95 protein-coding genes and 1 tRNA gene (1 of these 96 only partly in view) are annotated in these 115343 nt (G+C 59.4%); 45 read left to right on the top strand and 51 right to left on the bottom strand.

Features of this window, described 5'->3' with window-relative positions; genetic code table 11:
- Window positions 1–32: 32 nt before the first annotated feature.
- The 3 genes from H9S92_RS19530 to zwf all read right to left on the bottom strand — a co-directional run bounded on the left by H9S92_RS19530 (window position 33) and on the right by zwf (window position 4309).
- Window positions 33–1739, bottom strand: a complete 1707-nt coding sequence (locus H9S92_RS19530) for a GMC oxidoreductase (RefSeq protein ID WP_187468382.1) — start codon at window positions 1737–1739, stop codon at window positions 33–35.
- Window positions 1740–2008: 269 nt separating this feature from the next.
- Window positions 2009–2722 carry a phosphoribosylformylglycinamidine synthase subunit PurQ gene (gene purQ, locus H9S92_RS19525; RefSeq protein WP_187468381.1) on the bottom strand — a complete coding sequence of 238 codons (714 nt, stop codon included), beginning with the start codon at window positions 2720–2722 and terminating at the stop codon, window positions 2009–2011.
- Between the two features lie 51 nt (window positions 2723–2773).
- Complete coding sequence (gene zwf, locus H9S92_RS19520; protein WP_187468380.1) at window positions 2774–4309, bottom strand: glucose-6-phosphate dehydrogenase; 1536 nt, start codon at window positions 4307–4309, stop codon at window positions 2774–2776.
- Window positions 4310–4526: 217 nt separating this feature from the next.
- On the opposite strand from zwf, the gene H9S92_RS19515 reads away from it, so the two are divergent.
- Complete coding sequence (locus H9S92_RS19515; protein ID WP_187468379.1) at window positions 4527–4970, top strand: RpiB/LacA/LacB family sugar-phosphate isomerase; 444 nt, start codon at window positions 4527–4529, stop codon at window positions 4968–4970.
- A 212-nt stretch (window positions 4971–5182) separates the two neighbouring features.
- Here the strand turns inward: H9S92_RS19515 and H9S92_RS19510 are convergent, their stop codons facing one another.
- From H9S92_RS19510 to H9S92_RS19485, 6 genes are all read right to left on the bottom strand, one after another.
- A complete protein-coding gene (locus H9S92_RS19510) occupies window positions 5183–5353 on the bottom strand; it encodes a hypothetical protein (protein WP_187468378.1) in 171 nt (56 codons plus the stop codon).
- Between the two features lie 2 nt (window positions 5354–5355).
- A complete protein-coding gene (locus H9S92_RS19505) occupies window positions 5356–5613 on the bottom strand; it encodes a hypothetical protein (RefSeq protein WP_187468377.1) in 258 nt (85 codons plus the stop codon).
- Between the two features lie 216 nt (window positions 5614–5829).
- Window positions 5830–6267, bottom strand: coding sequence for a hypothetical protein (locus H9S92_RS19500; protein ID WP_187468376.1), 438 nt, complete (start codon window positions 6265–6267; stop codon window positions 5830–5832).
- On the bottom strand, window positions 6254–8059 hold the full coding sequence (locus H9S92_RS19495; RefSeq protein ID WP_187468375.1) for a peptide MFS transporter: 1806 nt from the start codon (window positions 8057–8059) through the stop codon (window positions 6254–6256). Before H9S92_RS19495 ends, H9S92_RS19500 begins: the two co-directional genes overlap by 14 nt.
- A gap of 97 nt (window positions 8060–8156) precedes the next feature.
- Window positions 8157–8525 (bottom strand): hypothetical protein, encoded by a 369-nt coding sequence (locus tag H9S92_RS19490; RefSeq protein WP_187468374.1) that lies wholly within the window; start codon window positions 8523–8525, stop codon window positions 8157–8159.
- Window positions 8526–8680: 155 nt separating this feature from the next.
- Window positions 8681–11611, bottom strand: a complete 2931-nt coding sequence (locus tag H9S92_RS19485; RefSeq protein ID WP_187468373.1) for a S8 family serine peptidase — start codon at window positions 11609–11611, stop codon at window positions 8681–8683.
- A gap of 211 nt (window positions 11612–11822) precedes the next feature.
- Between H9S92_RS19485 and ruvA the strand changes: the two genes are divergently transcribed.
- The 5 genes from ruvA to H9S92_RS19460 all read left to right on the top strand — a co-directional run bounded on the left by ruvA (window position 11823) and on the right by H9S92_RS19460 (window position 24722).
- Window positions 11823–12416 (top strand): Holliday junction branch migration protein RuvA, encoded by a 594-nt coding sequence (gene ruvA / locus H9S92_RS19480; protein ID WP_187468372.1) that lies wholly within the window; start codon window positions 11823–11825, stop codon window positions 12414–12416.
- A 147-nt stretch (window positions 12417–12563) separates the two neighbouring features.
- Entirely contained in the window at window positions 12564–20114 is a 7551-nt protein-coding gene (gene sov / locus H9S92_RS19475; RefSeq protein WP_187468371.1) for a T9SS outer membrane translocon Sov/SprA, read from the top strand.
- Between the two features lie 282 nt (window positions 20115–20396).
- The gene (locus H9S92_RS19470) at window positions 20397–21506 is read left to right on the top strand and encodes a ferredoxin--NADP reductase (protein WP_187468370.1); all 1110 of its coding nucleotides are present in this window, start codon (window positions 20397–20399) and stop codon (window positions 21504–21506) included.
- 281 nt (window positions 21507–21787) lie between these two features.
- Window positions 21788–23995 (top strand): OmpA family protein, encoded by a 2208-nt coding sequence (locus tag H9S92_RS19465; protein WP_187468369.1) that lies wholly within the window; start codon window positions 21788–21790, stop codon window positions 23993–23995.
- 214 nt (window positions 23996–24209) lie between these two features.
- Window positions 24210–24722 carry a hypothetical protein gene (locus H9S92_RS19460; protein WP_187468368.1) on the top strand — a complete coding sequence of 171 codons (513 nt, stop codon included), beginning with the start codon at window positions 24210–24212 and terminating at the stop codon, window positions 24720–24722.
- Between the two features lie 12 nt (window positions 24723–24734).
- Here the strand turns inward: H9S92_RS19460 and H9S92_RS19455 are convergent, their stop codons facing one another.
- From H9S92_RS19455 to H9S92_RS19440, 4 genes are all read right to left on the bottom strand, one after another.
- Window positions 24735–25235 carry a hypothetical protein gene (locus tag H9S92_RS19455; RefSeq protein WP_187468367.1) on the bottom strand — a complete coding sequence of 167 codons (501 nt, stop codon included), beginning with the start codon at window positions 25233–25235 and terminating at the stop codon, window positions 24735–24737.
- A 137-nt stretch (window positions 25236–25372) separates the two neighbouring features.
- On the bottom strand, window positions 25373–25699 hold the full coding sequence (locus H9S92_RS19450) for a HesB/IscA family protein (protein WP_187468366.1): 327 nt from the start codon (window positions 25697–25699) through the stop codon (window positions 25373–25375).
- 55 nt (window positions 25700–25754) lie between these two features.
- Window positions 25755–26168, bottom strand: coding sequence for a Fe-S cluster assembly scaffold IscU (gene iscU / locus H9S92_RS19445; protein ID WP_187468365.1), 414 nt, complete (start codon window positions 26166–26168; stop codon window positions 25755–25757).
- A gap of 118 nt (window positions 26169–26286) precedes the next feature.
- The gene (locus tag H9S92_RS19440; RefSeq protein WP_290283705.1) at window positions 26287–27552 is read right to left on the bottom strand and encodes an IscS subfamily cysteine desulfurase; all 1266 of its coding nucleotides are present in this window, start codon (window positions 27550–27552) and stop codon (window positions 26287–26289) included.
- Between the two features lie 186 nt (window positions 27553–27738).
- Here H9S92_RS19440 and H9S92_RS19435 point away from each other — a divergent pair, with 186 nt between their 5' ends.
- The 5 genes from H9S92_RS19435 (at window position 27739) to H9S92_RS19415 (ending at window position 33310) form a co-directional block, all read left to right on the top strand.
- Window positions 27739–28530, top strand: a complete 792-nt coding sequence (locus H9S92_RS19435; protein ID WP_187468364.1) for an SDR family NAD(P)-dependent oxidoreductase — start codon at window positions 27739–27741, stop codon at window positions 28528–28530.
- Between the two features lie 318 nt (window positions 28531–28848).
- The gene (locus tag H9S92_RS19430; RefSeq protein ID WP_187468363.1) at window positions 28849–29685 is read left to right on the top strand and encodes an RNA polymerase sigma factor; all 837 of its coding nucleotides are present in this window, start codon (window positions 28849–28851) and stop codon (window positions 29683–29685) included.
- Window positions 29686–29953: 268 nt separating this feature from the next.
- A complete protein-coding gene (locus tag H9S92_RS19425; RefSeq protein ID WP_187468362.1) occupies window positions 29954–30958 on the top strand; it encodes a Gfo/Idh/MocA family protein in 1005 nt (334 codons plus the stop codon).
- 30 nt (window positions 30959–30988) lie between these two features.
- Window positions 30989–31840, top strand: coding sequence for a hypothetical protein (locus H9S92_RS19420; RefSeq protein ID WP_187468361.1), 852 nt, complete (start codon window positions 30989–30991; stop codon window positions 31838–31840).
- Between the two features lie 3 nt (window positions 31841–31843).
- Entirely contained in the window at window positions 31844–33310 is a 1467-nt protein-coding gene (locus tag H9S92_RS19415) for a sugar transferase (protein ID WP_222936177.1), read from the top strand.
- A gap of 63 nt (window positions 33311–33373) precedes the next feature.
- On the opposite strand, the gene H9S92_RS19410 is transcribed toward H9S92_RS19415, so the two are convergent.
- Entirely contained in the window at window positions 33374–35089 is a 1716-nt protein-coding gene (locus tag H9S92_RS19410) for a hypothetical protein (protein WP_187468360.1), read from the bottom strand.
- A 185-nt stretch (window positions 35090–35274) separates the two neighbouring features.
- Here H9S92_RS19410 and H9S92_RS19405 point away from each other — a divergent pair, with 185 nt between their 5' ends.
- From H9S92_RS19405 to H9S92_RS19390, 4 genes are all read left to right on the top strand, one after another.
- Window positions 35275–35460, top strand: a complete 186-nt coding sequence (locus H9S92_RS19405) for a hypothetical protein (protein ID WP_187468359.1) — start codon at window positions 35275–35277, stop codon at window positions 35458–35460.
- 3 nt (window positions 35461–35463) lie between these two features.
- Window positions 35464–36147: an RluA family pseudouridine synthase gene (locus H9S92_RS19400; protein WP_187468358.1), complete on the top strand. Its 684-nt coding sequence runs from the start codon at window positions 35464–35466 to the stop codon at window positions 36145–36147.
- Window positions 36144–36785, top strand: a complete 642-nt coding sequence (gene rsmG / locus H9S92_RS19395) for a 16S rRNA (guanine(527)-N(7))-methyltransferase RsmG (RefSeq protein WP_187468357.1) — start codon at window positions 36144–36146, stop codon at window positions 36783–36785. Before H9S92_RS19400 ends, rsmG begins: the two co-directional genes overlap by 4 nt.
- Window positions 36786–36905: 120 nt before the next feature.
- Window positions 36906–39059 (top strand): ComEC/Rec2 family competence protein, encoded by a 2154-nt coding sequence (locus H9S92_RS19390; RefSeq protein WP_187468356.1) that lies wholly within the window; start codon window positions 36906–36908, stop codon window positions 39057–39059.
- A 79-nt stretch (window positions 39060–39138) separates the two neighbouring features.
- Here H9S92_RS19390 and H9S92_RS19385 read toward each other — a convergent pair whose 3' ends face one another.
- Window positions 39139–42366 carry a VPS10 domain-containing protein gene (locus H9S92_RS19385; RefSeq protein ID WP_187468355.1) on the bottom strand — a complete coding sequence of 1076 codons (3228 nt, stop codon included), beginning with the start codon at window positions 42364–42366 and terminating at the stop codon, window positions 39139–39141.
- A 230-nt stretch (window positions 42367–42596) separates the two neighbouring features.
- Here H9S92_RS19385 and H9S92_RS19380 point away from each other — a divergent pair, with 230 nt between their 5' ends.
- Window positions 42597–43163: a DJ-1/PfpI family protein gene (locus tag H9S92_RS19380; protein WP_187468354.1), complete on the top strand. Its 567-nt coding sequence runs from the start codon at window positions 42597–42599 to the stop codon at window positions 43161–43163.
- A gap of 138 nt (window positions 43164–43301) precedes the next feature.
- Here the strand turns inward: H9S92_RS19380 and rsmI are convergent, their stop codons facing one another.
- The 6 genes from rsmI to H9S92_RS19350 all read right to left on the bottom strand — a co-directional run bounded on the left by rsmI (window position 43302) and on the right by H9S92_RS19350 (window position 52387).
- Entirely contained in the window at window positions 43302–43970 is a 669-nt protein-coding gene (rsmI, locus tag H9S92_RS19375; protein ID WP_187468353.1) for a 16S rRNA (cytidine(1402)-2'-O)-methyltransferase, read from the bottom strand.
- A gap of 118 nt (window positions 43971–44088) precedes the next feature.
- Window positions 44089–44688, bottom strand: a complete 600-nt coding sequence (locus tag H9S92_RS19370) for a hypothetical protein (RefSeq protein WP_187468352.1) — start codon at window positions 44686–44688, stop codon at window positions 44089–44091.
- Between the two features lie 194 nt (window positions 44689–44882).
- Window positions 44883–47414 carry a transglycosylase domain-containing protein gene (locus H9S92_RS19365; protein WP_187468351.1) on the bottom strand — a complete coding sequence of 844 codons (2532 nt, stop codon included), beginning with the start codon at window positions 47412–47414 and terminating at the stop codon, window positions 44883–44885.
- 205 nt (window positions 47415–47619) lie between these two features.
- Window positions 47620–50220: a DUF5686 and carboxypeptidase regulatory-like domain-containing protein gene (locus H9S92_RS19360; RefSeq protein ID WP_187468350.1), complete on the bottom strand. Its 2601-nt coding sequence runs from the start codon at window positions 50218–50220 to the stop codon at window positions 47620–47622.
- A 164-nt stretch (window positions 50221–50384) separates the two neighbouring features.
- Entirely contained in the window at window positions 50385–51089 is a 705-nt protein-coding gene (locus tag H9S92_RS19355; protein ID WP_187468349.1) for a response regulator transcription factor, read from the bottom strand.
- Complete coding sequence (locus tag H9S92_RS19350; protein WP_187468348.1) at window positions 51086–52387, bottom strand: sensor histidine kinase; 1302 nt, start codon at window positions 52385–52387, stop codon at window positions 51086–51088. Before H9S92_RS19350 ends, H9S92_RS19355 begins: the two co-directional genes overlap by 4 nt.
- A gap of 281 nt (window positions 52388–52668) precedes the next feature.
- Here H9S92_RS19350 and H9S92_RS19345 point away from each other — a divergent pair, with 281 nt between their 5' ends.
- From H9S92_RS19345 to H9S92_RS19335, 3 genes are all read left to right on the top strand, one after another.
- Window positions 52669–53580 carry a DUF4271 domain-containing protein gene (locus H9S92_RS19345; RefSeq protein ID WP_187468347.1) on the top strand — a complete coding sequence of 304 codons (912 nt, stop codon included), beginning with the start codon at window positions 52669–52671 and terminating at the stop codon, window positions 53578–53580.
- A gap of 79 nt (window positions 53581–53659) precedes the next feature.
- Window positions 53660–54439 (top strand): uroporphyrinogen-III synthase, encoded by a 780-nt coding sequence (locus H9S92_RS19340; protein ID WP_246463996.1) that lies wholly within the window; start codon window positions 53660–53662, stop codon window positions 54437–54439.
- A 95-nt stretch (window positions 54440–54534) separates the two neighbouring features.
- On the top strand, window positions 54535–55170 hold the full coding sequence (locus H9S92_RS19335; protein WP_187468345.1) for an NUDIX hydrolase: 636 nt from the start codon (window positions 54535–54537) through the stop codon (window positions 55168–55170).
- Window positions 55171–55365: 195 nt separating this feature from the next.
- On the opposite strand, the gene H9S92_RS19330 is transcribed toward H9S92_RS19335, so the two are convergent.
- Window positions 55366–56244, bottom strand: coding sequence for an alpha/beta hydrolase (locus tag H9S92_RS19330; RefSeq protein WP_187468344.1), 879 nt, complete (start codon window positions 56242–56244; stop codon window positions 55366–55368).
- A gap of 225 nt (window positions 56245–56469) precedes the next feature.
- Between H9S92_RS19330 and H9S92_RS19325 the strand changes: the two genes are divergently transcribed.
- Window positions 56470–56790, top strand: coding sequence for a hypothetical protein (locus tag H9S92_RS19325; RefSeq protein WP_187468343.1), 321 nt, complete (start codon window positions 56470–56472; stop codon window positions 56788–56790).
- A gap of 32 nt (window positions 56791–56822) precedes the next feature.
- Here H9S92_RS19325 and H9S92_RS19320 read toward each other — a convergent pair whose 3' ends face one another.
- Window positions 56823–57311, bottom strand: a complete 489-nt coding sequence (locus tag H9S92_RS19320) for an SRPBCC family protein (RefSeq protein ID WP_187468342.1) — start codon at window positions 57309–57311, stop codon at window positions 56823–56825.
- 213 nt (window positions 57312–57524) lie between these two features.
- On the opposite strand from H9S92_RS19320, the gene H9S92_RS19315 reads away from it, so the two are divergent.
- The 3 genes from H9S92_RS19315 to H9S92_RS19305 all read left to right on the top strand — a co-directional run bounded on the left by H9S92_RS19315 (window position 57525) and on the right by H9S92_RS19305 (window position 59898).
- Complete coding sequence (locus tag H9S92_RS19315; RefSeq protein ID WP_187468341.1) at window positions 57525–58418, top strand: hypothetical protein; 894 nt, start codon at window positions 57525–57527, stop codon at window positions 58416–58418.
- Between the two features lie 245 nt (window positions 58419–58663).
- Complete coding sequence (locus H9S92_RS19310; protein ID WP_187468340.1) at window positions 58664–59032, top strand: TraR/DksA family transcriptional regulator; 369 nt, start codon at window positions 58664–58666, stop codon at window positions 59030–59032.
- A 197-nt stretch (window positions 59033–59229) separates the two neighbouring features.
- Window positions 59230–59898 carry a lipoprotein signal peptidase gene (locus H9S92_RS19305; protein WP_187468339.1) on the top strand — a complete coding sequence of 223 codons (669 nt, stop codon included), beginning with the start codon at window positions 59230–59232 and terminating at the stop codon, window positions 59896–59898.
- A 3-nt stretch (window positions 59899–59901) separates the two neighbouring features.
- Here the strand turns inward: H9S92_RS19305 and H9S92_RS19300 are convergent, their stop codons facing one another.
- Together H9S92_RS19300 and H9S92_RS19295 are read right to left on the bottom strand one after the other, a co-directional pair.
- Entirely contained in the window at window positions 59902–60216 is a 315-nt protein-coding gene (locus H9S92_RS19300; protein WP_187468338.1) for an ArsR/SmtB family transcription factor, read from the bottom strand.
- A 246-nt stretch (window positions 60217–60462) separates the two neighbouring features.
- On the bottom strand, window positions 60463–60801 hold the full coding sequence (locus tag H9S92_RS19295; protein ID WP_187468337.1) for an ArsR/SmtB family transcription factor: 339 nt from the start codon (window positions 60799–60801) through the stop codon (window positions 60463–60465).
- Window positions 60802–61145: 344 nt separating this feature from the next.
- Here H9S92_RS19295 and H9S92_RS19290 point away from each other — a divergent pair, with 344 nt between their 5' ends.
- Both H9S92_RS19290 and secG read left to right on the top strand, forming a co-directional pair.
- Window positions 61146–62024, top strand: coding sequence for a hypothetical protein (locus H9S92_RS19290; protein WP_187468336.1), 879 nt, complete (start codon window positions 61146–61148; stop codon window positions 62022–62024).
- Between the two features lie 4 nt (window positions 62025–62028).
- Window positions 62029–62280 (top strand): preprotein translocase subunit SecG, encoded by a 252-nt coding sequence (secG, locus tag H9S92_RS19285; protein WP_187468335.1) that lies wholly within the window; start codon window positions 62029–62031, stop codon window positions 62278–62280.
- 220 nt (window positions 62281–62500) lie between these two features.
- Here secG and H9S92_RS19280 read toward each other — a convergent pair whose 3' ends face one another.
- Window positions 62501–63745 carry a hypothetical protein gene (locus H9S92_RS19280; RefSeq protein ID WP_187468334.1) on the bottom strand — a complete coding sequence of 415 codons (1245 nt, stop codon included), beginning with the start codon at window positions 63743–63745 and terminating at the stop codon, window positions 62501–62503.
- An 82-nt stretch (window positions 63746–63827) separates the two neighbouring features.
- Entirely contained in the window at window positions 63828–65183 is a 1356-nt protein-coding gene (locus H9S92_RS19275) for a cryptochrome/photolyase family protein (protein WP_187468333.1), read from the bottom strand.
- Window positions 65184–65910: 727 nt separating this feature from the next.
- On the opposite strand from H9S92_RS19275, the gene porZ reads away from it, so the two are divergent.
- Window positions 65911–68289 (top strand): type IX secretion system anionic LPS delivery protein PorZ, encoded by a 2379-nt coding sequence (gene porZ / locus H9S92_RS19270; protein ID WP_187468332.1) that lies wholly within the window; start codon window positions 65911–65913, stop codon window positions 68287–68289.
- A gap of 31 nt (window positions 68290–68320) precedes the next feature.
- Window positions 68321–68809, top strand: a complete 489-nt coding sequence (locus tag H9S92_RS19265) for a hypothetical protein (RefSeq protein ID WP_187468331.1) — start codon at window positions 68321–68323, stop codon at window positions 68807–68809.
- Window positions 68810–69026: 217 nt separating this feature from the next.
- Here the strand turns inward: H9S92_RS19265 and H9S92_RS19260 are convergent, their stop codons facing one another.
- The 6 genes from H9S92_RS19260 to H9S92_RS19235 form a co-directional block, all read right to left on the bottom strand.
- Window positions 69027–69782 (bottom strand): DUF4097 family beta strand repeat-containing protein, encoded by a 756-nt coding sequence (locus H9S92_RS19260; protein ID WP_187468330.1) that lies wholly within the window; start codon window positions 69780–69782, stop codon window positions 69027–69029.
- A 106-nt stretch (window positions 69783–69888) separates the two neighbouring features.
- Entirely contained in the window at window positions 69889–70701 is an 813-nt protein-coding gene (locus H9S92_RS19255) for a DUF4097 family beta strand repeat-containing protein (protein ID WP_187468329.1), read from the bottom strand.
- A 56-nt stretch (window positions 70702–70757) separates the two neighbouring features.
- Window positions 70758–71528, bottom strand: a complete 771-nt coding sequence (locus H9S92_RS19250) for a HEAT repeat domain-containing protein (RefSeq protein WP_187468328.1) — start codon at window positions 71526–71528, stop codon at window positions 70758–70760.
- A complete protein-coding gene (locus H9S92_RS19245; protein WP_187468327.1) occupies window positions 71525–72067 on the bottom strand; it encodes an RNA polymerase sigma factor in 543 nt (180 codons plus the stop codon). Before H9S92_RS19245 ends, H9S92_RS19250 begins: the two co-directional genes overlap by 4 nt.
- Before the next feature lie 235 nt (window positions 72068–72302).
- Window positions 72303–72716, bottom strand: a complete 414-nt coding sequence (locus tag H9S92_RS19240; RefSeq protein WP_187468326.1) for a hypothetical protein — start codon at window positions 72714–72716, stop codon at window positions 72303–72305.
- Window positions 72706–72987: a hypothetical protein gene (locus H9S92_RS19235; RefSeq protein WP_187468325.1), complete on the bottom strand. Its 282-nt coding sequence runs from the start codon at window positions 72985–72987 to the stop codon at window positions 72706–72708. Before H9S92_RS19235 ends, H9S92_RS19240 begins: the two co-directional genes overlap by 11 nt.
- Window positions 72988–73107: 120 nt before the next feature.
- On the opposite strand from H9S92_RS19235, the gene pdxA reads away from it, so the two are divergent.
- Both pdxA and H9S92_RS19225 read left to right on the top strand, forming a co-directional pair.
- Complete coding sequence (gene pdxA / locus H9S92_RS19230) at window positions 73108–74250, top strand: 4-hydroxythreonine-4-phosphate dehydrogenase PdxA (protein ID WP_187468324.1); 1143 nt, start codon at window positions 73108–73110, stop codon at window positions 74248–74250.
- Between the two features lie 128 nt (window positions 74251–74378).
- Window positions 74379–76631, top strand: coding sequence for an efflux RND transporter permease subunit (locus tag H9S92_RS19225; RefSeq protein ID WP_187468323.1), 2253 nt, complete (start codon window positions 74379–74381; stop codon window positions 76629–76631).
- 43 nt (window positions 76632–76674) lie between these two features.
- On the opposite strand, the gene H9S92_RS19220 is transcribed toward H9S92_RS19225, so the two are convergent.
- The 3 genes from H9S92_RS19220 to H9S92_RS19210 form a co-directional block, all read right to left on the bottom strand.
- Window positions 76675–77355, bottom strand: a complete 681-nt coding sequence (locus H9S92_RS19220) for a class I SAM-dependent methyltransferase (RefSeq protein WP_187468322.1) — start codon at window positions 77353–77355, stop codon at window positions 76675–76677.
- A gap of 10 nt (window positions 77356–77365) precedes the next feature.
- On the bottom strand, window positions 77366–78817 hold the full coding sequence (gene dacB, locus H9S92_RS19215) for a D-alanyl-D-alanine carboxypeptidase/D-alanyl-D-alanine endopeptidase (protein WP_187468321.1): 1452 nt from the start codon (window positions 78815–78817) through the stop codon (window positions 77366–77368).
- A gap of 159 nt (window positions 78818–78976) precedes the next feature.
- Window positions 78977–82219, bottom strand: coding sequence for a T9SS type A sorting domain-containing protein (locus tag H9S92_RS19210; protein WP_187468320.1), 3243 nt, complete (start codon window positions 82217–82219; stop codon window positions 78977–78979).
- 159 nt (window positions 82220–82378) lie between these two features.
- Between H9S92_RS19210 and rpmH the strand changes: the two genes are divergently transcribed.
- The gene (gene rpmH, locus H9S92_RS19205) at window positions 82379–82534 is read left to right on the top strand and encodes a 50S ribosomal protein L34 (RefSeq protein ID WP_187468319.1); all 156 of its coding nucleotides are present in this window, start codon (window positions 82379–82381) and stop codon (window positions 82532–82534) included.
- Window positions 82535–82680: 146 nt separating this feature from the next.
- Here the strand turns inward: rpmH and H9S92_RS19200 are convergent, their stop codons facing one another.
- The 5 genes from H9S92_RS19200 to mce all read right to left on the bottom strand — a co-directional run bounded on the left by H9S92_RS19200 (window position 82681) and on the right by mce (window position 89714).
- A complete protein-coding gene (locus H9S92_RS19200; protein ID WP_187468318.1) occupies window positions 82681–85836 on the bottom strand; it encodes an ATP-dependent helicase in 3156 nt (1051 codons plus the stop codon).
- A 204-nt stretch (window positions 85837–86040) separates the two neighbouring features.
- Window positions 86041–86520 (bottom strand): T9SS type A sorting domain-containing protein, encoded by a 480-nt coding sequence (locus H9S92_RS19195; protein WP_187468317.1) that lies wholly within the window; start codon window positions 86518–86520, stop codon window positions 86041–86043.
- 903 nt (window positions 86521–87423) lie between these two features.
- Entirely contained in the window at window positions 87424–88713 is a 1290-nt protein-coding gene (locus tag H9S92_RS19190; RefSeq protein WP_187468316.1) for an MFS transporter, read from the bottom strand.
- Window positions 88706–89308 (bottom strand): class I SAM-dependent methyltransferase, encoded by a 603-nt coding sequence (locus H9S92_RS19185; RefSeq protein ID WP_187468315.1) that lies wholly within the window; start codon window positions 89306–89308, stop codon window positions 88706–88708. Before H9S92_RS19185 ends, H9S92_RS19190 begins: the two co-directional genes overlap by 8 nt.
- Window positions 89301–89714 (bottom strand): methylmalonyl-CoA epimerase, encoded by a 414-nt coding sequence (gene mce, locus H9S92_RS19180; RefSeq protein ID WP_187468314.1) that lies wholly within the window; start codon window positions 89712–89714, stop codon window positions 89301–89303. Before mce ends, H9S92_RS19185 begins: the two co-directional genes overlap by 8 nt.
- Window positions 89715–90168: 454 nt before the next feature.
- On the opposite strand from mce, the gene H9S92_RS19175 reads away from it, so the two are divergent.
- Entirely contained in the window at window positions 90169–91017 is an 849-nt protein-coding gene (locus tag H9S92_RS19175; protein ID WP_187468313.1) for a mevalonate kinase family protein, read from the top strand.
- Window positions 91018–91114: 97 nt separating this feature from the next.
- Here H9S92_RS19175 and H9S92_RS19170 read toward each other — a convergent pair whose 3' ends face one another.
- From H9S92_RS19170 to H9S92_RS19160, 3 genes are all read right to left on the bottom strand, one after another.
- Complete coding sequence (locus H9S92_RS19170; protein ID WP_187468312.1) at window positions 91115–91774, bottom strand: YceI family protein; 660 nt, start codon at window positions 91772–91774, stop codon at window positions 91115–91117.
- Window positions 91775–91899: 125 nt separating this feature from the next.
- Complete coding sequence (gndA, locus tag H9S92_RS19165) at window positions 91900–93312, bottom strand: NADP-dependent phosphogluconate dehydrogenase (protein ID WP_187468311.1); 1413 nt, start codon at window positions 93310–93312, stop codon at window positions 91900–91902.
- Between the two features lie 208 nt (window positions 93313–93520).
- Window positions 93521–94909, bottom strand: coding sequence for a DUF819 family protein (locus H9S92_RS19160; RefSeq protein WP_187468310.1), 1389 nt, complete (start codon window positions 94907–94909; stop codon window positions 93521–93523).
- 206 nt (window positions 94910–95115) lie between these two features.
- Here H9S92_RS19160 and H9S92_RS19155 point away from each other — a divergent pair, with 206 nt between their 5' ends.
- The 6 genes from H9S92_RS19155 to H9S92_RS19130 all read left to right on the top strand — a co-directional run bounded on the left by H9S92_RS19155 (window position 95116) and on the right by H9S92_RS19130 (window position 101603).
- Window positions 95116–97749, top strand: coding sequence for a DNA gyrase/topoisomerase IV subunit A (locus tag H9S92_RS19155; protein WP_187468309.1), 2634 nt, complete (start codon window positions 95116–95118; stop codon window positions 97747–97749).
- A 32-nt stretch (window positions 97750–97781) separates the two neighbouring features.
- Window positions 97782–97949: a hypothetical protein gene (locus H9S92_RS19150; RefSeq protein ID WP_187468308.1), complete on the top strand. Its 168-nt coding sequence runs from the start codon at window positions 97782–97784 to the stop codon at window positions 97947–97949.
- 147 nt (window positions 97950–98096) lie between these two features.
- Window positions 98097–98708 carry a nucleotidyltransferase domain-containing protein gene (locus tag H9S92_RS19145; RefSeq protein ID WP_246464003.1) on the top strand — a complete coding sequence of 204 codons (612 nt, stop codon included), beginning with the start codon at window positions 98097–98099 and terminating at the stop codon, window positions 98706–98708.
- Window positions 98701–99048, top strand: a complete 348-nt coding sequence (locus H9S92_RS19140) for a HepT-like ribonuclease domain-containing protein (RefSeq protein ID WP_187468306.1) — start codon at window positions 98701–98703, stop codon at window positions 99046–99048. The genes H9S92_RS19145 and H9S92_RS19140 overlap by 8 nt, the downstream gene beginning before the upstream one ends.
- Before the next feature lie 230 nt (window positions 99049–99278).
- Window positions 99279–99980: an SCO family protein gene (locus H9S92_RS19135; protein ID WP_187468305.1), complete on the top strand. Its 702-nt coding sequence runs from the start codon at window positions 99279–99281 to the stop codon at window positions 99978–99980.
- Between the two features lie 150 nt (window positions 99981–100130).
- Window positions 100131–101603, top strand: coding sequence for a hypothetical protein (locus H9S92_RS19130; RefSeq protein ID WP_187468304.1), 1473 nt, complete (start codon window positions 100131–100133; stop codon window positions 101601–101603).
- A gap of 168 nt (window positions 101604–101771) precedes the next feature.
- Here the strand turns inward: H9S92_RS19130 and H9S92_RS19125 are convergent, their stop codons facing one another.
- Window positions 101772–102407, bottom strand: coding sequence for a peroxiredoxin (locus tag H9S92_RS19125; RefSeq protein ID WP_187468303.1), 636 nt, complete (start codon window positions 102405–102407; stop codon window positions 101772–101774).
- A gap of 19 nt (window positions 102408–102426) precedes the next feature.
- On the opposite strand from H9S92_RS19125, the gene hemW reads away from it, so the two are divergent.
- The 8 genes from hemW to H9S92_RS19085 all read left to right on the top strand — a co-directional run bounded on the left by hemW (window position 102427) and on the right by H9S92_RS19085 (window position 109962).
- A complete protein-coding gene (gene hemW, locus H9S92_RS19120; protein WP_246463994.1) occupies window positions 102427–103797 on the top strand; it encodes a radical SAM family heme chaperone HemW in 1371 nt (456 codons plus the stop codon).
- 137 nt (window positions 103798–103934) lie between these two features.
- Window positions 103935–105248 (top strand): UDP-glucose dehydrogenase family protein, encoded by a 1314-nt coding sequence (locus H9S92_RS19115; RefSeq protein WP_187468302.1) that lies wholly within the window; start codon window positions 103935–103937, stop codon window positions 105246–105248.
- Between the two features lie 30 nt (window positions 105249–105278).
- Window positions 105279–106421 carry a glycosyltransferase gene (locus tag H9S92_RS19110; RefSeq protein WP_187468301.1) on the top strand — a complete coding sequence of 381 codons (1143 nt, stop codon included), beginning with the start codon at window positions 105279–105281 and terminating at the stop codon, window positions 106419–106421.
- Between the two features lie 43 nt (window positions 106422–106464).
- The gene (locus H9S92_RS19105) at window positions 106465–107493 is read left to right on the top strand and encodes a GHMP family kinase ATP-binding protein (protein WP_187468300.1); all 1029 of its coding nucleotides are present in this window, start codon (window positions 106465–106467) and stop codon (window positions 107491–107493) included.
- Complete coding sequence (locus H9S92_RS19100; RefSeq protein WP_187468299.1) at window positions 107481–108065, top strand: D-sedoheptulose-7-phosphate isomerase; 585 nt, start codon at window positions 107481–107483, stop codon at window positions 108063–108065. Before H9S92_RS19105 ends, H9S92_RS19100 begins: the two co-directional genes overlap by 13 nt.
- Window positions 108065–108772: a nucleotidyltransferase family protein gene (locus H9S92_RS19095; RefSeq protein WP_187468298.1), complete on the top strand. Its 708-nt coding sequence runs from the start codon at window positions 108065–108067 to the stop codon at window positions 108770–108772. Before H9S92_RS19100 ends, H9S92_RS19095 begins: the two co-directional genes overlap by 1 nt.
- A gap of 48 nt (window positions 108773–108820) precedes the next feature.
- The gene (locus H9S92_RS19090; RefSeq protein WP_187468297.1) at window positions 108821–109339 is read left to right on the top strand and encodes a hypothetical protein; all 519 of its coding nucleotides are present in this window, start codon (window positions 108821–108823) and stop codon (window positions 109337–109339) included.
- Between the two features lie 23 nt (window positions 109340–109362).
- Window positions 109363–109962 (top strand): hypothetical protein, encoded by a 600-nt coding sequence (locus H9S92_RS19085; RefSeq protein ID WP_187468296.1) that lies wholly within the window; start codon window positions 109363–109365, stop codon window positions 109960–109962.
- 163 nt (window positions 109963–110125) lie between these two features.
- On the opposite strand, the gene H9S92_RS19080 is transcribed toward H9S92_RS19085, so the two are convergent.
- The 6 genes from H9S92_RS19080 to H9S92_RS19055 all read right to left on the bottom strand — a co-directional run.
- Complete coding sequence (locus H9S92_RS19080; RefSeq protein WP_187468295.1) at window positions 110126–110626, bottom strand: C40 family peptidase; 501 nt, start codon at window positions 110624–110626, stop codon at window positions 110126–110128.
- Between the two features lie 91 nt (window positions 110627–110717).
- Window positions 110718–111368, bottom strand: a complete 651-nt coding sequence (gene pdxH / locus H9S92_RS19075; RefSeq protein WP_187468294.1) for a pyridoxamine 5'-phosphate oxidase — start codon at window positions 111366–111368, stop codon at window positions 110718–110720.
- Between the two features lie 56 nt (window positions 111369–111424).
- Window positions 111425–112699 (bottom strand): ATP-dependent Clp protease ATP-binding subunit ClpX, encoded by a 1275-nt coding sequence (gene clpX / locus H9S92_RS19070; protein ID WP_187468478.1) that lies wholly within the window; start codon window positions 112697–112699, stop codon window positions 111425–111427.
- A gap of 210 nt (window positions 112700–112909) precedes the next feature.
- Window positions 112910–113605, bottom strand: a complete 696-nt coding sequence (locus tag H9S92_RS19065) for a ClpP family protease (protein ID WP_187468293.1) — start codon at window positions 113603–113605, stop codon at window positions 112910–112912.
- Between the two features lie 111 nt (window positions 113606–113716).
- The gene (locus tag H9S92_RS19060; RefSeq protein ID WP_187468292.1) at window positions 113717–115081 is read right to left on the bottom strand and encodes a trigger factor; all 1365 of its coding nucleotides are present in this window, start codon (window positions 115079–115081) and stop codon (window positions 113717–113719) included.
- Window positions 115082–115310: 229 nt separating this feature from the next.
- Window positions 115311–115343: transfer RNA gene (locus tag H9S92_RS19055), tRNA-Leu, on the bottom strand (it continues 49 nt past the right edge of the window).

Here is a 115343-nt window from a genome sequence, read left to right as displayed (position 1 = left end):
GTGGAAGTCCTGGCAAGCGCAGAGGTGGGAACCTAGCCAAAGGTTTTCACCGCATGAGCTACGGCCCGCGCGGTAAGCGCCAAATAGGTCAGGCTGGGATTAACACAACTGGCGCTCGTCATCGCCGCCCCATCGGTGACGTACAGGTTTTGGCAGTTCCAGACCTGGTTATGTTGGTTGAGGACGCTGGTTTTGGGGTCGCGGCCCATGCGGGCGGTGCCCATTTCGTGGATGGAAAAGCCGGGGTAAACGTCCTGGTTGAACGTGCGGATGTTTTTGACGCCCGCCGCTTCCAGCATTTCGGCGGCGTAGGCTTGCATATCCAGGCGCATGGCCGCTTCGTTTTCGCCGAAGGCGACGTCCATCACCAGCGTAGGCAGCCCGTCGGCGTCAAGCTTATCGTAGTTCAGGGTCACGCGGTTATCGGGGTTAGGCAGGCATTCGCCGAAGCCGGTGATGCCCAGGTTCCAACTGCCGGGCTGTGTAATGGCCGCTTTGAGTTCGCCCCCCGGGGCCACGTTGATTTCCCGGACGAGCGATTGCCAGCTGCCGCGGCTCCCCCCGCCCTGGTAACCGAAGCCGCGCAAATAACTCCGCTTGCTGGCCGCGTCGCCGAGATTGACGAAGCGCGGGATGTAGATGCCGTTGGGCTTACGGCCTTTGTAGTACTTATCGGTATAGCCTTCCAGCTGCCCCGATGCGCCTACGCTGTGGTGGTGGTCCATCACGTTGCGGCCCACCTGGTCGTTGTCATTCCCCAGGCCGTTGGGCTGGGCGGAGGATCGGCTGGCCAGCAAAATGGCGGCAGAGTTGAGCGCCGAAGCACACAAAAAGACGACGCCCCGGCTGAAGTACTCCACTTCCTCCCCAGTGTTGAGCAGTTTCACCCGTACACCGCTGGCGCGTTTTTTATCGGCGTCGTAGATGATTTCCCGCACCGCCGCGCCGTTGACCAGGGTCATGTTGCCCGTCGCCTCCGCTACGGGGAGCGGACCGGCATTGGAGCTGTAGTAGCCACCGTAGGGGCAACCCCGCCGGCAGCGGTCGCGGTACTGGCAGTTGCCCCGGCTGCCCAGGTGCACCGCCGGGTCGTAATCCGTCAGGTGCGCCACCCTCCCCTCCGATACCCTGATGCGCGGGAAGCGGGCGTGCACGCTTTGCCGCAGGTGCTCCTCCGCACAGTTGAGGGGCATTGGTGGCTGAAATGGCCCGTCGGGGAAGTGGTCCAACCCCTCGGCCCGCCCACTCACGCCTACGAAGCGGGTCACGTAATCGTACCAGGGCTGCAAATCCCGGTAGCGGATGGGCCAATCTACGCCAATCCCCTCCCGGGCGTTGGCCGTAAAGTCCAGTTCACTCAGCTGGTAGCACTGCCGCCCCCACACCAGGCTGCGGCCGCCGGTTTGGTAGGCCCGGATCCAGTCAAAGCGCTTTTTCTCGGTGTAGGGGTAAGCGCCGTCCTTTAGGAAATGGTGGATGCCGCCCTGCTCCATCACGTAACCCTTGCGGCTCAGATAGGGATAATCTTTGGCTTGGACCTCCTCGGGGATGCGCCCGCCATAGGGCAGTTCCCAATCATCAAGGTTGGCTGTAGGGTAATCCCCGTGGCGAATGTCTCTTCCTCGCTCTAATACCAGGGTCTTAAGTCCTTTGCGGCACAACTCCATGGCGGCCATGCCACCGCTCATGCCCGTACCAATTACGATGGCGTCGTAGGTATTCGCTTCCTTACCGTTCATGGGGGGAAGATAGGGAGTAAGGGGGGAAAGGAATAAAGGGGGAAAGGAATAAAGGGAGAAAGGGCGCGCGCCCGCTACTGAACTATGCACTACGAATTATGAACTAAAAAAGGGGCGCGGTCGCAGGTGCAAGGCAAGGACAAAAGCAGCAATGGAGCCGTCCTGGATCAGGTTGACAGTTAAAAATCCCCGGCCGGCGGGTAGCTGACATAATTTGTTTCGCCCTGAAGGAGCTGGAGAGCCAGGTCAGCCGTCTGGAACCGGTACCCCTACACCGTCGCTGCGGCCTCTACATACTCGATGAGGCCAGCAAAAATGGCGTGGCCATCGGTGTTGCCCAGCAGCGGCTCGCTGGCCCGCTCAGGGTGCGGCATCATGCCAAAGACGTTGCGTTTGGCGTTGCAGATGCCCGCAATGTGGCGGGTACTGCCGTTGAGGTTGGCCGCTTCGCTGAGTTCGCCACTGCCATCGCAGTAGTAAAACAGGATCTGGTCTTGGGCCTCCAGTTCATCCAGCGTCGCCGCATCGGCGTAGTACCGGCCTTCGGCGTGGGCAATGGGCAGGCGCAATACCTGGCCCTCCGCCAGTTGGCTGGTGACGGCCGTCGCGGTCGTAGCCGTGCTGAGGTAGCAGTTCCTGGCGATGAAGCGCTGGTCGCGGTTGCGCAGCAGGGCGCCGGGCAACAGACCCGCTTCGCAGAGGATCTGGAAGCCGTTGCAGATGCCGAAAACGTAGCCACCGCGCTGGGCAAAATCCGCCACCGCCGCCATGATCGGGCTGAAGCGCGCAATGGCACCAGCCCGAACGTAATCGCCGTAGCTGAAGCCACCGGGCACGATGATGCAGTCGCCGGGACCGAAGCCTTCCAGCGTTTCGTCCTTGTGCCACAGTTTTACGGTTTCCCGGCCCATGACGGTGCCGAGCACGTATACCATATCGTCGTCGCAGTTGCTGCCCGGGAATTGGATGACGCCAAATTTCATTGTCCTCTACTTTGGTAAGGGGCAAAGGTAGTCATTGCCGCCGGGGAGTTGCTACTGCTTGGTGTAATGCTTGCGGTCCGTCAACGAAGAAGTAGGATTGCGCCAGCCATTGCCCAGGCCCCCACTCCAGAGCGCATCGGCCTGCAGCGGCCCCCAACTGCCTGCGGGGTAGCTGTACAGGGGCACTTCGTCTTTTTCCCAGGCCTCGAGGATGGGGTCAACGAAGGCCCAGGCCGCCTCGACACTGTCGCCGCGGGCGTAAAGCGTTGGTTCGCCCTTCATGCAGTCCAGCAACAGGCGGGTGTAGGCCTCCGGGACGTCGTTCTTCGTCAGGTCGCGGTAGAAGAAGTCCATGTCCACGTTCTTCACCCGGAAGCCTTCGCCCGGCACTTTCATCCCAAACTCCAGGGCCATGCCTTCGTCGGGCTGGATGCGGATGATGAGCTGGTTATCGCAGCTCATGGCGTAGTCGTCGTATTCCGCGAAGATGGCCTGGGGCGGATTCTTGAAGGTGATCACCACTTCGGTGAGCTTCAGGGGCAGGCATTTGCCCGTACGCACGAAGAAGGGCACTCCCGCCCAGCGCCAGTTGTCGATGAAAAACTTCATCGCCACGTAGGTCTCTGTCTTGCTCTTTTCGGGTACCCCGGGGGAGTCGCGGTAGGCCACTTCCTTCCCCTCGGAGGTAATGCCTTCGGTGTACTGCCCGCGCACGACGTGGGTTTTGACGTCCTTCTTCGTGATGGGGCGCAGCGACTGGAACAGTTTCAGTTTCTCATTGCGGATGCTGGGGGCGTCGGCCCGGATGGGAGGCTCCATCGCCACGTGGGCCAGGACCTGTAGGAGGTGGTTCTGTACCATGTCGCGCATCGCCCCGCTTTCGTCGTAGTAGCCCCCCCGGCTGCCCACGCCCACCGTTTCGGCGGCGGTGATCTGGACGGACTGCACATAGTTGCGGTTCCACAGCGGCTCGAAGAATCCGTTGGCAAAGCGGGTCACCAGCAGGTTTTGCACCGTCTCTTTGCCCAGGTAGTGGTCGATGCGGTAGATCGTGTTTTCGGGGAAGTGTTCCTGGATTTCCCGGTTCAGCTTGATGGCCGATTGCTCGTTGTAGCCGAAGGGTTTTTCCACGATCAGGCGGGCCCAGGCGTCTTGGTTGTTGTTCAGCCCGGCCTTGGCCAGGGCGGCGGGGATGGTGCTGTAGAGCTTCGGCGGCGTGGAGAGGTAGAAGATATAATTGCGCCCTACCCCCAGTTCTTTATCGAGCTTCTTGAGCCGGTCGGCCAGCGCCTTAATGTCCTTTTCTCCGTCGTAAGTGGCCAGGTCCTGGTAGAAAAGTTTCTCAGAAAAGGCCTTGATCTCTTCTTCCTTGGCACCGTCAGATTTGAAATGCTCGTTTTCAAAGATGACCTTGTTGCGGAAGGCCTCGTCGGTAAAATCGGTCCGCGACGCCCCGAGCAAGGCAAATTTTTCGGGCAGGTAGCCACCCCGGAAGAGCTCAAAGACGGCGGGGACGAGCTTGCGCTGGGCCAAATCACCGGAAGCACCGAAGATGACGAGTACGTGGGGGTCTAAGTTACTGGGCATACGTAAGAACCGTTGGGCGGTTTTAAAACAGTGTCTAGCAATTTGGGGCTGCCCCGGGGGGGGCGGAGACCAAAACAAAGGCGGCGCAGAATCGGGGGGGCTTCCAGCAAGCACTGAATGTCCTAACAAGCGCGTACTTTGCAAAGGTGATGACTTTCCGGAAGGTTTACGCCCCCGGGAAGCTAATTTTGCCCAATCACAATAAAATCCCTCCAAAATGACCATTGGCATCGCTACCGACCACGGCGGCATCGAACTCAAACGGCAGCTGCAAAACTACCTGGAGCAGAAGGGCTTTACCATCCGCGACTTCGGCGCTTTCGAGTACGATGCGCAGGATGACTTCCCCGACTTCGTCATTCCCCTGGCCCGGGCCGTCGGGGCTGGCGAGGTGCAGCGCGGCATCGCCGTTTGCGGCAGCGGCGTAGGGGCCAGCATTGCGGCCAACAAGATCAACAACGTGCGCGCCTGCCTCATCACCGAGACCTACTCCGCCCGCCAGGGCGTCGAGCACGACGACCTCAACATGATCTGCCTCGGCGGCCGCGTCATCGGCATCGCCCTGGCCCAGGAGCTGGTCGATAATTTCCTGGCCGCCGAGTACCAGGCCCTCCCCCGCCAACTGCGCCGCATGGGCAAAATTGCCGACTTGGAGAAGTAAAGCCGCGTTGGGAAAGCGCTGTTTGCCGCAACTTCCCGCTGCCCTGTGGTGGTTATCCGCTCGTCTGCCATCCCGCTGGCATGCGCTGCGTTGCTGCCTTTTTCAGGGTGTGGTTAGGGCGCGGCCGCAGGTGCTCCCCCCCGACCCCCCGAAGGGGGGAGAAGGGACAGGGAGCAAGGTTTGGGCCAGCCCCGCCCACCTAAAGATTTACGTTATGTTGTTTCGTGGCCCCCGTCGCTTTCGCGGGCGGTGGGGGCTTTTTTAGGACCGGCGGAGAACAACTTTGCGGTCAGGTAAGCATCTTCGATCAGCTTCTTGAGCAGCACATTTACGTCAATCCGGTTGGAATGAATCCAACTGCCTATTTCTGCGCCGACTTCCATTTCTACCCGGAGGTACTTTTTTCTTCTTCGAGATCGGAATCGATGCTTTCCCAAGGGCCGTCGAATGCCTCGTCATCTGCTATCGCATCATCGTCGTAGCAGATCAAATCATCAGGAACATCGACGCCAGCCTCTCCTAACGCCACCGCATCGAGTGCTTCTACCCGTTCTACTCCAGTAAATTCCACCTCCATTTCGGAAGTGTAAGCGCCGCTGGCAATCAGTTCGAGCGCTTCTTTAACGGTCACTTGATTACTCATGCTTGTCATCTTGTTTGGTCAAGTCTTTCGCCGCCAACCGGGTTGTTGTTGGCCCTAGCTTAGCACCGAAGTACACCAGCGCAACTTCTCCCAGCCGCGCCCCACCCCGCTCCTCCCCCTTTGGGGGTTGGGGGGCCAACGTTCTCCCCCCTTCGGGGGGTCGGGGGGGAGCACCTGCGAACGCGCCCTAAAAGCCACGCCTCTCCCCCAACTACCTTACCCGTAACGCGCCGCAAACTCCTCCGCGCTGGGCTTTGCCAGGTAGAAGGCGAACAGCAGCGGTAAGACCAGGAAGAGCAACTGCCCATTGTGCGTAATGAGGGCCATGGTGATGACGAGCAGCGTGCCGCCTTCCAGCACCGCCAGGCGCAGGATCACGCTGCTGCGGTAGTGGGCAAAAGCGTCGCCCGCTATATTTTGCAGCGTGGGAATGCTCTTAACGCGCATTTGATCCAGAAAACGCGACGCAAAAACCGTTGCGAGGCCATAAGCCAGCACGAGGTACAGGTCCTGGTTGGGGCCCAGGATGTAGTCCGGTACCGCCTCCGGGTCCTGCAGCAGGTAGTAAACCACCCCCGCAAACAGCACCTGCCCCGTTACGAGGGCCAGGAAGATGACGTTGAGCGCCTGGAAGTCGTCTTTATTCAATTCCATGCATCATCTTTTTCATCCAGCCGGAGATGGCAATGAAGAGCACGCCGGCCGAAATCGGTACGATCGCAAAAATCAGGAAGAAACCACTCAGTCCCACCGCCTCGGCAATGGGCTCAATGTAGGACCCCGTGAGGCCACCGGCGAAGTTGGCCACGAAGTTGGCGACGAAGAAGACACCAAACATGAGGCCCACCAGGCGGAGCGGGGCCAGCTTAGAGACGTAGCTGAGGCCCACCGGCGAAATGCAAAGCTCGCCCAGCGTGTGGAAGAGGTAGGCGGCAATGAGCCAGAACATACTCACGCTGGCCGATTGAGCACCATCGGGGATGCTGAGCGCACCCACCGCCAGGATGGCAAAACCAATGCCCAGCAGGATGAGGCCCAGGGCAAATTTGACCGGCCCACGCTGTAACAACTTGATCCGCTGCTCCCACAGCTTGGCAAAAGCGGGTGCAAAACAGATGATGAACAAGCTATTGAAGATCTGGAACCAGCCCGCCGCCACTTCCGGCTCGGTGGTCGTAAACTGTTCGTAAAGCATATTGCCCACCAGCAACCACACCAACACGAAGGCCAGGCCAAGAATGGAGTTGGCCAAACCGTACTTCGCAAAGGTGATCTTCGATAGCTTCAGAAAAACGTAGGTAAGGACCATCACCGGAATCACGGTGAGTAAGGTATTGGCAATCCGGAAGGTAGTCGCACTGTCCCCGTCGAGCGTACGGTCGGTATATTTCAACGCAAAAATCGTCATGGAACCACCGGCCTGCTCGAAGGCCCACCAGAAGAAAACAATGAAGAAACTGAAGACGATGATGGACCACACCCGGTCGCGTTCCACTTTCAGCAGGGATTTATCCGACACGATCCAGCCCACAAACGCAATCACCGAACCGATGATGATGGGGGGCATAAACTGCCGGCTGATGGTTTGCAGGGCGTTTACCTGGGGCTCCGTAAAGTAAGCGATCAGGAAATAGACCACCGCCGCAATGCCAGTGCCGATGAAGGCCCACTGGATGGCACGGGGTCCCTCCCGGCCATCGCCCTGAGAAACTGCGGGGATGGCCCCCTCAATGCTGCCGCCGTCGGGCTCCACGGCAAAGGCACTGGCGTTGGCCGGGTCATTGTCGTAGCCTTCCAGCTCACTGGGGGCCAGGCCGATGCGGCCGAAGATTCCCTGGGCGAAGTAAAACTGTACCAGGCCGATCAGCATAAAGACGCCCGCCAGGCCAAAGCCGTAGCTGTAGCCCCAGTCGGGGTTCTCCCCGTAGTAGCTGCACAGCATGATGCCGAGAAAGGCACCGGAGTTGATGCCCATGTAGAAAATCGTGTAGGCACCGTCTTTCAGCTCCGGCTCTTTGTCGTACAACTGGCCAACGATGGAGGAAATGTTGGGTTTGAACAGTCCGTTGCCAATGATGAGCAGGGCCAGGCCCAGATAAAAGGCGTATTCCATTTCCAGTGCCATGGAGGCATGGCCTAAGGTCATGATCAGGGCCCCTGCCAGCACCGCCTTGCGGTAGCCAATATACTTATCGGCAATGATGCCCCCGATCATGGGCGTGAAGTAGACCAAACCGGTGTAAATACCATAGAGCGCCAGCGCATCCGCCGTATCCCAGGGCGTTTCTCCAAAGGCGACCTGCACCAGGAAGACGACGAGCAAAACCCGCATCCCGTAGTAGCTGAACCGCTCCCACATTTCGGTAAAAAAGAGAACGAAGAGGGCTGGTTTTTGCCCAAAAATATTGCCCTTGATTTCGGGCGTGGAGGATAGAGAGGTGGCCATGATCCGTTTTTGTTCGGCCTAAAGAAACGAAAATTCGCCAATCTTCACTCTTCCGGAACAATTCAGCAAAGAATTTTAGCAGCGCCAAATCCCGCGTTTAGCCACCTACCCGGGGGCCATGTACGAAGCTCCGCCGCAGGCTGGCCCCAAACCAGCCCCCCAGGCCCGCCGTTATGCCCGCCCAAAGCGCCGTCACCCCCACCAGGCTCCAACCCTCCGCCAGGCCAAAAGCCACGGCCAGGCGATCGCTCAGCCGCCCCTCCGATTCGAAGTGCAGGTAGCCCGCATACACCCCCCACACCAGGAAAGCCGCCACAAAGGAAAACCCAAAGGCCGCCCGTCGCCACACGGGAAAAAGCAGGGCCAAAACCACCGTCGCCACCGCCAGCAGGTACCAGGGCAAACCAAAGTATAGCCCGGCCACCGCGGCGAGCATAACGGAAAGGAGAAGAAAAAATCTGTACATCAGCAAAGGATTAAGGGAGGAAAGGGTGAAAGGGCGAAAGGAGTAAAGGGCGTCAGGCAAGCGTTTTCCCCGGGTGCATCGGAGACTGTTCATCTAAGTGTGTATACTAACTATGAACTACTGAACTATGAACTACTGAACTATGAACTACTGAACTACCGCACCACCACCCGCCGGATGCCCTTCCGGCCGTCTTCGAGCCGCAACTCGATCAGGTAGACGCCAGCGGGCAGGTCACCCAGATCGAGGGAAGCGCTCCCGGCGCTGTCGGGCTGGAGGCTGCGCATCCGCCGTCCGTCAGCACTGATGATGTACAGTTCCGCCGCCCGGGCGGTACCTGTCCACGCAACGCGCAACGGGCCCGCCGTGGGGTTGGGGGATACCGACCAATCGGCGGCTTGCAACACTGGCGCGTCGGTGTCCGTGCAGTTATCGAGGAAGTAAAACAGTTGGAAAGGGCCCGGGCTGCCGCCGCAGAGACTGGCCACTTCCACTTCGTAAGCACCGCAGAGGTTAAGGTCGGGGATGGTCAGTTGAATGCCCGTCACGTCCGTCTCCGTCCAGGCACCCGTTGTGCCGCGCAGACGGTAGCGCAGGCGATAGCTGCCTCCCGGCGCGGCGGAGGCGGACCAATCCAGGCGGGTATCCCCCGTCATCTGGTCGAATCCGGCCCGGAGTTGGGCGGGCGGAGGGCAACCTTCGGCGTCCACGATTGAGAGACAGTAGTCTTCCACCTCCCCGTCTTCATTGTCGCTGCACGGCCCGCCGCGGACGCTCCGGAACTGCATGATGACGCGCATTCGGGTGGAACGCAGGGCCGCCGTGGTGGGGACCGTAATGTCGGCCGTAGCTATTCCGCCGCTGGTGCTGACGGCCTCGGCCGCAATTTCCGTGCTGGCGAAGACGCCGTTCTGGTCCCAGTCGATGTAGATCCGGAAAGCTTCTGACTCCGTCCCCTGCGGGAAGCCAGGACGTAGCTGGATGGGGTATACGCCGCCCCGCACGAAGGGCTGGGCCGTCACCTCCCCAAAGCTGGTGTAGCCGTTGGGCTGGGGTCCGCTCGTTTTGACCAGCAGATTGCCCAGGTTCACCTCCGCAATCCACTCGCGGGCGTTGTCGTAGCGGTCGGGTTCGCAATAGGTGGCTTCCTGGCAAGCGCCACAGCCGGTGCTGCGTACGGTCATCCGCTGGCCAAAGTCGGTCAGGAACGTATCGCAGTTGGTCTGGAATTCAAATTGGTAATCCGTACAGGGCAGGATGCCGCCCGCGATGCCGAGTTGGTTTTGGGTAGGACCGGCAGTGCGCGTCGTCCAGTTGTCCGTGCCCGCTTGGCGGTAGCGCAGACGGTAGGAGCGGCCCGCCAGCAGGGGCGTCCAGCGGGCCACGAAGACCTGGTTGGCGGCGGCCACTACCGAAAAATCGTTGGGGATGGTGCAGCAACCGTCGGTAAAAACGCTCAGAATGCGGGTCTCCACGGCTTTACTACCGCAGGCTCCGGTCAGTTGCACCTCGTAGCCCGTACAGTTGGCCAGCGTATTCAGGGTGTAGGGTGGGCTGGGGTCGGCTACCGAAATCCATTCGGTCGTGCCAATTGGGCGGTAACGCAGGTGCAAGGTGGTGATGTCGGCAATGGACCGCCAATCGACGGTGATGGACGTTGCCGAACCCGGGGAGGACACGGCAGTAAAACTCGTCGGGGCGAGGCAATCGCTGCACCGCGACATGAGTTCGGCCATCGCCGCGCCTACGTCCAGCCGCCCACCCGTCACGGTGATGCCAGCCAGGCTGGCGTTGGGTTTGACGGTGGAGAGGAGGACTTCCCGGACGGTCAGGGCGGCCGCCGCCGGGTCTGCGGCCAGCAGCTGGGCGAAGGTGGAACAGGGCGCCGAATACAACAGTGCCGCCGCACCCGCCACGTGGGGGGTGGCCGAAGAGGTGCCGCCGAAGTAACCGTAGTTGTTGCCCAGCGCGGCGGTAAATGCTTCCTCCCCGAAGGCTCCGAGATCGATGGAAACGTTGCCGAAGCCAGCCTCCCGCACTTTTTGGTCGCGGGTATTGACGTTGGTGACGCCGATGAGGTACTCGGAGGGGCAGTTGGTGGGCAGGTCGCCTTCCAGTTCCACGTTGACGTTGCCGTTGATGGTGGCCCCGACGTTGAGGATGCCGGCCTGCCCGAGGCGGTCGTAGAGGTTGCACCAGATGGGGCTATCGTCGGCATCGCCGAAGTCCGTCCCCCAGCTGGCGTTGGTAACGGCTACGTAGGCCCCCTGCGCACCGTCGGTGGCGTTGTAGCGTTCGCGGGCCTCGAGGGCGTAGCTGTAGGCTTGGAGGACCTCGGCTTCGGAATCGAGGAAGGCATTGCGGATCATCATGATTTTCACCCGCCAGTTCATGCCGCTCACGCCGATGCCGTTGTTGCCCACGGCACCGATGATGCCGCTGACGGGCGTACCGTGGTCGTCGGAATTGCCGGCGTTGACGTCGGGGTCGTCGCTGGCCGTGTCGTAGCCGTGGTAATCGTCGACGTAGCCGTTGCTGTCGTCGTCTACGCCGTTGTTGGGGATTTCGCCGTGGTTGCGCCAGAGGTTGGCCACGAGGTCTTGGTGGTCGAGGTCGATGCCATCGTCTAGTACGGCTACGACGATGGTGTCTCCGTTGGCGGTGACGCCGCCGGTGGTGACGTCCCAGGCCGCCTCAATGTTGTGGTCGGCGCCAATTACGCCGTTGATCTGGCCGAGGTTGCGGTGCTGCCACTGGTCGGGGTAACGCTGGTCATTGGGGCGGCGGCGGAGGGTAATGAAATGATTGAGCTGGACGGCGATGACGGCGGGGTCCTGGGCGTAGCGCTGCCGCAGGTCGGTGGCGGCGTAGCGGGTGAAATCGAAGCGAACGAGGTAGGTGTTCAGGCTTTGGCCGAGGGGGACAACGGCGCTTAGTTCATCCTTTGCCGCTATCCATTCCTTGGCATCTACGTCCGCGCCAAACTGCACGATGAGCTCGCCCTGGCGGTGGGTAAGTTGCTGCGCGCCTGCGGGGAGGGCCAGGCAAAGGCAAAACAGCAGTAGCGGAAGGAAAAGTCGGTACATGTCTCAAAGGGGTTGGCCCGCTAAACAACGAAAAAATTGGGGATTTATGGGCCATTTAGTAAATGCGAATGCGTAGCAGCGTCGTTGGACGGACACCCCCGGACTCTTTTACGCCGGTGGTGGAAGGAAAAGGCTTTGGGTTGGGAAAGATGCAATGTGCTGGTTACCATGCACTTCGTACCTTTGCGGCCGCAAAGAAAATCCATCCCGCATGATTACTTACGTTACCGGGCCGATCACGCACAAGAACCCCAGTTTTGTAGTGATCGAGGCAGGGGGCATCGGTTACCACATCAACATCAGCCTTTTTACCTACACCCAGATTGAAAAAGCCGAAACAGCCAAGCTCCTGACCCACCTGTACGTGCGGGAAGACCAGCAGACGCTGTACGGCTTTTTCGACGATACGGAGCGGGGGCTTTTCCGGCTCCTCATCGGGGTGAGCGGCGTGGGGCCGAGTTCGGCGCTGATCGTCCTTTCGAGCATGAACCCCGATGAATTGCGGGCGGCGGTGATTGGCGAAGACGTGACGAGCATCCGCCGGGTGAAGGGCATCGGACCCAAGACTGCGCAGCGCATCATCCTGGATTTGAAGGACAAGGTGGTGAAGGAAAGCTTCGCCGAGCCGACAATGCTCGCTGCCCAGAGCAATACCCAACGGGGCGAGGCGTTATCTGCTCTGGTAAACTTGGGTTTCGCCCGGCCGGCCGTACAGCGTGCCCTTAATCGGGTCTTCGCCGCAAAGCCGGACGTAACAGCCGCGGAAGAGATCATCAAATTGGCATTGCGTGAATTATCGTCTTAAGCGACCCTCTTTTTCCACCATCGCCGTCCGGGCTGGCCTCGGCAAATACTCTTAAAACTGACCGCTAGTAACGTGATCGCTCCACCGCGACCGTTCACCGAGGGTTGCCCGACACTTCCCCCCGGGCATTTTTGGAAGGATTGATATATGAAACAGACGCTACTATTACTCGGTTTTGCCCTTGCCTCTCTCAGCTTCACCTACGTACCCTACCGGACTCCGGAAGATGCGGCCGCCAGTCGGAAAGCCTTTGCGCACCTGGCCAGCAGCCCCGCCCCGGTTCCGCTAAATACTGAAGTTCTGCTTGCCTACGGTGCCATCCGTGGGGCGGCCCAGGATACCTTGCCCCCCTTGCAGGACCGGCGCGGCGACTTCATCACCGACCCCAACCGCAACCCCATTGACCTGCGCGACCCCTCGGTAGTTGAAAAAACCGTTGAGTACGACCCCGAAACGGGCCGCTACATTGTCCGGGAGCGCATGGGGGATATCGACTTTCGGCCGCCGACGTACCTGACCTTCGAGGAATACCTTCAATACCGGGAAAAACGGGACAAAGACCGCTATTTCCAGCAATTGGCTGGCGTGGGCAACCCCGAAGATGCCATTTCCGTTGGCGACCCGCTGGCCGACATCGAGCTGGACCCCGAGCTGCTGAACAACCTTTTTGGGGGTACCGAAATTGACATCCAGCCCCAGGGCGGCGTGGATCTGAGCTTCGGCCTCAACTACCAGTTTCAGGACAACCCCTTCATCGTCGAACGTTTCCGGAGAAACACCATCTTCGACTTCGACATGGACATCCAGATGAACGTCACTGGCCAGATCGGGGACAAACTCAAGCTGAACACCAACTACAACACGGGGGCCACTTTCAACTTCGATAACCAGATTAAGCTGGACTACAACTCGGAGGCTTTCGGCGAAGACGACATCATTAAAAAGATTGAAGCGGGCGACGTCAGCCTCCCCCTGAATGGTTCCCTGATTGAGGGCGCACAATCGCTCTTCGGCCTGAAAACGGAACTGCAATTTGGTCACCTCCGGCTGACGGCCATCGCCAGCCAGCAACGGAGCCAGCGGGAAAAACTCACCATCGAAGGCGGCAGTCAGCTCGCCCAGTTTGAGGTCTACGCCGATGACTACGACGAGAACCGCCACTTTTTCCTGAGCCACTACAATCGCAGCGTCTACGAGGAATCCCTGGAAAACCTGCCGCAGATCAATACCCTGTTCAACGCCGAGAACATCGAAGTCTGGATCACCAACGACCGCAATGAGGTATTAGAGGTTCGTGACATCGTGGCCTTTGCGGACCTGGGCGAGCCCGAGCGCCTCACCAACCCCCGCGCCGTCAACCGTTTCCCTACCCCCCGCTACCGGGAAATTTGTGACGGAGAGCCCCTGCCCGAGAATGGCGCCAACGACCTCTACGAAAAGCTCTTGGCGGCGGGCGAAAGTGTAAGGGACATCGACCGTTCCGTAGCCACCCTGCAATCCGCCCGCTTTGGCCTGGAGCAGATCCGCGATTTTGAAAAAGTCTCCGCCCGCAAACTCAATCCCCGGGAATACACCCTCAATCCTCAGCTGGGCTTCATCTCGCTCAACATCAACGTCCAGCCCGATCAGGTGGTCGCTGTTTCTTACCGCTACAAATACAACGGGGAGATTTTCAAGGTTGGGGAACTCTCCGTCAACACCGATAACTCAAGTACGGATACGAGCAACTTCGCCAACCAGGTACTGTTCACCAAAATGCTCAAATCATCCACCCAGCGCGTGGGCCAGCCTACCTGGGATTTGATGATGAAAAACGTCTATTCCCTCGGGGCCTACCAGGTCAACCAGGAAGACTTCCGCCTCGACATCCAGTACGAAGACCCGGGAGAAGGCTTCAAGCGCTTCCTGCCCGTGCCCGTAGACAATCCTTCCACGCCTGACCTCACTTACGTGCCCGGGCTCCCCCTGATCCGGGCCTTCAACCTCGATCGGCTCAACACCCAGCTGGACCCCCAGCCCGACGGCGTTTTCGACTTCGTGCCCGGCATTACGATCAACCCCACGACGGGACGGATCTACTTCCCCGTACTGGAGCCTTTCGGCAGCGACCTGGCCGAGTTGCTCCGCCCCGAAGACCGCAGTCAGTTCGTCTATCAGGAATTGTACGATTCCACCATTTTCCAGGCGCGGGAATTTCCCGAGAAAAACCGCTTTGCCATCCGTGGGTCCTATAAATCTTCGGTACAGTCGGAGATCAGCCTGGGGGCGTTTAACATTCCGCCGGGATCGGTCCGGGTGACGGCCGGGGGGGCATTGCTTACGGAAGGGCAGGATTACACGGTTGATTACAGCACGGGGCGGGTCCGCATCCTCAACGATGCCATTCTCAGCTCGGGGGTACCCATCAACGTCAGTTTTGAAGACAATACGATCTTCAGTTTGCAGACCAAGACCATGCTGGGTCTGCGGGCGGACTACGAAATCAACGACAACCTGAGCGTGGGGGCCACCTACCTTAAGCTTTTCGAGCGGCCCTTTACCCAGAAGGTTAACCTCGGGGAAGACCCCATCAACAACACCATCTACGGCCTGGACGCGACCTTCCAGAAAGAATCGGGCTTTCTGACCCGCCTGGTGGATAAGCTGCCGTTTTACAGCACGAGTGCACCCTCCAACATCAGCCTGACCGCCGAAACGGCCTGGCTCCGCCCCGGGCACAGCCGCGCCATCAACCGGGCCCGTGGCGACGACGAAGGCATTGTTTACCTCGATGACTTTGAAGGCACGGCCAGCCCCATTGACCTGATGGTGCCCGTCCAGAGCTGGTACCTCGCCTCCATCCCCCAAAACGACGCCCAGAACAATAACCCCCTCTTCCCGGAAGCTACCCAGCAAGGCCTCGTCAGCGGGGCCAACCGGGCCCAGCTCAACTGGTTCCGGACGGAGCCCAACGCCCGTAATCCCGATGACAACAACAACGTCTACACCAGCGCGGTACCCCAGCAGGAGGTTTTCCCCAACGTTGACCTGCCCATCACGCAGCGGGCGCGCAACCAGTTTTTCTCGTTCGACATGGCCTTTTACCCCAATGAACGGGGACCTTACAACTTCGACGACCTCGACGGCTACCCCGGCTTTACGGCGGGCGTAACCCTGGAAAACGACAACATCGCCCCCGTCAAACTGCTCAACCCCGAAACCCGCTGGGCCGGCATCATGCGGGAAATGACCACGCCGGATTTTCAGTCCTCCAACATCGAGTTCGTAGAATTCTGGATGCTTTCGCCCTTCCTCGACGGGGAGAACCCCCGGCAGCCCGCCCCCGACGGCGATCTCAAGCAGGGTACGCTCTACATCAACCTGGGCAACGTCAGCGAAGACATCCTCAAAGACAGCCGCAAGTTCTTCGAAAACGGCCTGCCTGGCCCCGCCAACCCCAACCGCCCGGTGGATGAGACGGAGTGGTCGCGCGTACCCGTAGCCCAGCAAATCACCCGGGGCTTCGATAACGACCCCGAAACCCGCGAGTTGCAGGACGTGGGCCTGGATGGCTCGAACGACGAGATGGAGCGCCAAAAATTCAGCGACTACCTCAACCGCCTGAGTGGCGGCAACCAGGCGGGCTTCCAGATTTTGCAGGAAGACCCCGCTAACGATAACTTTTACTACTTCAACAACGATCGTTATCAAGACAGCGACGACTTGCTGACCCGCCTGCGCGGCTGGAACGGTACGGAAGGCAACAGCGCCGCCAACAACCAGACCCAGAACAATACCCGCGAGAGTACCACCAACCTCCCCGACACCGAAGACATCAACCAGGACAACACCCTGAACGAGGCCGAAAGCTACTTCCAGTACGAAATCCCCTTCGTCCGCAGCAGCGCCGACGGACGTAACTTCGACCAGGAGCAAACGCCCTTCATCACCGACCGCCTGGAGGCACCCAATGGCCGGGTGTGGTACCGCTTCCGCGTACCCCTCAACAGCGACCAGCGCAAAGCCATCGGGGGGATTCAGGACTTCCGCTCCATTCGCTTCATGCGGATGTACATGACGGGTTTCCGCGCCCCAACCATTCTCCGCTTTGCCGAGTTTGAACTCATCCGCAACAGCTGGCGGCGCTATACCCGCGATTTCCAGGGAGCACCCGTCATCGGCGGCGAGGAGAACACGGAATTCAACGTCGATGCCGTCAACATCGAAGAGAACAGCAGCCGCCTGCCCTTTAATTACGTGTTGCCCAATGGCATCCGCCGCGAGCAAAGCCTCGGCATTCAGAACACTCTACAAAATGAGCAATCGCTGTCGTTGAAGGTGCAGAACCTCCAGCCCGGGGGGCGCCGTGCCGTTTTCAAGTACACCGATACCGACCTGCGGGTATACGATAACCTGCGGATGTTCGTCCACGCCGAACCTTTGGGCGAAAGCCGCTTCCAGCGCCCCGAAGACGGCGAGCTGAGTCTCTTCATCCGCATGGGTTCCGACTTCGAGGCCAACTACTACGAATACGAAGTGCCCCTGCGCATGTCGGATACTGCCGTCATCAACCAGTGCCCGCCCCCTCCCGGTAATGGACGGGTGGAAAATACCAGTTGCTACTCGCAGGAAGTATGGCCCATTGCCAACGAAGTCAACCTGCCCCTGGCCCTGCTCCGGGAGCTGAAACTCGCCCGGAACAACCAAGGCTTCTCCTCTTCCCAGGAATTCGCCGACCGCTTCCGGCCTTTCGCGGGCGTCGGCGGAGAAGATGACCCCATCCGCGAAGTAGAACACACCATCCGCGTCAAGGGCAACCCCAATATCGGCTTTGTCAAAGTATTCATGATCGGGGTGCGTGCCAAAAACGACCTGAACAACGACGGGCTGAGCGCCGAAGTCTGGGTCAACGAGCTCCGTCTCGAAGGCCTCGACGAGCGGGGCGGCGTGGCGGGCCTGGCCCGGGCCGACATCCAGTTGGCCGACCTCGGAACCGTCACCGCCGCCGCCAATTACAGCAGCATCGGCTTCGGTGCCCTGGACAACAACGTGACCGAGCGCGCACGGGAATCCACCGCCGGCTACGACCTGGCCGCCAACATCAACCTCCATAAGTTCTTCCCCGAACGCCTGGGGCTGCGCCTGCCCGTCTACCTTCAACACAGTAAAACGGTCAGTACCCCCGAATACGACCCCTACGACCTGGACATCAAACTGAAGCAGAAAGCGGAAAGCGCCGAAAATGCCGCCATCCGCGATTCGGTGCTTGAACAGGCCCGGGAGATCAATAAGATCACCGCCATCAACTTCAACGACGTCGGCATTTCCACCGGCGGCGGCAAAAGCCCCATCAGCCCCGATAACTTCAGCGTCAGCTACGGCTACACCAAAACAGAACGTTCGGACCCCTTCATCGAAAACGAAACGATCAAGGATTATACCGGAGCACTCGACTATTCCTACAACCGCGGCCGGGGAACCCCGCTGGAACCTTTCAAAGGTATTACCAGCAAGTACCTGAAATTGCTCAGTGAATTCAACATCAACCCCCTGCCCAACAGCTTCACCTTCGCCAATATTCTCAACCGGAGTTTTGCCACCACGAAGTACCGCTTTGCCGATGTTGACCCCCAGTTCAACACCTTCTACAACAAGCGCTTTACCTGGGACCGGCTTTACGACGTCCGCTGGGACCTGACGCGCAGCCTCAAACTGGGCTTCAACGCCAACATGAGCGCAACGATTGACGAGCCCGACGAGTCGGAACTCGTTGAGCAGTTCCCCGACCCGAACGCCCGGGATGATGCCCGCAAGGAAGCCATCTGGGAAGGACTCCGCGCCGGCGGACGGCCCAAGCTCTACACCCAGAGCATCAACGCCAGCTACCAACTCCCCCTGCGCTTCCTGCCCTTCCTGGATTTTGTCGACGTCCGCACCAGCTACCTCGGCCGCTATACCTGGAACGCCGCCCCGCTTTCCCTGGTGGAACTCGGCCTCGGAAACATCATCCAGAACAGCCAAACCCGGCAGGTGACGGCCAACCTCAACTTCGAGAAGTTCTACGATCAGTTCAGCTTCCTGCGCAACATCAACCGCCCCCAGCGCCGCACCACCCGCCCCGGTGCCCGCGAACAACGCGACGCAGCAGAAAAGCCCGGAGCTACGACCAAGGAAGACCGCAGTAAGAAAAGCAGTGGCCCGAGCGCCGGTGCCCGCGCCCTCATCCGCCCCCTCCTCCTCCTGCGTAACGCCCGCTTCAACTTCAGCGAAGACTTCGAAACCGTCATCCCCGGCTTCCTGCCGGAGCCACGTTTCTTTGGCCAGAACACCGGGTTCGACGCACCGGGCTGGGGATTCGTGGCGGGCTTCCAGCCCAAAATCCGGACCCTCGACCCCGCCAATTACGGCAGTGACGACGACTTCCTCAACAACCTGGCCAACGATGGCTACCTCTCCCCGAGCGTCTTCCAGAGCCAGGACGTCATCCAGAATTTTACCCGCCGCTGGGATGCCGCCGTCACGCTCGAACCCGTGCGCGACTTCCGCATCGACCTGACGATGAACCGCAACTTCACCGAAAACTACACCGAGAGTTTTAAGGTGCAGGAAAAAGGCCCCGACGCGCCCTTCCTCCATACCATCCCCGTTCGCGAAGGTGCCCTGACCTTCAGCAACGGCGGGGCCCGCAGTCTCTTTAAGCAAGACACCACCGACCTGAACGTGCTCTTCGAAACTTTCGAATCCAACCGCCGCCTCATCAGCCAGCGCCTGGGCGACGGAACACCGCACGCCGATCCCGAACTGGCCGCCCAGGGCTATTCCTTTGGCTACGGACCCAACCAGCAAGACGTCTTGTTGCCCGCCTTCCTCGCGGCCTACCGGGGCGAAAGTGCCAGCGACGTTTCTCTCGATCCCTTCGACCTCAAGGCCAGCCCCAACTGGCGCGTCACCTACAACGGCCTCGATAAGGTAGGCCGCCTCGGGGAGGTTTTCCGCCGCGTCAACATCACCCACGGCTTCCAGTCTACCTTCGCCATCAGCAGCTACGGCACCAGCCTGGATTACCTCGATGCCCTGGAACAGGCCACCACTCCACAGTTCACTGGTCTCGATACGGTAACGCTCAACTATTTCCCCCGCATCGAGATCCCGAACGTCACGGAGGCGAAGTCTTTCGCGCCCCTCATCGGCATCGAGGCGGAATTACAAAACGGCCTTTCGTTCAACTTCACTTACCAGACCCAGGAAAACCGCAGCATCAATGTGGTGAGCAAACTCCTGAGCGAAAACGTTTCGAAGGAGATCGTCGGGGGCTTCGGCATCGTGTTACAAGACGTGCAGATCGGCTTCCTCCAAGGAAACCAGAAAAAGCGGCGGCCAGCCCGTACGGACCCGGCCGCCCCACCCCCCCCCGCCGCGCGCCAGGGCGGGGGCAACAGCCGCTCGGGCGGGCGTTTGCAGGTGAGCGACCTCGACATCCAGTTCAACCTCAGCCTCCGCGATGGCAAAACCTACGCCAGCCGCCTCAACCCCCGCATCCGCGAAATTGTCGAGGGAAGCCGCGTCTTCACCTTTGCCCCTTCGGCGGAATACCAGGTCAACAACCTGCTCAGTTTGCGCGCCTTTTTCGACTACCGGAAAACCCAACCCTTCAACCCCCTCGGCTTCCCCCAAACGGCGGCCAGCGGCGGGATCGTGGTACGCTTTCAGTTGCAATAATGGCGTTTGCGACAAAGCATCTGACGTAAGAGCTTGTCTAAAAAGGCGCGGCCGCAGGTGCAACATTTAGCTTAAGGAGCGGGGGAAGTCCTAGGGTAACCGGACTTCCCCCGCTTTTTTGTCCGGGGCCCTGCACCTGCGACCGCGCCCCATTTGACCCAAACAGGAGCCGCACAAACCTCCGATTCCGGTCAAAAAAAGATTTCATCTGCCCTTAAGCCGCAACCAAACGGGGCGAAAGCGACTGAAAATTCCGACCTTCGCCCCCCTTAACGCGCCACTATGTCTCAAGCCACTTTCCACCCGCTTGCCATCGCCTCCCTTACGCCCGAAACGGCGGATGCCATCACGGTCGCCTTCCGCGTGGGCGAAGACCTGACCGAGACTTTTAAGTACCGCGCCGGCCAGTACCTGACGCTGAAATTTATCATTAATGGCAAGGAAGAACGGCGGGCCTACAGCATGTGCTCCGCCCCCCAGGATGCGGAACTGGCCGTAACGGTAAAGCGCGTCAAAGGCGGCATCGTCAGCAACCACATTGCCGACTTCCTCCGCCCCGGTGACACGGTTGAGGTGATGCCCCCTCAGGGCCGGTTTATGGTGGCTCCAGATCACAAGGCGCGGCGCGACTACTACCTCTTCGGAGCCGGCAGCGGCATTACCCCCCTGATGTCGATCCTGCGCAACATTCTGGAAGAAGAGCCCAAGTCGCGGGTATTTCTCCTCTATGGCAACCGGGATGAAGACAGCATCATCTTCGAAAAGCAACTGGAAGACCTCGTCAGTCGCTACGCCGGGCAACTGGAAGTGGAACATACCCTCTCCCGCCCGAAAAAGTACAAAGTAGGCGGCCTGAAAGGCTTTTTCTCCGGCGGCGAACGGAAATGGACCGGTGCGGTGGGTCGGGTTGGGATCAAGGCCGTCCAGGCGTTCATGGATCGCCACCCCGGCAGTGTGGCCGATAAACAATACTTCGTATGTGGCCCCGGGCAGATGATAGACGACGTGGAACAAGCCCTCCTGGGCCTCGGCGTACACAAGGAACTCATCCATACCGAGCGTTTCGTTTCGGCCAATGCCGTTAAAAAAGCGGCACCGGTGGCGGGTAAGGTCCAGGACGCCAAAGTGATCGCAACCCTGGGCGGTAAAGAAGTAGAGGTAACGTTGAAACCCGGCCAAACCATCCTCGACGGTCTGCTGGAAAGCGGTGCTGCGCCACCCTACAGCTGCCTGGCCGGCGCGTGCAGCACCTGCATGGCCAAGGTCAGCAAAGGTGGAGTGAAAATGGAAGTCTGCTTCGCCATCGATGACGACGAAATTGCCCAAGGCTACATCCTGGCCTGCCAATCCCACCCCACCACCGAGGAAGTCCACGTCACCTTCGACGTGTAACAAGGTCAGCTGTGGAGGAATCAAGAAAGGCAAATCTGCAGGTTTTGCGGCCTTTTTTAGCACTTTCCTAACCTGGGGGCGACAACCCGCCAGGGCCACGGATCGTTACTTTGCAGTAGCTTAGGGCGGGTAATAGTTGACGTTTTCGCATTTTAAGCGTCCTACCACCAATGGAAGTGTGGTGCCCGGTAGCCAGCGATGGTTGATGGGGCAGCCCACGTCCATCCGCACGGTGGCCTGAAGAAGCCCTTAGCCTTGCCGGTTTTACCAAAGTTTTTGTCATGCGTCATTCCTACCACACCCTCCTGATCTGCCTGTTTTGCGTCCTCTCCCTGGCGGTGGTGGAGGCCCAGACGCCGGTGGCTTCGGCGGCCAGCAGGAATGTACGGGAGCGAGACCCTTTGCTCCGGGCCGACGGACGGGAAGTGTTTTTTACGCGGCCGGACTTTGCCAACAACAAGGGCGTGGACAATGCTGCCGACATCTGGACGCGCACGCGTTACGCGGACGGCAGCTGGGGGCGGGCGCTCAACCCTGGATCTCCCATCAACACTTTTGGCCACGACCGCGCCATCGGCATCAGCCCCGATGGCACCCGCCTGGCGGCCTTGCGCTCGGGGGCCAGCAATTACATCGACCTCCTGGAAATCAACGGCCGGAACTGGCGCATCCTGGAAAGCTGGCCGCTGCCATCTGACGTGAAGGCGGAGTACGGCCTGAGTTTTGATGCCAATGCCCAGCGCCTTTTTTACAGTGCACCGGGCTACGATGGCAGCCTCGATCTTTTCCTCCGCTTCGCCCGCGCTGACGGGGAGTGGAGTGAGGCTACGGCTTTGCGGGAGTTGAATGGTCCGGGCCAGGAATCCAGCCCACGGCTGGCGACCGACGGGCGGACGCTGTACTTCCGCCGCAACGACCGGGAGTGGCTGCGGCAGACGGAGCCCGGCGGGCCAGCTACGGTGGTGGACATCCCCGGAAGCCTCAGCCAATTCACTTTTTCGCTGGACGCAACGGGCTTAGACCCCGTGGTGGTCCTCGGCGAACCGGGCCAGGAGCGGCTCTACAGCCAGACTTTGCCCCGTACGGCAGCGCCTCCCCCCGCTGCCCTGACGCGGGGTTACCTGCCTTCGCCACCGCTGCCGGGTGAGCTTACTGCGGGTGTAGCCATTGCGGGGGCTGCGGGCAATCTGCACGTCCGGCCCGACGCCATGCTGCGCTACGCCGTCTTCCTGCGGGAGGGCGAATCCCTGGTCGTCGATGGCCAACTGCCAGCGGTACCGCAGAGCGGACCGGCAGCCGGCGGCTTAGCCAACGTTGGCGGAGCCTCAGTACCCAGTCCCGACCAGGTCCGCCTGGAAGCCGGTATCGCCCAGCGGGAGCGGGAGTTGCGCCAACTGGACGAGGCAAGGCGGCAGTACGATCTGGCCATGCCAAAGACCGCCGATGAAGAGCTCCTGGAATTGCGCCGCCAGTTTGACCAGGCCAGCCGGCCCGCCGGAGATACCCTCCCTCCCCAAAGCACCGCTAAAGGCACCGCCGCCTCCCGCGAACGCTTCGCCCGCGAACTGGCCGAGTTGGAAAGAATGAAGGAAAAATTCCGCCGCCAGCAAGACGAAAAGCTCCGCCAGCAAAACCGCACGGGGAATCACCGTTGGACCGAAACCGAAGCTCCCGCCACCACCACGCCTGCCGCCGCAGCCCCCGACACCTACGCTGCGCCCAGTGCCGGCAGCATCAGCGACTACTACCGTTCAGCACCGGACCCCGCACTGGCGCGGCAGCAAGCTTACGCCGATAGCCTCCGCCTGCAAGCAACCGTACGCAACAACCTCTACGGCAACCAGCAACCCAAGGTCTACGAACGCCAACCCTGGGAAAACGAACTGCGCCGGGATTTGCCCCGCACCACCAGCCTCTCCCCCGAAGAAGTCAACCGCCTGGATGCCGAATACCAACGCAAGCTCGACGAACTGGCCACCCTGAAGGCGGAACTCCAACGCCTGAACAATCCCAGCCCCAGCCCGGAACCTGCGCCTACTACTTATTACCCGCAAAATCCACCAACGGATCACCCGGCTAACCGGAATTGGACGGCCAAGGGCAGCACTATTCCCGATCCTTACCAGCGTCCGGCCCCCAGCAACGAGCAGCCAACACGCTACAGTGCCGCCTACCCTCCAGCCACCAGCGCTGCGGTACCCACCGGCATCAGTTTCATCCCGAACACGGCCTACCCCGACGGCGCCGGCTACGGCGGCCTGGACCAACTCGTCCAACAAGTAAAAAGCAGCCCGGTAGTTCTGGAAATTCGCGTCCATACCCCCGTTACCATGGAGCGTCGTGCCGCCCAGCTGCTGAGCGAAGAGCGGGCCATCACCATCCGCGATTACCTGACGGAGCAAGGAGTGCCCGCCCGGAATTACCGCATCGTAGGCTACGGAAACAATCTTACGGGGCCGGGGGGAGAACGGGTGGAGGTATTCCGTTAAAGAGAAGGTTACCTGTAGCGGACTCGCCTTGGCAGAAACCTGGGCTCTCTGCCAGCTTGTTTTGCTGGGACAACTCAGAAGAGGGATTTTATCTTTTGCCTCCCGTTTTTCACCGGACGTTTCGCAAACTCAGGTCGTTTTGAAAGCATAGAGGCAGCGCCGGTTCGCCTTCTACTACGATTTCTATCGATATTTCAATAAAAAGACCGCTCTCATGGTACGATTTACCGCTCTCCTTTTTGCGCTCTGCTGCACATTATTTTCTTTCACGGGTTGCAACAAAGAAGACCAGTTACGCCAATTGGGCGAAGCTGACTTCGAACTGCTGGTGAAAGACCTGGACATCGACATGGATATTGTCCTGTACCAAAGACTCGATTTTGGGCACTCCGAGCAGGAAAAATTCAGCGCGCTCCTGGGGGAAGCCGCAGAAGACTTTTTTGCCGCCAGTGACTTCCCCCTGAACTGGATGACCATCAAAGGCCATTATGACTACACCAAAATTGACGCTGGCGAGCAAACCGCCGGAGGTGACGCCGTCGATCACCAGTCGGGTAGGTGGATCACTATCGGGGATGGTTTATGCCAGAGTCCCGGCTGTGTACGAAGGAAACTGGAAGCAGCCTACGCGGTCGCCGGAGAGCCAAAATCCGATCAGTTCCTGGATGCACGCTTCGAGCGAAGGGCGACGGGAGTTGCGGTTACTTACCGAAAAGTCCTGGAGTAAACGGAAGCAGCTTCATAACTCCACAATCTTCCCCGATTCCGCAATCTGGAAGCGGCGGGCGGTGCTGGACGCGGCCTGGTAATCGTAGTCTCCGCCGCCGCTCTGCCCACTGACTTGGTAAATCACCAAGGCCTCCGTCAATACGGCCTGGGATTGGAGCACCTCCGCCCCGTCGTAGCTCGTCCCGGCAATTACCATCCGGTCAATCAACTCTTGGGTATTAGGGTTGAAGGTTACCAGCGTGTAGTGGTACTGCGCCAGGTCGGCGCGCCAGTACACGACGCCCGCGTACTCATCCGCCTCGGGTAGCCGCAGGCAGGCGACGAACTCCGTCAGTTCATCGGCCATTCCCGGTTCTACGGGTAAGATGAACTGATCAATCACCCGGGGGGAAAGAGGGGGCGTTTCCCGACTGATGGCCCGCACCGTCTCTTCCGTAAAGGTCATGGGCAGTTCCAGCTCCGGAAATTGTTCCAGGAAATGTTCAAAGCGAATGAGGGGTCCGTCAGACATAACACAGCAAATTAAAAAAAGAAGGTAAACTAAAGTGGCAGCGGGGGAGAAGCGTTCCGCAATCCAGCAAAACGAACGACCCCTGATCACCCGGCAAGGGAAATCAGGGGTCGTACAAAAATCGTCGGTCCGAGGCTTTACACCGCAAAACTTTCCCCGCAACCACACTCGCGACTGGCGTTGGGGTTATTGAAGGTGAAGCCACTACCATTTAAGCCTCCACTGAATTCCAGGGTGGAATTATGGAGGTAAAGAAAAGACTTCAGGTCACACACCACCGTTTCGCCGTTGTCCTCAAAGACCTGGTCGCGCTCTTTGATTTCATTGTCGAAATCGAGTTTATAAGACAGGCCCGAGCAACCTCCGCTCGTGATGGTAGCACGCAGGAAGTAATCCTCCGTAAGCCCCTTGGCGGAACGGATGGATTGGAGCCTGGCTTTAGCACTGTCTGCAACAAATAGCATGGCAACTGTTTTTAAAGGATTTGCCTGGCCGCGTTTGGGAGGGCAGCGGAGTGAGTTAGTGGGCCGCTACGGTAGCGGTCACTTCCAGGCCGTTCTTTTCCTGATAATCCTTGATGGCGCTTTTGATGGCGTCTTCGGCCAGTACGGAACAGTGGATCTTCACGGGCGGCAGGGCCAGTTCTTCCACGATCGCCATATTATCAATGGCCAGGGCTTCATCTACGCTTTTGCCCTTGAGCCACTCGGTGGCCAGGCTGGAGCTGGCGATGGCCGATCCGCAACCGAAGGTCTTAAACTTGGCGTCGGTGATCCGTTGCGTGACGGGGTCGACCTGGATTTGCAGGCGCATTACGTCACCGCACTCGGGTGCGCCGACGAGGCCAGTGCCTACGCCTTTATCTTCTTTGTTGAGCGTACCCACGTTACGGGGGTGCTTAAAATGGTCGAGGAGTTTTTCAGAATATGCCATGATGGTAGTATTAAACTTTGTGATCGGCCGGGGGGAATGTCCGGCTATGCGTACGGGTAGGTAACAATTTAAGCCGGCGTTTGGGTTTACGCGGCCAAAGGTTTTCGCTACTTAAGCCCTAGTGCTCAGACCATTCGATGGCATCAATGTCGATGCCTTCTTTGTACATTTCCCAGATGGGGCTGAGTTCGCGCATGTGGTTTACCCCCTCGGCTACCTGCTTGATGGTGGCGTCGATGTCTTCTTCGGTAGTGAACCGGCCCAGGCTGAAGCGAAGACTGGAGTGGGCCAGGTCGTCTCCCAGGCCCAGGGCCACCAGCACGTAGCTGGGCTCGAGGCTGGCGGAGGTACAGGCGGAGCCGGAACTCAGGGCGATGTTTTGGTTGAAGGTCATCATCAGTCCTTCGCCTTCAACGTGCTTAAAGCTGATGTTGGTCACGTGGGGCATGCGGTGCTCTACGCTGCCGTTGATGTAGGCTTCTTCGAGCATGCCTACGAGGGCCGTCTCCAGCTTGTCGCGCAGTCGCTTGGTACGGGCGGCGTCTTCGGCCATCTCTGCTTTGGCAATTTCGGCGGCTTTGCCGAAGCCAACGATGCCGGGAACGTTGAGCGTACCGGAGCGCATACCGCGCTCGTGGCCACCACCGTCCATCTGGCTGGTCACCTTCACGCGGGGGTTTTTGCGGTTGACGAACAGGGCACCAACGCCTTTGGGTCCGTACATTTTGTGGCTGGTGAAGGCCAGGAGGTGAACACCGGTTTCCTTGGGGTCAACGGGAATTTTACCCACTGCCTGCGTTGCGTCAGACATGAAGAGAACGCCACGACGGGCACAAATCTCACCGATGGCTTTCATGGGTTGAATGACACCGGTTTCGTTATTGGCCCACATGACGGACACCAGAATGGTCTTATCGGTAATCGCCGCTTCGAGCTCGGCCAGGTCAATGAGGCCTTTACTGTCTACGTCCAGGTAAGTTACCTCACCCCCCATCTTTTCAACACGCTTGCAGGCGTCGAGCACGGCTTTGTGCTCCGTCTTTACGGTGATGATGTGGTTGCCTTTGCGGGCGTACATCTCGAAGACGCCTTTGATGGCGAGGTTATCTGACTCCGTAGCGCCGCTGGTGAAGATGATCTCGCGGGGGTCTACGTTGATCAGGGCGGCAATCTGCTCCCGGGCGGTGTCTACCGCGCCCTCAGCCACCCAGCCAGCGGGGTGATTGCGGCTGGCGGCGTTGCCGGGGTTCTCGTAAAAGTAGGGAAGCATCGCTTCCACCGCCCGGGGGTCGGTGGGGGTAGTGGCGTTATTATCGAGGTAGATCAGGCGCTGGCCCATGATGGTCGGTATTTCTTTATGGTTGCAATATTGAAGCGCAAACATAACACCCAGCCTATGCTTTGGTTTTGGTGGGCGCAGATGGGTGGAAATGTTTTTCGTCGCAACATCGTTTTCGGGGCGCGGCCGCAGGTGCAGGGGAAGGGTGCAGGAGCAAGGTAAGGGGGGCCAGAAAAAAGTTTCGACCGTTTTCGCGGGCTCCTCCGTCAGTACGGAAAAACCATTCTCCTCATGTACTTACGCAATACTACTTCCGTCATTTTTAGTGCCTCCGGCGAGCTCGCCGCCGCCGCCGCCCGGGGCCTCCACCGCGAAGGCGCCACCGTCTGCCTTTCCGCCCGACACCCAGTGCAAGCCCAGGAACTGGCCAGCGCCGTCAGTCCCGAATACCCCGTAGCCGCAGTGGACGTCCTTGACGAAGCAGCCATCGAAACGTTCCTGCGCGACGTCCGCAGCCGCACTGGCCGGCTCGACCTGGTCTTCAACGGCGTTGGTCCCTCCGCCCAGGAGGCGGGCTCCGGGACGCCCTCCACGGCCCTAGACTACGAACAGTTCACGTCGGGCGTCGCACTGATCGTGGGCGGACAGTTCCTCACGGCCCGCACCGCCGCCCGCCTCTGGCAAGAATGGGGAGAGGCAGGCACCATCGTTCTGCTCACCTCCAGCATGTCGCGGCTCAAAATGGGCAACATGACCGTTATTTCGGCGGCCTCCGCAGCGGTGGAGGGCCTGGCCCGCACCCTGGCCGCCGAGTACGGCCGCTTCGGTATTCGCGTTGTCTGCGTCAACGGAACGGCCTTCCCAGAAACCGAAACCATCCGGGAAACAACGGAACTCCAAGCCCAGGCCGCTGGCATCCCTGCGGAAGCCATCGCCGCCAGCATGGCCTCCGGGTTCAGCCTGGGCCGCGGACCCAGCCTCAAAGAATTCGGCGACCTCATCGCCTTCCTCGCGACCGACGCCGGGGCCATCCTCAATAGCCACGTCATCGACGCCGATCGCGGCGCGCTCAATGTGATCTAGTGGTCTGTCAACATTTAAAATTCGGGTAAGGTGCTGGTAGATTTTGTTGACTGACTAAATCAAAAACGCAGGCAACGCCGTAGCGTTGTTGAGGCTTTTTGATGACGGCAGGCGGCAAAAGATGCTGCAGATTACCCGAAAATTTAAGTTTGACAAACCACTAGCTCCCAAACATTGCTCCTCATCCCGGGGCGTGCACCTGCGTCCGCGCCCCAATTTGCAAAGGGTGCTGGGCAAGCAACCACAATAACTTGTCCAGCACCCCCTTTCCCAACTTACCGTCCGGCGGCTATTTTTATCCCCTAAACTCCGGCTCCAATGGCTCAAGACCCTCAATTACTGGCCCAAGCCATGGCGGGCGACATCAACGCCTTCCAGCAACTTTTCAGCGCCTTTCAGCCCCAGTTGCGCTCTTTTCTGTACCGCCTTACCGCCGACCGCCACGACGCCGAGGACCTCGCGCAAGACACTTTCGTGCGCGCCTTTGCTAACATCGCCTCCTTCCGTGGCGAAGCAAGCCTGAAAACCTGGGTCTTTCGCATTGGCAGCAACCTCGCGCGCGACTTCCTCCGGCAGCGCAAGCCCTGGCCGATTGACGCCCAGGATCAGGCCAAAAGCCTCGCGGAAAGCCGCCCCGACATTCAGGCTGCTTTCGTGCGGACCCACCTTAACGACAGCCGGGGGGCGTACGAGGTGCGCGAGCACATCGACTTTTGCTTCACCTGCATCGGTAAGACCCTGCCCATCGAGCAGCAGATTGCCCTCGTTTTGAAGGACATGTACGACTTCCGCCGTCACGAAATTGCCGAGGTGCTGGGTTTAACCGAAGGCGTGGTAAAACATTTGCTGCACAGTGCCCGCAAGACCCTCGGCGAGGTCTTTTACCAGCGCTGTGCCCTGGTCAATAAACAGGGTGCCTGCAACCAATGCAGCGAACTGGCCGGCATTTACAACCCCCGGCAAGCCCGCCACGCCGCCCTGCGGAAAATCGAAATGGTGGCCGCTGCTGAACGCAGCCAAGACGTAGCCCACCTCTACGCCCTGCGCGCGGAGTTGGTGCGATTCATCGATCCCTTGCGGAGCAGCGGGGCTGATTTGCAGGACGTCATCATGCAGTGCACCCGCGTAGCGGTGGGGGAAAAAGGGCACCTTTAGTGTTGGTCTTCTCCACTTTGGTGAGGGGAATGATCCTGTTTGGCGGTGCTGTACTCGGCAGTATGAAAAATCTTGCGGGCGCGGCCGCAGGTGCCTGGGGCAAGGCCCTCCGAAAGGCAATCCAAGGTCCAGGACGGCAAAGCACCTGGGCAAAACCGGTAGTATTCCGGAGTGGCCAAGTTGAAATCACCCGCAGGAAGCGGGGCTGCTTTCCATTTCGCGTTCATCTCCAGGCCACGGCAAGAGCGCTGGGCCCTATCTTTGCCCTATGCTAAAAATGGGCTTACTCGGGGTTGGCCACCTCGGCAAAATTCACCTCAAGTGTATCCGTCTGGCCAAGGAGCACTACGACTTGATCGGCTTTTACGATGCCGACCGGGAAATGGCGCGTCGGGTAGCCGAGGAATTCCATCTCCCGTCTTTTGAATCGCCCGAGGCCTTGATTGCGGCGGCGGACGTGGTGGACGTCGTTACCCCCACCCCCACGCACTTCGCCTTAGTCAAGATGGCCTTGCTGGGCGGCTGCCACGTCTTCGTGGAAAAGCCCCTTACCGAAACCCTGGAAGAAGCAGAGGAACTCATTGAACTGGCCAAGGCTACGGGCAAGGTCGTCCAGGTAGGCCACGTCGAGCGTTTCAACCCGGCCCTCCTGGCGCTGGGCGACCTGAAGGTAAAACCCTACTTCATCGAAGCCCATCGCCTGGCGATGTTTAATCCACGGGGCGTAGACGTCAGCGTGGTCCTTGACCTGATGATCCACGACTTAGACATCATCCTGAAGCTGGCCGACGATGAAGTGAGCGAAGTGCGGGCCAGCGGTGTTGCCGTAGTGAGTGAGCAGCCCGATATTGTCAATGCCCGCATCGAATTCAAGGGCGGGGCGGTGGCCAACCTGACGGCTTCGCGCATCAGCCTGAAGAACATGCGCAAGGTGCGGCTCTTCCAACCCGACGCTTACATCAGCCTTGACTTCCTGGAGAAGGAAAGCCAGATCGTGCGTCTGTTCGACGCCGACGCAGTCGGCATCCCGGAGGAAGGCCAGCAGTTTCCGCTCAGTACGCCCAAGGGCCCGCGCATCATCCACGTAGACCAGCCGGAGAGCGGGCCCATCAACGCCATCCAGATGGAGCTGGAAAGTCTGGCCAACAGCATAAATGAAGGAAAACCCGCTGCGGTAAGCATCGAAGACGGTTACCGGGCGTTAGCATTAGCACACCGCATTTCTGCGGCCGTTGCCGAGCACCAGGGAAAACTTCCTCCCCCAACGCTTTAGCACGTCTTTGCCCCTGCCAAAACCAATTAAATGAACCGCAAATCCCTTTCCATCCTGCTTTCCCTGGCCCTGCTGGCTTTCGCGGGTTGCCCTGCCGATACGGAGGTCGTTCCCGCCTTTGTGCTGATCAACGACTTCGATTTACAATCAACCGCCGAAGGCCGGCCGACGGAAAACATCACCGAAGTCTGGGCCTTTGCGAATAATACTTTCATCGGGGCCTTCCCCCTGCCCGCCCGTATCCCCGTCCCCTTCGTAGGCAGTACGGAGTTGCGGTTTGAAGCGGGCGTGCGCCAAAACGGAATCAGTAGCGCGCCGGAAATCTACGAGTTCTATACCCCGGTGGTCCGCAATCTGGATTTGGTGGCGGGGGCGACTGTCGACCTGGGTACCCTCCAAATCGGCTACCGGCCGGATGCGCAGTTTGCCATTTTTGAAAATTTCGAGGCTGGCTTTCCACGGGTATTTACCGAACTGTTGGAAGGCATGAGCCCGCTGACCCCTTCACAAGACGACGTGCGCAGTGGCGCGTTCAGCGGACGATTGCTGCTCACGGAGGACGCCCCCCTGGCCGAGATCGGTACCAACCGGAGCTTCTCCGACCTTACCGCCCAGCGGCCCTACGTCTGGCTAGAGGTGGATTACCGCAGCGACGCGCCCGTGATCTGGGGCGTGCGGGGGAACCTGGGCATCCAACCGGTGCAGGTGTTTGACCCCGGTTTTTTGCCGCGCGGGGAGTGGACGAAGATTTACTTCAACCTCAGCGAAATCATCGTCCGTTCCACCTTGGAGGAGTACCAATTTGCCCTTTCTGCCCTCCTGCCGGAAGGCGTGGCGGAAGGGGAGGTATTCCTGGACAATATTAAACTGATTTACTTCTAGGTCTTGGCCCCTCCTCTCACTGGTCTTGCCCCACCCATCCGTCCGGACACTGCCCAGCGCCGGCGGCGGGACCGCTACGTCTACGTGGCAGCCGATTTTGCGGCGGCGTGGGTGGCCTGGACCTTTTTCTTTCTCTTGCGCAGTGCGAAGGAAGGGAATCCACTATCGTTTTGGGACCTGCCCGCTACGACGCAGTACCTGTGGGGAGCCGTGGCCATTCCTTTGTGCTGGATACTGGGCTACGCCCTTTTCGACCAGTATCGCGACATTTACCGGCTCAGCCGGCTCAAGGTATTGCTCCATACCCTGCTGCTGAGTTGTGGGGGTGGCCTGCTGTTATTTTTTACCGTCCTGATCAACGACACGGCCCAGGACTACCACGACTATTACCAGAACCTGTTCACCCTGTTGGCGCTGCACTTTTCGGCCACGGCGCTGGTACGGATGGTGCTGTTGACGCGGGCCAGCCGTCGCCTGAAACACGGGGAGGTAACCTTCAATACCCTCATCATTGGCGGAAGTGAATCGGCCTTGCACTTGTACCGCGAAATTAAAAATGAGCCTAAGGGCCTCGGCTACCGCTTCGTAGGTTTCGTCGATGCCCGCCGCAAAACGCCCCCGCTGCTGGCCGAGGCCTTGCCCTTGTTGGGAGACTTTCGGGAATTGGGCCGCGTCATCGAAGCCCACAACATTGAGGAAGTCATCATCGCCGTGGAGACCAGCCAACACAATCGCTTGCGGGAGCTGCTCAACGTGCTGTTCGATTACGAAGACCGGGTATTGGTAAAGATCATCCCGGACATGTACGACATCATGCTGGGGTCGGTGAAGATGGACCACGTATTCGGGGCCGTGCTTATTGAGATCCGCCAGGAAATGATGCCCCGCTGGCAACGCTTCACCAAGCGGGCCCTCGACCTGCTCGTGGCGGCACTGGCCTTGGTCTTCCTCAGTCCACTGCTGCTCTACGTGGCCCTGCGGGTGCGTCTTTCGAGTCAGGGGCCCATTTTTTACCTGCAGGAACGGGTTGGGCTCAATGGCAAGGCTTTCAACATCATCAAGTTCCGGTCGATGTACACCGACGCCGAAGCCGCCGGGCCCCAGTTGAGCAGCGACCAGGACCTCCGTTGCACGCCGTGGGGTGCGGTCATGCGGAAATGGCGGCTGGATGAATTGCCCCAGTTCTGGAATGTGTTGCGGGGCGATATGTCTTTGGTCGGGCCCCGGCCGGAACGACAATACTACATCGACCTCATCAGCGCCCGGGCTCCCCACTACCGGCATTTGCTGAAAGTGCGGCCCGGCATTACCAGCTGGGGCCAGGTGAAATATGGCTACGCCAGCAACGTGGATGAGATGATCCAGCGCCTGAAATTCGATATCCTCTACATCGAAAACCGCTCCCTGGTCCTGGATTTCAAGATCCTTTTCTACACCATCGTGGTGCTTTTGCAAGGGAAAGGGAAGTAGGCTGCGAACGTACTATCAGCAGAAGAAAGGTTTAACCGGACGGGGACAAACCGGTATATCCCACTACTGCTGGGCGGAAGGGAGCTGGCTTTCGAGGTCATCCCGGGAAAGCAAATGGTAATGCGGGGGCAAGAGGGTACCAATGGAATCGGGGATACCCAGCAGGGCGGGTGACTGGCGGGCAGAATCGAGGGCGACAGTGTAGGCTTCTCGGTGGGGAGACCATAAGCCGGAGTACTTGCGGCGGAGTTGGTCGCGGTCCACCACGAGGTAGTCGATGTGGTATTTATCCAGGAAGGCAACTACGTCAGCCAGTTCGCCGGTGGGGCGGGTGATGGCGCTTGCCCAGTCGCTAAATCTGGTCATGACGTAAGGATGGTAGTGTTCGAAGTACAGCAGGTGGGCGCTTTCGTTGGAAATGAAGGGGAGGTGATGATCCATCAGCGGCATCCAACTGGCGATTTCGGGTGGCGCGGCAATTACTGCGGTGGGGGGCAACCCGGCCAGCGCGTTGTAGAGCGGTAATTCGGACTCGAGATCGCCGTAGCCGAAAAGCCCGGCTGGCGTGCGTTGGTAGTTGGCGTAGGCGAGCACCGCCAAGGCCAGCACCACTGCCCACCAGGGGCGCGGCAAGAGGTGGTACACCCCGGCCGCCAGAAAACCGATTACTAAAGTAGCCAGCATATTCCAGGGGTAAGTCATGAAGCGGTCGGGCAGAAAAAGCAGGGGAAAGACCAGCTGGGCGAAGTAGAAAAGTCCGGCGCTGCACAGCGTCAGCACCAGCAGGTAGCGGCCCAGCCGGCCCAACTTGGCCCGGTGGACGATGCCAAGCACGAGGGCCAGAAAAGGCACGGCCATCTCAAACCAGGGCGCGAAGGGAGAGCGGAGATAGTAGTTGGCAAAGTACCCGACGAAAAAAGACACCGGCGTATTCATGCCGTTGGTGACGGGTACCCGCCCCTGGGCCTGGAATTCTGGCAAGCCGAGTAAGTCGGCCCGGGGCAGAAAATTACCCAGATCCGGGTGGGCCTTGACGGTGGCGGCTTGCGCCCAGGCCAATCCGAAAGTCAGCACGGCGGTGAGGCCATAGATCCACCACCAGCGCCAGGGGGGCGTTGCGACGTCCCCTGCTCCTTGTCCTAACTCCCCCCTTCGGGGGGTCGGGGGGGAGCACCTGCGGCCGCGCCCAAAAAAAAGGTACCCCAGCAAATTCATCAACTCGAATACCCCGAGAATGGCCAAATTTAGAATAAGGGCGGGCGGATAAAACAGCGCCGCCGCGAGCAGGGCCCCCGCCACTCCCCAGGGCTTTTCCGTCAGCAGGTAATAGGCAAAGACGAGGAGCAGCGGAATCATGTAGGCGCGGGCCAGAAAGCCGATCGTGACGGCAAAGCTGAGGTGCACGGTAAACAAACTGATGGCCAGGGCCAGCACCAGCGGCATAAACCGGCGCAACAGGGCCGTGCCGTAGCCCGCCGTGACCAGCGCCAGCAAAATCACCCCGTAACGCGCCACTTCCAGCGGTGGCAGGAACTGCCCCAACACCTTCATGACCGCGTACACTCCCCAGGGCTGGATGACGGCCGAAGTGCGGGCGTACATGCTTTCCTGCCAGGGCAGATCGTAGTATTCGGCAAAGAGCCAGAGGTAGTGCTGGGCCACATCGTCGTTAAAACGGTAAGTACCCCCCAGCATGGGGTGGTAGTAGAGCAGGGTGTAGGCCAATGCTACCAGGCCGAGACCTGCCCAGGTGAGGGGGGTGAGTTTGGGTACTTGCACGGGCGAAAGGAATAAAGGGGGAAAGGAGTAAAGGGGGACGGGAGTAAAAGGCGTAGGGAAACAAGAGAGAAGGGAAAGGGGCGCGGGCGCAGGTGCAAGGTAAGGACAAGGAAAGAGGATGTCGTACGTCCGGCTCCCGACGTGCCCCCCGCGAAGGATCGCGGCGCAGGCTGTACCTTTGTGGAATGGATACGATAATAACGCTGTTGCTGATTTACGCTGCGTACCGGGGCTACAAGTGGTACAGTGCCGTCCAGGAGCGGGTCAATGCCGGCCCTCCCCCCCACCCTGGCGTTGGCGACGAGACCAATGGCAAAACCAATAACCGTGGCCGTGAAGACGACTACATCGAGTACGAAGAACTACCCTAGACCATGGCGGACGCACCCCGTTTTAACGGTCGCATCAGCGACTGGATCCTGCACAAGGACAACCAAATCATTGCCTTCAATAAACCGGCGGGCTTGCCCGTGCAGCCCGACAAAACTGGCGACCCCAGCCTGCTCGGGCTCGGCGCGGCCTACATCCGCCACGACTTGTACCTGATCCATCGTCTGGACCGTCCCGTCTCCGGAGTCGTGTTGCTGGCCCAGAAGCCATCGGCCCAGACTTCCCTGACCCGGCAGTTGAAAGAGGGCCGCGTAGAAAAGCACTACCTGGCCATTGTCGGTGAGCGACCAAAAGAAGACGAAGGCACGCTGGTGCATTACCTGCGCAACGCTCCCGGCAACCGTTCCATGGTTAATGACAACCCCAGCCCGGGCAGCAAAACTGCGGAGTTGCACTACCGCTACCTGGGGTCCAGCGACCGCTACCACCTGCTGGCCATTCAGCTGAAAACCGGCCGCAAGCACCAGATTCGTTGTCAGTTGGCCGCCATTGGCTCTCCCGTGCGGGGCGACACCAAGTACGGCTTCAAACGCGGCAACCCCGACGGAGAGATTGACCTGCACAGCCACCGCATTGTTTACGACCACCCCATCAGCGGGGAGCGCACCGCGCACGAGGCGCCGCTGCCCGAAGGACCCACGTGGGAAGCTTTTAAAGCCTTGCTATGAACGGCGCCGAACTGATAAAGCAGCACTTCCCCGAAATCACCACTGAACAGGAAGCGCAATTTGCGGCCCTCGACGAGCAGTACCGGACCTGGAACGCCCGCATCAACGTGATCAGCCGCAAGGATATTGACAACCTCTACGTCAACCACGTCCTGCACTCTTTGGCCATCGCCAAGGTGGTACGCTTTGCCGCGGGAGCTAAGATACTGGACCTGGGAACGGGCGGCGGTTTTCCCGGCATTCCGCTGGCCATCCTTTTCCCGGAGGCCCACTTCCACCTGGTGGATGGCATTGCCAAGAAAATCCGGGTTTGCCAGGAGGTGATCGATGGCATCGGCCTGGAAAATTGCCGCGCCGAGCAAAAGCGCGCCGAAGAAATCCGGCAGCCGGGCTACGACTTCATCGTCACCCGCGCCGTGGCCCGGATTGATAAGCTGGCGGAATGGAGCATGCGCCTCATTACCCATAAGCAGCGACATGCCCTGCCCAACGGCATTCTGGCCTTGAAAGGGCTGGGGCTGGAGGAAGAAATGGCGGCTCTACCCAAGGGTGCCTATTTGGAAGAATACGCCATCAAAGACCTCTTCCCTGGGCACGATTTTTTCCAGGAGAAGGCGGTGGTGTACCTGCAGTATTAGTGGACTACGATTAAGTTCCGTGGCTGGTTTTATGTGCATTTCAACTTGGAAGGGGGAAATGGTGCGACTCATTCCTGGGTAAACTGCTAAAGTTCCCAGGTTCCACCCTATTTTCACCCGGTGAGTTCCCCAAAACCCGACCATGCGCCGCCCCCTGCCTGGGGTTCGGTGCCTATGCTGCCCGTTGTTGGTGCCCTCATTGCGGGCATCCTGGTTTCCGATGCTGTGGGCTACGGATTGGCCAGGCCATGGCTGGTGGCAGCTGGCGTGACGGGGGCATTGGTGCTGGGAGGGCTTTATTTCAGGAGTGCTTCCCGCTGGCCGGCTATTGCCACTACTTGCTTGTTGTTGCTGCTGGTCTTTCTCCTGGGCGGCTGGCGCACCCAATCTTCCTACCCTCCGGCGCGGGAGGACTTCTTTCTGGCCGGGCTGGAAGCGGATGACCTGCTAGCGGGGGAGATCATGGCCATCCGCCCCGGAGAAAAGACCCTGCGGGCGGAAATTACGCTGACGGCCCTATTGGGTGCCGATAGCCTGCACCGCCCCGCTACCGGCAAGCTGCTGCTCTACCTTCCTCCCAGCCAAAAAGCAGCGACCCTGGTAGCCGGCGACCGCCTGGTCTTTGCGGGCACTCCTACCGAGCTGCGGCCGCCCCTAAACCCCGGGGTATTTGACCTGCGGGCCTACTGGAAGCGGCAGGGTGTCTACCACCAATTATTTCTCCGCGAAGACGGCGATTGGCGGCGGGTGGGCACTTCCGCTACGGGCATTCGGGCCACTGCGGAGGAATGGCGACGGACCTGGTTCAAGACCTTCCAAGACCATCTTACGGGAGACCGCCTGGCCGTAGCCGCCGCCCTGGTATTGGGCAAGCGCGACCTGATCAGCGAAGAAGTAAAATCTGCCTACACCGATACCGGGGCAATTCACGTCCTTGCCGTCTCGGGCCTGCACGTGGGCATAGTTTACCTGCTGCTGTACACCCTGCTGGCGCGGGTACTGCGGCTAAACCGTACGCGGGGCGGGCGCACCCTGGTGGCGGCGCTAAGCGTGGTGGCGGTATGGACTTTTGCGCTGGTGAGTGGGTTGAGCCCTTCGGTGCAACGGGCCGCGCTCATGTTTTCCGTTTTGGCCCTGGGGGGCATTCTCCGCCGGAAGACTTACATCTTCAATACGCTCTCCATTGCCGCTTTTGGCATGCTGTGGCTCAACCCCGCTACTTTTTTCCAGGTGGGTTTTCAGTTGTCGTTCACCGCCATCATCGGGATCGTGCTGTTCACGTCTTACCTGACGCGGCTGGTCTATTTTGGTTCCAGGTTGCTGCGCAGTGCGTGGTCGGCGATGGCGGCTTCCACCGGGGCGCAGTTGGGAACTTTACCGCTTTCGCTTTACAATTTCCAGCAGTTTCCGCTGTACTTTCTGCTGAGTGGCACAGTGGTTATTCTCTCGGCCTTTGCGGGCATGTTCCTGGGGATTTTGCACGGGTTGGTGGCCGGGCTGGGTGGCCCCACGCTGATGGCGGAGCTTACGGGCTGGCTGCTGGGCACGGTCATTGGCCTGCAAAACGCCTTCATCTTTTTCTTCGGGAATTTACCTGGGGGCTTGCTGAAAGTTCCCTGGTTTGATGGGGTCGCAGCGGGCTTGTTGGCGGTTTCCATCGGTGGACTAGCCGCCTGGCTACGCTGGAAAGGCCGTTTGTGGCCGGTAGTGACCTTTCTGCCCCTGCTCGTACTGGGCGGGTGGGTAGGATGGTCGCACAATGCCCGGCAACTGGAGCGACAATCGGCACGCATCATCGTGTACCACATTTCCCGCAGTAGCCTGATGGATTACACCCAAGGCACAGCAGCCTACGCCTTTGGTACTGCGCCGACGGAGGAAGAGTTGCCCTGGTCGGCCGGTCCCCAGCGCGAACAATGGGGCTACCAACCCCGCCTTACCCTGTCCTTACTTCCCGCCGCCGATACCACGCTAGAGGCAGGAGCAGCCCTTCAGTTTCCCTGCCTTCAGCTCGGGGGCACCCGCTGGCTGATTTTGGACGGCGAGGAAGTAGCGCCCAAAACTTGTGACCTAGCCCCCACCCACGTACTGGTCACCCGCAATTTCCGTCCTGCTGCCTTTCCCGGGTTGCCCCCTTCTGCTTCGCCGCCTACCGTAGTGGTGGATGGCAGCAACGCCTTTTACCGCCTGGAAGAATGGCGGGCCTGGGCAGCAACGGCAGGCTACCCCCTGCACCTTACGGCCGACTCCGGTGCCTACCTTTTCCCGCAGTAAGGGGTAAAAGGGAAAGCGAAAGAGCGCGCTCCGGACTGGCCAGAACGCGCTCTTCACGAAAGGAAAAGGGTCTTACTCCCTATTCCTTGTCCATATCAGCCCCAATCAGGTAGGGCGCACCAACGGCTTTGAGCTGATCCTTCAGGGCGGGCAACTGCGCGCTCAGTGCGTCGATTTTGGGATTTATTTCCTTGAGCATATCGCCGGCAATCCCCAGACTGCGGCGCATGTTGGGCGTCGGGCCATAGGTGGTGGATAACCCGCGGTAGCCCGCGAAGAAGTGATCCTGGACCGTCGGCGGTCCATTCTCTCCTACCGCAGCGCGGCTGGGGCTGCCCTCCAGCTGGCGTTCCAGGGCATTGATCTGGTCTTGCAGGGCGTAGAGGCTCTCGTGCAGTTTACCGGGCGCTACTGCCGACTGCGCCAGGGCCGTTTCCATTGCCTTGATTTGTCCCGTGAGTTTGCCGAGTTTTTCCTGGCTGGCGGCCATCTGGTCCTGGATGCCTTTCACTTCCTCGCGGTAGGCCAGAATAGCTTCGGGGCTGGCTCCTTCCACCGTAGGTTTGTGGAGGGGTTTGACGTTGAAACTGACGGGGCCCGCCAGCTCGGTGATTTTGCCATCGACCTCCTTGCTCATCGTGACGGAGTACTTCCCGGGAGGGGCCATCGCTCCGCCGCCGAAGCGACCGCCGCCGCCACCACCTTCGCCCGCCCGGATGGCCCAGGTAGAGGGCATGCGGAGATCCCAGGCCGTCCGGTGCAGCCCTTTTTTAAGGGGTTTGCTGAAGGTGCGTACCACTTCGCCATTCGCATCTTTGATGGTAAACCACACTTTGGGTTGCCGTTCGCTGCTCTCTTTGTCCAGCGCATCGTAGCCTGGGAAAGTGAGCGGCTGCTTGTTTTTCTGGGCTTCTTTTTCGGCCGCCTTGCGCTGGTCGGCCAGGCTCTTGAACTCGGTATTCAGGTTGTAAGTGAATACCGCCCCAAACTCGGGGTTCTCCGCAGCGTACTGGTCGGCACCAACGCCGGGGTCATTATCGCGCGGGGAATACCACCAGGCATCGCGGACGCTGAACAGCGCTCCTTCCTTCGCCATCGCCTCGTCGCTCATCTCCCGGAGGGGAGAGTAATCATCGAGAACCCAGAAGCTGCGGCCGAAGCTGGCCCCCACCAGGTCATTTTCCCGCTCCTGGATGGCCAGGTCCCGGAAAGAAATGTGGGGAGAACCCGCCAGTTTTTTCCACTCTCCGCCGCCGTTCAGGCTGGTGTAAATGCCATTTTCGGTAGCGATGAAAAGAAGGTCCTTTTTGACGTGGTCTTGCACCAGTCGCCAGACCAGTGTACGATCGGGGAGGCTGCTGCCCAGGTTGGTCCAGCTTTTGCCCAGGTTGGTGCTTTTGAAGAGGTAGGGTTTGTAGTCGCCCTCTTTGTGGTTGTCCAGCGAGACATAGACGGTGTTTTCGTCGTATTTGTCGGCTTTAATGTCGTTGATGAAGGCGCGTTCGGGGACGCCGGGCAGGTCTTTTACCCACATTTTCTTCCAGGTGGTGCCGCCGTCGGTAGTCACTTGCAGGATGCCATCGTCGGTACCCGCCCACAGGAGTTTCTCGTTGAGCGCGGATTCGGCCAGCGAGGTGATGGTGGAGTAGCTGGACATGGCGTAGATGTCCCATGGATTGTCCCAACTCTGGATGCCCCCCATGATGGGCCGTGCGATGCGTTCTTCGTTGCGCGTCAGGTCGCCGCTGATGGGCTGCCAGTCGTCGCCGCGGCTGTCGGAGCGCCACACCCGGTAGCTGGCGAAGTAGAGCCGCTTGGGGTCGTGGCGGGAGACCAAGATCGGCGCGTCCCAGTTGAAGCGCTCAAAGGGCTCACCGGCGCGGGCCTGGGGCTGTACCATAATGGGTTCGCCGGTTTTGAGGTCTACGCGGTGCAGGCCCCCTTGCTGGGTTTCGGCGTAGATGATGTCGGGGTTACCCGGTTCGGTGGCGGATTGGTGGCCGTCGGCGAAGAGCGTTTTGTACCAGTCGCCGTTCAGGATGCCCGCTTCGCTGTCCGTGCGGCTGGGGCCACCGTGCGAGCCGTTGTCCTGGGTGCCGCCAAAGATGTGGTAGAAAGGCTCCCGGTCGTCCACGGCCACTTTGTAGTACTGCGTGATGGGCATATTATCGATGAAACGCCAGTTTTCTGCCAAATCAAAGCTCTCGTACAGGCCCGCATCCGTACCGATCAGCAGGTAATCGGGGTCGTCGGCGCGGAAGACGATGGCGTGGTTATCGGAGTGTTTGCGCTCTTCTTTCATCCGGCGAAAGGTCTTTCCACCGTCTTCGCTGATCTGGATACGGACGTCCATCAGGTACAGGCGATCAAAAGCGTGGGGGCTGGCGTAGAGCTCCTGGTAGTAGTGGGGGCCGGTGCCGCCGGAGACGACATCACTCATCTTGTTCCAGTTGGCCCCTTGGTTGGCGGAGCGCCAGATGCCGCCCGTGCGCCGGTCCAGGGTAATGGCCGCGTACACCACGTCGGGCTGCTGGGGGCTGATGGCCAGACCGATCTTGCCGAGGTTGGAGCTGGGCAAGCCGGCACTGAGCTTTTCCCAGGTCTCGCCGCCGTCGCGGCTGCGGTGGATGCCCGAGCCGGGGCCTCCACCGAGGTAGGCCGCAACCGTGCGGTGGCGGTCCCAGGTAGCGGCGTAGAGGAGGTCGGGGTTGCGGGGATCTAGGAGCAAGTCGGTCGCGCCAGTCCACTCACTGCCGCCCAGGACCTTTTTCCAGGTCTTACCGCCGTCGGTGGTTTTGAAGACGCCCCGGTCTCCGCCACTGCTCCAGAGCGGTCCTTGCGCGGCAACCCAAACAACGTTGCTGTTGGCCGGGTGCACGATGATTTTGGAGATGTGCTCAGAGGTCTTCAGGCCCATGTTCTGCCACTTTTTGCCGCCGTCGGTGCTGCGGTAAATCCCGTCACCAAAGGCGATGTGGCGGCCGCCAACGTTTTCGCCGGTCCCCACCCAGACCGTCGATGGATTTAGCGGATCGATGGTAATGCAGCCCGTGGCATAGGTCCCTTCGTTGTCAAAAATCGGCTCCCAGGTGATGCCTGCGTTGCGGGTTTTCCAGACGCCGCCCGAGGCGACCCCCACGTACCACAGGTTATCGTTGTTGGGATGAACGGCAATGTCGGAGATGCGGCCGGCCACGAACGCGGGGCCGACGTTGCGGAGTTTAAACCCCTCCAGGGTCTTCGGTCCGTCCTGGGCCAGCAGCAAGCCAGCCAACAGAAGGAGGAAACAGGAAAAAGCAGTTCTCATGTCGGGCAGTTGAATTTTGGTATGAAGGGGGAATATACAGCATACCGGGCAAAATAGGCAGGAGATAAAGTCCAGCAGGGCGCGGCCGCAGGTGCAAGGAGAAAATGCGCTTCTGCGGCGCGCGCAGGGGAAAGCCACCGCCAGCCCACCGCTCCCCCTCCGGCACCAGCAGTTTCTGAAAGGAAGACACTACGCCCGGCCTGCGTAATTTTCCGGCAAAAATCAGCTCCATGCGGCTCGCTTACCTCCTCTTCGATGGCATTACGCTCCTGGATTTTAGCGGAGTGTACGACCCGCTGAGCCGCCTCCAATCGCAGGGGCACCTCCCCGGTTTTTCGTGGCAAACCTGTGCCATGACGTCCGTGGTGCGCGATGGATTCGGGCTTTCCGTCTCCGTTGACCGGGTGCAGCCCAACCTGGGCGAATACGACGCGATCTGCATACCTGGCGGCTTCGGCACCCGGGCCTTGCAGCACGACCCGGCCTTCCTGGCCTGGCTGGCTACGGCCGGGCCGGTGGGGCTCAAAACCTCCGTCTGTACCGGCTCCTTGCTGCTGGGCGCGGCGGGGTTCCTGAAAGGCCACCGTGCCACCACCCACTTCAATGAATACGCCGCCCTTGCACCCTACTGCGCCGAGGTGGTCCGGGAAAGAATCGTGGACGACGGCAGGGTCATCACCGCCGGGGCAGTGGCTTCGGCGCTGGATCTGGGGCTTTACCTCTGCGCGAAGTGGGCCGGCCCGGAAGCCGCCGAGCGTATCCGCCACAGCATGGATTATGCCGTTGCTGGCTTTTGACAGTTGATGCCCGGGGCGGGTGGCTTGCCCCGCTCTCCCCCTTTGGGGGTTGGGGGGCCAACACTCTCCCCCCTTCGGGGGGTCGGGGGGGAGCACCTGCGGCCGCGCCCCAAACATCATCTACGGCCGTAAAAGCCGCTAGGTTAGTCCAGCTACTACCACCACGATTTCGCCTTTGACACTGCCTTTAGCGGCGTAGTAGGCGTGCAGTTTTTCGAGGGTATCGGTAGTGATTTCCTCGTGGAGCTTGGAGATTTCCCGCGCCACGCAGGCGATGCGATCGGTACCGCACACTTCGCCGAGTTGGCCCAGGAGTTTCACGATGCGGTGCGGGCTTTCGTAGAGTGCAAAAGTGTGGGGGAGCGTGGCCAGGTACTGCAGGCGGGTTTGCCGGCCTTTTTTATGGGGCAGAAAGCCCTCGAAATGGAAACGATCGCAGGGAATGCCGCTGGCGGCCAGCGCCGGAACGAAGGCGGCGGGCCCGGGCAGACAACTCACGGCCACCCCGGCTTCGCGGCAGGCCCGCACCAGCAGGAAGCCGGGATCGCTGATGCCCGGCGTGCCCGCATCCGTGATGAGGGCGAAAGCAGCTCCTTCTTTCAGCTCCGCCACCAGTTGCGGAGCAATGGCGTGTTCGTTGTGCGCGTGGTAGGCCCGCAGCGGCGTGGCAATGCCGTAGTGCTGCAGGAGAGGACGGCTGGTACGGGTATCCTCCGCCAAAATCAGGTCTACCTCGCTCAGCGTACGGATGGCCCGTTGGGTAATGTCTTCCCGGTTGCCGATGGGGGTGGGGACGAGGTAGAGCATAGCAGTGCAAGTAAAATGAAGGGACGCTTCCTCTGCGACCAGCCAGGGCTCCCGCCACAAAACTACGAACTGCGGGCCGGGGATTAACCCGCATCCGGCCGGACCCGGTGAGAGGGCCTCACTTTTTGCTCAGGTAGTAACGCGTCAGGCGACGAACGATTTCGGTAGTGGCAGCGAAGGCGACGTGGCCGGCCAGCTTACCGATCTTGTTTTCCGCAACGTCTTTCACCGCCGCGGGAGCGATGCCGAGGGCAGGAAGTGCCAGCTGTTTGGTAGTGGTCATGAGTTGCTGCGAGCTCATCTTGCTGGCGTCGGGGATGGCCTCCACTACCACGCCGTAGACCCCGCCCACCAAAGCACCCATGCCGAATTCTACGGCGGCTTCGGCGAGAGCTTCCTGGCGATTGCTGAGGTCGATGTGGGTAAAAGCTTCGGCGGCTTGCACGGCGGCTTCGGCGTAACCGTCCTCAATCTGCTCCACATCGGGGGCCAGCTGGCGGTCTACGAGCATCTTCACTCCCACCCCTACCAGTCCGCCAATCATTCCGGCGAGGAAACCGTGCCCGTAGTGCGGGGGCCCCGTGCGCTCGGTGCGGGCCATAAACTCATCAACCGAATCGATTTTTTGCCCCGTCATTTTTTCAATGCGTGAGAAATCAAAATCATCAGCGGCGTCCTTGACGGTAGACAGGATGGATTCAAATAGGGAGGCGGCCATAATGATGTGGTACGTTAAGCTGGGAAAATAAAATGGGTGAAAATGCGGGGAAGGGTTTGGGCATTCTTTCCGGTAGGCGAAGATCGTCCGGTCAAGCGTGCTGCTTTGGTCCGGACGCATCCGTTGTAATAAACTACGTCAGGACGCCGAGGTTCGCACGACCGCGCCTTTTGCGAAGCCTTGGCAAAAACGGGCTATCCATCGTCTTTTTTCCCGAAAAGGGTTTTGTTCCAGAATTCCTTCCGTTCCTGCCGCCGCTGGTCTTTTCGCTCCTCTCTTTCGAGCAGTTCGACGATGCGTTCTGCGTATTCCGTGGGGCTTTCGTTGTTGCGGCGGCGCTTCTGGGCCATCATTTCTTCCACGCGTTGAGCCCCGTAGCGCTGCAGCCGCACGGCGATGGCTTCCACGGGCAAAAACTCCTCGGGGTCGCGGTAGATGGGCAGTTCTTCCAGGTAATCCGGGCAATCGAGCAGGGCCAGGGCCATTTCATCGAGGCCGGAAAATCCGCCGCCCCGGTACTTTTTCAGGCCGGGGTGTTGCTGCACTTTGCGCATGAAGGTCCCCCAAACGGGCAGGGCCGTAGCGGTGGCCGAGCCCCGGGAAAGGGTGCGAAAATGGACGGCGGGAAACTCCGCGCCCACCCAGGCACTTACCACGAGCTTGGGGGTGAAACCCACGAACCAGCCGTCGCTTTGGTCTTGGGTAGTGCCGGTCTTTCCCGCCAGGGGTCCGCTGATGCCGTAGGTACTGCGCAGGCGGCTGCCCGTACCGCTGTTCACCACGCCGGCCATCAGGTAGGTGGCGATGGCGGCAGTGGAGTCGGCCATCACACTGCGGGTTTTCAGGGGTTCGGTAAAGCTGACGATGACTTCACCGTTGGCCGTGGTGATTTCGTCGAGGAAGTGGATGCCCTCCGGCCGTCGTCCCCGGTTGGCAAAAGCACTGTACACCGTGTTCATCTCCGGCAGGGTGGCTTCTACGGTCCCCAATGCAACACTAGGGATGGCCTCTACCTTACCCGTGATGCCCATTTCGTGGATTTCGTTGACGACGCGGCTCAGGCCCGTGCGGACGGCAATGTTGACGGCTACGGTATTGACCGATTTGCTGAGTCCTCCGCGCATGGAGTAGGCCCCCTGGTATTCTCCGTTGGGGTTGCTGGGGTTGTAGTCCGCAAAATCCTCGATGGTAAACTGTTGAGCGGGGGTGTATTCGCAGGGGCGCATTCCTTCCTGGAGGGCCGTTGCATAGATCACGGGCTTGATGGTGGACCCCACCTGCCGGCGGGCGTTGACGTGGTCGTACTGCACAAAGCGGTAATCTACCCCGCCTACCCAGGCCCGCACCACCCCCGTGGCGGGCTCCGTCACCAGCAATCCCGCGTTCAGGAGGGTGAAATAGTGGCGCAGGCTATCGAGCGGCCCCAGGAGGGTATCGACCGCTTCCGTGGTCTTCCAGTCGTAGATGGTCATCGGCCGGGGTTCCCGCATGGCTTCCAGGATTTCTTCTTCCTTCAGCCCCGTTGCGGCCAGTTCGGTGTAGCGGGAACTCAGGCGAACCTGGTCCAGAAAGGCCGCTTCCCAGGGTGCGCGTTTGGCCTTGCTCCAGTCCGTCGCCAGGCCTTGTTGAATGAGGGGCAGTTGTTCGCGCACGGCCTCTTCGGCCAGGCGCTGCATTACGCTGTTGAGGCTCACCCGGATGCGGAGGCCGTCTCGGTCAATGTCGTAAGGTCGCCGGTCGGGGTGGGTTTTTCCGGCCAAAGCCCGCTCCACTTCGCCACGCAACATTTGCCGGAAGTGGGCTGCGCCGCCCACCTGGTTGTTTTCCCGGCGGTACTTCAGCCCCAGTGGCAAAGCGCTGATGCTATCGGCCTCGGCGGGTTCTAAAACACCATTTTTGGCCATTTGCCCCAAGACGACGTTACGACGGCCCAGGCTCTTCCCGGGGTTTGTCCGGGGGTTGTAGGTTGTATTCGCCTTGAGCAGGCCCACCAGCACGGCGGCTTCCTGGGCGTTGAGGTCTTCCGCCGCTTTGCTGAAAAAGCGGTTTGCGGCCACTTCAATCCCGTAGGCATTTTCTCCGAAGGGAACGGTATTGAGGTAGAGGGCCAGCAGCGCGTACTTGTCGTAGACTTCCTCCAGGCGGCTGGCGATGATCATCTCCCGCAACTTCGTTTTTACCATGCCGAAACGGCCGTTGCCCTCCCGGGGGTAGAGCTGCTTGGCCAACTGCTGGCTGATGGTGCTACCGCCGCCGCCACTCCGGTCGCCGCGGATGATGCTGCGCCAGAATACCCGCCCCAGGGCGTACAAATCAATGCCCTGGTGCTCAAAAAAGCGGCTGTCTTCGGTGGCAATCAAGGCTTCCGTTACGTAGGGCGAAATCGCGTCCAGAGGCACACTGACGCGGTTTTCCCGGTAGTATTTGCCCAGCACCACGCCGTCTTCACTAAATACCGAAGAGGCTTCCGCATTCTCAATCAACGCCAGTTCGGCCTTTTCCGGCATCGGGCCGTAGCGTCCCGCCAGCGCTTGGGCAAACAAGACGGCAAAGAAAACCCCCACCAGCATCGTGGGTAAGAACACGAATAAAAAGGCCAGCTTCAGCGGCGGCTGCCGGCGGAGATAGGCCCAGGTCTGCCGGGCACCGTACTGCGCCTTGTCCCAGACCTGGAGGGCAATTTCGCGTGCTTTCGCTTGCAGTTCTTGCGGAAAAATGTTCTTCATACTACTTGTGCCTTCTGGTAAGGAACCTTGCTCAACGGCCACGCCGCCGGGGCGATAAGACCAACCGGCCATTCTGGGAACAACCTGGCCCCCAGCGGACCTGCCCCAAGCTCCCTACAAAACGCACGGAGGACGCTTTAGATTATTATCTACCCATCCTACAGCCTGTGCGGGCGAGTACCTGCCAGCAGGCACTCGCCTTCGGTCAATTGAAATCGCGCATAATGGTCGTCGAAATGCTGAAGCGGACCCCAAAGTCTGCGTATTCCAAATCGCGGAAGGCCGTTACAAATTCCAGGCGGAAGATCCGCAGTATGTTGTCAATGGAGTAGCCGACCTCGGTGTAGTGTTCAGAGGTGGGGGTGTGTAAGTAGTTCACGAACAGGTCTTCCTTGAGGCCCATCAGGTGGAGCTTCCAGATGCGGGTGAGGAGGAATTTCCGGAACTGGTAGTGCCCGTAAAATTCCAGGTATTCTTCGTTGGTGCTTTCGGCGTAGTAGGGCAGCAGGCGGTAGCTGCCGATGGGGTCGAGGGAGGTGAGGATGAGTTCAGAAGTAGCAAAGTGCTTGAAATCGGGGAAGTCTACCGACTGGTTGTTCACAAAAGCACCGCCGCGCACCAGCAGGTCCACCCGTCCTTTACGGCCTACGTCGAAGCGGTGCTCGTAGGCCGCCTCCAGCTGGGTAAAGTCGGCCGTCGAAGCCCCAATTTCTGGCAGGCCCTGCGCCAGACGGAAGCTGATCGTGGGGGCCGAAAGGTCAATGACCCGCTTGCGCCCGTTCTCGATTTCGTACTTCAGGCCCGGCCGCCAGGCGAGGCCAAAGCGGGCCGTGGCGGCCGGGTTAACTTCGGAAACGAAGCCCCGGGCAGCATTCAGGGGCGTATTGGGTGCGTAGCTTTCCCCTTCGGAGAGCCCCCACCAATTGTTGTTGCTGGAGTTGGTCACCGCCCGGCGTTCTTCGTAAGCCAGGCGGGCGTCTGCCCGCAAGGCATCGCTGTACTTTTTCGTGTAATCCAGTTGCCCGTACACCCGTTCGTAGAGGCGGATGAAGTTGCCCCCCGAGACGAGGTTATTGTAAGCCGAAATCCAGGGGTCAATGGCCGGCTGGTCGTTGAACTGCCGCAAAAAGCGCCCGCCGCTGAGCCTGATCTTCGGCGTGTTACTCACCCCGCTCCGGCCCAGTTGCACATCCCCTTCGACGATGAGGCGCTTCCAACCAATGCCGTACCGGGGGTGGACGCCAAAGCCGATGGCCTTCTTCCGGTTGATCCAGCCCAGGCGCGTACCCAGGGCGTAACCTTCCACGGGGTTGAAAATGGGGTCGGGGAACCAATTATCGAGGCGGAAGCGCCCCAGGTTGCGCTTGGCCAGGGCGGCGGAGTCTAAAGTTACCGTATCGCGGGAACCATCCTTGCCCACCGTTACCTCCAGCGAGTCCAGCTTCTTGTTGCGCTCCAGACCGTCGGCAATGGCGTACCCAATCACTTCTTCGGCGGTCAGTGGCACGGGCCGCAACTGGGCCCAGGCGGCCGTATCGCGGACCACCACGACGCTGTCGTTGGAAAAGGAATAGTTGCTTTCCACCTCCGGCGCCTCGGAGGCTTTGCGTTCCTCCTTTTCGTATTCGCGCATCAGCTTGCGGAGGTCTTTGGCTTTGATCTCGCCGCCTTCGGCCAGCGTGCGCTCCAGGTCGCTCACCTCCCGGGCCTTGGGCGTCCGCTCGGCCACCTCCGGCTGGGTCTTTTCATCAATCACTTCCACGTAGCCCCCCAGCTTGGTGTTCAGGCTCAGGACGTAGTTGCTCACGGTGCTGAGGTAGTGGTACTCAAAAGCGATGCCAAAAATTTGCCCGTTCGCATCCAGGGTGGTGGTGATGGGCATCCACACGTGGTCTTGCACTTCGGCGAAGGTCTGCCCGATGTCGATCTGGAAGCCCAGTTTGTAAGTCGTCAGCTCCAGGCTGTGGATCGACCAGTCGTCGTGCACAATATTGATGTAGCCCTCGAAAACGTCTTCTCCGCGGCTGCGGGGAATCACCCGAATCTTGTTCACCAGCTCATCGCGGTCTACGAAGACGCCCTCCAGCTCAAACTTGTAGTAGCCAAAGGCTTTGGGGTTCAGGGGGCTCACGATGGCGTCGGCCACCAGCGGGTCGTAAAAGGAAGTGAAGATGTACTGGGCCGCGTCGAATTCCGCATCCCCAATTTCGTACTTCGAGATTACTTTTTGGGCGTAGGTATTGGGCCGCGTGTAGCTCACCTCGCTGGTGGATTCGCTGGTGTAGGCGCGGTTCAGGGCTTCGTCGATCTCTTTGCGGTCCTCCTTGCTGGCCATCATGCGCAGCAGGCCGGGGATTTTGTTCACCTTGCCCGTGCCTTTGATGTAGACCTGGGCGGTGTAGGCGTCGAGCTGGTTGCGATGGTAATCGGCCTTGGCAATGGCCCGGCGGATGACCGAATAGCTGCGGTCTTCGCCACCGCTGAGGATCTCCACTTCGTCCAGCTCCAGCGCTTCGGAGATGAGTTTGATGTCCAGCCGGGTGTTCCCCAGCACGGTTTTCACCTGGGTTTGGTAGCCGAGGTACTGAAAAATGACGGTGTTGGAGCCAGCGGCGAGCCGGACCTGGAAATCGCCGTCGGCATTGCTGGCCGTGCCACTCTGGGTTTGCTGCACGTAGATGGAGGCGAAGGGCAGCGGCTCGCCGGTTTCCGCATCCGTAATGCGCCCGGTCAGGGTTTGGGCGCGGACGCAGGTGCAAAGGAAAAGGACAAAAAGCAGGGTAAGGACGCGCATGGATAGTTTCATTTGGCTGGGTGAGGTCCCAAAAATAGTCGCCACCCCGGCAGCGGCAAGTACCTTAACGGAACTTTATACTAAGCTTGGCTGCGGCTCGACGGATTCCGTCCCACCGGTCCACCAAACCCTTGCTTTGCTCTTCCAAGGCGTTCCTGGCACCTGCGGCCGCGCCCTCACTGCCCGTCTACCGTGAGGGAAAAACCCACGGCGTGAATGTTTTCTACCCGGATGCGGGGGTCTTTGGACAAATACTTGCGCAGCCGGCTGATGAACACGTCGAGGCTGCGGCCCATGAAATAATCGTTCTCCCCCCAGATTTTCTCCAGGATTTCGCCGCGTTCAATCACCTGGTCGCGCCGGACGCTCAGGAACTGCAACAACTCCGCTTCCCGACGGGTGAGGCGGCGGGGCGGCTCGGCACGGTAAGTGAGTTGGAGTTTCTCGAGCTCAAACTGGTAGTCGCCAATGCGCCGTGGGTCCAGCGCCGGGCTGGACGGCCGCACGCGGTTACGACGCAGAAATACCTCGATCTTGAGGATGAGTTCTTCGATGCTGAAGGGCTTGGTGATGTAGTCGTCGGCCCCCAGGCGCAGTCCCTGTAAGCGGTCTTCCTTGAGGCTCTTGGCGGTGAGGAACAGGATGGGAATGTCCTGGTTTCTCGACCGGATGCGCTCGGCCAGCTGGAAGCCATCAACGCCGGGCAGCATCACGTCGAGCAGACAGAGGTCGTACTGAAAGCCCTCCTTTTCAATCTCGCGCAAGGCCGCAGTGCCATCGGCGCAGTGCGTAACGGTAAAGCCATTGAACTCGAGGTTGTCTTGGGTCACGAAGCTGAGGCTTTCGTCGTCTTCAACGTACAGAAGGTGGGCTTTACTCATGTGGTAACTACTTGAACGATGGGCAGCAACGGCAGCTGCAGGCGAAAGGTAGCTCCCTGGCCCAGACTGCTCTCCACGCGGATGGTCCAGCCGTGGGCACGGCAGATCTGGGCGACGTAAAAGAGCCCCAGGCCAAAGCCCTTCACGTCGTGCACATCGCCCGTCGGGATGCGGTAGAACTTCTCGAAAAGCCGCTCCTGGTGTTCGGGGGCGATGCCGGGGCCACTGTCGGAAATGCTCAGGTGCAGGGCCTGCCCACGCAACTCGCCCCTGACGCGGATGCGGGGCTTTTCGCCGCTGTACTTGATGGCGTTATCGAGCAGGTTGTGGAGGATATTGGAAAGGTGGAGCGGGTCAGCCAACAAAGGCAGAGGGTGACCGGGCAGGTCGACCTCCAGGGTGCCCGAGCGTTCTTCAGCGCGGACGCGGGCGCTGCCCAGCAGATCGGGCATGATGCGGTGCAAATCGGTACTTTCCTTCTTGATCTCGAAGTTCCCCTGCTCGATGCGGGCGATTTGCAAGACTTTTTCCACCTGTTCGTTGAGCCGTTCGTACTGCTGGTGAATGAGCTGGGCGTAGCGCGAAAGCCGCCCGTCGGCCGCCACCCGCTCGTCGCGCAGAAACACGCCCGCCGCGATGCGAATCGTTGAAAGCGGCGTCTTAAACTCGTGGGTCATGTTGTCGATAAAGTCTTTCTGCATAGTAGCCAGCCGCCGCTGCCGCAGCATGACCACCACCGAGTAGCCGAAGAAGGCTACCGTCAGCATCAGGATGAGGGAGAGGAAAACCACGAGCTGCATCTTTTCCCACAGGTAGCCCGTGCGGGTGGGGAACTTGATGCCGAAGTAGTAAAGCAGGTTTTCGTCGGGGGCCAGGTAGCTCGTCCGCTCGGCCAAGACGGGGTCTTCGGGCTCGGTGGAAGCCTGGCAGTAGCCGCCGTAGGCCATCTGATCGGTGGTACAGTCGAAGATGGCGTATTCGAAGGGCAGGTCAAGACTCAGCCGTACGAGTTCCTGCTGCATCAGAATTTCCAGGCGGAGGGCATCGATTTCGCTTTCGATGTTGACGATGAAGTAATTGCTGGAGCGCTGCCGGACGATATCGCGGCTCGGCAGGTCGCTGTTGTTCTCGGCGGCCAGCTGCCGGGCCACGCCGTAGAGGGCCAGCTTCGCCTTCTGGCTGAATTCCGTGTCGTTGAGGTTCCAGGTGGTCGCTACCCAGTAAGTCTGCATCCCCACAATGCCCAGGATGGCAAGGAGGCCCAAAATGATCACGCGGGTGAGGGTATGCTGATGCATGGCGGCAGCTGGGATGCGGGGGAGAAGGTAAAAGTGCACATTCGTGGGCTTACCCAGGGTGCTCACTCCTTCGTTAACAACGCATTAACCGGCGGGGGTAGTTTTTGTAGTTCATAGTTCATAGTTCATAGTTCGGTAGTTCATAGTTCGGTAGTTCGGTAGTTCACTCGTTGAACTTGGAGCTTCTGAACTACCAGACTACTGAACTATGAACTACTAGACTATGAACTACTAAACTACCAGACTGCCGTATCTTTGGCGGACTGGAATCCCTCAACATTTTGCGTTACCTCGTTGCAGTTCTATTTCTGGCCCTTTCTCTAGGCGATGCCGCTGCGCAGGCTGCCCCCAACCCTTTTGAGATTCGCGCTCGTTTGCCGCAGACGGATTTGCCGGCCAACGACAGTGTGCGGCCAGCGACGGCCTACGGTCCTTTCGACATTCGGCCAGCAGGGTCGGGCCTTGCTCCTACAACTTCCCGGGCACCTGCGACCGCGCGACCTGCGGGATTCGGGCCCGTGGTCATTCAATCCACTGACCCGAACCAGGGGAAAGGCAGCATCCTCATCATCCAGTTGCTGCTGCTCGTTACCCTGGCCAGCCTCTGGGTGCTGTTTGGGAATTTGCTGCGGCAGTGTTTCCGCGGCACCATCAACGACAGCCTGATGAACCAGATTTACACCCGGCGCTCGGGTGGCGAGCTGACGGCCCTGTGGCTTTGCTACCTCTTCTTTTTCTTTGCGGCCGGCTTCTTCGTTTACCTGTTTGCGCTGCGCCACAACGTGAGCCTCAACCTGGGGCCCTGGGGCAGCTGGCTCACTTACACCCTGGCGGTGGCCGGGGCCGTGGGCCTCAAGCACTGGGTGCTTTGGGCCTACGCGCGGGTGTTCCCCGTACGCAAGGAGGTGAGCCGCTACGCCTTCGTGCTCATGGTCTTTTCCATCCTTGCCGGTCTCTTTCTCACCCCCACCTCCCTGGCCGCCAGCTACGCGCCACCGGAGTGGCGAGACGTCTTTCTCTACGGCGGCCTGCTGGTGCTCGTGGTCATTTACGGCTTCCACCTCCTGCGGGGGCTCGCCATCGCCAGCCGCCTCGCATTTGCCAGGCCCGTGCATATTTTATTGTATCTTTGCGCGATTGAAATAGCTCCGGTGCTCCTCCTTTACCGGTATTTTAGCGACGCTTTGGTATAATTTTCCCGGAGGAGTTCGCCCGTCTTAGACCACCTTAGGCCCGCCCCAAGGCCCCACCAAGATCGATGTAATTATGAGTATGGCTGCTGAACGAGAGACCTACGTTGAAAAATACAAGCCCATCCGTACCGTCCTGGTCTCCCAGGTAGAACCAGAACGCAACCCCTTCGCCCGCCTGGAGACGAAGTACAACATTAAGGTAGACTGGCGCTCCTTCATCGAGGTGCGCGGACTGACGGAAAAGGAATTCCGCAAAGAACGCGTCCGCCCGGATGAGTACTCCGCCATCATCTTCACCTCCAAGCTCGCCATCGAACACTTCTTCCGCCTGTGCAAAGCCCTGCGGATTGAGATGAGCCAGGAAACGAAGTACTACTGCATGACGGAGGCCATTGCCAATTACCTCCAGAAGTTCATCGTTTACCGCAAACGCAAGGTCTTCTTCGGCCAGCGCACCATCCAGGATCTGGCCCCCACCCTCAAGAAGCACCGCAGCAAGGAGAAGTTCCTCCTGCCCATGGGCAACCTCGGTGCCGAGTTCGTCTCCAGCTACCTCACCGAAAATGAGTTCAACTGGACGCCAGCGCTGATGTACCAGACCGTGCCTTCTGACCTGAGCGACCTCGAGGATGTCTTCTACGACGTGCTCATCTTCTACAGCCCCCTAGGCATCGATTCGCTCTACGAGAACTTCCCTTCCTTCAAGCAACTCGAAACCCGCCTGGCCGTAGCCGGCAGCAAAACGATGCAGGCCTGCGAAGAACACGGGCTGTACGTCAACATCAAACCCGAGCCACCCAACGTCCCCAGCATGGAAATGGCCCTGGAAAATTACCTGAAGATCTCCAATAAGGGCTAAGCGTACATCTAAATCCTTATCAGACTTGTTTAACCGGTCTTCAAATGGCTACAAGCGGCACCACGTAGTAGCCGCCTAGCGAAATTTTGCCCGTTTTGGATGCCAACGCCGTCAACCTTCTCGCCCGCCTGCGCAGGAACTTGCAGGCCGGAACGCTGCCCGGTTTTGCGGCCCAGCAAACGATGTCTCCCCCTTTCCGGGGCACTTACCCTACCCCGCCGCCCGGTGCCCGCCTCGCTGCGGTGCTGGCCCTTTTTTATCCCATCCAGGACCAGCTCCACTTGCTGTTCATCCAACGGACGAGCCCGGCTAACGACCGCCACGCCGGCCAGATTTCTTTCCCCGGCGGCTCGCGCGACGCCGACGATGCCGACGCGGCCGCAAACGCCCTGCGGGAAACGGAAGAAGAAGTAGGCATTCCCCGCACGGCCATCGAACTGCTCGGCCCCCTGACTTCCCTCTACGTTCCCGTCAGCAATTTTTTGGTCGAGCCCTTCGTCGGTTTCCTCCCCAGTCGCCCCCAGCTCCGGCCCCAGCCCAGCGAGGTGGCCCGGACGCTGGAACTACCCTTCACGCATTTCCTCGATCCTTCCGCCCGCGTGGTCGCCGAGCGCCGGCTGAGTTCTGGCCTGACCCTCCCCGATACCCCCCACTGGGCCGTCGGCGGCGAAGAAATCTGGGGCGCTACCAGCATGATGGTCGCCGAAATTGTCGCCCTGGCCCAATCCTGACTCCGCAGCTTGTTCCAACTAACGCCAGGTTGGGGGATATTCGCTGATTTTCAAACGGTTGGATCGCATTGGTTTTGTAGTTCGGTAGTAGACAACACCCCACTACCGAACTACAATACTACAGAACTGCCTTCCAAAGACCGTTGAAGGCCAGTTAGTTGTGATTATTGCAAGAGCTCAACCTTACGCTTTTCACTACTGGTGGAAGGCCTGCGTGATGAAAGCGAGCACTTCGGGCAGGCTCTCGCGCCAGTAGGTCCAGGTATGCCCACCCTCGCGGATGCGGAACTCGTGCTTAATCTCCCGCTCCCGCAGGGCAATGTGCACCAGGCTGTTTTCGCGGTAGAGGAAGTCGTCGTCCCCGCAGTCAATAAACCAGCGGACGGAGGCGATTTTCTCTTTGTCGAGTGATTTGGCCAGTTCCACGAAGTTGTGCTGGGCGTGGTAAGTGCTCAGTTGGGTGTCGGTATAACTCGTTTCTCCGGCGCGGGCAAAGCGTTCTTTGACGTCCTCCACCGTCATTCCACCGGCCCAGGCGCTCAGTGGACAGGCCGAACTGAAGAGCTCCGGATGGTGGAGCGCGTAGGTGAAGGTGCCGCCCCCGCCCATTGAGAGGCCGGCGATGGCCCGGAAGCGTTTTTGGCCCTTGATGCGGTATTTGCCCTCCACGTGGGGCATCAGTTCTTCAAAAAAGAAATCTTCGTAGCGCCATTTTCCGTCGGGGCTGTTGAAATAACCGACGCGTTGGGTATTGGCATCGGGCATGACGATGATCATGGGCGTCGCCTTGCCGCTGTGGATGGCCTCGTCGGTAATCCGCAGCACCTCGCCGAACTGGATCCAGCCCGTCTGGTCGTCCCCGTAGCCGTGTAGCAGGTAAAGCACGGGGTAGCTGCGCTGGCTCTGTTCGTAGCCCGGTGGCAGGTAGATGGCGTACTGCCGGTCCATTCCCAAAATGGTGCTGGGCAGGCTCAGCGCCTCGTAAACGATACCCGTAGTGTTGGCCGTCTGGGCGCTGACGCAGGTGCAAAGAAAGCCCACGAGGAGCAGGGGAAGGAAGAACAAGTGACGCATAATCGGAGGGTATTTTCCCCGGCAAGATAAACCAGGGAGCGAAAAAACCGCAGCAGCCAAGTCAAAAGTGTGGAAGGTCTTGGCCAGCCACCAAATCCGGCCTTTCCGGCATCTTACCCGGAGGCTGGCCATCATGCTGGCGGAAAGCGGAAGAAAAGGGCTGCTGTTTCCTCCCCGGACAACCCACCCGCTGCAACCATCGTTTACCCCAAAAACACAATCGCCATGGGTTTCCTCAAACTCTTCAAGCCCCCCAGCCACCAAAAGTTCAGCTACAAACCCCGTTACTGGGACCCCAAAAAGGAAGAAGCCGAAGAACGGCGCCAGCGGGTGGAGCAACTCGCTAAGGGCGGAGTAGATTCCATGAAAACCCGCATTTCCGGAGGCTTCCGCCGGGGCCAGGGTGGTGAAGCCAGCGGGGCTTACCGCAGCGCCCGCGTAAAACAATCCAACAGCACGCTGATCATTGTATTGGTCTGCCTCCTCGCGCTGGCCTATTTAGGCATTGCCGTGTTCTTCCCCGATCTGAACGCCTGGCTGAGCTAACGCCAGCCGGCAACCGCGCCTGCATTGCGGGGTCATTGTTGGCCGCTTCCACCCTGTTCCTCCGGGAAAAGGCGGCGGATGGCGGATTCCCGGGCCTGGAAAATGCCGAGCACTTGCCGGTGCACGAAGAGCCAATCCGCCAAAGTGCCGAGCGGGCCGAGAGGAACCTGGTAATGGAGGATGTCGGTCATCTCCGTACGGCCCGGCCCCAGTGCCCGGAAAAAATGCTGGTGGTGCCACAGCGCAAAGGGCCCCACCCGCTGGTCATCAATAAAGTGGTGATGCTGGCTGACGTGGGTAATTTCCGTCACCCAATCGGTCGTAAACCCCGGGAAAGGCCGCACTCGGTACTGCACGATCATTCCTTCGTACATTTCGACTCCAGCCACGGGAGAAAGGATGTTGAAGTGGACGTCTTCGGGCGTCAGTTTTTCCAGGTTTTCCGGCCGGCTAAAAAAAGCCCAGGTCTCCGGTAAGTCGCGCGGGACGATAGTGGTAAAAGTTAAACGGCGAGGTCGCATGGCTGAAAAGGGGCTGGCAGGGTAGTATAAGTCAGGTCAGCACTAAAGTGTTCAACCGCATTCCCGCCCGGAACCCCGAAACCTAAATATAAGCCGCCGCTCCCAGTAAAAAAACCGCCATTTACATTCATTAGCGCACAATGCTTATATTTGTGCCCATCCTTTTCTTTCCACCCAACCCAAAAAACGCCAGCCACCACGGCGGTCGCTGCTATGAACAACAGCTTTGCGAGGCTTGCCGTCCGGATTTTTTCCGGGCATCTGCTGTTCTTCGGAACGATGGCGGTGCTTTGTGCGCAGGCAACGGAGCTGGCCCCCAAGGGAGGTGTTCCAATGACCGGACGTGCGCCACAGGACTATTTGTACTTTGACCTGGGCTGCAACGTAGACGAGTGGGAAGGCTATTTTGCCCCCGACCGCTGGCAGAAAGTTTACGAAGGCCATCAAGACGAAGGGGAGCGCCTCCTGCTCTCCGAAAGGGTGCAGCAAACGGAAAACATCGCCTCCATCCTTTTCGAAACGATCCGCCCCGAGCGAGAAACGTGGTCCATCGAAATCCCCGCCGCTGGCTACCTCGCTTTTCACCTGCGGGCTACTTCGCCAACCATTTCCGGAGAGATTACCGTAAGCGTAAACGGCGAGGCAGCCACCCACCAGTTGCGGGCCGATGGGGCTTATTACAGTCCCTTTTTGCAAGCGGGGGACGTCTTCTCGCTCAATATCCCCGCAGGAAGCACCGCTTACCGGTGGAGTCAACTCCGCTTTCATACCAACTTTACCGGGGTGATCGTGCGGCCCGGTGAGTCTGCCCCGGCTTTCCGCTACACCCCTATCCTGGAAGGCCGCATCCAGCGCGTTTACTTCCCCAAAAGCGGCCCGGGCGTATGGCCAGTATTTGATCAGGACGGTGATCCCCTTACGACTTATGACCAGCAGGAACTACGCGCTTCCACCGACCGCTTTGAGGTGGAGTACGAAGACGAGGTCATCAAAAAAGAAGACAATTACTACCTGGAGCGGACTTTCACCATCCGGGAAAAGTGCCGGCGGGGCAACTGGTTGCGCCGGAGCAGAATGTGGGCCATTTTGCCCCTGATCCGGGAGTAAATCGCCCCTCCTTCCGACGAAAATTCGCCGTCAACGGGATTCCCCCAGTCTTTTCTTTCCCCGGTGGCAAAAAAACAAGAATAAAAGGTACGTAGCACGTTGCCAAAGCATATCTTTGCCCCTGTTTCCGCGCAGGTGGGCCAGCAGTGGGGGCTGTCATTTTCCTCCGTTCTGCCGCTCTGGCCAGTCTACATTGTTGCCCTTCCCGGGCCTCCTTGCTATCTTCTGTACCAAAGATTACATTCATGCAGATTCAAGAACAAACGCGTTACAGCGATGCCGATTTGGCAGAATTCCGCGGCATCATCGATGTCAAACTGAATGAAGCCCGCAAACAGCTCGACTTTTACCTCCAGCAACTCGCCGAACAGACGAACAGCGAAGACGGTAAAGTGCGTGGTCTGGATGATGGCACCTCCACCATGGTGAATGAAGACATTCACAACCTGGCCAACCGCCAGCGCAAACTGGTCCAACACCTGGAACACGCGCTGCTGCGGATCGAAAATAAAGTTTACGGTATTTGCCGGGTTACCGGCACCTTGATCCCCAAGGAGCGCCTTCGGATCGTCCCCCACACTACAATGAGTATCGACGCTAAGCAACAACAGTAGCGCGATCAGAACGCCAATAAGTCGATTATGCTTTTGCCGGCCTTCCCCCTACCCAGCGGGAAGGCCGCATTCGTTTCGGCCTCTGCCTGGCCTGCGGAATGCACATCCCCTTACGCCACCCTACCTTTGTGCTGGCTGGCCTTAGCTAACAGACTGTTCATTCGCCCCAACGCCAACCGCCATATTCCCCGCCCCGCATGAAACGTGAACGGATTGTTTTCCTGACCCTTCTGCTGGTTTTGCTCGCGGACCAAGCCAGCAAAATCTGGGTAAAAACCCACTTGGCTTACGGCGAGGAGATCAGAATTTTTGGGAGCAGCCACCTCCTCATCCATTTCGTGGAAAACAATGGCATGGCCTTTGGCATCAGCCTGGGCGGCGACTACGGCAAACTCCTGCTTACGCTTTTCCGGATCGTGGCCGTGGTTTTCCTGGGGATGTACCTGCGCCGGGCGGTGCAATCCGGCGAAGACCGCCAGCTGCTCTTTGGCTTTTCCCTTGTTTTGGCCGGGGCCATCGGCAACATCATCGATAGCGTATTCTACGGACGCATCTTTTCCGAATCGTCTTTTCACGGTGACGTGGCAACCTTGTTCCCTCCGGAAGGGGGCTACGCGCCCTTGCTGTACGGAAGGGTGGTAGACATGTTTTATTTCCCCCTCTTTTATGGCAATTACCCGGATTGGCTGCCTTGGCTGGGAGGCAAAGCATTCGTCTTCTTCCGCCCGGTCTTCAATGTGGCCGACGTAGCCATCTCACTCGGCGTAGTGCTGTTGTTGTGGTACTACTTCGGCAGCGTGCTCCGCAACAGACCCGCTGCGGCGGCTCCCGGGGATTCCGCAGACCAGGAAGCGGAGGAGGAGTAAGGGCTACTCGCTGGCCTCCTCAAAAGAGCGGATGGCCCGCACCGTACTGAACAGTTTGCCGTAGCGCAGGCGGTAGTAAATGAACTTCCCCTGCCGTTCGGTCTCCACCAGCTCCGCCTGCCGCAAAATGCGCAGGTGCTGGGAGGTGATGGACTGCTCGAGGTCCAAAGCGCTGTAAATGCGGTTGACGTTGATGCCGTCGTTACGATCAATAAACTCGAGGATTTTCATCCGCAGCGGGTGGGCAAGCGCACGGAGGACTTCCGCAGAATGCTCTAATTCCTGTTCTTGGATTTGTAGGCTGTTGGAAGTTGCCATTGGGATAACTTAAGCAAAATGCAGCGGCCTCCGGTCAAACGTAGTAGTGTGTGTTCGGAAAAGTGGGGATGCAATGGCCGAACCGGGGCCCAGTTTGGTAGACTAGGTAAGGGATGTGGGATAAGCCCCTCTCCGGGAAAGGCTTACCGATGGGTAAAGGTCGGTTAAAAAATTCTAGCAACCAAAATTTTTCAAAGAAAACGGTAGCAAATCACTGGAAAACGGTACACTCCGGCAAGAAATCGGTTAGTCAGACAGATCACTGACCAACTGCGCGATCAACGAAAGCCGGTCTTTTTGCAGGCTGTAGTAGATGAACTTGCCTTCCCGGAAGGGTTCCACCACCCCCGCCTTGCGCAAAATGGCCAGGTGTTGGGATGCCACCGACTGCTCAATCCGTAGCAAAATGTACAGCTCCGTCACCGTCAGGCGCTCCTCTTTTTCCAGCAAAGCAATGATGCTACGACGCAATTCGTGGTTGATGGCCCTCAAAACCAGCACGGCGTTGCGGAGGTTTTCGTAGTTGATGTTTATCTCTTCATCGCCCTGGCGGAGGGTCATGCGCTCTTTCTTCGCTTTAGCCATTGCTAGTAAATATTATAAAAGTTGCGGTCTGTAAACCTACTGAATATTAGGCAAAAATACATTATCCCTGGATAATATACCCGCATAATTTCGCCCTGCTGACGGGCCTGGAACAGAAAAGGCCTCCGACAAAAGGGTCGAAGGCCGTAAAATAAACACTATGAACAACACAAATTCAACTGGCAGCGGACCCTTGGGCCAGCCACCAGCATCTAAATGTAAAAATAAATACCGGTAAAAAGTTCGGCATTCAGCAAATTTTTCATAAGGCCTGGCCCCGGATCAGAAGAAAGCAATTGGCAATCCCAGCGCAATTATCGATCTTTGACCTCAGACCACGGAGAATGAACGCAAAAGATTTCCAAAATTATCTGGAAAAGCCCCGCCTTTTGTTCGGGCTGCCCCTGACGGAATTGCAACAACTTGCGCTTCGTTACCCCTATTCGGCTAACCTGCGCTTACTGCTTTGGGTAAAGGCGCACCTGGAGGGGCACCCCGACGAGGCGACCTACCGGGAACGCTGCGCTGCGGCTACTTTTGATCGTAGCTTCCTTTACGACCTGCTGCGCGAGCTCACCGAAGACGCCCACCAAGCCCCCTTAGGTGAAGGCGAGACCCTCGAACTGAAGAACCTCGAAGAGCTCAGCCTCGATGCCCTCCTGGCTCCCAGCCCCAACGAAAACCGTCCCGCCTCCGCTACTCCGCCACCCCCACCCCCCGCAGCTGCGGCAGTTTGGCCGCCGGAGGAGTTGGACTTTCCCGCCCCCAAAGTTCCGAAAAACCCCACCCCGGTGGTGCCTCCTCCGCTTCCCGGCTTCGACGTCGCCGCGTGGGTAGCCGCTGCGGCCACTTTTACCACCCTTCTCCCCGCTCCAGCGCCCTCCCTGGCCCCAGCAGCGGAAGGGGAATTGCAGCCAGAGCCCTCCCAAAAGTTTGCCCGCCAAACCACTCCGCCCTCCCCTCCGTCCCTCCGCCAACGGCTCCACCGGATCCGGGAGATGCAGGATATTCGCCCTCGCTCCGGGGGGGCTGCGGTAGACAGCATTGCCCGCCGCAGCCTGATGGCCCAGGAAGACGTTGCCAGCGAAACCCTCGCCAGTCTGCTCGTCCGCCAGGGCCAGTACCAGAACGCCATCAAAATGTACCAGCGGCTAATCTTGCTCAATCCAGATAAAAAGCCGATCTTTGCGGGCCTTATCCAAGATTTGAAGGAAAAACTATAGTCCCATGGTCAATTTTCTTACCATCCTGACCGGTGCGATCTGCGTACTACTCATGATCGTTGTCCTCGTACAGAACCCCAAAGGCGGTGGTATCGACTCTACTTTCGGCGGTTCCCAGGCCAATCAGATGCTCGGCGCTTCCCGCTCTACCGACGTCATTGAGAAAATCACCTGGGGCCTCGCCGCAGCACTGTTCATCCTTTGCGTCCTTACGGCCCTCGCCGTTAGCGCTCAGGGCGGCGGCGGCGGACTCTAAAAGCCTCCCCCCGGAAGGGTATCCGCCCGCTCGGGCTCCCTTCCCCACCGTCAAGTAGCGCTCTAAAGCCTGACCGGACTTGTGGCCTCACCGCCCCATTTCACCGCGCTGCTTCGCCAGTCGCCCGGCAAGTTTGCTGTAGGTCCATCCAACCAACGCAAAGGCCCGTAGTCCAGCTGGATTACGGGCCTTTGCATTGGACGCTAGCGCGCAGAGCCTCTCAGAGTCGGGTGTTGATCACGTTGTTGTACAGCGAGCCGAAGGTGTAACTCAGGCCAAAACTAAGGTCCGCTTCAAAGTTCGTAGCCAGTTGCGACTGCCCGAGCAGGATGTCCTCCACCGAAGCCGTACCCCGGGGCAGGCTGATCTGGTCATTGATGATCTCGTAGCCTCCGCCGATGTTGAAGGAAAGCCCCTTGATGACCCTCACGTTGGCGCGGCCGTTCAGAGAGAGTCGGTTCTTAGAAAAGTCGGTCAGGAAGTTCCCCCCGGAGACCCCCACGAAGATTTGTCCCCACCGCTGCCGCACCCGCAGGTCTACGTCCACCGCATGGCGCACCAGACTTTCCTGGTCTTTCAGGAAAATCGTTTCTTCGGTGTATTGGTTGTGCGCCCAGCCCAGGCGGTAGGCAACCGTAAACTCCCGCAGCGGCACATCGGCGTAATCGAAGATATTGTACTCAATCGCCGGTGCCAACCACACGCTGTAGTTGATGTTCCGGAAAGTGCTGGAAGACATGCTGTTAAAAAGCCCGACCGACCAGTGGTCGCCCACACTTTTCACCACCGAAGCGTCCATCCATAAATCCCGCCGCACGGCCGTCAGGGAGGTTCCGTCGGACTGGGTTACCGTCTGGTTCCGGTAAAACAGGTTAGGGCTGAACCTCACCCGCAGTTCCGGGGTCGTCCGGTCCGCCTCGAAGCCCAGACGCAGTTCCGAACTGCCCCGTTGGCTCTCCGTTTGCACCTTGAAGTTGGCCCACACCTCAAAAATCCAGTTGTTCCAGTTGTCTTTTTTATCCTCTTGCTTTTCTTCTATCGCAGCGACCGTGTCGGCTACGGCAGGCTGCGCAATGTTTATATCGGCCAGTGCTCCGTAGGGCGTCCCCGCCAGGAAGCCCGCCAAACCCAGTTTGATGCGGTGGGTAAGGAGTTCATCCCGCTCCAGTTCCGTCATCACCGCAGTAGTCGCCACCTTGAAGGTGAGTTGGTTCCCCGCCAGCTCTTTCTGCCCTTTGAAGCTCAGATCGTACACCCTGCCCCCATTGCTCAGGTAGTTGGTAACAATGAAGAGATTGACCTGCGCCGAAGTGGGGTCTACCGTGTGGTTGACGTAGTCCAGGCGCTGCTTGAGCAGGGTTTTATTGCACTCACAATCTACAAAAAGCATAAGGCGGTCCGGAATCCCCTTGCCCGAAAGTACCAGGCCAAGCGTAAGAAATAAAGCCAAAAATGTCGTTCTCATCTGGTCAGCAACGGTTTACTGCAAAGCTAGGCTTAGCTTACACAGCAAGTCAACCCCCACACCACCCCATGATTCGGGCTTTTTAGCCTCTTTTTGCTTCGGCCAGGGCCTTTTTATAGACCTCGAGGGCGCGTTCCCGGCCAAACTTATGTTCCACCAGCGGTTCGCTGGGGTACTCGGGCGTACCGAATTCGGGCACCCAGGCTTTGACGTAGGTAAAGTCGGGATCGAATTTCTTTTGCTGGCTCTCGTAGTTGAAAATCCGGAAGTAGGGCTGCGCATCCGTCCCGCAACTGGCCGCCCACTGCCAGCCGCCGTTATTGCTGGCCAGTTCAAAATCCAGCAGCTTTTTCGCAAAGTAATGTTCGCCCCACTGCCAATTGATGAGCAAGTGTTTGGTCAGGTAACTGGCCACGATCATGCGCACCCGATTGTGCATGTAGCCGGTCGCATTGAGCTGCCGCATTCCGGCGTCGACCAGCGGAACGCCCGTCCGGCCGGCACACCAGGCCGCAAAGTGGTCCTCGTTGTTTTCCCACGGGATGGCGGCGTATTCTTCGCGAAACGGCCCCTCCACCACGTAAGGAAAATGTTGGAGGATGTTGGAGTAAAAGTCTCGCCACACCAGTTCCTTCAGGTAGGTTTCGTTAAGTCCCTGCGCCCGCCGCGCCTTTTCCCGGATGGAGATGGTGCCGTGGCGGAAGTGGACGCCCAGGCGACTGGTTCCCTCTGTTCCGGGGAAGTCCCGCGTTTCATCGTAGTGCTGGATCAGTTTGCGGCTCACTTCCGTGGGCGGAAAGTCCGTCCTGGCGGGTTCAAAACCCATCTCCTGCAGGCTGATGATCTTCCCGGGCTTAGCTACTGGCAGCAGGTTTTTGGCGTACTTTTCGTTGGGGTAGGGTTTGAGGTAGTAGGATATTTCCTTGCCCTCAAAAGTGCTCATCCGGCTCTTCAGCCGTTCCCGCCACTTGTTCCAGAACGGGGTGTAGACGGTGTAGGGGCCACCGTCATTTTTCTGGACTTCCTTTCCTTCAAAAATGAGGTGGTCTTTGTAGTGATGGAAGGTGGCCCCGGCTTTTTCCAGAAGGGCCTCCACCGCCCCGTCGCGCTCGCGGGCGTAGGGTTCGTAGTCGCGGTTGGTATATACGGCCCGGGGTTGCAGGTCTTTCACGATGCCCGCCCATACCTCCAGGGGCTTACCGTAGTACACGCGCAGGTCAGACCCCATGCTGCGGTAGGCCTCGGCCAGTTCCGTTACGCTGCGGTGGATGAACGTCACCCGTGCATCTCGGGGGTCTTCCAACTTACGGAGAATCTCCTGATCAAAGATGAAAATGGGCAGTACCGGTCCGCCCGCCTTCAGGGCCCGGTAGAGGCCGGCATTATCCGGGAAGCGCAAATCGCGGCGATGCCAAAAAATCGTGGGCCGTGCTTTCATACTCCCTACAAGGCAAAATTCCCCTCCTTGGTTTAGGGCCAGCGCTTTTCGGTGGAGCGTGGGACCAGTGGGCCACTAGTCGGGCGCGGCCGCAGGTGCAAGCGCCGTACCCCGGGGAAGAGCAGGGAAAGAAAAAAGGAAAGCGGCCCGGGTACCAGGACCGGTTTCCGCCCAAAAAAGTGTTAAAATTTACCTAAAAGCCCCCCGTCCCTCCTGTCACCCCATGCCCGTGGGGTGGTGCCCCCTCCCCCCCTGGCCGTACCTTTGCTTCACGAGCAGGAAGTGGTGCAACACTCCGCTCAGGGTTTTTTCCAAAAAGCGTGTTTATCTCAGGCGTACCCGATTGTTGGTTTTCGGCTCGCCTTCTGAAAGGTTTTTTTTGGCGCCCAGCGCCCTAGATTCCAGTTATTACTTGGTAGTTTTGAAAGCTACAACATGGGCCGGACGGTGCAACGTCCGGCTCTTTTTTTGTCCGTTCCCCAGGTATTTCCCAGGGGCAAGCTTTCCGGGACAGCCTATCCTCCCCTTCCCTGCTCTTAAATTCGTCCATGGCACCTGCGGCCGCGCCCGCTGAAAGACCAGCCGCTACCATCTTTATTGGGAGTCCAAGACTACGCCAGCCACTTTGCGCGTATCTAATGGGTGCGCCGCCGCCAATTCGTACGGTGCCTTACCAAATCTGCCCTTGCCACCGCCCCAACTGCCGGGCCCGCGCTAAATTTACCCCATGCGCCATACCATGCTTCTCTTCTGGGTTTGCTTTCTTACCAGCACCATGCTCTGCAGCCAGGCCGATAGCCTCGGAGAGTGGCGGACGCTGCAGGCCTACCGCACGGGCACGGACGTGACCGAGAGCCCCAACTCCATCATCTACACCACCGGCAAAGCCATTTTCTTTCTGGACAAGGAAGACCTCAGCATCACGCGGCTGGCGCGGGAAGACGGGCTGGCCGAGGCCCGCATCCGCCTCATCCGGTACCACGGCCCCACCGAGACCCTCATCATCGTCTACGAAAGCAGCGTGATTGACCTCTACCGCGACGGCCGCTTCTTCACCCTCCGGCAGATCGACAATTTCAATTTCAGCGGCGATAAGAAAGTCAACGCCCTTTTCTTTGGGCCCAACAACCAGGTCTACCTGGCGGCTGGCTACGGCGTCTCCGTTTTGGACCTCGACAACGCAACCTTCCTGTTCACCACCTTCACGGGGGCGATCGTGGCGGGCGTGGCCCTGCACAACGGCTTCATCTACGCGGCGACCGACGAAGGCATCTACCGCGCGCCCCAGGTGGGCGTCAACCTGAGCGACTTTGGCACCTGGGCGCTGCTGGGCGAAGCCAACGGCTTTCCGGGCGACTACGCCAGCCCGGTGATCGAGGTATTCAATGAGCAACTCTACTTCGGCATCGGCCATGACGTTTATCGCCTTGAGGGCGACACGGCGACGCTCTTCTACGATGCCGAGGAAGCGCCGGCCTGGGAACTTGAGTACCTCAGCACCGGCCCCAGCTTGCTGATGGTCGGCTACCGCTGTACCGATAACAGCTGTCGCGACCGCCAAATCCGTATGTACGATGCCAATGGCCTGCGGCAGGTCCTGCGCAATGAATGCTTTTTTGACGTAACGAATTCGCTGGAAGACGACCGTGGCCGCATCTGGATTTCCGAAAGTGGCCGCATCCCCGGCATCCGCTACCTGACCTCCGCCACCAGCCGCGAGTGCATCACCCTTGAATACGGGGGGCCGCCGACCGATGACAACTTCCGCCTGCTCCACGACGGAACGGCCCTGTGGGTGGCCCCCGGCGTGCTGGACGAGAACTTCAGCCCCAGCTTCACCGCCGGCGGCGTCTACCGCCTCCGCGACGGAACGTGGACCGGGTTCAACCGCCGGAATACAGACGTGTTCCGGGGCCGCGACGGGCAGGAGCAGGGGGATGATGACGTGGGTACCATTGTGGACGTTCACTACGACCCAGTCGGCCAACGCCACTGGTTCAGCTCCTTCTTCGAGGGGGCCATTGCCTGGGACGATGCTACCGAGAGCGGGGAGATTTTTGATGAACTGAACAGTTCGCTGCAACTCAGTGCGGGGGCAGGCCCCGGGCGCGTCCGGGTAGCCGGGGCCGTAAGCGACCCCCAGGGCTTTACCTACCTGGCCAACAACCGCGCCGCCCAGGATGCGATCGTGAGTGTGCGCAGTCCCGACGGCGAATGGGCCGCGCTGGGCACCCGCTGTAACGACAACCTGGCCCTGGACATCGCCATTGACCCTAATGGCTTAGTGTGGGTCGTCCACGCCACCAGCGTAGGCGGCAGCCTGACTGTGCTGGACCCAATGGGAACGCCGATGGACCCCAGCGACGACCGCTGCCGCACGATCACGAGCAGCAACAGCGCCCTGCCCACCAATAGCGTGCGCAGCGTGGCGGTGGATCTGGAAGGAAACGTTTGGGTGGGTACCGCCCAGGGCATTGTGGTCTTTTCCTGCGGTCCTAATGTCTTTGATCCCGAGACCTGCGTGGGAGACTTACCCATTGCCGAAGCCGACGAATTCGGGGGATTCCTTTTGGAAACGGAGGAAATCCGCTCCATCACCGTCGATGGAGCCAACCGTAAATGGATTGGCACGGGTGGCGGAGCCTACCTGCTCTCTCCCTCGGGCGAAGAGCAACTGCTCTTTTTCGACAAAGACAATAGCCCCTTACCCGATAACCTCGTGCGGGACATTGCGATTGACCCTGGCACGGGCATCGTCTATTTCGGTACCGAGTTGGGCATTGCCAGCTACCGGAGCGACGCTACGGCGGCCACCCAGGCTTTCCGCCCGGAACTGGTCATCTTCCCCAACCCCGTTGAGCCGGGCTACCAGGGTCCTATCGCCATCAATGGACTGGCCCGCGACGCCCTCGTGAAGGTGACGGACCTTTCGGGGAAGCTCGTCGCCGAGGGCAACGCCGCTGGCGGACAGTTCCTGTGGTCAGGGACGGACTACAACGGGCGGCGGGTGACCAGCGGGGTGTACCTCGTATTTGCCAGCAGCAAGCCCCAGTTTAGCATCACTGATCCTGGCAGCGCCGTGGGCAAGATCGTGTTCATCCGCTAGCTTACGGGGGCTTTGCCTTATCTTGGCGGGCATGAAGCTTCGTTACAGCTACCATTCCGAGCCCGCTGCCAGGCCCCGGGCACGTTGGGTCCATTTCCTTCTGTTCAGCGGGGCCTTCCTTTTGTTGGTGGCCGCGGGGCAACAGTTCTTCCTGTTCTTCACCGACTGGCACGCTTCGGATCAGGAGCACAGCTACTGGTTTCTGCTTCTGGGCATCGTTTACCTCCTGCTCGGTGCCGTTCTGGCCTGGTGGGGATACCTGTTGTTTAAGGCCCGCCGGAATGACTTCGAGCGTTACGTCCGCATTGACGACACAAGCATCACCTGGCAGCTTTACCAGCCGGATGGCGTGCAGCGGATGGCGCTCAAAGACCTCGTTAAGGCCGAGCAGCTCAACGTGCGGGAATTGCAACTCACCCGCACCGACGGTAGCACTTTGGTACTTCCTATTTACCTCGTAGACGGTGCGGCTAAGCAGGAAGAACTGTTGGCCACCCTGCGCACGGTTATGGCGGGCTGAGGGCCGGACGCGGGAGCGCAGTAAAGATGAGGCTGAGTACTTAAGGTGAGGTTGGGCCCTGACAATAATCACAACTAATTGGTCCTCAACGGCCTTAGACGGCAGTACTGTAGTTCGGTAGTAGACAATACCCAACTACCGAACTACAAAATCATTGCGATCTAACCCTCTGAAAGTCAGTGAATAGCTACGTTGCAAACCCCTAACCTGACGTTACTTACTTCGCCTTGCGCAGGTATACGTTTCCGTAGGGTGCGCGGCATTGCACCCTCGTGCCCCCGCCGTTGATGCGGGCGATCACGCGCTGGTAATAGTCTTTTTCCTCGCTGGCGGCGGTATCCAGCTTCAGGTCCAGGTCGCTAAGCAGTTCGCCGTACTCGGTGGTGATGTCCAGGTTAGCCGCCTGGCCGGGGGGCAGGGTGAGGTCTACAGCACCGTAGTTGCTGTACAGATCAAGATCGCCTACGCGGGTGCCGGGTCCGAAGACAATGTCTAATGCGCCGTATTTGGCCTTTGCTTGTTGGAGGCCGCCTACGTTGGTGACGGCAATACCGCCGTAGACGGTTTCCACCGAAATGAGGATGCCGGCGGGAACTACGATTTTCAGGGTAGCGTCGATTTTGACGCCCCAGTACCTGTTCTTACCTCCTTCGTCCGACTGATAAGTTTCGACGCCCTTGCCCCCAAACTCCCGCTCCAGCAACTCGGCAGTGGGCAGCACCTCCCGGATGCGGAGGATACCATTTTCGCGGTCAATTTCGAGTTTGCGCAGTTCAGGACGGTCTTCGCCGTCGGCGGTGAGCACGTGGTGAACGGAGACGGCATCGGTGCCGCCAGTGGTAACGGAAACGGAGCTGAAGGCGGCGAAGATCTGCACGACGCGGGCCCCTTGGAGGGCAATGTCTTGGCGGTCGCCCTGGGCCTGGACAAAAAACGGAGCAGCCACCGCGAGGAGGAGAAAGAGAAAGCGCATGGAATGGGGGTTTTACAGCTTGGGTAGTGGCCTCGGCAGAACCCGTAGCGCCACTACCCATAAGCCGTTGGCAAGCGGAGAAAGGTTACAGTGCGACCGCAGAATTTTACTGCTTGCGCAAGTAAACGTTCTTGTAGGTGGCCGTGAGGGAAACGAGCTTTCCGCCGCCGTTGATCGTCCCCGTCAGGCCGTCCTGTTCCTTGGGGCTGCGGGCTTCGTCCGAATCCCAGTCTACGGCGCTGGGCTGGCCTTTGCTGGAAACTACGGAGCCCGCCTTGATGTCAATGTCGAAATCAGTGTACATACTTCCGTAGCTCGTATTCAGGCGCAAATTGGCTTTGGTAGCAGCAGGCAGGGTGAGATCGACGTTGGCGTAGGTAGAATGGAGGCGGATGTCCTGGTTGGGGGGCCCGGCCGCAAATTTGGTTTCGATGCCCCCGTAAATGGTGTTGATGGAGAGCGGGCCGTAGGCGTTGTTCAAGATTACCTGGTGGTAGTTCATCGTCACGTCCAGTTCGCCTTTGAAGTCATTCACCACCAGATCGCCGCCGTGGTAAGTGGACTGCACCACCTTCACCAGGGCCGAGTTGGGTACGCTCACGGTGATGGTGCCTTCGCCGCGGCCGATTTGCTCGACGACCACCTTGCCATCGATCGTTTGGACGGAGAGACCTAAGCCCGTATTGTCTTGTTTACCGGTAGCGCTGATCTTTTTGAGTCCGGCCGCCCGTTCATCGTTGGTCCTTGACGAGCTGTTGCCACGGTTGATCTTGAGTTCCGTCCCGTCGTAACCAACAATTTTCAGATGGTCAATCTCCCTGAACTCGACCGCCTTACCGCTCAGGGGAATGCGGTGCTCGGTCTGGGCGGCAAGGAAGAAGGAGGAGAGAAAAGCGATCAGCAAAAAGACATTTTTCATAGCAGTTGAATTTATTGGGGGTGGTTGGGAGGTATAGTTGAATGGCCCGGGAGGGATCAGATGAGTTTGAAGCTGGCGAGCTGGGCGGCATCGCGAACGGGCTGGGGGAGGCTATCGGTTTGGATGATGTCTTCCAGATAGGGCAAGACACGGGCTTCCTGGCAGCGTACGAGGGTTTCAATCAGTTCAAAGCGCACCACATCGGGCGGGCCTTCCCCCATGGCCGCCAGGAGTTCGGCCCGGGCCAGTTCGCTGCCGGTGAAGCGGCGCAGGGCGTCTAAGGCAGCCAGGCGGACGTTGGCGCTTTCGTCGTTGCGCAGCAGGTAACCAAGTTGACCGATGCTTACCGGGTCGGCAATGGTCAGTTCCAGGGTCACGGTGGCGGCCTGGATGCGGGTGCTGGGGCTGGCGTTGTGCATCAGCTCCAACATCAACGCCCGGGTGGCGGCCAGCTCTTGTTCCAGGCTCCGGTCCGCGCGGTTGCCCAGGTACCAGCCGCTGGCAAAAACCCCTAAGATGACCACGGCGGCGGCCACTGTCCGGTAACTGAAGCGGGGCAGGCTGCGCACCCGGGCCAGGGGTTTAGCGCCTGCCGGTGCTGCGTTGGCGAGGGCAGCCTCCAGGGCAGCGGCAAAGCGGGCGTCGGCGCGGGCGGAGGGTGCAGGATCGGGTTGGCCCGCCACCTCGTTCAGGAGGGCCTGGAGTTCGGCCAACTCCGCCCGCAGCATAGCATCATTCTCCAGCGCCGCTTCCACTGCGCGGCGTTGGGCGGGGGGCAGCTCGTCGGCCAGGTAGTCGATCAGTGCTTCTTCGGTGATGGTTTTCATTGTTCGTTCAGTTTGGCGTAATTGACGCGCAGTTGTTTGATGGCCCGGTGGATGCGGACCTTGACGTTGGCTTCGGAAATACCGAGGACGGCGGCGATTTCGGCGTACTTCAGCCCCCGTTGCCAGGCCAGTTCCACTACTTCGCGGTAGCCTGTGGAGAGACCGGCGAGCGCCTGGCGGCTTTGCCCCAGCGTTTCGCGGGCTTCCCAGGCGCAGTCGGGGGCTGGCGTAGCGTGGGCCAGGGTTCCCAGGTCGAAGCCGTCGGCCAGCAGCAATTTGCCCCCTTTGCACAGCTCGTCTTGCAGGACGTTGCGGGCGATGGCAAACAACCAGGCCCGGAAGGCGGGGCCCCGGTAGGAGTGGCGGTACTGGATGATCCTTTCGAAGGCATTTTGCAACAAGTCTTCGGCCTGGGCGGGCGCGTTCGTCCGCCGCAGAAAATAAGCGTACAGCGGGTTGCGGTAACGCTGGTACAGCTCAGTGAGCTGCCGCAGGTCACCACCGGCTACGGCTTGCATCAGTGTCTCGTCAGTGGGCATTGCTGGGGGCTTCGGTAGGTATACTGCCCGATGGACGGAAGGTTACAGCGGCGGAAAAGTTTTTTTGCGCGGCCGCAGGTGCTCCCCCCCGGCCCCCCGAAAGGGGGGAGTTAAGACGAGGAGCGAGGAAAGTCAAAGGGTCCCTCCGTTTGCTCAATCCACAGGGCAAATGCCTGGTTCGACGCTCCTTGCTCTTGAATTACAGCACCCGGCACCTGCGGCCGCGCCCCGGTACTTACCCTTCCTGCGGCAAAAGCTCGAGGCGAATGCTGTCGAGGCGGAGGCTATCCCGGTACAGGCTATCGCGCAGCAGGGTATCGAAGCGGATTTCGAAGGGGAAAAGCGGTCGCAGGGGCAGGGGGGAAGAGAGCATTTTGACCTCCGGCTCTCCCGGGCGGGGCGGACGGGGCGGGCGGCCCTCTACGCGACGCATGCGGCGGGCGCGGTCCAGCAACAAAGAATCGGCCCGAAACAGGGCGCTTTCCATCACCCGGTCCTGGCACTCGCGCAACAGGTTGGCCCGCAGCGCAAGCACGCGCTCCTGAAAGCGGGCTTCCACCACCGCGCTGGAGTCAAAATCATCACTCAGGCAGCCCGCCAGCAGCAGGAGGGCCAGGGCAGCGAGCAGCGGGCGTGGATTAGCGGTCATTGCGCAGATTTTGGGGAATGCGGGCCCGGAGGCGGGCTTCCTCTTCCAGTCGGCGCTGCACGATGCTGTCGGTTGCAATGGCAATGCGGTCGGTCATACTCGCCGTACAGAGGCTATCAAGCAGGGGGCGCAGGCTATCCATGTATGCCGTGACGCGGCGGTCAATTTCCTCCCGGTCTTCCAGCGTCAGCCGTACGTTGAGTTCGTCCTGCTCGGGCGAGCAGGCGAAGCAAAGGAACAGCAGTACACCGAACGGCAACAGTTTGGGCATGCCGCAAAGATACCCATTTGCCAAAAAGATAGGTCCCGATGGAAGCCACTACCCCTGGCGTGCCTACCTTCGCCTTCCCAAGGTGCGCTAAACCGCATTCCACCACCAAATCCCGCAGGCATGACTCCTTTGCAAATCGGTATTTCCATCGGCGACCCCAACGGGATTGGCCCCGAGGTAGTCATCAAGGCCCTCGTCCGGCCGGGGCTGCTTGATCTGGTCACTCCCGTCATTTACGCTTCGGCGGCGGCCCTGCAACAGTACCGGGGCAAGGCCGCTGAGCGGTTTGATTTTGCCATCGTCGCATCGGCCGAAGATGCCGAAGACGGGCAGATCAACCTGGTAGAGGCTTTTCCGGAAGACCTCCCCCTCGCCCCGGGCCAGCCCACTGCCGAGGGCGGTGAGGCCGCTGCCCTGGCCCTGGCCCGCGCCGTGGAAGACCTCAAAGAAGGCTGGCTTGATGCCATCGTCACCGCCCCCATCAATAAATCGGTGATGCCCCGCGAAAGTTTCCCCTACCCTGGGCACACGGAGATGCTGACCGAAAGCCTGGGGGCTACCGAGAGCCTGATGTTTCTGGTGGCGGATACCCTGCGCGTGGGCGTAGTGACCAACCACATCCCGGTCTCCGAGGTGGCCAGGGCCGTCACCCGCCAGCGGATTCTCGATAAGCTCAAGATCATGGACGCCAGCCTGCGGGCCGACTTCGGCATCGTCCGGCCAGTCATCGCCGTCCTTTCCCTCAACCCCCACGGCGGCGATGATGGGCGTATTGGCGACGAAGACATCAAGGTCGTGCGCCCCGCCGTAGAACAAGCCAAGGAAAACGGCATCCTGGCCATGGGCCCCTTCCCCGCCGACGGCTTTTTCGGCGCTGGTAAGCAGCATCAATTTGACGCCGTCCTGGCGATGTACCACGACCAGGGCTTGGTCCCCTTCAAGGCCCTCAGTTTTGGCAAGGGCGTCAACTTCACGGCCGGGCTGCCCGCCATCCGGACCAGCCCCGACCACGGCACGGCCTACGACCTGGTGGGGCAAGACAGCGCCAGCCCGGACTCCTTCATCGCCGCCCTCTTCCTGGCCCGCGACGCCTACTTCAACCGCGTCCGCTACGAAGCCGACACTGCCAACCCCCTGACCAGCCGCATGCACCTGGTGTACAAGCGCAAAACCAAGGAATCCTCCGGCGAAAAAAGCCGCGGCGGTGCCCGCTCGGGCAAACGGCCGGGCGGAAAGTCTGGGCGCGGTAAAAAGGAAAATTGATTAAGCCGTTCGGGCCAACCATTTTACCAAAACTTTATTAGCGCTTTGGCCATTCGTGCTTCCCCCCCGTCCGCTGGACCAGCTACGGGCCAGGGGCACCAAGTTGCGGCCGGCAATCCCCTCCCCCAATGCGCCAATACCGCCTTCCCGTTCTGATCATCTTCGCTCTCTTCGCAGTAGCGGCCCTCTTTGGGCTTACCCGGCTGAAATTTTCCTTCGACTTTACCCAGTTCTTCCCGCGGGGCGACGAAGACCTGGCCTTTTTCCTGGAATTTATCGAAGAGTTTGAGGGCGACGACAACTTCCTGCTCGTTGCCCTGGAGCGTCCGGCGGGAGTTTTCGACTCCGCTTTTTTGGCCGAAGCCCACGACTTTGCCCTGGCGGCCCGCGACCTGGAGATGGTGGACGGCGTACAATCACTGACGACCTTTGCCTACCCGGTGAAAACCCCTTTTGCCGTTACAACGCTGCCGGCCATTCACCGCAATGACCCTTCCCGTTACGCGGCCGATAGCCTGCGCATCATGCAGGATGAGCGCTTCGTGGGCAACCTCATCAACGAGCGGGGTACCGCGCTGGTTGTGGCCATGAAAACGCCCAGCCTGATCCAACTGGAACAAAGCCAGGTGTTGATAAACGACTTGGAAACACTCCTCAGTCAGTACAATTTCCCGGATTACCATTTCCTGGGCCCCGCCTATTTCCAGAAAGAAATGGTGGCCATGCAGGTGCGGGAGGTATCCGTATCGGCAGTGATTTCGGGTTTGTTGGTGGCCTTGATCATGTTTTTGCTGTTCCGGCGGCCACTGGGCATTTTGGTGTCTTTGGTCAGCATCGGCCTGGGGCTGCTGCTCTTCATTGGCCTGCTCGGTCTGCTGGGCCGGGAGCTGAACGCCATCGCCGCGCTTTACCCCGTCTTGATGATCATTGTGGGTACGTCCGACGTCATCCACATCATGTCGAAGTACATCGACGAGCTGCGGGCGGGAAGAGACAAGGAAACGGCCATTCGCAATACCATTAAGGAAATTGGCTTGGCCACGCTGCTGACTTCACTGACTACGGCGGTCGGTTTCGCTACCCTGCTGACGAGCCGTATTGACCCCATCCGGGATTTTGGGATCAACGCTGCGCTAGGCGTGATGGTGGCTTACGTGACCGTCATTTTCTTTACCACCGCTTTGCTCAGTTATTTGAGCGTAGACCAGATTGTTAAGATTGGCCGCCAACAGGCCTTCTGGGATCGCTTGCTGGAACGGACTTACCAATTTACGCAGCTCAGCCCGGGGAAGATCAAACTCGGGGTTGCGACGGTGGTCATCCTTTGCGCGGTAGGAATTTCCATGGTAACCACCAACTACCGCATCGAATCGGCCCTGCCCAAAAACCGGAAGATTACCGAAGACTTTCTCTTTTTCGAGCGGGAGCTCTCGGGTTTCCGGCCCTACGAGATGGCGGTGACGGCCAAAGACACGCATCGGATTACTGACTTTGCCGTCTTACAGGAAATCGGCAAGATTGAGGATTACGTCAGGCGTTTCGACGCCGTAGAAAGTACGGCCAGCATTACGGCCGTTTACCGGAGCATCAACCAGATGTACAACAACAACCGGCCGGATGCTTACACCTTGCCCGCCGATGAGGCCACCTACCGGCGTTACCGGCAGCTGGCCAGCCAGATTCCGGCCCTGAACCTCAACGTCCTGATGAGCGAAGACCGCACCAAAGCAAGGATCACCAGCCGGCTCAACGACTTGGGGGCAGACAGTATTAAAGTGTTTTTAAGCCAGACCGACGCCTGGATTGCCAGCAACATTGATACTTCGCTGATCAGTGTACGCAGCACCGGAACGGGCGTCATCATCGATAAAAACGCTCAGTACATCCGGGAAAATCTGCTGCAGGGGCTGGGGGTGGCCATCCTGATCGTTTGTGGACTGATGGGCCTGTTGTTCAGGAGCTGGCGGATGCTGGTGGTGAGCCTGGTCCCCAACCTACTACCACTCCTGCTGGCCGGGGCAATGCTCGGCTACCTGGGCATTGAACTGGAGGCAGGGGTAAGCATCGTGTTCGCCATCATCTTCGGAATTGCGGTAGACGACACCATTCATTTCCTGGCGAAGTACAAGCTGGTCCGCAGCCGGGGAATAGCCGTCGAAGAAGCCATCCACCGCACCTTCCGGGAGGCGGGCAAAGCCATCGTCCTCACGTCAGTGGTGCTGTTTTTCGGATTTTTGGTCATGCTGTTCAGCATCCATCCGCCCAGCGTTACCATCGGGCTGCTCATCAGTGTTACGCTGGCCAGCGCCGTGGTCAGCGATTTGCTCCTCATTCCCTTACTTTTGAAGTGGCTCTACCCCGCAGAAGTCCCCAACGCCTAAACGGGAGAGGCATCTACAGCCCGGCCCAGGAGGCGGGATTGCCCTATTTGAGCAATTTATCGGCCACTACGATGTACTGAAATTCCAGGGTGATGTCGTCACTGGAAACCAGATGAAAGCCCGCTGCGGTCAACATATCTTCCAGGCTGCCAAGGGCTACCCGGTCTTCTTTATCCGGGCCAATGGCGGTATTGCGCTTTTTCCAGTCAACTATCACGATGCGACCGTCGGGGCGCAGGGCGGGATAGAGTTTTTTGAGGTAGGCGACCTGATTATCGATGTACATGAAGGTGTTGACGAGGAGGATGATGTCCACTTCTCCGTTTTCCAGCATGGGGTCGTCTTCGCGGGCCAGGCGGGGTTCGAGGCGGACTTGCAGTTCTTTGGGCAGTTCCAGTTCCCGGATTACTTTGAGCTGTTCGACGATGCTGTCGTTGATTTCGATGGCAATGACGCGGTCGGCAATCGGTGCAAGACGGGTGGCGAAAAAGCCTTCGCCGGCCCCGATGTCGGCAATGACCTTTTCCCGGATGTCTCCCATCGCATCCAGTACGGCCCCTGGTTTTTGCCAGACCAGGCGTTCGATGGGCTTTTCGCTGGGTTCTTTTTCGTAGAGCCTTTCGTCAACCGGCGGCGGGGGGGCGTCTTGGCAGGCGGCAAGGTAAAGGGCGAGAAAGAGCAAAATAGCGGGCACGCGCATGGGTAGGCGGGATTTAGAAGGCATGAAGATAGGGCTACAAAGGACGCGCGCAAAAATCCTGCATCAGGGCCAGCATGTTCTTGCGCAGTTGGTCGCCCTCCTGCGTATAATTATTGACCATGATGGCGAAGGCCAATTCGCGGCCATCGGGGCGCAGGGCGTAGCCTGCGTAGCAACGGGCGGCGGCTACGGAGCCGCTTTTTGCGTAGAGTTTACCTTCGGCCGGGGTACCTTTTAAGTAGCGCTGCATCGACCCGGTGCGACCGGCCAGGGGAATGCTTTCCCGCCAGCGTCGGTTGCCCGCCTCCCCGCGCAGGAAAGCCGTCATGAAGGCAGCGGGAAAGAAGTTGCGGGTACCGAGGCCGCTACCGTCCTCGATGTTCACCGCCGTGGTGGGCACACCCCTGGCCTCCAGCCAGTCCATAATAACTTCCGTGGACGCCAGCTCGTGCAGTTCCCCGCCCCGGCTTTTGTTGATTTCCCGCAGCAGGGTTTCGGCGTAGAGGTTGAGGCTGCGCAGGTTGGTCCGGTCAATAATGGAAAGCAGGCTTGGCGAGGTGTAAACATCCAGCACTTTGCCCCCCTGGAAGCGGGCGCTGCCCAGGCTGCGGTCGCTTTCGGCGGGCAGGGCAACGGTGATGCCGGCCGCCAGCAGTTTCTGGCAGAAGGTCTGGGCAGCAAACAAGGGCGGATCGGGCAGGGCCCCCTTGATGGTAAAGCGGCCGGTGCCGGCGGGGATCGTCCCCCGCACGTAATTGTCGTAGCCGAAAGGTGCGCCGAAGAGATAAGCCTGGTCTCCGCTGCCGCGTGGGCCGCTGCGCAGTTCGTTGGTGATCCGCAGTCCGGGCACCGGCGGGCGGATGGCATTGACCAGCGGCGTGCTGCCTTCCTGGCTGCGTTGGAGCAAATCGAGGAAGTAAAAATTTTCGTGCAGGTTCAGTCCGTACACCCCTGCACCGTAGTAGTTCCCCAGGTCGCTCCAGGGCCAGCCGGCGGCCGCAGCCCCCGTGCCGTAGTAGCTGCCGTCGCCCACCACACGGCCTTCGATTTTGGTGATGCCTGCTTTTTTTACGGCCGCCACCCAGCGGTCCAGCATCGCCTCCAGGCCGGGGACGCCGTCCAGATAAGGACTGCCCAGCGTGGGGTCGCCGCCTCCCACCAGGTGAAGATCGCCCCGCAGCACACCGCCGGAAATGGTGCCCCGGGCAACGAGTTCGGTCTTGAAACGGTGCCCCTCGCCCAGTATTTCCAGGGCCGCAGCCGTGGTGATGAGCTTGAGGGTGGAGGCCGGGATGCAGGCCAGTTCCGGCTGGTGGTAGGCCACCCGCTGGCCCGTGGCCACGTCGATTACGTCAATGGAAATGGCCGCGCCCGCCAGTTGATCGTGGAGGGCAAAAGCCCGCACGGACTGCTGGACCGTCGTCTGGCTCCAGCCCGGCAACAGGGGGGAAAGCGACAGCAAGAGGAAAAGAAAATTACGGTTCATGGGGATGGAGTTGAGGTGGTAAATACAAAATAAAACGGGCGCGGGCGCAGGTGCAAGGTGGAGCCAAAATAAAGCAGGGGAGGTCTGTAGTGTTGACCTCCCCTGCTCCTTCACGCGGGCCCGGCACCTGCGTCCGCGCCCAAAAACCGAAAGCGTTCGCTACGGCAACACGACGATCCGCTCGGTATGGCGCTCGCCAGCTCCTTCCATGCGCAGGAAGTAAACGCCGGCGCTGAGGCCACTCAGGTCGATCAGGTCTTGGCTGCCACCGCCGGCAAAGCGGTAAATGCCGAGCTGCCGGCCAGCCACGTCAAACAGGAGGGCATTGATGCCCCCCGTCCACGCTCCTTTGGCCTCCACCGTCAGGAAGCCACGCACGGGATTGGGATAGACCGATACGCTGCGGCCACCACCAAAGTCCTGTACCCCGACGGGCCGGATCGTCAGCATGCGCACCTCGCTGATCTGGCTGCCGCAAGGACCATTGGCAATGACCCGCCAGAAGATCACCTGACCCGAAGGCAGATCCCCCAGGGTAAGCAGGCGGTTGGTAGTCTCCTGCGCAAAGTCAATGGTCGAGAAGTCTTCCACCGTAGTGTATTGCAGGGTATAGCTGGTGGCACCCGCCGTACGGTCCCAGTTGAAAACCACGTCGCCAAACTGCACTTCCGCATCCGGTTCAGGACTCGTCAAGGCCACTGCTTCCAGTGACCGGACGATGGTCAGGGGGAAGTTGACCATCCGGGTGGTGCCATCGGGCGCGGTCAGGGTAAAGGTAATGGTGTAGGTGCCGGGCGAAAGAAAACCCCAGTCGGCAAACATCAGGCTCAGGGTCCGGGTCGCTTCGTCATAGGCCGTGGAGAATTGGGTAATGGTTTGTAATTCCGTGGCCGCCACAACGGTCACGGCGGAGGTGAAACTGCTGCCCAGTTGGAATTGGAGGGTGGTAGACTCTTCCGTACACGCCTCGATGGCCGTGGTGCTGGAGTTTACACTGTAATCCCGGATCTCGCCGCCCGAGCCGCAAAAGAGGATCTCAAAACGGGTGACGTTTCCTCCGTCAAAGTTCGCGTTATCGCGCAACACCAATCGCCATTCCCCGAGGCTGCTTTGATCTGCAAAGGCGGCAAAAGACTGCGCTGGCTGGAAAGTTCCTGCGGTGGCCACCGGGTCAGCGGTGCAGGTGCCCACAAAATCAGCGGCGGTCAGCACGGCCGCGTCGGTAAAGACGACGGAAAGGTTGTTGCCTCCGCAGTTCCCACCACCAATGGCGTTGAAAAGCCGAATGACCGTGCCGTTGGGCGCAACCAGGTCAGCGTCCAGGTCTCCGATGAAACTATGGTCAATATCTAAAGCAACTTCCATGGCCGAAATCGGTAATTCGATGCCTACGTTGACGGTGGCAATAACTTCGGGCGTGCCGTTGGCAGAAATACTGATGGGCAGTTGGGAGGCACCCTGGCCGCCACAAGCCTGGTTGGAGGTAGTAAAACTGTACACCGCCCAGTCGCCGGGGCCGCAGGTGCTAATGGAACGGACGCGCCAGTAGTAAGTGGTGTTGGGCTGCAGGACTTCGTTGAGGTCGAAGTTGAGTGCTGTCAAGCCCCTCCCGCTGGTTACGATGCTGGTAAAACCGGGGCCCTCCGAGAAATCTACGTCATAGGAGAGGGCCTCCGTTACGGCGTTCCAGCTCAGGTCCGTGTTCGGCGCTACTTCAGTGGCGGCGTCGGCGGGGACGTTGGCCGAGGGAGCGGCGGCCTGGCCGGCTACCAGGTTGAGTGTAAAAGTGATGGCATCGGAGTTGTTGCCGGAGCCGGCCCTTACCACCACGGTGTACGTGCCCGTGGCAATCGCCGGGTTGCCGGCCAGGAGGAGGTTGACGGTCTGTCCGCCACCCGCGCTGGTAGCCGAAAGCGTGGGGTTGATGCCCGGGCTGACGCTGGTGATGGTCAAGGGGGTGTTGGCAGGGAAACCGCTGCCAAGCTGGAAGGGAATGCTGATGCCAAGGCTGTTGCAGGCCGTAACGCAGTTGCTGACGGCCGTCAGGGTAGTGGGCAGGCTCGCCGAGTCAAATCCGTCGATGGTCAAACTGCCCGTACCGCAGGGATCCAGCCAGTCCATCAGGCGCGTCTGGGGAGTTCCCCCGCCCGTCCAGCTGACGTGAAAGTAGCCGTAAACGTCGTATTCATCGTTGCCGCAGGCCGCGTTTCCGCCGAAGAGTTGGCCACGGACGCGCTTGCGGGTATCGAATAAAGGAGAGCCGGAAGAACCACCCTCGGTGGTGCCGATGGACCAGTCGGGGACCTCCAGCAAATTCCCCGCCGGGTTGGGCGTCCCCCCGCCGTTGTTGGTGCGGTAAGTCTGGTTGAAGCTGAAAGAGATTCTTTTCTCCTGCACTCCGGGATGGTGGATGGCAATGACCGTGTCAGAAGGCACGGGGGCTTCGGCAGACCAGCCCGCGAAGAAGGCGTTGGCAGCGGGGTTGACGGCGTCGTCGAGCAGGGTGATTGTTACGTCGGAGGGCGCGTAGCTGGCCAGGTGAATGGCACCGCTGTTGAAAACGGCCCGCGACCCGTTGCCCTGTCCACCACTGGCCCCGCTACCGACGGGGCGGCAGGTGCTGTTTTCGTAATTCCAGTAAGCCACCAGGGAAGGGGCCGAGCCCGTGCGTACGCCGCAGTGGTTGGCCGTCATGAAAAAGGGCGTACCGTCCTGGTTGACGTTATTGACCAGGAAACCCGTACAGGTATTGACGCCGTTGAGGGTGTACGCCCCGACGCTGCGGATGATGTCGCGGTAGCCATTGACGATGGCCCAGCCGTCGTCCTGGTCACAGATAACGTCGAGATTACATGAACCGGAGAGGGACTTGGTGACGTCCAGAAAGTCGTGGTTTACGCTGGTCAGGTAGAGTTGAACGAGGTCCTTTTGCGGCGTGGGTACCCGCAGTTCAATCATCAGTTCATCGCCTTTCAGCAGCGGGCTCCAGAACTGGTTGTGTTCTTCGTTATCGGCGGGCGTGAAGGGGCCGAGCTTTTCGGTTGGACTGAGCAGGTAGAGCTCGGCACCGGCGGGCAGTTGGTACTCCGAGAAGCCGAGGTTGAGCGTTTTGGCCGATGGACTGACGATGCGGAGCCGCCAGATGGATAGCGGGCCTTCCCGGTGCCAGGCGCCGTGGGTGCCGGGCCGGATTTTTTGCGGCAGGGTTACGGCGAAGGTCAGTGGCCGGCCCGGTCGGGTGGCCGCTTGTTCTGCGGCCAGCAGCGCAGCGTTGTCCTGGCTGGGCATCTCCAGGGTGGGGACTTTCTCCAGCGCCCCGGGAGAAAGGTCGTACTGCGCCAGTGCAACGGCAGAGCAAAAGACGGCGATTAACAGTCCAAAAAAGCGGGAAAAGCGATTCATACTAGTCATTTATATCTCACAAGGTCATAAAAGTAAGTGCTTTCCCGGTAGTGTAAATAATTGTTTCTAGTCTTTGTAGGATACATTACAAAGCCTTACCTTTGCGCTCCCTTACAAATCTTCCGGCTGGCTCCGCCACCGTATCAAACGAATAACGCGATGAAAAGAACGTTCCAACCCTCCAAGCGCCGCCGTGTTAACAAGCACGGTTTCCGCAGTCGCATGAGCACCAAGAACGGCCGCAAAGTACTGGCCCGCCGCCGTGCCAAAGGCCGTTACAAGCTGACGGTAAGCGACACCACGCACAAGAAGTAAGCTACCTTCCCCCGGGCAGGCTCCCTCCCGGAAGGTTGTTAGGTTCGCAAAGCCCTTTCCCCACTTGCGTTGGGAAAGGGCTTTTTGCGTTGGTTTTTGGCTGGCATTCGGGGGGGGGCGGGCGGGTGCCCTTGGGCGCTCCCAACTCAATTGCGGTCATCGAGTTCGTCTTCCTCCTGGCCGGGCGGCACGGGTTCCCGGAAGTCTTCCACGAAGCGGCACCAGGCGCAGTCGGCCTTCCCGCAACCCGTAAACTCCTGGGCCTGGATGCCCTCCCAAGCCCTCTGGAGAATGGTGCGCAGGGCATCGGTGTCTTGGCGCTGGATGCCGATGTCCAACTCCGGCTGCTCGCCGTGGGCATTGGGCAACAGGAAACTGATGGCCGCGTCTTTAACCCGGCGGTAGTTGCCCGGCCGCGCATCGTAGAGCAGTTTATAGAAAGTGAGCTGCCGCCAGTAGCTGCCACCGTGGGGGTTGGCGGGGGTGGGCGGACGCAATTTCGTCAGGGCCGCCTTACTTCCCGAAGCGCTGGCCTTGTAGTCGATCAGGCGTACGAAGGCATCCGAGCGAATGTCCACCCGGTCAATCGTCCCCACCAGCGGAATACCGTCCACTTCCACGTTGCGGATGGTGAGTTCCACTTCCACCTCGTGGGTCCAGCTCGCACGGTAAGCATCGTAGTACTGCCCCAGGTCCTTGCGGCCTTGCTCCAGGCGCCGCTGGAAGTTCCTGGCGGGAAAAAGACCGCGCCGCCGCGTCAGGGCGTCCTCGAAATTAAAGAGCAATTCCTCGCGACTGGGGAAAACCAGGCCCGAATCCTTACGCATCCGGTTGAAGTAGGTTTCCAGTGCTTCGTGGAGGGCCGATCCGTACAGGGTCTTTTCCCGTTCCCGGTCGGGCACCCGCAGGAGCTTTTCGTAGTAGAAGCGCGTCGGGCAGTCCAGGTAGGTATAGAGGGCACTGACGCTGAGGCGGAAGTCCTTGAGCAACTCCGCAATCGCGGCCTGCTCCAGCCCCGGCAGGCGGGTGAGGTCGCTGGGTTGCAACTGGGTTTCCGCGAGCGCTGCCAAATCCGCCGCACCAATATGCTGTTCTTCCAGGGTAAGGTCAGTACCCGCCAGCAATTCGTCGATGAACGCCACGCGCTGCTGTGCTTTATCGCGCTGGTCGAGCTCGGCTACGGACAACACCAACTCGCTCTTCGCCCGCGTCATGGCTACGAAGAAGAGCCGGCGGCGGGCTTCCAGTTCGCTCTCCTCGCCGCTGTAGGTAAGGGTATCGGGCAACTTGAATTGCCGGTTGCGGCCGCCCCCGCTGCTGCCCCACTGGTTTTCGGCGCAGTCCAGTAGCCACACTTTATCAAACTCCAGGCCTTTGGCGCTGTGGGCGGTGACGAGTAGTACGGCGTCGGCCTGGTCCAAATGGGCGAGAATGGGGAGTTCAATGCGGTTGTCGTCCATTTGCTGGAGGGTATCGAGCAAACCGTCGAGCCTCAGGCGCGGCCGCCGCGTAAGCTCCCCTAAAACGAAGTCGGTAAAGGTAGCGTAGTGCTGCACCCACTCGGCCCGTTTGGGGTGACGCAGAGCGGCGGCCAGGAGTCCGGAGCCATTCAAAACCATCTCCACCAACCCGGAAAGGGTGAGGCTGCCGATGTGGCCCAGCGTTTCTTCGAGCCAATCGGCCACCCTGCGCACGGCCGCGGGATGGCGCAAATCTGCTGGCCAGGCGCTGGGCATTTGCAGAAAATTGCGCCAGGAGGGTACCCCCGCCGCTCCTTCCCTCCAGGCCAGGCGGGCCAGATTGAGCCTGGCCAGATCGTGGGCTTCAGTCCCGAAGCAGCGGTAGTGGAGCAGGCGGTAAATCAGGTGTTCGCCGGTGCCCGGCCTTTCGTATTCGGCCTGGAGGTAGGTGAGCAGCTCGCGGAGTTGCCGGACGGGCTGCCCGTCGAGTACATTGGGGCGGCGTTTGCTGCGGTAAGGGATGCCCGCCCGTTCGAGGAGGTGCTGCAATCCTTTGGCTTGGCCGTGGCGGGCGTAGATCACGGCCATCTCTCCCCAGGGTACCCCCGCCGCCCGCCAGCCCCGCAGTTGCGCCAGAAGGCCCGCCAGTTCCTGGCGTTGGTTGGTAAACAGACGGATGGATACCGGCGCAGCCTCCGCTTCCCGGTCCGGACCCGCCGCCCGCAGGTGCTTATGAATGGTCAGCTCCGGCAACTCCCGTCCGATGCGCCGTGTGTTGGCCTGGATCAGGACCGAAGCAGCATCCAGGATACCCTGCCGGCTGCGGTAATTTTCCGTCAGCGTCACCAGCTTAAGGCCGGCGTAGCGGTGGGCAAAGTCCACCATCGAGCGCAGGCGTGCGCCCTGGAATTCGTAGATCGCCTGGTCGTCGTCGCCCACGATGAAGACGTTGGGCTGCTCCCAGTAATCGGCCAGCAGGCGAATGATTTCGTCTTGCGCACCGTTGGTATCCTGAAACTCATCAATGAGGAGGTACTGGTAACGCTCCTGATAGGAACGCAACAAAAAGGGATGTTCGTGGAAGGCGCGTAAGACCCAGCCGATCATGTCGCCGTAGTCGTAGCGCCGCTGCTGGCGGAGGGCATCCTGGTACGCGGGGAAGAGCTGGGCCCCGGCCCGCAGCCGTTCCATGCGCAGGGTTTCTTCGGCAATTTCCCCCGTGCGGGGCGCACCGGCCGCAAACTGCTGGTACTTGCGCTTGTAGTAAAAGCCTTCCTTAGTGGGCAGCTCCGCCAGGTAGCGGTCAATGGCCTGCTCCAGATGGTCGAGGTCCCAGTTTTCGGCTTTGATGGCCGCGAAGAGGTGCAGTAGGTGGGGCTCGTAAAAGTGCTCAGCGGTGTAGCCCTGCTTGAGCGGCGAGTTGGTCGGCAGGGCATCAAGGAGCTTGCGGACGATCCGGATCTGCTCCAGCTCCCCCAGCGGCTCCAGGCCGGGCCGACCGAAGTACTGCAGGTTTTGCTGAATGACGTTGCTGCAAAAACCGTGAAAGGTGAAGATCGCCACGCGGTGCGCCTCCGGCCCGATGAATTGCAGGAGGCGTTCCCGCATGGCCTTCACGCCAGCTTCGGTGAAGGTGAGGCAAAGGATGTTGTGCGCCCCCGTGTCGGTCTCCAGCAGGATGTTCCCGATCCGCGCGGCCAGCAGGTGGGTTTTGCCCGTTCCGGGGCCAGCCAGCACCAGCACGGGGCCCGCCAACTGCTCCACCGCACCGCGCTGGGCGGCGTTCAGGCGGGCCATCTCCGTGGCAAAAGTCCCTTCGTGACGCAGACGCTCGGTTCGCAAGCAAATTTGTTTTGGCAGTTGCCGCAAGGTAGGGCTTTCCCCGCTTCCCTTTTTATCCCGCGGGTGGGCTGCTGATTTGAGGAGGGCGCGGCCGCAGGTGCCGGGCCAGGGACGGGCAAGCAGGGGAGGTCAAAACAAAACGGCCAGCCACTTCCCGTTGGAGGAAATGGCTGGCCGTTGCTTAAGCGCCTAAAAGGAGCCAGCTTACTGCCGCACGAAACGGAAGTTTTCCGCACCCGCCGGGCTTTCCACCCGCAACAGGTAAGCGCCCGTGGCCAGGGTGCTGACGTCAATACCCCCCCCCAGGTTGTTCACGCGGGCGAGGATGCGGCCGTTGAAGTCCGTGATCGTAGCCGTAGCCTCCGCCGCTGCGCCGCTGACGAACAGACGATCCTGCACGGGATTAGGGTAAGCCTTGGCACTGAGGCCGGCCATATTTACCATTACGGGGCCGAAGACTTCCTGCGTACCCCCGAAGTCGGTCTGCCGCAGGCGGTAGTAGTTGCTGCCCGCCAGGGGCGCTTCGTCCATGAAGGCGTAGCTGATGCTGCTCGTGCTGTTGCCCGCACCGCTCACCCGACCCACTTCGCGGAAGTGGCGGCCATCCTGGCTGCGCTCCACGGCGAAGTATTCGTTGGCGGATTCATTGGCGGTCGTCCAGCTCACTTTTACGGACTTACCCATGTCTTCGGCAACTAAAGACTCGAGAGAGACTGGGAGGGTGCCGTTGGTGGGGTTTGCTGCTCCATAAGTTGTTACTCCGGGATCTGGAGCAAATTCAGCTTGAGTATATTCTGTTCCATCAACTGCAATAATTTGAAAGGGTCCACCATCAGGACCATATACGGCATAAGGTTCACCGGTGTTTCGGTCTCGAAAAATGAGGTAAGGCTCTTGAACATCCAAAGACATGAAGTCTACTCCACCTAACTGAGTGCCGTAGAGAGTTGGAACATCAGAAGAAATATCGGGAATTCCAATAGCGTCATAAACAGTCCCCAACACTGAGGGATCATCAATGACGCCGTCATTATCTACATCAAGATCCGTATCAACGACTGGAGCCTCTGAAGCAAGGATAAATGTAAAACTAGGGTTTTCAAGATCTGGAATTTCGACCACCAAAAGGCCATTTGCTGAAAATGTTCCAGAGACTGCTGCCAGTCGATCAATCGTTCCAATGTTTGGCAGATCGTTCTCCAATGCAAGCAGGACTCCGCTAAAGGTCGTCCCGGGGGTACCGATTAATTCCACGGACACCAACATGGGGTCAACCCCAAAAGGATTAGGCTCAAACTCATTAATCAACTGCCCAAAGGCCGCCGCACCGCCAAACAAGGAAAAACACAACACGAGTAAAATTGAACGCATAGGATAATTTTTTGGGGAGAACGCCACCACTGGCCAAAAGCGCTTGCGCCGCACCAACGGGGAACGGACGTACTCGGGGTAAAAGAAGTAAGTACGGGCGAAGAGAAGCCTGCCCTAAGCACAATGTAGCGCCTAAAGTGGGTAAATCACTCGCTCCGAGTGTAAAATTGACCAAAACTTAAAGTTGGTCGGGCATTTTGGGCTGGATCCGGAAGCTTAGGCCACTGCCCGCAGCCGGCTCGCAGCGCCAACCGCAATGATGCTCATCGCGATGGTGAAGTAACCCAGCCATTCGTAGTGCTGCAAACGTCCGTCGGGCCCTTCGGTGATGATGAAGCCCGCAATAACGCTGCTGCTGAACAAGGCCATTTCGTTGACCGACTGCCGGATGCTCATGAAGCTGCCCCGGTTTTGGGGATGGACCACGGAGGTGATCATGGTCGTGGCCGGGATGTTGCGCCCGCTGGCTACGACGAAAAAAGAGGACGTTGCCAGCAGACCAAGCACGACGGAGTTTGTATCCAGGTTGGTGAGAAAGTAAATGCTGAACAGGGCGAACACCGAGGCAATGGAGAACACCTCCATCCGCCCGTAGCGGTCGGCCAGCTTCCCGAAGAGGGGCATCAGGACGACGGTGAGAAGTCCGCCGACGAAGTAAATGAGGCTCACCGATTTATCGGTAAAGCCGATGTTGAGCTGCATGTACGGCGCGATGAAGGGAATGATCGTGAAGTGGCCCAGCATCAAGGTCAGGGTAAAGAGCAAAGCGGCCCGCTGGTTGGGGTCGGAAAAGATGCGCACGAAGGGATCGAAGGCCCGGCGCAGGGGGTGGCGGACGGCAAAAACCTGCTCGGTGGGGGTCAGGGCAGCGTCGTCAATCAGGCCTTCCCTTGCTCCGTGGTTTGTGCCTGGCACCTGCGACCGCGCCCCGCTGCTCGCCTCCAAATGTCCGCGCAGGGGCGGCACGAAGAAATAGGCCATGAGCAGAAAACAGGCTGCGATGAAGGCCGTAACCAGGAAGGGAGCGTGCCAGCCGTACACAGCCGCAATCCAGATGGCCGAAGGCACCCCAACGACGCTGGCCGCACTGAAGGCCGTCATCACCCAGCCCATGGCCGAAGCCCGGCGTTCGAGCGGGATGACGTCGCTGACGATGGCCAACACCAAAGCGCCCAGCGTGCCGCCAAACAAACCGGTGCAGGAACGGAAGAGCAGCAGCAGGGGATAAGAGGGGGCAAAAGCACAGGCCAGGGTGCCGAGCGTGAAGCCCACGAACATCACCAGCAGCGCCGAGCGGCGGTCAAAACGGTCAATCACCGCCGTACTGATCAGGTTGCCCGTAAGCGCTGCCCCGGCGTAGGCCGAAACCACCCACGAGAACTGCCCCGGCGAAATGTTGAAGATCTCCATGATCGTCTTGCCCAGGGGCATAACAATCATAAAATCGATGATGTGGGAGAACTGTACGGCAGCGAGGATGAAGAGAAGTCTTTTTTCGTTATTCATGGGGGCGTTGGAAAATCCCGAACAGCTCGTTGCCAGTACGTGGAGGAATAGAATTGTGCGCGGTTGTAAAGGTCTGGACCTCAAAATAGTTGCCGAGGTAGCCCAGATATTCCGCCTTGCTTCCGCCGAAGGGACGTTGCCCGGTGGGCACCAGGGGGAAGGTAAACCAAAGGCCGACCAGCTTGCCGCCGGGCACCAGCAACCCGGCCATCTGCCGGGCGTAGGCCTGGCGGTTTTCGGGCGTGGGCAAGAGGGAACAGAAGAAGGTTTGCTCCAGGATGAGGTCGTACTGGCCCTGGTGGGCGAAGAAATCGTCGTGGATCAATTGCCGGGCCGGAAAGTCGGGCACCCTGCGCTGCAAATCATCGAGCGGCGGGCGGGCCACGTCGAGCACAAAAACGTTGGTGAAGCCCGCCCGCCAGGCGTGTTCGGCTTCGTAGGCGTTGCCCGCGCCGGGGATGAGGATGCGCAGGCTTTTGTCCTCCAGCTGATCGAGGTAGGCTTTGATGGGGGTCGAGGGATAGCCGATGTCCCAGCCGGTGTTGCCACTGGCGTAGCGTTCGGTCCAGTATTTTTCCTGTTCGCTTTTAGTCATGGGAACCTATGCTTTGGCAGATTTCCACCAATACGCCGTTGGTGCTGCGGGGGTGGAGGAAGCAGACGAGTTTGTTATCGGCCCCGGGGCTGGGTTCGGATTGCAGCAGTTCAAAGCCGTCGGCGGCCAGGCGGGTCATTTCGGCGCGGATGTCGTCCACTTCAAAGGCGAGGTGGTGGAGGCCAGGACCACGTTTTTCGAGGAATTTATGGACGGCCCCGGCCGCCTGGAGAGGGGCCACAAATTCTATTTTGGCATTCTCGGCTTCGGCGGTAAAGAAGCTGGTGCTTACGTTTTGGTCACTGACGGTTTCCCGCTTGTAGGGAGCGCGGCCGAGCAGGCGCGCCAGCAGTTCGTCGGCCGCTTCCAGATCGGCAACGGCAATGCCAATATGATCAAGGCGCATGGGTGGGTTATTTTTTTGGGGGGGGGAAGTAGCAGTACGGAAAAAAAGCTCCCCGCGCCGTAATCGGGGGAAGCCTCTGTACCATAAAGCCACGAGATTGGCGATGGTTTTATGCCCCGCCCCGGGTTAGGTCAGGCCCTTGCTTTTTCCACCGCCGTAATTTAATGTGAGGTTGCCCCCCTACAATAATCATAACCGATTGGTCTTCAATAGCCTTTAGAATACAGTAGGGTAGTTTTGTAGTTCGGTAGTGGGGTATTGTCCATCAACGGACTACAAAACTACCGAACTAAAGAACCATTACGGTCTAAGCATCTGACAGCCACTGAATATCTACGTTTCACACCCCCAACCTGACGTTAATTTACTATTTTACCAGCCCTTAACTTTAGGCAGCGGATGACCGTTGGTGTTTATCCAGTCTTCTTCGTTTATTCCGTTGAAATACACCCTTATGCCCCGTAGTTACCCTGCAAAAGTTATTCTCTTCGGCGAGCACACCGTCTTGCGCGGGGGTGCGGGCCTGGCCGTGCCTTACGCACGCTTATCCCTGCGGTGGACGCAAAGCCAACCCGACGAGTCCCTCCTCCGTTTTTGCGACTACCTCAAGGTGGCCTTCCCACCCAGCTTGCTGGATACGGGCGCACTGGAAGACGCGTTGCTGGACGACTGGCGGCTCGTCGGCGATATTCCTACGGGCTACGGACTGGGCAGCAGCGGGGCAGTCTGCGCTGCCATCTGGGACCGCTTCGCCACCCCGCAGGGTAAGGCAGCCAGCGGCGAAGACCTGCGGGAGCACTTTGTTCGTATGGAGCAGCACTTCCACGGCAGCAGCTCCGGCGTTGACCCCCTCATCAGTTACCTTGATCGGCCAGTGATTCTGGGCGACGGGCAGCCGCCCCGGGCTACGGAATTGCCCAGCGGCTGGCAGGAAGGCTTTTTTCTGGTAGATACCGGGGTGCCCCGCAAGGCAGCGGCCTACATCGACGATTTTATCCGCCGCTACGACGGGGATGCTGGCTTCCGCCAAAAAGCAGAACAGGAGTGGCGTAGCCCCGCCGCCGCCTGCATCCGTGCATTACAGCGTGGTGATCGCACGGCACTGCTTCAGAACTTCCGTCTGTTGAGTGCCTTCCAGCTCCGCGAACTCCCTCACTTCATCCCCACGGGCTACCACGTAAAGTGGTTCAGCAACGATTACCTCCTCAAAATCTGTGGCGCGGGTGGTGGGGGCGTATTGCTGGGCTGGGGGCGGTCGCGGCCCGCCGTGGAAGCCGCGCTGGGGCCTGTTTGGTGGTTGTAAGGCCCCGCGAACGAACCGCACCAAAAAAGAATACGCGCACCAGCCGGGGCCGGTGCGCGTATTTTAATCCGTTTTCCTCCCGTGGGAGGGAAGTGCATTACTTCTTAGCGGTCAGCATGATTTCCAGGCCGATCTCATCGTTGATGATGTCGTCTTTGATGATGCCGGCGATGCCGCTGTTGTTGTAGTTCACGCCCCACTCGGTGCGGTTGATGGTGAACTTGGGCGTGGTCGCCTTGATCATATCGCCTTCCATAGAAATCATGGCGGGGATGGTGATGCTGCGGGTCTGGCCTTTCATCATCAGGTTGCCGGTGATCTCGTGGTTGCGGTCTTCGCCGGTGGCGGGCTGGATCTGGGTGATTTCGAAATCAGCCGTAGGGTAAGTGGCGACGTCGAAGAAATCGGGGCTCTGGAGGTGACCCACCAGTTTGGCCTGCTTTTCGGCTTCGGGGATGTCCGTGTTGGCGATGCGGCGCAGGTCGATGGTGAATTTACCACCTACGAGTTTGCCATCGGCAACCATCAGTTTGCCATCGGAAACGGGGGCGGTACCGACGTGGTTGTAGGCGATTTTAGCACCTTCCCAGTTAATGACACTGGCGGCGGTATCTACTGCGTAAACGGCAGAAGCCAGCAGTTCGGTGGTACCGGCAGCGGCGTCAGCGGCATCTTCGGAGGTGATTTCCTCACCAGCGGGGCCACCGCAAGCGGCGAAAAGAGCAGCAAAAACGAGGAGAAAGAAAAAGCGATTCATAATCTGCTAGGTTGTGGGAACGGGTATGTTGGTTGAGGCCGTTCCGATTTTCGCCGCAAAGATACGCCTTTTTCAGCTTTGTCAAGATGCAGCGCCCAAATAGGGAAAAATAATATTGCTTGTGGCTAATCCCACTGGGTGTGGAATACCCCCTTCTGGTCGATCCGCTCGTAGGTATGCGAACCGAAGTAATCCCGTTGGGCCTGGACCATATTCAGGGGCAGGCGCTCCGAGCGGAAGGCATCGAAGTACTGGAGGGCCGAAGACATGCACATGGTGGGGATACCCCGCTCATTGGCCAGGTGCAGCACTTCGGTGATGGCGTCGCGGCTGCGGTATAACTCATCCCGGAATTCGTCGGCAGAAATCATGTTCTTAAGCTCCGGATGCCCACCGAAGGCCTGACGGATTTTTTCGAGCAATGCCGCGCGGATGATGCAGCCGCCGCGCCAGATGCGGGCCACGCCTTCCAGATCGAGGTCGTACTTCAGTTCGGCGCTGGCTTCGGCCAGCAGGTGCATGCCCTGGGCGTAGCAAATGACGAAGGAGAAGTAGAGGCTTTCTTCCACCGCCGCCGCCAGGCCTTCGCCTTTGATGGCAGGAGCTTCGGGGTGGACCACGTCGAAGAGCGCAGACATATCCTGGCGGAATTCCTTAAACGCCGAGATGCCGCGCATCGTCACGGCCGAGTCGATGGTCGGCACGGGTACGCCGAGGTCCATTGCCGTCTGGCTGGTCCATTTGCCCGTGCCTTTTTGCTTGGCTTTGTCGAGGATGACGTCGAGCAGGTGGCCGTCCATTTTATCGTCGCGCATCTTGAGGATGCTGGCCGTAATCTCAATCAGGTAGCTGTTCAGGCGGCCCTGGTTCCACTGGCTGAAAAGGGCACTCATTTCATCGTTGTTCATCTTGCCAACGCGGCGGAGGATGTCGTAGGCTTCGGCGATGAGTTGCATCAGGCCGTATTCGATGCCGTTGTGGACCATCTTGACGTAGTGGCCGGAGCTGGACTCGCCGATGTAGGTCACACAGGGTTCCCCGTTGACTTTGGCGGCAACGGTTTCCAGGATGGGCTGGACGACCTCCCAGGCGGAGCGGTCTCCGCCGGGCATGATGCTGGGGCCGCGGCGGGCACCTTCCGCTCCGCCCGAAACGCCCGTGCCGAGAAAGCGGATATTTTTCGTCTTCAGGTATTCGTAGCGGCGGTTGGTATCGTCGAAGTGGCTGTTGCCGCCGTCGATGATGATGTCTCCATTGTCCAGCAACGGCAGCAGGCCTTCGATGACGGTATCGACGATTTTTCCGGCGGGGACAAGCAGCATAATCTTGCGCGGCTTGCTGAGCAATTCCACGAACTCTTTTTGGGTGTGGACGCCTTTGACGTTCATGCCTTCGCCTTCGGCGTTGAGGGCCCTGACGGATTCTTCGTTGATGTCGGTGCCCAAAGCGGCAAAGCCATCGTCGGCTACGTTCAGCAAAAAATTGCGTCCCATGACGCCAAGGCCGATCATGCCGAAGTCATAAAGTTGGTGGTTCATCCCGTGAATGTTTTTCTTTTCTATTAGCCAAAGGTACAACGGGCCACTTGGTTCAATGGACTTCCCCGGACGTTGCTGGCCGGAATTGGCTGGCCGACGCGGGCTTTTTTTACGCGTATTGTCCGATGCCTGCGATCCCCCCATTGCTCCATGTCCCTACTCCCCCCTTCGGGGGGCCGGGGGGGAAGCACCTGCGGCCGCGCCCTCATTACCCACTCACGGCAAATTCCATGAGGTAGGCGCAGACCAGGGCACCGTAGGTTCCCAGCGCATAACCAATCACGGCCATGATGGCCCCGACGGGTGCCAGCGCGGGACTGAAGGCACTGGCCACCACGGGTGCGGAAGCGGCCCCGCCGACGTTGGCCTGGCTGCCAACGGCCACGTAGAAAAACGGCGCTTTGATGAGCCAGGCGACGAAGAGCAAAATCACGACGTGGATGATCATCCAGATTACCCCGATGGCAAAAAGCCCGAGGTTGCTGAAGATGTCGCCGATGTTCATCTGCATGCCGATGGTAGCTACCAGAATGTAGATGCAGACCGAACCCCAGCGGCTGGCCCCCACGCCCTCCAGGCTCCGCGCGGGCGTAAAGCTGAAGAGGAAACCTACCGTGGTGGCAATAACCACGAGCCAGAAAAAGTCGCTCGTCAGCGTCGTCAGTCGCATCCGCTCCAGCGCCTCGGCGTACTGGGCGAAGAACGGGGCCAGCTGATCAGCACCCCAGTGCGCCAGGGCCACGCCACCGAAGGCTACGCCCAGCATCTGGAAGGTAGACACGGTAGTGGGGCTGCGCTTCACCTGGGCGGCGTAATTTTCTACTTTTTCGGTGAGGGCTTTGATGGCCGAGTTATCCGCCTTGAGCCAGCGGTCGATCCGCTCGCTGCGGCCAGCGCCGAAGAGCAGAAAGCCCATCCAGATGTTGGCCACCAGCACGTCGACGATGATCATCTGACCAAAAATCCCCGTAGGAACGTCAAAAATCTCCTTCATCGCCGCCTGGTTGGCCCCGCCGCCGATCCAGGAGCCCGCAATCGTGCTCAGGCCGCGCCAGAGTTGCTCGGGGTCCAGGCCAATCAGGTTGGGAAACAGGTTGGTGATGATGAGCAAAGCGATGGGCCCGCCCAGCACAATGCTGACCGTAGCGGCCAGAAACATCACCACCGCACGGTAACCCAGTTGGAAAATGCCCTTGAGGTCGATGTTGAGGCAAAGCAGGATCAAACTGGCGGGCAGGAGGTAGCGGCTGGCCATGAAGTACAGCTGGCTGTGGCCTTTGTAGGCGGCAAAATCTTTCGGATTGTAGCCCCCGGTTTCCAGCAACTTATTGATCTCGCCGTAGGAGGATCCGGGCGGGACGCTCAGGCCACTTTCCGCCAGCGCAGCATCCAGCCCGGGCGTGTACCAGTCGTAGGCGATCAGCCCCAGCGGCCAGTGCAGCAGCGCGGGCACAAAGTAGCACAGCAGCAACGCGGGCACGTAGGTATAAAAGCGCTTCCAGAAGGGGCGCTCACTGTGGGAGGTCGTAAAAATGAGGGCCAGCACGACCATCAGCAGGCCGAACACAATGGCATCGTTGGTAAATACGGGTTGCATGGGCGGAAGATAGGGCAACTTTCTATCCCACACCATTTTGCGGTACAATTCGGGCGCGGCCGCAGGTGCCCGGAAAGGACAAGGAGCAAGGGTCGTTCACCAAATGTTGTTAGTTTGATAAAATAAAAACATTTTGTTATCAGGCATTCCTTTTCTATCTTCGCACCCGGCCCGAACCCAAGGGAAAAAAGGATTTACCGCAGCAGATGAGCAACGACACCGCCAACAACCCCGGCCAGGCCGCCGGAGAAGAGAACGTAACGACCCTGAAAGGGATGTACGAGGATTACTTCCTCGATTACGCCTCCTACGTCATCCTCGAACGGGCCGTGCCCACCATCGAAGACGGCCTCAAACCCGTACAGCGCCGCATCCTGCACGCCCTCAATGAGATGCACGACGGCCGCTACCACAAGGTCGCCAACGTCATTGGCCAGACCATGCAGTACCACCCCCACGGCGATGCGGCCATTGGCGACGCGCTGGTCAACATGGGACAAAAAGACCTCCTGATCGACCCCCAGGGCAACTGGGGCAATACCCTGACGGGAGACTCCGCCGCCGCCAGCCGCTACATTGAAGCCCGCCTGACCAAGTTCGCCACCGAGGTCGTCTTCAACCCCCAAACCACCAACTGGCAGGTCAGCTACGACGGCCGCAAGCGCGAACCCATCAACCTGCCCGCCAAATTCCCCCTCCTCCTCGCCCAGGGCGCCGAGGGCATCGCCGTAGGCCTGAGCACCAAAATCCTGCCCCACAACTTCATCGAGATCTGCCGCGAAAGCATCAAGATCCTGGAGGGCAAAAAACCGAAGCTCTTCCCCGACTTCCCCACCGGCGGCACCATTGACGTGGGCGACTACCAATGGGGCAAACGCGGCGGCAAGGTCAAAATCCGCGCCACGATTGAAAAAATCGACAGTAAGTTCATCGCCATCCGCGAATTGCCTTACGGCATGACCACCACCAGCCTGATCGATACCATCCTCAAGGCCAACGACAAGGGTAAGATCAAGATCAAAAAGGTGCAGGACAACACCGCCGCCGAGGTCGAAATCCTCATCGAACTGGCCCCCGGCATCAGCCCCGACGTGACCATCGACGCGCTCTACGCCTTCACGGGCTGCGAACAGTCCGTCTCCCCCAACGCCTGCGTCATCATCAACGGGGATAAACCCCACTTCGTATCCGTGCTCGACATCCTCGAGCATACCACTCACCAGACCCGCGAACTGCTCAAGCTGGAGCTCCTCATCAAAAAGAAAGAACTGGAGGAAAAGCTCCACTTCGCCAGCCTCGAAAAAGTCTTCATCCAGCAACGCATCTACCGCGACATCGAAGAAGCCGAAGACTTCCCCGAAGTCATCGACCTCATCCGCGCCGGCCTGGAAAAGTATTTCCGCGAGCCCGACCAGAAAGCGACGAAGGGCGATAAGCGCATCCCCCTCCTGCGCAGCATCACCGAAGAAGACATCGTCCGCCTGACGGAGATCCGCATCAAACGCATCTCGAAGTACAACAGCTTTGCTGCCGACGAGCGCATCGCCGCCCTCGAAGCAGAACTCAAACAGGTAAAACACGACCTGGACCACCTCACCGAGTTCACCATCGCCTGGTACCAGCACCTGCTGGACAAGTACGGCAAGGGCCGGGAGCGCCGCACCAAAATCAGCAGCATCGAAAAGGTGGAAGTGGCCGCAGTAGCCGCCAACAACGCCAAACTCTACGTAGACCGGAAGGAGGGCTTCGTGGGGATGGGCCTCAAAAAAGAAGAATTCGTGGCCGATTGTTCGGACCTCGACGACGTCATCGTCATCCGCAAAGACGGAAAGCTGATGGTAACGCGGATTGCCGATAAGACCTTCGTTGGCAAAGACATCATCCACGTCGGCATCTGGAAAAAGGGCGACGAACGGACGACCTACAACATGATTTACCTCGACGGCAAAACCGGCCGCTCGATGGGCAAGCGCTTCAACGTCACGGCCATCACGCGCGACCGGGAATACGAGCTGGCCAGCCCGGAAAAGGGCTCCAAACTCCTCTACTTCAGTGCCAACCCCAACGGGGAGGCCGAAATCGTCAACGTCCTGCTCAGCCCGGCCAGCAAGGCACGGATGAAAGATTTTGACTTCGACTTTTCCGAATTGGGCATCAAGGGACGCAGCTCTACGGGCAACATCGTCACCCGCTACCCCGTCCGCAAAATCAGCCTCAAGGAAGCCGGCAAATCCACCCTCGGTGCCCTCAAGGTGTGGATGGACGAAGTGAGCGGCCGCCTCAACCAGGAAGAGCGCGGGGTATTCCTCGGCGGATTCGATACGGGAGACCTCCTGCTGGTCCTGCACAAAGACGGCAGCTACGAGCGGGAGGAACTCGACCTGGCCCGCCGCTACGAGCCCCAGAACATTTTCTTCATCGGCAAGTATGATCCCCAAATGGTGGTCAGTGCCGTCTACTTCGAAGGGGAGCGTGGCGCTACTCTGATCAAGCGTTTCGCCATCGAAACCAGCTCGGCCGGGCAGCGCTTCAGCTTCATTACCGACCATAAGCAGACCAAGTGCTACCTCGCTACCGTTCACCCCAAACCCGAGGTGGAACTGGCCTTCCGTGTGGGCAAAGAAACCCATACCCGGGTATTGGACCTGACGAAGTTCATCGACGTGAAGGGCTGGAAATCCCTCGGCAACAAGTTCTACGACGGTAAACTGACGGGGGCCAAGGAACTCAACGAGCGCTACGTCCCCGCCGGCAAAGACGCCAGCCCCGGAAAGGGCCAGCCCAAAACCGTAGAAAGTGGCAAGCTGAAACCCGGGGATACCATCGAGCTCGACTTTTGAGAGGTGTAAGCCCGCCGCCTTACCTTTGCACCATGCCGAGACAATCGACCCGCCACAAGTACAAAAGCCGCCGCGAGCGCAACGCCGAAGTCTCCAAGAAGGCCAAGACCATTCTGCTCTTCGCCCTCATCTTGTTTGTATTGCTCTTGCTGCGCAACTGGCGGGATCACTACGCGTATTTGAAGACGTTTTTCATGTAATTACGGGGCCCGGGGCATTGGCTGCAGCCTCTGGCGGGCAACTTTTGCCTGCTTACTAGCGTATTCTGAACAGCTTAATGGTAGCCACCTATGGGGCTAATGGGGCCAACAGTAAGCCCCGCAGCAACCACGTCTAGCTTGCGTGCAATGTTAATGGCATTTATGGATAGCACTTACCAATATCCTTCCATCGCCGCTAAAGTCTTAAAAAGACTACGGTCTAAAGTTGGGATGACCCAGCTAGCGGCTGCCACTGCGCTAGGGGTTAGCCGCAGCACCGTTTCCCGGATTGAGCGCGCTAGGAAAATTCTTTCCGAAGCCGAGCTTCCAAATTATTTGCAAGCACTACGAACTTCCCCCAAGGCTTTTTGGGACATGTTTTCCCCCTTGGTTTTGCTCCAGAAGTTGGCTGCACCAGACGACATTTCATCCAGGGCAGAAGAGGCGGTTGAGGGAGCCAAGCGGCTGGATGACCGGGGAGAAATTATTAAGTTCTTACAGCACTACTTCCAAGATAAACCCGTGAAGGAAGTGTACCTGTTCGGGTCCGTAGCCCGTAACAGTTTTGGCCAAGACAGCGACGTTGACCTCTATGTTGACTTTGTTGCGGATGCCCGAATTTCTCTTTTCGATCTCAGTAAAATGAAACTGGAGATCAGCGAGCGGACTGGACGCCCAACGGACCTGGTAATAAAGGGCTCCGAATACGCCTTTGTACGCAAGCAGATTGAACAAGAAAAAGTCAGCATCTATGGGTAAAAGACAAAAGCCCGAGATCCAGGAAAGACTGAGTCACATCCTAGCCGCAATTGACGACATCTTTGCTTTCACCAGCGACATGGATTTTGAAGACTTTGTTGAAGACCGAAAGACTCGCCTTGCCGTAGAGAAGTTGTTTGAGATCATTGGAGAGGCTACCTACCAACTCCCTGCGGACTTTAAGCTGGCGCACCGCGAAGTCGAATGGAAGCAAATGGAAACTACGCGGCATATTTTGGTCCACAACTACTACGCAGTAATACCTTCTATACTGTGGAACGCGAAAGAGGTTTACCTGACTGACCTCCACGAAAAGATACGGAAATTACTTACCCCCTGACCAGATAGGCTAACCGACGCAAGGACTGCTTCCCCACACTGCTAAGGATAGTCCGTTAACAATTTGAACCCCCTGCGAAAACTACTGTGGAATCACACCATTCCGTCAGCTTTTCGTGACCAACCAAGCGGCGGGCACAACTCATAGTCTGCCCTGGGGTTTATGTTACTCAGCGCGGGCATCCAATCTTTGCTCACTCCATTGCGCCCCCCAATTCCAACCAAGCTTCCATGAAAATTCGGTTTTTCTTCCTTCCCCTCCTGTGTCTCCTTTGCTTCGCCTGCGGAGACGGTGGCGTGGTTTCTGTCGATCAAGACGACCAACCCGATTTCTACCGCCGCCACCCACAAGACCCCAAGACGGGGCGCTTCCTCGTCGATTCCCTCGGCTACCCGGGCAACCAGCCGACGGACCCCGTCACCGGTGAAATTCGCCCGGAGCCCGTCCGCGACTGGACCTACGTCGACCAAGACAGCCTTCCCTTCGGCAGCGCCGACCTGCGGGGCAAAGTTTACGTGGCGGAATTCTTTTTCACCTCCTGCCCGACGATCTGCCCTAAGGTCAAGGGGCAGATGCTGCGCCTCGAAGAAGCTTTTGCCGATGAACCCGACTTCGCGCTCGTCTCCTTCACCGTTGACCCGAAACGGGATACCCCGACGCGGATGAAAACCTACGCCGAGAAGCTGGGCATCCGGGACCAAAGCCGCTGGCGCTTCATCTACGGCGATAAGTTCGAGATCTACGACCTTGACGAAGACTACCTCAGCATCGCCGAAGAAAACATCAATGCCCCGGGCGGCTTTGACCACAGTGGGTACATCGTATTGGTGGATCGCCAGGGCTTCGTCCGTTCTTACGCCAGTGGGCTGGATTCCGCGGAGGTAGACTACCTGATGAAGGACATCCAGCTGTTGCTGGATAAGGAGGGATAGGACTCCGGGTTGATCCAGACGCCAGACGCCGCTTGCGTCCGCCGGGCGGCACAACTTATCGCAGCGTTTGATCGTCTTAAGAGGAGCGGTCCGTCCGTTTTCCCGCCGGTGGCTCCCTGTCCTCCGGAACACGCCTCAATGCTAATGACCATGCGCAGCCAGACCTCCCTTGCTCTTCTCATCTTTCTTTGCACCTGCGTCAGCGCCCTCCTCATCACGCCCGCCAACCTGCCCGCCCAGGTGCTGACCGTCAGCGACGAACTGATTATGCGCACCGATACGCGCTATGACCTGATCGGGCAACTCGGGGGGCAGGCGCTGCTGCTGCAAGACCGCGATACGAAGCACCTGCTGACGGCCTACGACCGCAACATGCGGCAGGTCTGGGAAAAAGAAATGGAGCTGCGCGGCAAGAATATCCGCATCCTGGAATCCGTAGCCCGCCAGGATGGTACGGCTTTTTACCTGCTGTACCTCTTCCGCGACCGGGGCCGCAACTTCCTCCAACTCGACCGCTTCAACCCCGCTGGCAACCTTCAGGACAGCACCACGCTGGTAGATTTCGGCGTCTTCCTCACCACGCCGGAAGACGACATCATCCGCTCCGAAGACGATACAAAATTGCTGCTGCTCGTGACCGAACAACAAACGAAAGTCCGCTGCATTGGCATTGATCTGACGGCGATGAAAACGCTCTACGACCGGGAGCTGACGCCCGACCGCTTTTTCTTCGGGGAAGACTTCGTCCAGGCGGAACTGACCAACGAAGGGGAGATGTATTTCATCTTTCAGCGGGACAACTTCCGCAGCAAACGCAAAGAGCACAAGTACGAAGTGCACCGCCTCACGGCCGCCGAGGACGCCAACAGTTTTGAGCTCAACATGGGCGACAGCCTGACTTACGACATCATCTTCCGCTACGACAACCTCAACCGCCAACTCGTGGCCGCCGGGCTGTATACCACTAAGGATTTTTCCCGGGCCGATGGTTACTTCTGGATCAGGTACGTGCCGGCCGGCAACGCCACCGCGCGGCCCGTTTTCACGCCTTTCCCCGTCAACCTCGTCAAAAACATCGAGGGGAATAAATTCAACAAAAAACAGCCCAACATCGACGAGCTGTCCGTGAGCAACCTCGTCTTGCGCCAGGACGGCGGTGGCCTGATCATCACCGAAAAGAACCGCCAGCTGGAACGGCGCAGCAACGCCAGCCGCACCCAGATCGTGAATAATTTCGGCGAACGCCCGCTGGTGGATTATCACTACGACGAAATGATCGTCTTCAGCGTCCACCCCGACGGAGCGCCCCACTGGAGCAATATCCTCCACAAAAAGCAGTACAGCCAAGACGACGGCGGGGTGTACTCCAGCTACCTGCTGATGGAGAACCCCAGTGCGCTGCGCTTCCTGTTCAACGACGAAATCCGCTTCGAAAACACGGTGAGCGAGTACATCGTCAATGGCCGCGGCGAATTTGACCGCAACAGCCTGTTCAATACCCGCGACCTCAACCTGCGCCTGCGCTTTCGCGATGGCATACAGGTGGCCGCCAACGAGGTCATCCTCCCCAGCGAGCACCGCAACCGCCTGCGGCTGGTCAAAATGACTTACGAGGTGAAATAAACGCCTGCCTGCTGGCTGAAGAGTAGCCTAAAGCGGGAAGGCAGGCCTTGAGCGACCTGCCCCAAATGCAGTAGGCGAACCCTGGGGCTCGCCTACTGAAAAGGGTTTATTCCATTTCGTCAAGACCTCTACCCGCGCCCGAAGGCGAGAAAGAGGAATTGCAAATGCCTAAAGATTGGGCTGCGGGGTGGTGCGCAGGTAAGGCTTAATGACCTTGTGGCCTTTCGGGAAGCGCGCGGGGATGTCTGCAGTGGCGATGCTGGGAGAGACGACCACATCTTCGCCTTCTTTCCAGTCTACGGGCGTGGCTACGGAGTAATTGTCCGTCAGCTGCAAGCTATCGAGTACGCGGAGGATCTCTTGGAAGTTGCGGCCGGTAGAGGGCGGGTAAGTGAGGGTGAGGCGAATTTTTCGCTTCGGGTCGATGATGAACACCGAACGCACGGTAAACTTGTCATCGGCCGCCGGGTGAATCATGTCGTAGGCCACGGCAACTTTCTTTTCTGGGTCGGCAATGATGGGAAAATTCATCTCCACGTGTTGCGTTTCCTCGATGTCTTTTACCCAGCCGAGGTGGCTTTCCAGCCCGTCTACGCTCAGGGCGATGACCTTAGCATTGCGGCGCTCAAACTCCTCTTTGAGGGCGGCGGTGCGGCCCAGCTCGGTGGTACAAACGGGGGTATAATCGCTGGGGTGGCTGTAGAGCACTACCCAGCTGTCGCCGGCCCAGTCGTAAAAATTGATGTCGCCCATCGTGGTTTGGGTGTCGAAATTGGGGGCGGTGTCGCCGAGTCGAAGTGACATAATAAAAATGTTTTTGTTGATGCCACGAGAACACCCCGACGGAGCGTTGGGTTGTGCGGGCGCGGGCGCAGGTGCTCCCCCCCGACCCCCCGAAGGGGGGAGAATGTTGGCCCCCCAACCCCCAAAGGGGGAGGAGCGGGGGGAAGTCTGGCCCCACGCTGAATCCCTCCCGGCGGCGTACCTTGCCCTTCCGCCAACGGTCTTTATGCTCTACCTCCACATCCCCTTTTGTAAGCAGGCCTGTAGCTACTGTAATTTCCACTTCAGCACCAGCATGAAGACGCGGCCGGCCGTGCTGGAGGGCATCCGGCGGGAGTTGCGGCTGTTGCGCGCTTTCCTGCCTGCGGAGCCCGTCCCTTCGGTTTACTTCGGCGGGGGGACGCCATCCCTGCTCACCGGCGAGGAATTGGACAGCATTTTTACCGTCTTATACGAAGCGGGGTACCTCAGTGCCGGCGCTCCGGCGGAAATCACCCTGGAAGCTAACCCGGACGACCTGACGGACGCGGCCATTGCCCGCCTGGCCGCCTCCCCGGTCAACCGTCTCAGCATCGGGATCCAGTCGTTCTTCGAAGCCGACCTGCGCTTCATGAACCGCGCCCACTCCGCCGCCGAAGCCCAGGTGGTAGTGGATAAAGTAGCGGCGGCGGGTTTTACGGACCTCAGCATTGACCTGATTTACGGCGGGCAAACGACGAGTGATGCGATGTGGGAGGAGAACCTCCGCCGGGCAACGGCCTCGGGCGTAAACCACCTCTCTGCCTACGCCCTGACGGTTGAGCCCAAAACGGCGCTCGGCCGCCAGGTGGCCACCGGGCAGGTGGGGGATACCGACGAAGAAAAGTTCGCCCGCCACTTCCATCTGCTGGTAGATCATCTTGCGGCGGCAGGCTACGCGCACTATGAACTGTCTAATTTTTGCCGGCCCGGCCACGTTTCCCGCCACAATTCAGGGTATTGGTCGGGACGGGCTTACCTGGGCGTGGGTCCCGGTGCCCACAGCTTCGATGGGCAGCGCCGCCGCCGCTGGAACGTGAGCAACAACGCCCGCTACGCAAAAGTATGGGCGGAGATCAACGACCCGGCCGACTTCACCGCCGCCACCGGCCTCCTGTACGAGGAAGAGCAACTATCGCTGGCCGACCGCTACAACGAATACATCATGACGGGACTGCGGCGCAGCGAAGGGGTGGATACCGACCGCTTGGCGGAGCAGTTTGGCCCGGAACTGGCGGGGCACTTCGTCCGTAGCCAGGCCCAGAACTTAGCGGCGGGTTATTTCCAGGCGGAGGCAGGCCCCTCCTATCGCCTGACCCGCGCTGGCCTGATGCGCGCGGATGGCATTGCCGCCGATGGCTTTTGGGTAGCGGATGATCCGGAGAGGGCGTAAACCGGGAGTCCTTTTGGTAATGCCCTTGCTCCTTGTCCTGCCCTTGCACCTGCGACCGCGCCCCGCTGACACCCCGGCCCTTTTAGGCCCTCACTCCCCCGGCGTGGGGTATATTTGCGGCCCAAAACCAAGGAACCATGAAAATTGCCGTTGTCGGTACGGGCTACGTTGGCCTCGTCACCGGTACTTGCTTTGCCGAGACGGGAAACGAAGTGATTTGCGTAGACATTGACGCCGCCAAGGTGGAGAAGATGCGCCAGGGCATCGTTCCGATTTACGAACCGGATCTGGACGTGCTCTTTGAACGCAACCGCCGCCAGGGCCGTCTGCGCTTTACCACCGAACTGGCGGAAGCCGTAGCGCACGCCGACATCATCTTCCTGGCCCTGCCTACCCCGCCGGGTGACGATGGTGCGGCCGACCTCCGCTACATCCTGGGAGTGGCCGCCGACCTTTCGCGGCTCATCACCCGCTATACCGTGGTGGTGGATAAAAGTACCGTTCCGGTGGGTACGGCCGAGCTGGTCCACGCTGCCTTGGCCGAGCACCTCGACGAAAGCCTGTTTTCAGTAGTTTCCAACCCCGAATTCCTCCGCGAAGGAGTAGCGGTGGATGACTTTATGAAGCCCGACCGGGTGGTTATTGGCGTGGAAGACCCAAAAGCCGAAGCGGTGATGCAGCGCCTTTACGAGCCCTTCGTGCGTTCTGGCAACCCCATCATTGCGATGGATCTGCGTTCAGCGGAAATGACCAAGTACGCTGCCAATTCGTACCTGGCCACCCGCATTTCCTTCATGAACGAGATCGCCAACCTCTGCGAAAAAGTGGGGGCAGACGTTGATGCCGTCCGCAAGGGCATGGGCAGCGATACCCGGATCGGCAAGCGCTTTCTCTTCCCGGGCGTGGGTTACGGCGGCAGTTGCTTCCCGAAGGACGTGCAGGCACTGGCCCATACCGCCGGGCAGTTTGGCTACAACTTCCGCATTCTGGAGGCGGTGATGGGGGTCAATACCGACCAACGCTTCCGGGTGGCCGATAAGATCGAGGCTTACTACGGCAGCGACCTGGCGGGCAAGACCGTTGCCCTCTGGGGCCTCGCCTTTAAGCCCAATACCGACGACATCCGGGAGGCCCCCGCGCTCTACACCATTGATCGCCTGCTGGCCGCCGGTGCCCACGTGCGCACCTTCGACCCCGAGGCGATGGAGAACGTCCGGGCCATCTACGGGGATGCCATCAGCTACCACGAAGACCAGTACGAAGCCCTGGAAGGGGCGGATTGTTTGGCCATCGTGACGGAGTGGTCGGTTTTCCGCACGCCCACCTTCGAGCGGATGAAGGAGCACCTCAAAAGCCCAGTCGTTTTCGATGGCCGCAACCTGTATGACCTGCGGCGGATGGTAGAGGCTGGTTTTTACTACGATAGTATTGGTCGGCAGACCGTCAGTTAATGCCAGGCGCCGGCCCCACAAGTTAAGCCCATGAAAATTGCGATGATCGGTACGGCTCACCCTTTCCGGGGGGGCTTGGCTTCCTACAACGAGCGACTTATCCGGCAGTTCCAGGCGGAGGGGCATACGGCCGACCTGTACACTTTCACCCTGCAGTATCCGGCGTTGCTTTTTCCGGGTAAGACCCAGTATTCGGAAGAAGAGGCACCGGAGGATTTGCGCATCATCGAGGCGGTCAATTCCGTGAATCCTCTCAACTGGTGGCGCGTGGGCGAACGCATCCGGCGGGAGAACTACGATTTGGTGCTCATCAAGTTCTGGCTTCCCTTCATGGGGCCGTGCTTTGGCACCATTCTCCGGCGCGTCCGCAAAAACCCGCGCACTACGGTCATTTCCATCATTGACAACATCATCCCCCACGAGGCACGGCCGGGCGACCGCCTTTTTGCGCGGTATTTCGCAGGGCCCGTGCAGGGCTTCGTGGCCATGTCGCAAGCCGTATTGAAAGACCTGGCGGCCTTTACCCGGGGGCAGCCCTGCATTTACTCTCCCCACCCCATTTTCGACAATTTTGGGGCACCCTTGGAGCGGTCGCGCGCCTTGGAACTGTTGGGCCTCGACCCCCAGTACCAGTACCTGCTTTTCTTCGGTCTCATCCGGGATTACAAGGGGCTCGACCTGCTGCTGGAGGCCTTTGCCGATCCGCGCTTCCGGGGCTCGGGCATCCGTTTGATCGTGGCGGGCGAGTTTTACACCGACCGGGCACCCTACGACGCCTTGATTGAGCGCTACGGGCTGGCGGAGGAATTGTTGCTGGTAGATCATTTCATCCAGGACTCCCAGGTGGCGACTTACTTCAGTGCCTGCGACCTGCTGGTACAGCCTTACAAGACGGCGACGCAGAGTGGGGTGACGCAGATTGCCTACCACTTCGAAAAACCCATGATTGTGACCGACGTAGGCGGGCTGGCGGAGATGTGTCCGGATGGCCGGGTGGGCTATGTGGTGCCTCCCGTTGCGGCGGCGATTGCTGAGGCCATCTTTCGCTTCTTCGGGGCAACCGACCGGCAGGCGCTGGCCGTGACCCTGGCCGAGGAAAAGCAGAAATACTCCTGGGCCATCATGACCGGGCGATTGCTCGCCCTGCGGGAACGTATCTTGCGTAGCCTCTGACCTTTTTTTCATCCGTGGTAATCCCCACCAGCCTTTTCCGCCCATGACCACCTACCGCAGCAAAGCTCCCCTCCGCATCGGCCTGGCCGGTGGGGGAACGGACGTCAGCCCCTTCTCTGACCTCTACGGCGGCGCGATCCTCAATGCAACCATCAGTTTGTACGCCTACGCTTCCCTGACGCCACGGGACGACGACAAGATCGTCATCCACGCCATCGATCGGGGCGAACGCCTGGAGTGCAGCGCCACTGACTTCCTGGACCCCTCCGAAGGGCCCCTAAAACTGCAAAAAGGGGTTTACAACCGCATCGTACAGGACTACCTGCACCGTCCCCACGGCTTTGAATTGATCACTTCCATTGACGTGAGTGCAGGCTCGGGGCTGGGTACGTCCTCTACCCTGCTGACGGCCATTCTGGGGGCCTTTTCCGCCTGGCTCAGGTTGCCACTGGGAGAGTACGACCTGGCCCAACTGGCCTACGACATTGAGCGCGTTGATCTTAAAATGGCCGGGGGGAAGCAAGACCAGTACGCGGCCATTTTTGGCGGGGTGAACTTCATGGAGTTTTACGCCGGCAACCGGGTGGTAGTCAACCCCCTGCGCATCCGGGAAGAAATCATCGAAGCCCTTAATTTCCACCTCCTCTTGCTGTACACGCAAACCACCCGGGAGTCTGCCAACATCATTGAGCGGCAGCAAAAAAACATTGAAGGGGAAGACCAGGCGGCGCTGGAGGCCACCAGGCAACTCAAAGCCCAGGCATACGAAATGAAAGAAGCCTTGCTGAAGAACGAGATCAACAACATCGGCGAGATCTTGCGCTTTGGCTGGGAGCAGAAACGGCAGATTGCAAATGGCATCACGAATCCCTTCATTGACGGCATTTACGAAACGGCCGTCAACGCCGGAGCCTCAGGGGGCAAGATTTCCGGCGCAGGCGGGGGTGGCTACATGATTTTCTTCTGCCCCGGCAACTGCCGCTTCCAGGTCATCGATGCCCTGCGGGAGATTGGTGTTCACGTTCAACCTTATACCTTCGTCAATAAAGGACTTTATACATGGACCAGCTAACAACGGTAAGACGCAACCTCCAAAGCTCCATCACGCTCAAGCAGCGGCTTTTGGCGGACGAAACGATGATATCCCTGGTCGCAGAAATTGCCGACGTAGTGGTGGCCTGCTACGAGAAGGGCGGCAAGGTGTTTTTCTGTGGCAACGGTGGTTCGGCGGCCGATGCCCAACACCTGGCCGCAGAACTTTCGGGGCGTTATTACTACGACCGGCCGCCCCTTTTTGCGGAGGCCCTCCACGTCAACACCTCCTACATCACGGCGGTCGCCAATGATTATTCCTACGACGACATTTACTCGCGCTGGATCACCGCCATTGGCCACGCCGGTGACGTTCTCATTGCCCTTTCCACTTCCGGCAATTCGACCAACGTGGTAAAAGCCGTTGAACAGGGCAACACCAATGGTATGGTGACGGTAGGGTTCACGGGGGAAACGGGCGGCAAGCTGCGGGGCATTTGTGATTACCTCGTCGCCATCCCCGCCACGGATACGCCCCGGATCCAGGAGTGCCACATGTTGCTGGGGCACACCATTTGTGAGATTGTGGAAGCCCGTTTATTCCCCCGCTGATGGTACGCGAGGCGATCATTCTGGCCGGAGGCTTCGGGACCCGGCTGCGCGCAGTGGTGGAAGACCGGCCCAAGGCGCTGGCCCCCATCAACGGCCGTCCCTTTCTGGAGTACTTGCTGGATTACCTGATCCGCAGTGGCCTGGAGCGCTTCGTCTTTTCCGTCGGCTACCGCGCCCGACAGATTGAGGAGCACTTCGGGGCATCCTACCGTGGCTACCCGATCCGCTATGCCCTGGAGACGGAACCACTCGGCACCGGTGGAGGCATCCTGAACGCATTGCCCCTGACGAGCGAAGAAACTGTGCTGGTTACCAACGGCGACTCCCTGTTCCTCGCCGATCTGGCGGCGCAGTGGAAAGTACACACGGAAAGCGCCGCCGTAGCTACCCTGGCATTGCGCCCCATGCGGGATTTTTCGCGTTACGGACGGGTGGAGCTGGCCGCAGATGGCCGTGTACTGGCCTTCCGGGAAAAGGAAGCTGTGGCGGAAGGCCTCATCAATGGCGGGGTCTACCTCCTCCGCCGGGATGCATTTGCCCTGGCGGAACTAAACGGGGCCTTCTCGCTGGAAAAAGACTTCTTCGGAGCGCTGGTTGCCACCTTACCATTTTACGCAAGGCCCGATGCGGCGTACTTTCTGGACATCGGCATCCCCGAAGACTTCGCCCGGGCGCAGGCGGATTTTAAGGCCTTCGACCCCGGATAATCTCCTCCCCGAAAAAACCTAAGGCGGGCAATTTGCATTATCCTAAGCATGGTAACCGATCCCCGCATATTCCAGCATCCGGGTCTGGCCCCACTGTGGCAGAGCCTGGAAAAAGAGCGCCGGCAGCAACAATACGCAGCGATGGCGCTCCTTCTTCTGGGCCTGGCTACGGTAGTGGTGGGCATCGTCTCGCGCAGTCTCTGGTGGCCGCTCCTGGGGAGCACCACGGCCACCGGAGCGTTGTGGTGGCTGTACCGCACCCTCAGTGAGCAGCCCCTCGCCGCCTGGCACCAGCAGCTGCGGGAGGAGCCGGAATCAGTAGTTTGGGTCTACGGAATGGTTACCGAGCGGATGCCCTTTGGCCTGAAAACCACGGCCGTGGGCACCCTTCACCTGGTAGAAGCAGACGGTACACTGAACACTTTTGCCATGAGTCCCGCAGAATTGAAACTGGTGACAAAAACCCTCAACCGGGTGCTGCCCCACGCCGATTTTGGCTATACCGAAGAACGGGAACTTCGGTACCGGGGCGAACTGACCAACTTTCGCGGGCGTCAGGTGCTTTAAGTCATCCAAGAAAACCCTTGCCTATGTCTATTTGGGAGCAAATTACTGCCCTGTTTCGCCAAGCCGAACAGAGCAGCCCATCGGCACCCGCAGTGCACGAACTGATTACCCGCGACGAAGAGGAGCTGGCCGCCTACGAGCAATGGAAACGTACCCTCTCCCGCCACCGGCTGATGGATTGGCTGACGGACCAGTACGCCGTAGCCCGCAGCAAGGGGCGGCAGGACCAAGCCATTGGCTTTCTCGATACCCCAAGCACCAAGGGCTTCGTCATTCACTTCCACCGCGTGCAGTACTCGCCGGAGGAGATTGGTCATTTTTTCCACTATCTCCGCGAACAGATTCTGGCGCTGGATTACCGCAGCGACCTCTCCGACCGCCGCATCTTCAGCCGCAAGGACTGGGTAGAGACCCAGGAGCGGCACTACCTCAAACCGCGCAACAACTTCGTGGAAGGGCAACTGCTCAACCAGGGCTTTGGGAACATCACCATTGAGCTGGAACGGAGAAATGACCAGCCACACAACCTGCGCCTGCGGGCCACCAGCTACCAGGACGCCCTCTACGCACCGAGTGGTTCCTTCGCGGCCTTAATGATGGCTTTGGCGGATGATGCCGCCTGAAACTGGCTTGGTGCGTGCTGGTGACTTCCCCCGCTTCCCAACGGGCAGCGCACCTGCGGCCGCGCCCGGCTGCCCCGCTGGAACAACGGGCCGCTGAGTTTCCGGGGCGCGGCCGCAGGTGCCCGGTAAGTTGGAGGAGCAAGGGCAGGGCCCACGCCGGGCCTCAGTTCAGCACATCCCGCACCTGGTAAATCTTGGGCCGCCAGTAGCTGGAAGCGAGGACGTTTTCGCGAATGACGCCCCGGCTCGTGGTGGAGTGGATGACCCACAGCTCGTTGGGGGCGGCCATCACCACGAGGGAAACGTGGAAAACACCCTGGCCTTTGGAACGGGTGAAGAAGACAAGATCGCCCGGCCGGGCTTCTTCGAGGCGCACCAGGCGACCCTGTTTGGCCTGCTCGCGAGACACCCGCTCCAGGTCGAGCCCGGCATTCTGGTAGAGGTAGCGTACGAAGCCCGAACAGTCAAATCCTTCGCTCGGCTTATTGCCCGCGTACTTGTAGCGCGTGCCCAGCAGTTCCTGGGCGTGGGTGGTAATGTCGGTCCGAATGGCGGAAGTAGGATTCGGGCGGGAACTGCCGCCGGTCAGGCCGGGGCGGAGCATACCGCAGCCCGAAAACAGGAGGACGGCTACCGAAAAAAGGAGGAGGGCAATGCTTTTCATTGGTCAGGGAAGTTCGGACGCTGAGCACAAAAAACGCCCGCTAACGCCGAAAGCATGCGCAAGGTAGTTGAAATTGACTTTTTGGTAACGCTCAGGGAGCCAGGCGGGTCCGGCTCCAGGTGTTGGTGCCGTCTGCGGTGCGGTAGACCAGGCGGTCGTGCAGGCGGCTGCGGCGACCTTGCCAGAATTCGATGAGTTGGGGGCGGACGAGGTAGCCGCCCCAATTGGCGGGCCGGGGCAATTCATCCTGGCCGGCAAACTGGGCATCAAGTTCTGCCAGGCGGGTTTCCAGGAATTCCCGTCCGGGGATTTCCTGGCTCTGGGGGCTGGCCAGGGCCCCGAGTTGGCTCTTGCGGGGGCGGCGCTGGAAGTAGGCGGTGGAAACTTCGGCGGGCACGCGTTCTACGGTCCCTTCGATGCGGACCTGCCGCTGCATCTCCAGCCAGTTGAACACCAGCGCCGCGTGGGGGGAGGCGGTGAGTTCCTGGCCCTTGCGGCTGTCGTAATTGGTGTAAAAAACGAAGCCTTCGGCGTTGGCTTCCTTGAGCAGGACGACGCGGGCGGCGGGGCGTCCGTCGGCCGTCAGGGTAGCCAATACCATTGCATTGGGCTCGGGAGACCCACTTTCCTGGGCGGCGGTAAACCAGCGCTCAAAAAGTTGAAACGGGTTGGCGGGGGCGGTGGATTCGAGCAACTCATCTCCGTGGTAATCCACGCGCAAATCTCCGGCATCAATGGCCATAAGCTGGTTATTTTAGTGCAAAACCGTAGTGTTCGCAAAGGGTGGTGAGCGGATCCTTAGGCGGCGCGCAGCATTTCGAGCATTCCACCGTCGAGTTTAGACTTGGCGTATTCGCGGTCGATGACGAAGTGCTTGATGTCTTTCATGCCGGGCATTTCGAACATGGCGTCGGTCATGATCGCCTCACAGATGGAGCGCAATCCCCGGGCCCCGAGTTCATACTCCAGGGCGGTGGTGGCGAGGTAGTCGATCACGTCGTCGGTAAAGGTCAGGTTGATCCCCTCCAGAAGGAAGAGGTGCTGGTACTGGCGGATGAGGCTGTTGTGGGGTTCAGTGAGGATCCGCTTCATGGCCTCCAGGTCGAGGGGCTTCAGGTAAGTCACCACGGGGAGGCGGCCGATCAGTTCGGGGATCATCCCGAAGCGACGCACGTCGATGTGGGTGATGTACTTGAGCAGGTCTTCCTCTTCGATGCGGCTGTTTTCCTTGTTGTTGAAGCCAATAACTTTGCTGTTCATGCGGCGGGCGATGACTTTTTCGATGCCATCAAAAGCGCCTCCGCAGATGAAGAGGATATTTTCCGTATTGAGCTTCACGAGTTGCTGCTCGGGGTGTTTGCGGCCGCCCTGGGGGGGCACCATGACGTCCGTACCTTCCAACATTTTGAGCATGGCCTGCTGCACGCCCTCGCCGCTGACGTCGCGGGTGATGCTGGGGTTATCGGATTTGCGGGCAATTTTATCCATCTCATCGATGTAGACGATGCCACGTTCGGCTGCCGCCACGTCGTAGTCGCACACCTGCAGCAGGCGGCTGAGGATGCTTTCCACGTCTTCCCCTACGTAACCGGCCTGGGTAAATACCGTTGCGTCGACGATGGTGAAGGGCACGTCGAGAAATTTGGCGATGGTTTTGGCCAGCAGGGTTTTGCCGGTGCCGGTACGCCCAACCAAGAGCAGGTTGCTTTTCTCAATCTGTACCTCGTCGGGGGTAGTCGGCGGGTGAGAAAGGCGCTTGTAGTGGTTGTACACCGCTACGCAGATAATCTTTTTGGCTTGGTCCTGGCCGATCACGTAGTGATCCAGGTGCTCTTTGAGTTTGCGGGGTGTGATGTTTTTGGGGAGGCGAAATTCCTTTTTGGCTTTGCCTCCTTTCGGGGAGGACTTGGTTTCGGGAGGCACCCCTCCGTAAAGTTCTTCGGATACGATTTCCTGGGCCTGCTCAATACACACTTCGCAAATGTGAGCATTCAGGCCAGCTACCAAGACCAGGGCCTCGCTCTTGCCGCGTCCGCAGAAAGAACACAACACATCTTGTTTTTTACCTCGCATCATAAGTTGATAATTATTGACCGGGAATGGCCATGGTGGGAAAACCGGAATCTTGCACAGTCTCCACAAAGAAGTTTGGGGCGTAAAATTACCGTTCCGGAACTCCCTACGGAAGCACCGGAACGGAATAGTACCAGAAAATGAGCGGCTTCGCCACCGGCCGACGGAATCGGACGGGCCGTAAGGGGCGGGTGCCCGCCGGGGGGAAGCTTACTTCTTCCGATTGAGGACCTCATCGACCAGGCCGTAGGCAACGGCTTCGGAGGCGGTCATCCAGTTGTCGCGGTCGCTGTCTTTTTCGATCGCTTCGAAGGTCTGGCCGGTGTGTACGGCCAGGATGTTGTAGAGTTCTTCGCGGAGTTTGGAGATGAGGCGGTAGTTGATCTCCATATCCGAGAATTGCCCCTGCATGCCACCGCTGGGCTGGTGGATCATCACCCGGGCGTGGGGGAGGATGGAGCGCTTGCCTTTTTCGCCGGCGGCGAGCAAGACCGAGCCCATCGAAGCAGCCAGTCCCGTACAGATGGTGGCCACGTCGGGCGTCACGTACTGCATCGTGTCGTACATACCCATACCCGCAATGACGCTGCCGCCGGGGCTGTTGATGAACATCTGGACATCGCGCTTGGGGTCAACGGACTCCAGAAACAGCAGCTGGGCCTGCACGACGTTGGCTACGTAGTCGGAGACCGCTACGCCCATGAAGATGATGCGGTCCATCATCAAGCGGCTAAAAACGTCGATGGCGGCAACGTTCATCTGCCGTTCCTCAATAACGTTGGGAGAGAAACCCGTGATTTGGGGCGAAGCCATGCCACCAATGGTCTGGGCGTATTTTTCGAGGTGCATCGTACTCATCCCCATGTGCTGGGTAGCGTACTTCATGAATTCATCCTGCGGGATCATATGCGATTTCTTGAAGGGTTTACGGGTCGGAATTCGACGCGTCACACCATAAACGTATCAGCCGCACTTGGGTTGAGTGGCTGGAGAAAGGGAAGGAACTTCGCCCGCAGGCTATTCCTCTTCCGCTGCGCCGTGCTCGGTGTTGAAGTCGTCAATTGCCTGGTTGAAGGCCTCGGCAGAAAGGGGCGTTTCGACCACCGTGATTTTCTCACGGAGGATAGCCATCACTTTTTTATCCATGACGCTGAGGGTCAGCTGCTCGCGTTGCTTTTCGTCTTTGAGCATGTTGCCGACGTAAGACTCGAGGAAATCATCGTTCAAGAAATCGGGGCGACGACCGCCGAGCATACGTACGAGATTGCCCGTAGCCTCCTCCTTGATGTCTTCGTAGGCGATCTTGAGATCATTTTGCTCAATGATCTTGGTGCGGATCAAAGACCAGCGTACGCTGCGCTCGAACAGGTCAAGGGAGGTGTCTTTGTCGTCTTTGATCATTTCCTCCATCATCTCCAGGGGAAGCTCAAAATTGTTGCGTTCCACAATGGCTTTGCGGAGGTCAAAATCAAGCAAGTGGTACCCTTGCTCGTTGAAGCCTTCGGAGTGTTGCTCGATGATGCGCTCCCGCAGTTGCTCTTCCGTTTGGACTTCGCCGGAGGGGTCGAAACTGTTGAAGAAGTCCTCATTGAGTTGGGCGGGGACCAAGCGGGAGATTTCATCAATTTTGATCTCGAAAGATTTGTCCTTCACGTCCGTGTCGATCACCGCCAAAGCAAGGAGGTAGCGATTTACGGCCTCGGGGGTGCTGTTTTTCTCCAGGGTGCCCAGATCGTTCAACACAATGCTCTCTCCCACCTTCTTGCCCAAGAGCTGGGCCTTGCTGTCTTCGGTGAGGGAATCAACGTAGATCTTGGTGGAGTTGACGATGGGCTCCTCGACGGGGCCGGTTTCCCGGATGGTCACCTCCAGGATGTCGTTCTCTTCTACGGTACCGTCCTCGATTTTCACCGCTTCGCCAGCTTGCTTGAGCATTTTTTCGATTTGCTCATCGACAAAGGTGGGGTTAGCGTCAAAAACGTAGCGCTGAAAAGTCTCAGTGGGCAGTTCCAACTCAAATTCCGGCTCCAGGGCCACGTCGTAATTGAGGTTGAGGTCGCGCAGGGACATTGCGGAGATCGCGGCACTCTCTTCATCGTCAATGGGCTGGGGGCTGAAGATGGGGCGCAGCTGGTGCTCATCAATGTAGCCAAAGAGGGCGTTGCGGACCTCTTTATCGATGATCTCGGCCAGGATCTGGTTACCCACCATTTTCCGGAGGGTACTCACGGGGGTTTTGCCCTTGCGGAATCCCTTCATGGCTACCTTACCGCGCCGTTTGTTTAATTCCGCCGAGAGCTGGGTTTCCAACTCTTGTTGGGTGAGGGTCACCGCGATGCGGGCGGTTACGTTGCCAGTTTTTTCGAAACTTACCTGGGGCATATTGTCGCTTGCTTGGGCCCAATTGGGCAGAAATAAAAGGCCTACCCGAGGGCAGGCCAAGGTTTTCGCGTTGATCCTGGCTTTGGTTACCGCACTCCCGTGGCCGCAGTGGGACAAAGGAAGGCGGGACGAAAAGCCCGATGAGCACGGTGAAAAGCGTAGTGGGTATTTGCTGCCACCCCGGGAGGACCGCGAAGGGCAGACGAAAAACCCAACCAAACCTAAAAAGTGCGGGTGAAAGGACTCGAACCTTCACGCCTTG

It is taken from the genome of Neolewinella lacunae, assembly GCF_014349155.1.
Classification (GTDB): Bacteria; Bacteroidota; Bacteroidia; order Chitinophagales; family Saprospiraceae; genus Neolewinella; species Neolewinella lacunae.
The sequence above is the reverse complement of the archived record's forward strand: the minus strand, read 5'-3'. Positions and strand labels throughout refer to the sequence as shown.

Coding starts and splice junctions, on each gene's coding strand:
- H9S92_RS19530 (WP_187468382.1), bottom strand. CDS start 1,739: ATGAACGGTAAGGAAGCGAATACCTACGACGCCATCGTAATTGGTACG.
- purQ (WP_187468381.1), bottom strand. CDS start 2,722: ATGAAATTTGGCGTCATCCAATTCCCGGGCAGCAACTGCGACGACGAT.
- zwf (WP_187468380.1), bottom strand. CDS start 4,309: ATGCCCAGTAACTTAGACCCCCACGTACTCGTCATCTTCGGTGCTTCC.
- H9S92_RS19515 (WP_187468379.1), top strand. CDS start 4,527: ATGACCATTGGCATCGCTACCGACCACGGCGGCATCGAACTCAAACGG.
- H9S92_RS19510 (WP_187468378.1), bottom strand. CDS start 5,353: ATGGAAGTCGGCGCAGAAATAGGCAGTTGGATTCATTCCAACCGGATT.
- H9S92_RS19505 (WP_187468377.1), bottom strand. CDS start 5,613: ATGAGTAATCAAGTGACCGTTAAAGAAGCGCTCGAACTGATTGCCAGC.
- H9S92_RS19500 (WP_187468376.1), bottom strand. CDS start 6,267: ATGGAATTGAATAAAGACGACTTCCAGGCGCTCAACGTCATCTTCCTG.
- H9S92_RS19495 (WP_187468375.1), bottom strand. CDS start 8,059: ATGGCCACCTCTCTATCCTCCACGCCCGAAATCAAGGGCAATATTTTT.
- H9S92_RS19490 (WP_187468374.1), bottom strand. CDS start 8,525: ATGTACAGATTTTTTCTTCTCCTTTCCGTTATGCTCGCCGCGGTGGCC.
- H9S92_RS19485 (WP_187468373.1), bottom strand. CDS start 11,611: ATGTACCGACTTTTCCTTCCGCTACTGCTGTTTTGCCTTTGCCTGGCC.
- ruvA (WP_187468372.1), top strand. CDS start 11,823: ATGATTACTTACGTTACCGGGCCGATCACGCACAAGAACCCCAGTTTT.
- sov (WP_187468371.1), top strand. CDS start 12,564: ATGAAACAGACGCTACTATTACTCGGTTTTGCCCTTGCCTCTCTCAGC.
- H9S92_RS19470 (WP_187468370.1), top strand. CDS start 20,397: ATGTCTCAAGCCACTTTCCACCCGCTTGCCATCGCCTCCCTTACGCCC.
- H9S92_RS19465 (WP_187468369.1), top strand. CDS start 21,788: ATGCGTCATTCCTACCACACCCTCCTGATCTGCCTGTTTTGCGTCCTC.
- H9S92_RS19460 (WP_187468368.1), top strand. CDS start 24,210: ATGGTACGATTTACCGCTCTCCTTTTTGCGCTCTGCTGCACATTATTT.
- H9S92_RS19455 (WP_187468367.1), bottom strand. CDS start 25,235: ATGTCTGACGGACCCCTCATTCGCTTTGAACATTTCCTGGAACAATTT.
- H9S92_RS19450 (WP_187468366.1), bottom strand. CDS start 25,699: ATGCTATTTGTTGCAGACAGTGCTAAAGCCAGGCTCCAATCCATCCGT.
- iscU (WP_187468365.1), bottom strand. CDS start 26,168: ATGGCATATTCTGAAAAACTCCTCGACCATTTTAAGCACCCCCGTAAC.
- H9S92_RS19440 (WP_290283705.1), bottom strand. CDS start 27,552: ATGTTTGCGCTTCAATATTGCAACCATAAAGAAATACCGACCATCATG.
- H9S92_RS19435 (WP_187468364.1), top strand. CDS start 27,739: ATGTACTTACGCAATACTACTTCCGTCATTTTTAGTGCCTCCGGCGAG.
- H9S92_RS19430 (WP_187468363.1), top strand. CDS start 28,849: ATGGCTCAAGACCCTCAATTACTGGCCCAAGCCATGGCGGGCGACATC.
- H9S92_RS19425 (WP_187468362.1), top strand. CDS start 29,954: ATGCTAAAAATGGGCTTACTCGGGGTTGGCCACCTCGGCAAAATTCAC.
- H9S92_RS19420 (WP_187468361.1), top strand. CDS start 30,989: ATGAACCGCAAATCCCTTTCCATCCTGCTTTCCCTGGCCCTGCTGGCT.
- H9S92_RS19405 (WP_187468359.1), top strand. CDS start 35,275: ATGGATACGATAATAACGCTGTTGCTGATTTACGCTGCGTACCGGGGC.
- H9S92_RS19400 (WP_187468358.1), top strand. CDS start 35,464: ATGGCGGACGCACCCCGTTTTAACGGTCGCATCAGCGACTGGATCCTG.
- rsmG (WP_187468357.1), top strand. CDS start 36,144: ATGAACGGCGCCGAACTGATAAAGCAGCACTTCCCCGAAATCACCACT.
- H9S92_RS19385 (WP_187468355.1), bottom strand. CDS start 42,366: ATGAGAACTGCTTTTTCCTGTTTCCTCCTTCTGTTGGCTGGCTTGCTG.
- H9S92_RS19380 (WP_187468354.1), top strand. CDS start 42,597: ATGCGGCTCGCTTACCTCCTCTTCGATGGCATTACGCTCCTGGATTTT.
- rsmI (WP_187468353.1), bottom strand. CDS start 43,970: ATGCTCTACCTCGTCCCCACCCCCATCGGCAACCGGGAAGACATTACC.
- H9S92_RS19370 (WP_187468352.1), bottom strand. CDS start 44,688: ATGGCCGCCTCCCTATTTGAATCCATCCTGTCTACCGTCAAGGACGCC.
- H9S92_RS19365 (WP_187468351.1), bottom strand. CDS start 47,414: ATGAAGAACATTTTTCCGCAAGAACTGCAAGCGAAAGCACGCGAAATT.
- H9S92_RS19360 (WP_187468350.1), bottom strand. CDS start 50,220: ATGAAACTATCCATGCGCGTCCTTACCCTGCTTTTTGTCCTTTTCCTT.
- H9S92_RS19355 (WP_187468349.1), bottom strand. CDS start 51,089: ATGAGTAAAGCCCACCTTCTGTACGTTGAAGACGACGAAAGCCTCAGC.
- H9S92_RS19350 (WP_187468348.1), bottom strand. CDS start 52,387: ATGCATCAGCATACCCTCACCCGCGTGATCATTTTGGGCCTCCTTGCC.
- H9S92_RS19340 (WP_246463996.1), top strand. CDS start 53,660: ATGGCTGCTGAACGAGAGACCTACGTTGAAAAATACAAGCCCATCCGT.
- H9S92_RS19330 (WP_187468344.1), bottom strand. CDS start 56,244: ATGCGTCACTTGTTCTTCCTTCCCCTGCTCCTCGTGGGCTTTCTTTGC.
- H9S92_RS19325 (WP_187468343.1), top strand. CDS start 56,470: ATGGGTTTCCTCAAACTCTTCAAGCCCCCCAGCCACCAAAAGTTCAGC.
- H9S92_RS19320 (WP_187468342.1), bottom strand. CDS start 57,311: ATGCGACCTCGCCGTTTAACTTTTACCACTATCGTCCCGCGCGACTTA.
- H9S92_RS19315 (WP_187468341.1), top strand. CDS start 57,525: ATGAACAACAGCTTTGCGAGGCTTGCCGTCCGGATTTTTTCCGGGCAT.
- H9S92_RS19310 (WP_187468340.1), top strand. CDS start 58,664: ATGCAGATTCAAGAACAAACGCGTTACAGCGATGCCGATTTGGCAGAA.
- H9S92_RS19305 (WP_187468339.1), top strand. CDS start 59,230: ATGAAACGTGAACGGATTGTTTTCCTGACCCTTCTGCTGGTTTTGCTC.
- H9S92_RS19300 (WP_187468338.1), bottom strand. CDS start 60,216: ATGGCAACTTCCAACAGCCTACAAATCCAAGAACAGGAATTAGAGCAT.
- H9S92_RS19295 (WP_187468337.1), bottom strand. CDS start 60,801: ATGGCTAAAGCGAAGAAAGAGCGCATGACCCTCCGCCAGGGCGATGAA.
- H9S92_RS19290 (WP_187468336.1), top strand. CDS start 61,146: ATGAACGCAAAAGATTTCCAAAATTATCTGGAAAAGCCCCGCCTTTTG.
- secG (WP_187468335.1), top strand. CDS start 62,029: ATGGTCAATTTTCTTACCATCCTGACCGGTGCGATCTGCGTACTACTC.
- H9S92_RS19280 (WP_187468334.1), bottom strand. CDS start 63,745: ATGAGAACGACATTTTTGGCTTTATTTCTTACGCTTGGCCTGGTACTT.
- H9S92_RS19275 (WP_187468333.1), bottom strand. CDS start 65,183: ATGAAAGCACGGCCCACGATTTTTTGGCATCGCCGCGATTTGCGCTTC.
- porZ (WP_187468332.1), top strand. CDS start 65,911: ATGCGCCATACCATGCTTCTCTTCTGGGTTTGCTTTCTTACCAGCACC.
- H9S92_RS19265 (WP_187468331.1), top strand. CDS start 68,321: ATGAAGCTTCGTTACAGCTACCATTCCGAGCCCGCTGCCAGGCCCCGG.
- H9S92_RS19260 (WP_187468330.1), bottom strand. CDS start 69,782: ATGCGCTTTCTCTTTCTCCTCCTCGCGGTGGCTGCTCCGTTTTTTGTC.
- H9S92_RS19255 (WP_187468329.1), bottom strand. CDS start 70,701: ATGAAAAATGTCTTTTTGCTGATCGCTTTTCTCTCCTCCTTCTTCCTT.
- H9S92_RS19250 (WP_187468328.1), bottom strand. CDS start 71,528: ATGAAAACCATCACCGAAGAAGCACTGATCGACTACCTGGCCGACGAG.
- H9S92_RS19245 (WP_187468327.1), bottom strand. CDS start 72,067: ATGCCCACTGACGAGACACTGATGCAAGCCGTAGCCGGTGGTGACCTG.
- H9S92_RS19240 (WP_187468326.1), bottom strand. CDS start 72,716: ATGACCGCTAATCCACGCCCGCTGCTCGCTGCCCTGGCCCTCCTGCTG.
- H9S92_RS19235 (WP_187468325.1), bottom strand. CDS start 72,987: ATGCCCAAACTGTTGCCGTTCGGTGTACTGCTGTTCCTTTGCTTCGCC.
- pdxA (WP_187468324.1), top strand. CDS start 73,108: ATGACTCCTTTGCAAATCGGTATTTCCATCGGCGACCCCAACGGGATT.
- H9S92_RS19225 (WP_187468323.1), top strand. CDS start 74,379: ATGCGCCAATACCGCCTTCCCGTTCTGATCATCTTCGCTCTCTTCGCA.
- H9S92_RS19220 (WP_187468322.1), bottom strand. CDS start 77,355: ATGCCTTCTAAATCCCGCCTACCCATGCGCGTGCCCGCTATTTTGCTC.
- dacB (WP_187468321.1), bottom strand. CDS start 78,817: ATGAACCGTAATTTTCTTTTCCTCTTGCTGTCGCTTTCCCCCCTGTTG.
- H9S92_RS19210 (WP_187468320.1), bottom strand. CDS start 82,219: ATGAATCGCTTTTCCCGCTTTTTTGGACTGTTAATCGCCGTCTTTTGC.
- rpmH (WP_187468319.1), top strand. CDS start 82,379: ATGAAAAGAACGTTCCAACCCTCCAAGCGCCGCCGTGTTAACAAGCAC.
- H9S92_RS19195 (WP_187468317.1), bottom strand. CDS start 86,520: ATGGGTAAGTCCGTAAAAGTGAGCTGGACGACCGCCAATGAATCCGCC.
- H9S92_RS19190 (WP_187468316.1), bottom strand. CDS start 88,713: ATGAATAACGAAAAAAGACTTCTCTTCATCCTCGCTGCCGTACAGTTC.
- H9S92_RS19185 (WP_187468315.1), bottom strand. CDS start 89,308: ATGACTAAAAGCGAACAGGAAAAATACTGGACCGAACGCTACGCCAGT.
- mce (WP_187468314.1), bottom strand. CDS start 89,714: ATGCGCCTTGATCATATTGGCATTGCCGTTGCCGATCTGGAAGCGGCC.
- H9S92_RS19175 (WP_187468313.1), top strand. CDS start 90,169: ATGCCCCGTAGTTACCCTGCAAAAGTTATTCTCTTCGGCGAGCACACC.
- H9S92_RS19170 (WP_187468312.1), bottom strand. CDS start 91,774: ATGAATCGCTTTTTCTTTCTCCTCGTTTTTGCTGCTCTTTTCGCCGCT.
- gndA (WP_187468311.1), bottom strand. CDS start 93,312: ATGAACCACCAACTTTATGACTTCGGCATGATCGGCCTTGGCGTCATG.
- H9S92_RS19160 (WP_187468310.1), bottom strand. CDS start 94,909: ATGCAACCCGTATTTACCAACGATGCCATTGTGTTCGGCCTGCTGATG.
- H9S92_RS19155 (WP_187468309.1), top strand. CDS start 95,116: ATGAGCAACGACACCGCCAACAACCCCGGCCAGGCCGCCGGAGAAGAG.
- H9S92_RS19150 (WP_187468308.1), top strand. CDS start 97,782: ATGCCGAGACAATCGACCCGCCACAAGTACAAAAGCCGCCGCGAGCGC.
- H9S92_RS19145 (WP_246464003.1), top strand. CDS start 98,097: ATGTTAATGGCATTTATGGATAGCACTTACCAATATCCTTCCATCGCC.
- H9S92_RS19140 (WP_187468306.1), top strand. CDS start 98,701: ATGGGTAAAAGACAAAAGCCCGAGATCCAGGAAAGACTGAGTCACATC.
- H9S92_RS19135 (WP_187468305.1), top strand. CDS start 99,279: ATGAAAATTCGGTTTTTCTTCCTTCCCCTCCTGTGTCTCCTTTGCTTC.
- H9S92_RS19130 (WP_187468304.1), top strand. CDS start 100,131: ATGCGCAGCCAGACCTCCCTTGCTCTTCTCATCTTTCTTTGCACCTGC.
- H9S92_RS19125 (WP_187468303.1), bottom strand. CDS start 102,407: ATGTCACTTCGACTCGGCGACACCGCCCCCAATTTCGACACCCAAACC.
- hemW (WP_246463994.1), top strand. CDS start 102,427: ATGCCACGAGAACACCCCGACGGAGCGTTGGGTTGTGCGGGCGCGGGC.
- H9S92_RS19115 (WP_187468302.1), top strand. CDS start 103,935: ATGAAAATTGCCGTTGTCGGTACGGGCTACGTTGGCCTCGTCACCGGT.
- H9S92_RS19110 (WP_187468301.1), top strand. CDS start 105,279: ATGAAAATTGCGATGATCGGTACGGCTCACCCTTTCCGGGGGGGCTTG.
- H9S92_RS19105 (WP_187468300.1), top strand. CDS start 106,465: ATGACCACCTACCGCAGCAAAGCTCCCCTCCGCATCGGCCTGGCCGGT.
- H9S92_RS19100 (WP_187468299.1), top strand. CDS start 107,481: ATGGACCAGCTAACAACGGTAAGACGCAACCTCCAAAGCTCCATCACG.
- H9S92_RS19095 (WP_187468298.1), top strand. CDS start 108,065: ATGGTACGCGAGGCGATCATTCTGGCCGGAGGCTTCGGGACCCGGCTG.
- H9S92_RS19090 (WP_187468297.1), top strand. CDS start 108,821: ATGGTAACCGATCCCCGCATATTCCAGCATCCGGGTCTGGCCCCACTG.
- H9S92_RS19085 (WP_187468296.1), top strand. CDS start 109,363: ATGTCTATTTGGGAGCAAATTACTGCCCTGTTTCGCCAAGCCGAACAG.
- H9S92_RS19080 (WP_187468295.1), bottom strand. CDS start 110,626: ATGAAAAGCATTGCCCTCCTCCTTTTTTCGGTAGCCGTCCTCCTGTTT.
- pdxH (WP_187468294.1), bottom strand. CDS start 111,368: ATGGCCATTGATGCCGGAGATTTGCGCGTGGATTACCACGGAGATGAG.
- clpX (WP_187468478.1), bottom strand. CDS start 112,699: ATGCGAGGTAAAAAACAAGATGTGTTGTGTTCTTTCTGCGGACGCGGC.
- H9S92_RS19065 (WP_187468293.1), bottom strand. CDS start 113,605: ATGATCCCGCAGGATGAATTCATGAAGTACGCTACCCAGCACATGGGG.
- H9S92_RS19060 (WP_187468292.1), bottom strand. CDS start 115,081: ATGCCCCAGGTAAGTTTCGAAAAAACTGGCAACGTAACCGCCCGCATC.